The 115343-nt window shown below is 41.4% G+C and carries 98 protein-coding genes, 3 pseudogenes and 2 riboswitches; of the genes and pseudogenes, 34 read left to right on the top strand and 67 right to left on the bottom strand.

Going from position 1 to position 115343, the window contains the following annotated elements:
- Positions 1 to 10: 10 nt before the first annotated feature.
- Genes ADA55_RS14870 through ADA55_RS14855 form a run of 4 tightly spaced genes read right to left on the bottom strand, consistent with a single transcriptional unit; the run spans position 11 to position 5129 of the window.
- Positions 11 to 1699, bottom strand: coding sequence for an ABC transporter permease (locus ADA55_RS14870; RefSeq protein ID WP_048685196.1), 1689 nt, complete (start codon positions 1697 to 1699; stop codon positions 11 to 13).
- Positions 1696 to 2808, bottom strand: a complete 1113-nt coding sequence (locus ADA55_RS14865) for an ABC transporter ATP-binding protein (protein ID WP_048685194.1) — start codon at positions 2806 to 2808, stop codon at positions 1696 to 1698. The genes ADA55_RS14870 and ADA55_RS14865 overlap by 4 nt, the downstream gene beginning before the upstream one ends.
- Before the next feature lie 15 nt (positions 2809 to 2823).
- A complete protein-coding gene (locus tag ADA55_RS14860) occupies positions 2824 to 3903 on the bottom strand; it encodes an extracellular solute-binding protein (RefSeq protein WP_048685192.1) in 1080 nt (359 codons plus the stop codon).
- Positions 3903 to 5129, bottom strand: coding sequence for an ROK family transcriptional regulator (locus ADA55_RS14855; protein WP_048685189.1), 1227 nt, complete (start codon positions 5127 to 5129; stop codon positions 3903 to 3905). The genes ADA55_RS14860 and ADA55_RS14855 overlap by 1 nt, the downstream gene beginning before the upstream one ends.
- 254 nt (positions 5130 to 5383) lie before the next feature.
- Here ADA55_RS14855 and ADA55_RS14850 point away from each other — a divergent pair, with 254 nt between their 5' ends.
- The gene (locus ADA55_RS14850; RefSeq protein ID WP_048685186.1) at positions 5384 to 7891 is read left to right on the top strand and encodes an NEW3 domain-containing protein; all 2508 of its coding nucleotides are present in this window, start codon (positions 5384 to 5386) and stop codon (positions 7889 to 7891) included.
- A 243-nt stretch (positions 7892 to 8134) separates the two neighbouring features.
- Here the strand turns inward: ADA55_RS14850 and ADA55_RS14845 are convergent, their stop codons facing one another.
- The 4 genes from ADA55_RS14845 to ADA55_RS14830 all read right to left on the bottom strand — a co-directional run bounded on the left by ADA55_RS14845 (position 8135) and on the right by ADA55_RS14830 (position 12217).
- Positions 8135 to 8869, bottom strand: coding sequence for an amino acid ABC transporter ATP-binding protein (locus ADA55_RS14845; RefSeq protein WP_048685183.1), 735 nt, complete (start codon positions 8867 to 8869; stop codon positions 8135 to 8137).
- Positions 8866 to 9510 carry an amino acid ABC transporter permease gene (locus ADA55_RS14840; protein ID WP_048685180.1) on the bottom strand — a complete coding sequence of 215 codons (645 nt, stop codon included), beginning with the start codon at positions 9508 to 9510 and terminating at the stop codon, positions 8866 to 8868. The genes ADA55_RS14845 and ADA55_RS14840 overlap by 4 nt, the downstream gene beginning before the upstream one ends.
- 73 nt (positions 9511 to 9583) lie before the next feature.
- Positions 9584 to 10360, bottom strand: a complete 777-nt coding sequence (locus tag ADA55_RS14835) for a transporter substrate-binding domain-containing protein (protein WP_048685177.1) — start codon at positions 10358 to 10360, stop codon at positions 9584 to 9586.
- 519 nt (positions 10361 to 10879) lie between these two features.
- The gene (locus tag ADA55_RS14830; RefSeq protein WP_053087412.1) at positions 10880 to 12217 is read right to left on the bottom strand and encodes a YjiH family protein; all 1338 of its coding nucleotides are present in this window, start codon (positions 12215 to 12217) and stop codon (positions 10880 to 10882) included.
- A 672-nt stretch (positions 12218 to 12889) separates the two neighbouring features.
- On the opposite strand from ADA55_RS14830, the gene ADA55_RS14825 reads away from it, so the two are divergent.
- Positions 12890 to 13942 (top strand): potassium channel family protein, encoded by a 1053-nt coding sequence (locus ADA55_RS14825; protein WP_048685174.1) that lies wholly within the window; start codon positions 12890 to 12892, stop codon positions 13940 to 13942.
- Between the two features lie 353 nt (positions 13943 to 14295).
- Here the strand turns inward: ADA55_RS14825 and ADA55_RS14820 are convergent, their stop codons facing one another.
- The 6 genes from ADA55_RS14820 to ADA55_RS14795 all read right to left on the bottom strand — a co-directional run bounded on the left by ADA55_RS14820 (position 14296) and on the right by ADA55_RS14795 (position 21783).
- Complete coding sequence (locus ADA55_RS14820; RefSeq protein ID WP_048685171.1) at positions 14296 to 15801, bottom strand: malate:quinone oxidoreductase; 1506 nt, start codon at positions 15799 to 15801, stop codon at positions 14296 to 14298.
- A gap of 596 nt (positions 15802 to 16397) precedes the next feature.
- On the bottom strand, positions 16398 to 17318 hold the full coding sequence (gene coaA / locus ADA55_RS14815) for a type I pantothenate kinase (protein WP_048685168.1): 921 nt from the start codon (positions 17316 to 17318) through the stop codon (positions 16398 to 16400).
- A 95-nt stretch (positions 17319 to 17413) separates the two neighbouring features.
- Positions 17414 to 17707, bottom strand: a complete 294-nt coding sequence (locus ADA55_RS14810; protein WP_048685166.1) for an RNA polymerase alpha subunit C-terminal domain-containing protein — start codon at positions 17705 to 17707, stop codon at positions 17414 to 17416.
- A gap of 151 nt (positions 17708 to 17858) precedes the next feature.
- Positions 17859 to 19256, bottom strand: a complete 1398-nt coding sequence (locus ADA55_RS14805) for an amino acid permease (RefSeq protein ID WP_034305642.1) — start codon at positions 19254 to 19256, stop codon at positions 17859 to 17861.
- 331 nt (positions 19257 to 19587) lie between these two features.
- Positions 19588 to 20547, bottom strand: coding sequence for an L-threonine 3-dehydrogenase (locus ADA55_RS14800; RefSeq protein ID WP_048685162.1), 960 nt, complete (start codon positions 20545 to 20547; stop codon positions 19588 to 19590).
- Between the two features lie 45 nt (positions 20548 to 20592).
- A complete protein-coding gene (locus tag ADA55_RS14795) occupies positions 20593 to 21783 on the bottom strand; it encodes a glycine C-acetyltransferase (RefSeq protein WP_048685159.1) in 1191 nt (396 codons plus the stop codon).
- Positions 21784 to 22156: 373 nt separating this feature from the next.
- Between ADA55_RS14795 and ADA55_RS31030 the strand changes: the two genes are divergently transcribed.
- Entirely contained in the window at positions 22157 to 22288 is a 132-nt protein-coding gene (locus ADA55_RS31030) for a hypothetical protein (RefSeq protein ID WP_260088796.1), read from the top strand.
- A 523-nt stretch (positions 22289 to 22811) separates the two neighbouring features.
- On the opposite strand, the pseudogene ADA55_RS14790 reads toward ADA55_RS31030, so the two are convergent.
- Positions 22812 to 23595: pseudogene (locus ADA55_RS14790) on the bottom strand (SDR family oxidoreductase).
- 196 nt (positions 23596 to 23791) lie between these two features.
- On the opposite strand from ADA55_RS14790, the gene ADA55_RS14785 reads away from it, so the two are divergent.
- Positions 23792 to 24691, top strand: a complete 900-nt coding sequence (locus tag ADA55_RS14785; RefSeq protein WP_048685156.1) for a 3-hydroxyacyl-CoA dehydrogenase — start codon at positions 23792 to 23794, stop codon at positions 24689 to 24691.
- A 148-nt stretch (positions 24692 to 24839) separates the two neighbouring features.
- Here the strand turns inward: ADA55_RS14785 and ADA55_RS14780 are convergent, their stop codons facing one another.
- The 5 genes from ADA55_RS14780 to ADA55_RS14760 form a co-directional block, all read right to left on the bottom strand.
- Positions 24840 to 25367: a DUF1456 family protein gene (locus ADA55_RS14780; RefSeq protein ID WP_048685154.1), complete on the bottom strand. Its 528-nt coding sequence runs from the start codon at positions 25365 to 25367 to the stop codon at positions 24840 to 24842.
- A 117-nt stretch (positions 25368 to 25484) separates the two neighbouring features.
- Positions 25485 to 26870 carry a 23S rRNA (uracil(1939)-C(5))-methyltransferase RlmD gene (gene rlmD / locus ADA55_RS14775; protein WP_048685151.1) on the bottom strand — a complete coding sequence of 462 codons (1386 nt, stop codon included), beginning with the start codon at positions 26868 to 26870 and terminating at the stop codon, positions 25485 to 25487.
- The gene (locus ADA55_RS14770) at positions 26867 to 27751 is read right to left on the bottom strand and encodes a DNA-3-methyladenine glycosylase family protein (protein WP_048685148.1); all 885 of its coding nucleotides are present in this window, start codon (positions 27749 to 27751) and stop codon (positions 26867 to 26869) included. The genes rlmD and ADA55_RS14770 overlap by 4 nt, the downstream gene beginning before the upstream one ends.
- Before the next feature lie 122 nt (positions 27752 to 27873).
- On the bottom strand, positions 27874 to 28659 hold the full coding sequence (gene pdaA / locus ADA55_RS14765) for a delta-lactam-biosynthetic de-N-acetylase (protein WP_048685241.1): 786 nt from the start codon (positions 28657 to 28659) through the stop codon (positions 27874 to 27876).
- A 146-nt stretch (positions 28660 to 28805) separates the two neighbouring features.
- Positions 28806 to 28991, bottom strand: a complete 186-nt coding sequence (locus ADA55_RS14760) for a hypothetical protein (protein ID WP_034306471.1) — start codon at positions 28989 to 28991, stop codon at positions 28806 to 28808.
- Positions 28992 to 29102: 111 nt separating this feature from the next.
- Between ADA55_RS14760 and ADA55_RS30045 the strand changes: the two genes are divergently transcribed.
- The gene (locus tag ADA55_RS30045) at positions 29103 to 29240 is read left to right on the top strand and encodes a hypothetical protein (RefSeq protein WP_164468808.1); all 138 of its coding nucleotides are present in this window, start codon (positions 29103 to 29105) and stop codon (positions 29238 to 29240) included.
- Between the two features lie 49 nt (positions 29241 to 29289).
- Here ADA55_RS30045 and ADA55_RS14750 read toward each other — a convergent pair whose 3' ends face one another.
- Together ADA55_RS14750 and ADA55_RS14745 are read right to left on the bottom strand one after the other, a co-directional pair.
- The gene (locus ADA55_RS14750) at positions 29290 to 30858 is read right to left on the bottom strand and encodes a fumarate hydratase (protein WP_034305659.1); all 1569 of its coding nucleotides are present in this window, start codon (positions 30856 to 30858) and stop codon (positions 29290 to 29292) included.
- 292 nt (positions 30859 to 31150) lie between these two features.
- Positions 31151 to 31336: an SE1561 family protein gene (locus ADA55_RS14745; protein WP_034305661.1), complete on the bottom strand. Its 186-nt coding sequence runs from the start codon at positions 31334 to 31336 to the stop codon at positions 31151 to 31153.
- 156 nt (positions 31337 to 31492) lie between these two features.
- Between ADA55_RS14745 and yfkAB the strand changes: the two genes are divergently transcribed.
- Positions 31493 to 32614, top strand: coding sequence for a radical SAM/CxCxxxxC motif protein YfkAB (gene yfkAB, locus ADA55_RS14740; protein WP_375792906.1), 1122 nt, complete (start codon positions 31493 to 31495; stop codon positions 32612 to 32614).
- A 33-nt stretch (positions 32615 to 32647) separates the two neighbouring features.
- Here the strand turns inward: yfkAB and ADA55_RS14735 are convergent, their stop codons facing one another.
- The gene (locus tag ADA55_RS14735; protein ID WP_048685138.1) at positions 32648 to 33460 is read right to left on the bottom strand and encodes a YfkD famly protein; all 813 of its coding nucleotides are present in this window, start codon (positions 33458 to 33460) and stop codon (positions 32648 to 32650) included.
- A gap of 462 nt (positions 33461 to 33922) precedes the next feature.
- Entirely contained in the window at positions 33923 to 34978 is a 1056-nt protein-coding gene (cax, locus tag ADA55_RS14730; protein ID WP_161798623.1) for a calcium/proton exchanger, read from the bottom strand.
- 192 nt (positions 34979 to 35170) lie between these two features.
- Here cax and ADA55_RS14725 point away from each other — a divergent pair, with 192 nt between their 5' ends.
- Positions 35171 to 36337, top strand: a complete 1167-nt coding sequence (locus ADA55_RS14725) for an MFS transporter (RefSeq protein WP_048685135.1) — start codon at positions 35171 to 35173, stop codon at positions 36335 to 36337.
- Positions 36338 to 36669: 332 nt separating this feature from the next.
- Positions 36670 to 38589, top strand: coding sequence for a heavy metal translocating P-type ATPase (locus tag ADA55_RS14720; protein WP_048685132.1), 1920 nt, complete (start codon positions 36670 to 36672; stop codon positions 38587 to 38589).
- A gap of 225 nt (positions 38590 to 38814) precedes the next feature.
- Here ADA55_RS14720 and ADA55_RS14715 read toward each other — a convergent pair whose 3' ends face one another.
- Positions 38815 to 39654 (bottom strand): YihY/virulence factor BrkB family protein, encoded by an 840-nt coding sequence (locus ADA55_RS14715; RefSeq protein ID WP_048685129.1) that lies wholly within the window; start codon positions 39652 to 39654, stop codon positions 38815 to 38817.
- A 16-nt stretch (positions 39655 to 39670) separates the two neighbouring features.
- Positions 39671 to 40063, bottom strand: a complete 393-nt coding sequence (locus ADA55_RS14710) for a hypothetical protein (protein WP_048685126.1) — start codon at positions 40061 to 40063, stop codon at positions 39671 to 39673.
- Positions 40064 to 40294: 231 nt separating this feature from the next.
- Between ADA55_RS14710 and ADA55_RS14705 the strand changes: the two genes are divergently transcribed.
- The 4 genes from ADA55_RS14705 to ADA55_RS14690 all read left to right on the top strand — a co-directional run bounded on the left by ADA55_RS14705 (position 40295) and on the right by ADA55_RS14690 (position 42640).
- On the top strand, positions 40295 to 40519 hold the full coding sequence (locus ADA55_RS14705) for a DUF1128 domain-containing protein (protein WP_034305672.1): 225 nt from the start codon (positions 40295 to 40297) through the stop codon (positions 40517 to 40519).
- Between the two features lie 97 nt (positions 40520 to 40616).
- Positions 40617 to 41882: a gephyrin-like molybdotransferase Glp gene (gene glp, locus ADA55_RS14700; RefSeq protein ID WP_048685121.1), complete on the top strand. Its 1266-nt coding sequence runs from the start codon at positions 40617 to 40619 to the stop codon at positions 41880 to 41882.
- Positions 41870 to 42385 (top strand): molybdopterin-guanine dinucleotide biosynthesis protein B, encoded by a 516-nt coding sequence (gene mobB, locus ADA55_RS14695; protein ID WP_065421158.1) that lies wholly within the window; start codon positions 41870 to 41872, stop codon positions 42383 to 42385. The genes glp and mobB overlap by 13 nt, the downstream gene beginning before the upstream one ends.
- Before the next feature lie 12 nt (positions 42386 to 42397).
- Complete coding sequence (locus ADA55_RS14690; protein ID WP_048685118.1) at positions 42398 to 42640, top strand: DUF2164 domain-containing protein; 243 nt, start codon at positions 42398 to 42400, stop codon at positions 42638 to 42640.
- A 40-nt stretch (positions 42641 to 42680) separates the two neighbouring features.
- Here the strand turns inward: ADA55_RS14690 and map are convergent, their stop codons facing one another.
- The 6 genes from map to ADA55_RS14660 form a co-directional block, all read right to left on the bottom strand.
- A complete protein-coding gene (gene map / locus ADA55_RS14685) occupies positions 42681 to 43427 on the bottom strand; it encodes a type I methionyl aminopeptidase (protein WP_048685115.1) in 747 nt (248 codons plus the stop codon).
- A gap of 103 nt (positions 43428 to 43530) precedes the next feature.
- Positions 43531 to 44049, bottom strand: a complete 519-nt coding sequence (locus ADA55_RS14680) for a type 1 glutamine amidotransferase domain-containing protein (protein ID WP_048685114.1) — start codon at positions 44047 to 44049, stop codon at positions 43531 to 43533.
- A gap of 127 nt (positions 44050 to 44176) precedes the next feature.
- Entirely contained in the window at positions 44177 to 44452 is a 276-nt protein-coding gene (locus ADA55_RS14675; RefSeq protein WP_065421157.1) for a late competence development ComFB family protein, read from the bottom strand.
- Between the two features lie 45 nt (positions 44453 to 44497).
- On the bottom strand, positions 44498 to 45253 hold the full coding sequence (gene motB, locus ADA55_RS14670; RefSeq protein WP_048685110.1) for a flagellar motor protein MotB: 756 nt from the start codon (positions 45251 to 45253) through the stop codon (positions 44498 to 44500).
- On the bottom strand, positions 45246 to 46037 hold the full coding sequence (gene motA, locus ADA55_RS14665) for a flagellar motor stator protein MotA (RefSeq protein ID WP_048685108.1): 792 nt from the start codon (positions 46035 to 46037) through the stop codon (positions 45246 to 45248). Before motA ends, motB begins: the two co-directional genes overlap by 8 nt.
- A 447-nt stretch (positions 46038 to 46484) precedes the next feature.
- Positions 46485 to 47582 (bottom strand): AbrB family transcriptional regulator, encoded by a 1098-nt coding sequence (locus tag ADA55_RS14660; RefSeq protein ID WP_048685104.1) that lies wholly within the window; start codon positions 47580 to 47582, stop codon positions 46485 to 46487.
- A gap of 292 nt (positions 47583 to 47874) precedes the next feature.
- Here ADA55_RS14660 and mreBH point away from each other — a divergent pair, with 292 nt between their 5' ends.
- The 5 genes from mreBH to ADA55_RS14635 all read left to right on the top strand — a co-directional run bounded on the left by mreBH (position 47875) and on the right by ADA55_RS14635 (position 52727).
- Entirely contained in the window at positions 47875 to 48882 is a 1008-nt protein-coding gene (gene mreBH, locus ADA55_RS14655; protein ID WP_034305687.1) for a rod-share determining protein MreBH, read from the top strand.
- Between the two features lie 265 nt (positions 48883 to 49147).
- Complete coding sequence (locus tag ADA55_RS14650) at positions 49148 to 49711, top strand: tyrosine-type recombinase/integrase (protein WP_048685101.1); 564 nt, start codon at positions 49148 to 49150, stop codon at positions 49709 to 49711.
- Positions 49712 to 49763: 52 nt separating this feature from the next.
- Positions 49764 to 50261, top strand: coding sequence for a cation:proton antiporter regulatory subunit (locus ADA55_RS14645; protein ID WP_034305691.1), 498 nt, complete (start codon positions 49764 to 49766; stop codon positions 50259 to 50261).
- 6 nt (positions 50262 to 50267) lie between these two features.
- Positions 50268 to 51494 (top strand): cation:proton antiporter, encoded by a 1227-nt coding sequence (locus tag ADA55_RS14640; protein WP_048685098.1) that lies wholly within the window; start codon positions 50268 to 50270, stop codon positions 51492 to 51494.
- A 366-nt stretch (positions 51495 to 51860) separates the two neighbouring features.
- Positions 51861 to 52727 (top strand): YihY/virulence factor BrkB family protein, encoded by an 867-nt coding sequence (locus tag ADA55_RS14635; RefSeq protein ID WP_048685095.1) that lies wholly within the window; start codon positions 51861 to 51863, stop codon positions 52725 to 52727.
- A 48-nt stretch (positions 52728 to 52775) separates the two neighbouring features.
- Here the strand turns inward: ADA55_RS14635 and ADA55_RS14630 are convergent, their stop codons facing one another.
- The 4 genes and pseudogenes from ADA55_RS14630 to ribE (ADA55_RS14615) form a co-directional block, all read right to left on the bottom strand.
- Positions 52776 to 53942, bottom strand: coding sequence for a DHH family phosphoesterase (locus ADA55_RS14630; RefSeq protein ID WP_048685091.1), 1167 nt, complete (start codon positions 53940 to 53942; stop codon positions 52776 to 52778).
- 409 nt (positions 53943 to 54351) lie between these two features.
- Complete coding sequence (gene ribE, locus ADA55_RS14625; RefSeq protein ID WP_048685088.1) at positions 54352 to 54822, bottom strand: 6,7-dimethyl-8-ribityllumazine synthase; 471 nt, start codon at positions 54820 to 54822, stop codon at positions 54352 to 54354.
- A 79-nt stretch (positions 54823 to 54901) separates the two neighbouring features.
- Positions 54902 to 55540 (bottom strand): annotated as a pseudogene (gene ribB, locus ADA55_RS14620) (3,4-dihydroxy-2-butanone-4-phosphate synthase); the annotation flags it as partial.
- A gap of 19 nt (positions 55541 to 55559) precedes the next feature.
- Positions 55560 to 56198, bottom strand: coding sequence for a riboflavin synthase (gene ribE, locus ADA55_RS14615; protein WP_034305702.1), 639 nt, complete (start codon positions 56196 to 56198; stop codon positions 55560 to 55562).
- Between the two features lie 146 nt (positions 56199 to 56344).
- Positions 56345 to 56476: riboswitch (FMN riboswitch) on the bottom strand.
- Positions 56477 to 56679: 203 nt separating this feature from the next.
- Here ribE (ADA55_RS14615) and ADA55_RS14605 point away from each other — a divergent pair.
- The gene (locus ADA55_RS14605; RefSeq protein WP_048685080.1) at positions 56680 to 57408 is read left to right on the top strand and encodes a TspO/MBR family protein; all 729 of its coding nucleotides are present in this window, start codon (positions 56680 to 56682) and stop codon (positions 57406 to 57408) included.
- 17 nt (positions 57409 to 57425) lie between these two features.
- Here ADA55_RS14605 and megL read toward each other — a convergent pair whose 3' ends face one another.
- The 4 genes from megL to putP all read right to left on the bottom strand — a co-directional run bounded on the left by megL (position 57426) and on the right by putP (position 62923).
- Positions 57426 to 58601 carry a methionine gamma-lyase gene (megL, locus tag ADA55_RS14600; protein WP_048685077.1) on the bottom strand — a complete coding sequence of 392 codons (1176 nt, stop codon included), beginning with the start codon at positions 58599 to 58601 and terminating at the stop codon, positions 57426 to 57428.
- A 225-nt stretch (positions 58602 to 58826) separates the two neighbouring features.
- Positions 58827 to 59963 carry a DEAD/DEAH box helicase gene (locus tag ADA55_RS14595; protein ID WP_048685074.1) on the bottom strand — a complete coding sequence of 379 codons (1137 nt, stop codon included), beginning with the start codon at positions 59961 to 59963 and terminating at the stop codon, positions 58827 to 58829.
- Positions 59964 to 60010: 47 nt separating this feature from the next.
- On the bottom strand, positions 60011 to 61288 hold the full coding sequence (locus ADA55_RS14590; protein ID WP_048685071.1) for an ATP-binding protein: 1278 nt from the start codon (positions 61286 to 61288) through the stop codon (positions 60011 to 60013).
- A 165-nt stretch (positions 61289 to 61453) separates the two neighbouring features.
- Positions 61454 to 62923, bottom strand: a complete 1470-nt coding sequence (gene putP, locus ADA55_RS14585) for a sodium/proline symporter PutP (RefSeq protein WP_048685068.1) — start codon at positions 62921 to 62923, stop codon at positions 61454 to 61456.
- Positions 62924 to 63080: 157 nt separating this feature from the next.
- Here putP and ADA55_RS14580 point away from each other — a divergent pair, with 157 nt between their 5' ends.
- Entirely contained in the window at positions 63081 to 65141 is a 2061-nt protein-coding gene (locus ADA55_RS14580; protein WP_048685065.1) for a molybdopterin oxidoreductase family protein, read from the top strand.
- A gap of 194 nt (positions 65142 to 65335) precedes the next feature.
- Here ADA55_RS14580 and ADA55_RS14575 read toward each other — a convergent pair whose 3' ends face one another.
- The 3 genes from ADA55_RS14575 to ADA55_RS14565 form a co-directional block, all read right to left on the bottom strand.
- Positions 65336 to 66856, bottom strand: coding sequence for an aldehyde dehydrogenase family protein (locus tag ADA55_RS14575; RefSeq protein WP_048685059.1), 1521 nt, complete (start codon positions 66854 to 66856; stop codon positions 65336 to 65338).
- Positions 66857 to 67073: 217 nt separating this feature from the next.
- Complete coding sequence (locus ADA55_RS14570) at positions 67074 to 68507, bottom strand: aldehyde dehydrogenase family protein (RefSeq protein WP_048685224.1); 1434 nt, start codon at positions 68505 to 68507, stop codon at positions 67074 to 67076.
- An 18-nt stretch (positions 68508 to 68525) separates the two neighbouring features.
- On the bottom strand, positions 68526 to 69851 hold the full coding sequence (locus ADA55_RS14565) for an aspartate aminotransferase family protein (RefSeq protein WP_048685056.1): 1326 nt from the start codon (positions 69849 to 69851) through the stop codon (positions 68526 to 68528).
- 382 nt (positions 69852 to 70233) lie between these two features.
- On the opposite strand from ADA55_RS14565, the gene rpoN reads away from it, so the two are divergent.
- Positions 70234 to 71589: an RNA polymerase factor sigma-54 gene (rpoN, locus tag ADA55_RS14560; RefSeq protein WP_048685054.1), complete on the top strand. Its 1356-nt coding sequence runs from the start codon at positions 70234 to 70236 to the stop codon at positions 71587 to 71589.
- 119 nt (positions 71590 to 71708) lie between these two features.
- Here the strand turns inward: rpoN and bluB are convergent, their stop codons facing one another.
- The 3 genes from bluB to dacB all read right to left on the bottom strand — a co-directional run bounded on the left by bluB (position 71709) and on the right by dacB (position 74939).
- The gene (gene bluB, locus ADA55_RS14555) at positions 71709 to 72350 is read right to left on the bottom strand and encodes a 5,6-dimethylbenzimidazole synthase (RefSeq protein WP_048685051.1); all 642 of its coding nucleotides are present in this window, start codon (positions 72348 to 72350) and stop codon (positions 71709 to 71711) included.
- Between the two features lie 91 nt (positions 72351 to 72441).
- On the bottom strand, positions 72442 to 73053 hold the full coding sequence (locus ADA55_RS14550) for a uridine kinase family protein (protein ID WP_048685048.1): 612 nt from the start codon (positions 73051 to 73053) through the stop codon (positions 72442 to 72444).
- A 464-nt stretch (positions 73054 to 73517) separates the two neighbouring features.
- The gene (dacB, locus tag ADA55_RS14545) at positions 73518 to 74939 is read right to left on the bottom strand and encodes a D-alanyl-D-alanine carboxypeptidase/D-alanyl-D-alanine endopeptidase (protein ID WP_082162857.1); all 1422 of its coding nucleotides are present in this window, start codon (positions 74937 to 74939) and stop codon (positions 73518 to 73520) included.
- Positions 74940 to 75243: 304 nt separating this feature from the next.
- Between dacB and ADA55_RS14540 the strand changes: the two genes are divergently transcribed.
- The 4 genes and pseudogenes from ADA55_RS14540 (at position 75244) to ADA55_RS31385 (ending at position 79398) form a co-directional block, all read left to right on the top strand.
- Positions 75244 to 75738: a PH domain-containing protein gene (locus tag ADA55_RS14540; RefSeq protein WP_034305830.1), complete on the top strand. Its 495-nt coding sequence runs from the start codon at positions 75244 to 75246 to the stop codon at positions 75736 to 75738.
- Complete coding sequence (locus tag ADA55_RS14535) at positions 75738 to 77204, top strand: PH domain-containing protein (protein WP_048685042.1); 1467 nt, start codon at positions 75738 to 75740, stop codon at positions 77202 to 77204. Before ADA55_RS14540 ends, ADA55_RS14535 begins: the two co-directional genes overlap by 1 nt.
- Before the next feature lie 199 nt (positions 77205 to 77403).
- Positions 77404 to 78426 (top strand): annotated as a pseudogene (locus tag ADA55_RS31390) (cache domain-containing protein); the annotation flags it as partial.
- Between the two features lie 24 nt (positions 78427 to 78450).
- Positions 78451 to 79398, top strand: a complete 948-nt coding sequence (locus ADA55_RS31385) for a methyl-accepting chemotaxis protein (protein ID WP_414629830.1) — start codon at positions 78451 to 78453, stop codon at positions 79396 to 79398.
- A gap of 51 nt (positions 79399 to 79449) precedes the next feature.
- Here the strand turns inward: ADA55_RS31385 and ADA55_RS14525 are convergent, their stop codons facing one another.
- Positions 79450 to 79956: a general stress protein gene (locus ADA55_RS14525; protein WP_048685038.1), complete on the bottom strand. Its 507-nt coding sequence runs from the start codon at positions 79954 to 79956 to the stop codon at positions 79450 to 79452.
- A gap of 163 nt (positions 79957 to 80119) precedes the next feature.
- Between ADA55_RS14525 and ADA55_RS14520 the strand changes: the two genes are divergently transcribed.
- From ADA55_RS14520 to ADA55_RS14500, 5 genes are all read left to right on the top strand, one after another.
- The gene (locus ADA55_RS14520) at positions 80120 to 81184 is read left to right on the top strand and encodes a M20 family metallopeptidase (RefSeq protein WP_048685036.1); all 1065 of its coding nucleotides are present in this window, start codon (positions 80120 to 80122) and stop codon (positions 81182 to 81184) included.
- A 645-nt stretch (positions 81185 to 81829) separates the two neighbouring features.
- Positions 81830 to 82387: a 3D domain-containing protein gene (locus tag ADA55_RS14515; RefSeq protein ID WP_048685034.1), complete on the top strand. Its 558-nt coding sequence runs from the start codon at positions 81830 to 81832 to the stop codon at positions 82385 to 82387.
- A 147-nt stretch (positions 82388 to 82534) separates the two neighbouring features.
- The gene (locus ADA55_RS14510) at positions 82535 to 83455 is read left to right on the top strand and encodes a 2-dehydropantoate 2-reductase (RefSeq protein ID WP_309247756.1); all 921 of its coding nucleotides are present in this window, start codon (positions 82535 to 82537) and stop codon (positions 83453 to 83455) included.
- Positions 83456 to 83674: 219 nt separating this feature from the next.
- Complete coding sequence (locus ADA55_RS14505) at positions 83675 to 84943, top strand: dicarboxylate/amino acid:cation symporter (RefSeq protein WP_048685030.1); 1269 nt, start codon at positions 83675 to 83677, stop codon at positions 84941 to 84943.
- Positions 84944 to 85151: 208 nt separating this feature from the next.
- Entirely contained in the window at positions 85152 to 86570 is a 1419-nt protein-coding gene (locus ADA55_RS14500; protein WP_048685027.1) for an NAD-dependent succinate-semialdehyde dehydrogenase, read from the top strand.
- A gap of 41 nt (positions 86571 to 86611) precedes the next feature.
- Here the strand turns inward: ADA55_RS14500 and ADA55_RS14495 are convergent, their stop codons facing one another.
- The 9 genes from ADA55_RS14495 to ADA55_RS14445 all read right to left on the bottom strand — a co-directional run bounded on the left by ADA55_RS14495 (position 86612) and on the right by ADA55_RS14445 (position 99044).
- Complete coding sequence (locus tag ADA55_RS14495; RefSeq protein WP_034305852.1) at positions 86612 to 87718, bottom strand: AI-2E family transporter; 1107 nt, start codon at positions 87716 to 87718, stop codon at positions 86612 to 86614.
- Between the two features lie 395 nt (positions 87719 to 88113).
- Positions 88114 to 89640 carry an acetyl-CoA hydrolase/transferase family protein gene (locus ADA55_RS14490; RefSeq protein ID WP_048685023.1) on the bottom strand — a complete coding sequence of 509 codons (1527 nt, stop codon included), beginning with the start codon at positions 89638 to 89640 and terminating at the stop codon, positions 88114 to 88116.
- Positions 89641 to 89770: 130 nt separating this feature from the next.
- Complete coding sequence (locus ADA55_RS14485; protein WP_048685020.1) at positions 89771 to 90421, bottom strand: LytTR family DNA-binding domain-containing protein; 651 nt, start codon at positions 90419 to 90421, stop codon at positions 89771 to 89773.
- A gap of 571 nt (positions 90422 to 90992) precedes the next feature.
- Positions 90993 to 91355: a P-II family nitrogen regulator gene (locus tag ADA55_RS14475; protein WP_048685015.1), complete on the bottom strand. Its 363-nt coding sequence runs from the start codon at positions 91353 to 91355 to the stop codon at positions 90993 to 90995.
- Positions 91356 to 91370: 15 nt separating this feature from the next.
- Complete coding sequence (locus ADA55_RS14470) at positions 91371 to 92585, bottom strand: ammonium transporter (RefSeq protein ID WP_048685013.1); 1215 nt, start codon at positions 92583 to 92585, stop codon at positions 91371 to 91373.
- A gap of 297 nt (positions 92586 to 92882) precedes the next feature.
- Positions 92883 to 93086 (bottom strand): YbdD/YjiX family protein, encoded by a 204-nt coding sequence (locus tag ADA55_RS14465; protein WP_048685010.1) that lies wholly within the window; start codon positions 93084 to 93086, stop codon positions 92883 to 92885.
- Between the two features lie 13 nt (positions 93087 to 93099).
- Entirely contained in the window at positions 93100 to 95154 is a 2055-nt protein-coding gene (locus tag ADA55_RS14460; RefSeq protein WP_048685007.1) for a carbon starvation CstA family protein, read from the bottom strand.
- Between the two features lie 376 nt (positions 95155 to 95530).
- Positions 95531 to 97321, bottom strand: coding sequence for an ABC transporter ATP-binding protein (locus ADA55_RS14450; RefSeq protein WP_226990472.1), 1791 nt, complete (start codon positions 97319 to 97321; stop codon positions 95531 to 95533).
- Positions 97296 to 99044: an ABC transporter ATP-binding protein gene (locus tag ADA55_RS14445; RefSeq protein WP_048684999.1), complete on the bottom strand. Its 1749-nt coding sequence runs from the start codon at positions 99042 to 99044 to the stop codon at positions 97296 to 97298. The genes ADA55_RS14450 and ADA55_RS14445 overlap by 26 nt, the downstream gene beginning before the upstream one ends.
- 448 nt (positions 99045 to 99492) lie before the next feature.
- Here ADA55_RS14445 and ADA55_RS14440 point away from each other — a divergent pair, with 448 nt between their 5' ends.
- Positions 99493 to 100053, top strand: coding sequence for a nitroreductase family protein (locus ADA55_RS14440; protein ID WP_048684997.1), 561 nt, complete (start codon positions 99493 to 99495; stop codon positions 100051 to 100053).
- 596 nt (positions 100054 to 100649) lie between these two features.
- On the opposite strand, the gene ADA55_RS14435 is transcribed toward ADA55_RS14440, so the two are convergent.
- A complete protein-coding gene (locus ADA55_RS14435; protein WP_048684996.1) occupies positions 100650 to 101996 on the bottom strand; it encodes an aspartate kinase in 1347 nt (448 codons plus the stop codon).
- Between the two features lie 203 nt (positions 101997 to 102199).
- Entirely contained in the window at positions 102200 to 102700 is a 501-nt protein-coding gene (gene queF / locus ADA55_RS14430; RefSeq protein ID WP_034305880.1) for a preQ(1) synthase, read from the bottom strand.
- A 104-nt stretch (positions 102701 to 102804) separates the two neighbouring features.
- Positions 102805 to 102850: riboswitch (PreQ1 riboswitch) on the bottom strand.
- A gap of 130 nt (positions 102851 to 102980) precedes the next feature.
- Between queF and ADA55_RS14425 the strand changes: the two genes are divergently transcribed.
- Positions 102981 to 103838, top strand: a complete 858-nt coding sequence (locus tag ADA55_RS14425; protein WP_226990471.1) for an EamA family transporter — start codon at positions 102981 to 102983, stop codon at positions 103836 to 103838.
- Positions 103839 to 103934: 96 nt separating this feature from the next.
- Positions 103935 to 104222, top strand: a complete 288-nt coding sequence (locus ADA55_RS30520) for a BA3454 family stress response protein (RefSeq protein ID WP_048684988.1) — start codon at positions 103935 to 103937, stop codon at positions 104220 to 104222.
- Positions 104223 to 104704: 482 nt separating this feature from the next.
- Here the strand turns inward: ADA55_RS30520 and ADA55_RS14410 are convergent, their stop codons facing one another.
- The 8 genes from ADA55_RS14410 to ADA55_RS14375 form a co-directional block, all read right to left on the bottom strand.
- On the bottom strand, positions 104705 to 105154 hold the full coding sequence (locus ADA55_RS14410; protein ID WP_048684984.1) for a YfmQ family protein: 450 nt from the start codon (positions 105152 to 105154) through the stop codon (positions 104705 to 104707).
- Between the two features lie 299 nt (positions 105155 to 105453).
- A complete protein-coding gene (gene qoxD / locus ADA55_RS14405) occupies positions 105454 to 105738 on the bottom strand; it encodes a cytochrome aa3 quinol oxidase subunit IV (RefSeq protein ID WP_048684982.1) in 285 nt (94 codons plus the stop codon).
- A 1-nt stretch (position 105739) separates the two neighbouring features.
- Positions 105740 to 106336, bottom strand: coding sequence for a cytochrome aa3 quinol oxidase subunit III (gene qoxC, locus ADA55_RS14400; RefSeq protein ID WP_048684979.1), 597 nt, complete (start codon positions 106334 to 106336; stop codon positions 105740 to 105742).
- A complete protein-coding gene (gene qoxB / locus ADA55_RS14395; protein ID WP_048684976.1) occupies positions 106336 to 108282 on the bottom strand; it encodes a cytochrome aa3 quinol oxidase subunit I in 1947 nt (648 codons plus the stop codon). The genes qoxC and qoxB overlap by 1 nt, the downstream gene beginning before the upstream one ends.
- Before the next feature lie 74 nt (positions 108283 to 108356).
- Positions 108357 to 109286, bottom strand: coding sequence for a cytochrome aa3 quinol oxidase subunit II (gene qoxA / locus ADA55_RS14390; protein ID WP_048684974.1), 930 nt, complete (start codon positions 109284 to 109286; stop codon positions 108357 to 108359).
- Positions 109287 to 110390: 1104 nt separating this feature from the next.
- Complete coding sequence (locus ADA55_RS14385; protein WP_048684972.1) at positions 110391 to 110705, bottom strand: hypothetical protein; 315 nt, start codon at positions 110703 to 110705, stop codon at positions 110391 to 110393.
- A gap of 255 nt (positions 110706 to 110960) precedes the next feature.
- Entirely contained in the window at positions 110961 to 112196 is a 1236-nt protein-coding gene (locus ADA55_RS14380) for a S1C family serine protease (protein ID WP_048684971.1), read from the bottom strand.
- A gap of 190 nt (positions 112197 to 112386) precedes the next feature.
- Positions 112387 to 113067: a hypothetical protein gene (locus tag ADA55_RS14375; RefSeq protein ID WP_048684969.1), complete on the bottom strand. Its 681-nt coding sequence runs from the start codon at positions 113065 to 113067 to the stop codon at positions 112387 to 112389.
- A 189-nt stretch (positions 113068 to 113256) separates the two neighbouring features.
- Here ADA55_RS14375 and ADA55_RS14370 point away from each other — a divergent pair, with 189 nt between their 5' ends.
- A complete protein-coding gene (locus ADA55_RS14370; protein WP_048684962.1) occupies positions 113257 to 113613 on the top strand; it encodes a hypothetical protein in 357 nt (118 codons plus the stop codon).
- A gap of 109 nt (positions 113614 to 113722) precedes the next feature.
- Here the strand turns inward: ADA55_RS14370 and ADA55_RS14365 are convergent, their stop codons facing one another.
- On the bottom strand, positions 113723 to 114175 hold the full coding sequence (locus tag ADA55_RS14365; protein WP_048684960.1) for a helix-turn-helix domain-containing protein: 453 nt from the start codon (positions 114173 to 114175) through the stop codon (positions 113723 to 113725).
- A 698-nt stretch (positions 114176 to 114873) separates the two neighbouring features.
- Between ADA55_RS14365 and ADA55_RS14360 the strand changes: the two genes are divergently transcribed.
- Positions 114874 to 115343 (top strand): IS110 family transposase (locus ADA55_RS14360; RefSeq protein ID WP_048684958.1); only part of this gene is annotated, 470 nt, incomplete at its 3' end.

The raw sequence follows: 115343 nt of genomic DNA, 5'->3' as shown, positions 1-115343 counted from the left end.
AACCTCCGATTTATAAAGCTTTTTCCGCTTTGATTCCAAAAAACTTGTTCGAAATAAAGAGAACGATTACAATCAGCGTGATTTGAATCATCCCATAGGCAGCGGCCTGCCCCATATTGAACATCCGAAGCTGATTCATGATTTCAATGGATATGGGCCTGTTTGAAATCGTGTACAACAGGACCGAGGTCGGGAATTCCCCCACAGATTCGATAAATGCCAATAATGTCCCTGATAAAACACCAGGCATAATAATCGGAAATATGACCCTTCTGAAAGTATAAAACCACTTAGCCCCCAAGTTTCTGGCTGCTTCCTCAATCGAATCATCCAGCTGCTCCAGAACGGCATTAGTCGACCGGACAACGAGTGGAATATGCCTGATGAAATAGGCAAGCGGCAAAATCCAAAATGTTCCTACCAAGATTTGACCGAAAGAAAAAACGCTAGGTTCATTGAATGCGAATATCAAGTTCATCCCTATGACCGTTGCAGGCAACGCCCAAGGAATCATGACTAGAATATCGACAAAGCTTTTCCCGACGAATTTCCGTTTGACAAGTACATAAGACGCTATGACCCCAAACACCAGATTTGCCAACGTTGCAATAACCGCCATCAGTAAACTATTTCGTAACGGTTTGAAGATATTAGGGTCTTCAAACAAAAGCCTGTAATTTTCCACATTAAATACTGTGGGATACGTTTGAAATGTCCAGGTTCCATCTGGCACAAGTGAAAGCAATAGAATCGTAAAGTGCGGTAAAAGCAGAATCATTACGCCGATGATACCAGTTAGGACCATCACCCATTTTATAAATGGGTTCCTCACTTCACTCCTGTGTGCACCTATTCCTTTCGAAGCCATGCGATAATCCTTCCTATTCTGATACCAACGCATGAATAATAGAAATGAAATCGAAACGATGGATAGGATGACGGATTGAGTAGCGGCAATTTCCATATCACCATTGATTTTTGAAAAATAAATTTGCAGGCTTAACACCCTGTATCCGCCAGCTAATAAAAACGGGGCACTGAAAGAAGCCATCGATATCATGAAAACAAGTAAAGAGGCGGCAACGATGGCAGGTGTCAATAATGGAAATGTCACCTTCCAAAAAACCTTTAATTTATTTGCGCCTAAGTTATAAGCGGCTTCTTCAAGTGATGGATCTATTTTATTAATTGCAGCGGATACGGTCATATAAAAATAAACATACATCGTATAGGCATGCACGATAAGAATTCCCGATACCCCGCCAATCTTGAATGGAACCTTATCGAGGCCAAACAGGTCCTTGATGGCATTTGGAATCAATCCCGATTCTCCATATAAAAACATAAAGGCCATGACCCCTACCAATGATGGAAGGACAATCGGCAAAATCGCTGCTGATGAGAAGAAGCTTCTGCCGGGAAAATCGTAACGGTTAAAAATGAATGCGAGCGGTATGCCAATCAAGGCACTGACCAATACACTCAATAAGGATATATAAACAGAATTCCAAAGAGCCTCTAAGTTCGTTTTCGATTCCTGTACGAAGAAGTCCAGATAATTTCCAAGGGATATCGATCCGTCTTTTTGCAGACTTTCAACAAAGGTCCTCAATGACGGGTAGAGTACATATGCTATGAGCACCAATACAACTGGTATAAGGAGCCAAACCGTCAATCTCGTATCACGATTTTTAATCATGGCGCATCACCGCTTATGACAGGGATAAGACGCAGCTGTTTCTCGGGAAGCTGGACATACACTTCCTTTCCTTGATAAAAGTATCCAAAATCATGGGTGTTAAATACGTCGACCCTTAGTAACACGTCTTGAACATCCACCATGACATTCACAACAGATCCAAAGAATTGGACGGAATTTATTTTACCTTTAAAGATATTCATTCCTTCTTCGGTCACATCCAGAATCCTGATTGCCTCAGGACGAATCGAAACAGCAAGGTCAGCATCACTCTGTATGATCGAAATTCCGTCCCTAGCTTGATTTTCCACATTCAATTTAATCGGTTGTTCACTATTCTTAAGGGCAACCTCTATATTATCTTGATGAACTTTTTCAACTTGAACGGGCAAAAGATTAATTTCGCCTATAAAACTCGCCACAAAATCATTAGCCGGCCGATTATAAATTTCTGTTGGCGTCCCGACCTGGTGACATACACCATAATTGAACACAGCGATTCGATCACTCATGGATAATGCCTCTGCCTGATCATGTGTGACATAAATGGTGGTAATCTTATAATCACGCTGCAGCCTTAAGATTTCCACTCTCATTTCATCACGAAGCTTGGCATCCAGATTACTTAATGGTTCATCCAGCAGTAATATTTCCGGTTCAATGACCAGTGCTCGCGCAAGGGCCACCCTCTGCTGCTGTCCTCCGCTTAACTGGCTCACTTGACGATTCGAGTAGCTCTCCAGCCTGACCTTTTGGAGGGCATCCAGCACTCTCTTCTTTAAGTCAGCAGAAGAAACCTTTCTCACACGCAAGCCAAACGCTACATTTTCAAAAACAGTCATATGGGGAAAGAGGGCATAGTTTTGAAAAACCATGCCTGTATTTCTTTTCTCCGGAGGTACACGCGTCATATCTTTGTCGCCAAATCGGACGACACCTTTAGTTGGATAATAAAAACCGGCTATCATCCGAAGTGTTGTCGTTTTACCGCAGCCGCTTGGACCAAGAAAGGTAAAAAACTCACCTTCTTTGATGTCCAGATTTAACTGGTCAACAGCTATCGTTTTCCCGAAGGCTTTTTGGACATTCTCTATTTTTATTGACGCCATCCCAACGACACTTCCTTATTCTTTAATTTCTTTATCTCCACTTTTAATATTTTCGTCCCAGTATTTCATCCACTCGTCACCTTTTTCCTGGAATGCATTCCAATCAATTTCCATCGCTTTAATTTCGGTTTCCGTGATCCATTCAGGTAAACCCTTCACATCACTTCTGGTCGGAATCCTGTAAAATTCTTCTGCTAATGTTTTTGCGGCTTCTGGTGAATTCACGAACTCATAAAAGGCTTCAGCCGCTTTGGGATGCTTGGCACCTTCAACGATGGCGATACCTTCCGTCAATACTGGCGTTCCGCTTTCTGGAATGACGAACTCAAATGGATAATTTTTATTTTCTTTCAGCATGACGACATCCGGCATTGCCCAAACGGAAAGTGAGCCCTCTCCTTTGGCTACCTTGTTATACATCATTTCAGGATTCGCTGAATATTCCTTCGTGTTTTGGTCGAGCTTCTTTAACCAGTCATACCCTTCTTTCGGATCATTTGTATCCTTATACGTACGATAGATCATCGCAGAAAAAATTGTCCTCATCGTTCCGGAGGCTAACGGATAGCGGATGATGATTTCGTCTTTCCATTTCGGATCAAGCAGCTCATCCCAATCTTTCGGTACCTCGTCTTTTGATAATTCTTTGCTGTTATACATGATGACTTCCGGTGTCTGGCTCGTTCCTGTCCAATACCATTCCGGGTCGCGGAATCCTTCATCGAGACTATCGGAATAGCTAGGCTTATAAGCGGCCAGCAGCCCATCATCCTTTGCTTGATTGAAGTTCGTGGAAGGTGCCCCCCACCAAACGTCTGCCTGCGGATTACTTTTCTCTGAACGAACACGGTCAAGGATTTCCTGAGACCCCATATCAAGCCACTCAACATCAATACCATACTTACCTTCGAACTGCTTTTCGAATTTTGATAAAATATCTTTGCCATGCGGCGAATAAACAACGATTTTATCTTCGAGCTCACCCTTTTCGCCAGCATCCGAATTCGTTTTCGTATCTGTACCGTTACACCCCGAAATTAATAGTGCTGCCGATAAGGTCAGTACTGAAACAAGCGACTTTTTCCTATTTTTCATTAATATTCCCCCTCATCACGAAAATTCAAAATGCCATCATGTTCCCTTAAGAAAAGGGAAACCGCTCCAAGCACCCCTGCGTTTTCTCCCAGTTGTGAAGTTTTCATTTCTACTAAACTTGGAAGATATCGATCAACGACCTCCCGAATTCTAGGTAAAATGTATTCAGCAGAATTTAATACACCACCTCCTAAAATGATCACTTCCGGATTTAGCAAACTAGCCGCATTGACAATTCCGCAGGCTAAATGTTCAATGGCTTCATTTATGATGGCCATAGCTGCCGTGTCTCCTTTTTTTGCTGCCAAAAAAGCATCCTCCCCCGATAGTTCGGAAGATTTGGCCCGTTCGAATAAAAAATGGTGAGGGTCCTTGAGGACCTCCCTGGTGAAATGACCGCCAATCGACTTGCCTCCTGCGACACTTTCCAAATAACCGTATCTATGGAAAATCGGCTTGAATTCACGTTTTATATCCTCTTTGTCCGTCACCATATATCCCATTTCCCCAGCGGCACTGGAAGCTCCTCTGTATAACTGGTTATTCAAGATGATGCCGCTTCCGATTCCCGTGCCAACCGCAATGAACAGCAAATTCCGCTTATTTTGTGCATTCCCCAGCCACTGTTCACCTAGTGCAGCCGCGTTTACATCATTGTCAAGAAAGATGGGGAAATCAAAATAACGCTTCGCTTCTGCTATAAATGGATATTGCACCCAGCCTAAACTCGGTGCCTCTATTACTAATCCGCTTGCCGTTTGCGTAATGCCAGGGATCCCGACTCCCATCCCCAATATCCTTTCCTTCGCAATCTGATTCTTTGCAATTAACCGCTCCGTTTCAATCGCCATTTGTTTAAGAAGCCCTGAATTTAAATAAGTGTTTGTTGAAAAACTAGTGTCAGCAAGGATGTTGCCGCTTAAATCGCTTAAAACGATTTTCACTTTCGTCCCGCCTATATCGACACCGATGATATAGGCGGCCTTTTCATTAAAAAAGAGCTGGATGGGCCTCCTCCCGCCTTGAGATGAGGATACTCCTATTCCTTTCTCGAATACCCATTTCTCCTGTATAAGTTCATCCACAGCCTGAGAAACAGTTGGTTTACTTAGCTGAAGCTTAACGGCGATTTCAGCTCTTGAAATGGGTGAACATTCTTGGATGCATTGAATGATTCTTTTTTTATTTACATATTTTTGATGACTGGGTGTCCTTTTAAAACTCATCACATCACGGCCTTACATTATTTAGTTAGTAATTCTTCCTAATTAAGTAAAAATATAACTTAAATGATTTCAACGCACAATACTTTTTCGTAATATTTAAAATGTTCAATTTTTAATAGTTACTTCGCATTATTTACATTTATAACCATTAGTGCTATTTATTAGATAGGTTTTTTTGTCTGGTTAGTTAGAAAGCATTACTAACCTACATTTTTTTAGGTGTTTAATAAAAGTTGAAGGGGGTTAAAAGAAGAATGAAAAAAGCTTTGTTATCGTTGCTTTCCCTTTTGTTGGTTCTTGCGTCATTGCCGCTTGGAGGCAGCGCTGCAAATCCTGATGAAACCAACGTTGAATTATGGAATGCGGTCAAGCCGCTCGAAACGACTGTGACATTCTTGAACAGCGGTGCCCATCCCGATGATGAACGCAGTGACTTTCTCGCTTATCTATCGAGAGGGTTAGGGGTGAAAACATCCAGCCTGATTGCAAACCGTGGTGAGGGAGGACAAAATGAAATTGGGGATGAACTGGATAACGCTCTTGGAATCATCCGTTCGAGGGAAATGATAGAAGCTGCAAAAATCACCGGGGTTAAAGCCTATCATCTAAGTGAAACCACCTCTGATCCCATTTATGATTTCGGTTTCTCTAAAACACCAGAGGAAACATTACAAAAATGGGGCGAGGAACTCACATATGAACGGCTTATCCGCTTTATTCGGACGTATCAGCCAGATATATTGATGCCATCCTTTCAAAATGATGATACCCAGCATGGACATCATCGAACAATGACAATCCTAAGTGAACGTGCCTTTACGGATGCCGCCGACCCAACTGTGTTTCCACAACAATTGAAACAAGGTCTATCGGTATGGCAAGTGAAAAAGTTATATTTGCCCGTTTCCTCGGCAGATCAAGCAACCACTTCGATAGAAATCGGTAAATATGACCCAATATACAAAATGACTTACCCACAGCTTGGAGAACAATCCCGCTATCTGCACAAAAGCCAAGGCATGGGTTCTGATATCCCTGCAGCACCACGCCAGATCCATTTGGATTTGAAGCAAAGCGCGGTTGATACAAAAAGCGAGTCGGACCTTTTTGCAGGTGTACCTTACAATTTTACTGAATGGGCTGAAAAACTCCCTCGCTCAGCTTCAAAATTAAAAGGTGAATTTAAATACCTGCAACGGAATCTGAACGCTGTTATTGAGGCTTATCCCCATGCAAAACGTGTTTTTTCAACATCCCAAAAAGCTCTTTCCAAGGTTCGTTCAATGACTGCGCAAGTCAAAAAGGCAAAGCTAAGCCCTGCCATCAAAAACGACTTGCTTCATAAGCTCTCATTAAAAGAAGAGCAATTGCAAAACGTCAGTTATGTCTCCTCAGGGCTCGAGGTTCAAGCTAAAGCAGCTTCAAAGATTCTTACGAAAGGTCAAAATACGTACGTAACCATAACCATGAAGAATAACGGGAAACAAACATTGAAAAAAGTCGCTGCTGCATTGAACGTGCCTAAAGGATGGAAGACAAAAACAAAATCAAAAGATGTCAATCTGGCACCTAATAAATCAGCGACAATGACCTACCTGGTTGAAGTCCCTGAAGATGCAGCTTATTACCATGCCTATGATGAATCAACCATTACGACCAGCATTTCTTATAAATACGGGAGCACAAAAACTTCCATCAAGGAAGAATTGGATGGAACGATCGCCGTCCTTCCCGACGTTGGCCTTACCTTAACTCCTGAAGATATCGTCGTAAATACAGCAGATGTAAGAGAGGAAATCCCAGTGACGGTGACCTTGAAAAATTATACAGAAGGAAAAGCATCAGCAAAGGTCGCTTTAAAAGTCCCTGAAAATTGGGGAGTTCATCCCCAAAATGCCACTGTATCATTTAATGAAAAATCAGAAGAAAAACAAGTGAAGTTCACCCTCAGACCACCGAAGGCCATCCAAAAAGGTGAATATCAGGTGAAGGCTGCAGCCACTGTCAATGGGAAAACCTTTGATTCGACCATTCAGGAGATTTCCTATGACCATATCGGAACATTCTATTACCAATACCCAGCAGCTATCAATACCGTTGCATTTGAGCTTTTGAAGCCAGCTTCATTAAAAGTGGGGTACATTGAAAGCGGATTCGATAAAGTGGCAGATTACTTAAGCAATGCAGGGCTGAACATTACGAAGTTAACTGCAGCTGATTTAGCTGAAGGTGATTTAAGTCAATATGACACGATCGTTACAGGCATCCGTGCCTATCTATCGAGGGAAGATTTAAAGGCAAATAACGGGCGCTTACTTGAGTATGTGGAAAACGGCGGACATCTCGTCGTGCAATACCATAAACCGGGTGATGGATGGGATGCCTTGAAGACGGCTCCATATTCTCTTACCCTCGGGAATCCTTCGATTCGCTGGCGGGTAACCGATGAAAAAGCCACAGTAAACGTGTCGAAACCAGAATCGGCGCTTTTTACCTATCCAAATAAAATAACAAATGATGACTGGAGCAATTGGGTCCAAGAAAGAGGATTGTATTTCCCAATGGAATGGGATGAACGGTATGAAACATTCATTTCCATGGCAGATCCGAATGAAGAACCATTTGATGGCGGTATCCTTATGGCTAAGTATGGTAATGGCACCTACCTCTACACCAACCTTGTCCTATACAGGCAAATTCAAGGCCAGGTTCCAGGCGGATATCGAATCATGACCAACTTGATTAGTTACGGTGCCAAATAAGTAAAAAGAAACCTATGCATGTGTTGAATGCATAGGTTTCTTTTCTGTGACGTTTGGCCGATTGAAGCTGATATGAATAAAAACATCTCCTGACTGATAGGTTCCTGCTCTAAAAACCAAAAAAGTTATGCACAAAGATGAGGAAAAGGCTCATGCGTTTGGGTTTCCCCTCATTTCCCGCATTCCTTTGTCCACACTTTATGCACAACTTCATTCATGATTTACGATCTTAAAAACATCCCGTTAAAGCACTTTGCTCAAGAATGCTTTGGTTCTTTCATGCTGAGGGTTACCGAATAATTCATTCGGCTCATTTTCTTCCACGATATACCCTCCATCCATGAATATCACCCGGTCCCCGACTTCCCGGGCAAAGCCCATTTCATGTGTAACGACGACCATTGTCATGCCTTCTTTAGCCAGTTGTTTCATTACCTCCAAAACATCGCCGACCATTTCAGGGTCAAGGGCCGAAGTCGGTTCATCAAATAGCATGATCTTCGGATTCATCGCCAATGCCCTTGCGATGGCGACCCGCTGTTTTTGTCCGCCGGAAAGTTCCCCTGGATAGCTATTTGCTTTTTCCTTTAGACCAACCTTATCCAATAACTCAAGCGCTAATCTTCCTGCTTCCGCTTTATCGGTGGCACGAATTTTAATAGGGCCCAAGGTTATGTTCTCCAAAACGGTCTTATGAGGAAATAGATTGAAATGTTGAAAAACCATTCCAACTTCTTGCCGGACTTTGTTTATATTGATTTTCCTTTTAGGATCGGTTATATCATGTCCGTTAATGACCACCTCGCCACCCGTAACTTCCTCAAGGAGATTCAGGCAACGCAGGAATGTACTCTTTCCAGATCCAGAAGGGCCTATTACGCAAATTACTTCCTTTTCCTGCACTTCTGCATTAATATCTTTTAAAACTTCGACAGTTCCAAATGATTTTCTCAGGTTTTTTACTGTAATGATGCTCATCGAACTTGTACCCTCCTTTCTATGAAATTAGCAATTAGGGTTAACAAATAGATGATGATAAAGTAAATCACACCTACGGCCAGCCAAATCTTGAATGCTTCAAAAGTTGCCGAAGCTTGAATCTGACCTTGCTGGGTTAAATCGGCTATACCAATGACGGATAATAGAGAAGTATCCTTCAAGCTGATGATCGATTGATTCGTAATGGTAGGGAGCATCCTTCTAAAGGCTTGCGGAAGCACGACATATCTCATTGTTTGAGCTCCAGTGAACCCGATGGATCTTGCCGCCTCCGTTTGCCCTTTATCGATGGATTGTATCCCTGCCCTTATTATTTCAGCAAAATATGCCCCTGCATTGATTGCAACGGTAATTATTCCAGCTGTTGTACTGTCCAAAGAAATCAAATTCAATGAATTCACACCAAAATAGATAAAAAATAACTGAACGATGAACGGTGTCCCTCGTATTGCATCCACATAAACCTTTGCAATCCAGTTCAAGATTTTGATGGGGGCAAGTCGCAGCAATGCGACAAGTAAACCAATCAAAAACCCTAGGATAATGGCAATCACAAAGATATAAAGTGTCACCTGAAGTCCTTTTAATAAAAGTGGCAACGCCGCAACAATTATATCCATTTCTTTCACCCCTTTGAAAAAGAAAGCGCGCAATAAGCGCGCCTAATGAGCTTTAATCTATTGTTTATTAACCTTATTCACCAAGATACGTTTTTATAATTTCATCATACGTGCCGTCTTTTTTAAGATTGGCAAGACCATCATTTATTTTTTTCAATAAATCCTCGTTTTGCCCTTTCAATACAGCAATTCCATATTGGTCACCATTCAAACGGTCACCTACGATTTTCAACCCAAGATCTTTTTGGGCGATTGCATATGAGATGACAGGATAATCTTCTATAAGGGCATCCGCATTACCGTTGGCCACTTCCTGGAACATCGCTGGACTATCATTGAATTGAACAACTTTGATTCCTAGTTTCGTAGCATTATCCTGTGCATATTTAGCACCTGTTGTTCCTTTTTTCACTGCTATGGTTTTTCCTTTAAGATCCTTAACGGTTTTAGTGCTTGTATTATCTTTCTTAACAACTATTGTTAACCCTGCATCAAAATACGGTGTTGAGAAATCCACTACCTTTTTTCTTTCCTCTGTAATGCTCATTCCCGCAATGGCCACATCAAGCTGATTGGCTTGCATAGCCGGAATGATTCCACCGAAATCCATTGGAGACAATTTGATTTTGAAATCCTGGTCTTTCGCGATTGCATTGATCAATTCAATATCGATACCTTTATAGTCGTTCCCCTCTTTAAATTCAAAAGGAGGATAAGTCGTATCCACACCAACTTTATATACCTTTTCAGGTTTCTTTTCCTCACCTGCATTTTTTCCTTCATTGGTTCCACAAGCCGAGATAAAGATAGTTAAAATCAAAAACATACTCAATAAACCAAGTTTCTTCATTCAAATCACTCCAATTCTAAATTATACGTGATAATAAATAATTCTCCCTATAATATAGCATAAGAATAAAGTATTATAATATGAATTTTCAGAATAAATATTATTTTCTCCAAATAATTTTTATGGATGTTTTTCCTAATATTGTTCATGTGATGGAAAATACAAAAAGGCTATGGGATCCTTCTCGATAAAAATGGCCGATCATGTCATCAATACCTCTAAAACAAGACCATTGGAGGGTGGTATTCACCAGGGTCCTTTAGTCATCCCTAATAGTAGATGCCCATTAGTTGGATAAGAAAAAAACTAAATCAATTAACTTTTGGATACTTTTAAACTGGAATACAAGGAATTGTTTTCCGCCTTCCACTCCCCCTGCTTCAAATGTCCTCCGCAACCGTGAGTCCTACCATGTCTACTTCTATCAAAAAAAGGCCAACCAGTAATTTTTACTGGTCGACCTTATAATACCAACGCATCCGTTCGATTTGTGATCGAATTAAGATTCATTGATTTGCACTAAAGCAGCAATATTGCGATGGGTGCCGTAATAATTAACGTGATGAGTGTCCGTTCAAACCAGATTACAATCAACTTCGTAATGCTGATCGGGATTTCGGTTGATAGGATACAAGGTATCGTCGCTGAAAAGAACAATATGGATGAAACAGAAACCACGGCAATGATGAACTTAGTTACCAGAGGTGCATCAACTACAAGAAGCGCCGGCAGGAACATTTCTGCAATTCCTATAGCTGAAGCTTTGGCAGCCAAAAATGGTTCAGGTATTTGCAATGCCCAGGTAAATGGGTAAAAAAGATAGCCAAGTAAATTAAATATTGGAGTGTACTCCGCTAATACAAGGCTGATGAGACCAACGGATAAAATGGACGGCAGAATGCTCATTGTCATAAGAAAACCGTCCTTTAAGTTCTCCCATAAATTTCTGCCAAGACTTACGGAATTATTTGCTCCCACCATCGCACTGTTCCAGGCATTTCGGAAAAGTCCTTCTTTGATAACTTCTTCTGGATCCGCATTATCCGAATAATATTCGTCGCTCATTTTATTTAATGGCCAAATGCGTACGGTAATGGCAGTGACAAGGTACGTGATCCCTAAAGAAACCCAAAAGAAAAGCGACCATAAATCCATAAGCCCGAGGGTTTTTGCTACAACGATCATGAACGTTGCTGAAACCGTTGAAAAGCCAGTTGCAATAATAGCTGCCTCTTTAAGGGTGTATTTTCCTTCTTTATATAGTCGATTCGTAATAAGCATACCAATGGAATAGCTACCTGCTAAATCAGCAACCATATCAACCGCTGAACGCCCCGGCGTTTTAAATATCGGCCTCATGATCGGCTGCATCAGTACACCCAAAAATTCGAGAAGCCCGTATCCAATGAGAAGCGCCAAAAATATAGCACCTAAAGGAACGACAAGACCTACAGGTATGACAAGTTTTTCGAAAAGGAAAGGACCCATACTTGGGGCCATTAACCATTCGGGTCCGATCTTGAAATATATTAAGATCGCAACAACAGCACCTAATACTTTTAATAAAGAAAAAACGATTGATACTTTATCTTTGCTCCAGGTTTTTGAAATAAATGGATAAACAGCTCCTAATAGAATGACAATAAGAGCATAAATGGGAACGGCTGACGGCAAGGTTACTTTGATCCATGTTACTATATGATCAATTGGTATGCTTGAAACACCATTTATGGTAATGGGAATAAAAAACATAAAACTTCCTATTAAACTGTATATAATAAACTTCAGTACATTCGTAGTAGATTGAATCTGCGGCTCCTCTTGTTTCGTATTTGTCGCAACATTTGGTGATTCCATAATCATTCCCCCTTTAATTTAATTGCCTATTGGGTAAATTCTGGCGTCATGCCCACATCCAATCACGTAAAGTATCACCTTATTCCAGCAGCAAACACCCCAGCTATGTGCCGCTTTCCCATCCCCCGTGTACCGGTGCACAACTAAAACCCGGTAATATTGTTCATTAACATGCGAAGCACTGCCACTTGTTGCGAGACTTTTATATGCAATCCTGTTCTTTTTTTAATATCTTTACCCTTTCACTTGTATCCGCTTTCATTTTGCTTGTCCTCCTCATTATTTAACATTCATTGTATACTGAAAATTCTAATAATAATTTTACTTTTTGATGATTATTTTATAATTTATATTCTAAAATTCATCTATTATTGTCCTTTTTATAATCTATATTAAAATCAGAGCGAAATTTAAGAGCAGAATCTATAGTTTTGGTACCAAAAACTAACTGAATGAGTGGTCTATTAAGCTTGGGCAGATAAAACTCAGTGTTCCTGCCCCTTTTTTGCATAAGAAACAGAGCTGAACGTCACACATCCAATCAAGCTTTCTTTTATATGCTTTTTGCTCCCAACTTGGGGATAAATAGTTCTTACTCTTACGTTTAATTATCTGTTAAATTGGGGAAATATAAATTCAATCGACGATGACTTAATAACTAGGATGGGTATGATGAGAATTAAGGTAAAAAAAATAATATATTACCTGATTAAATTAAGAGGGAAAATCTTTATACCATTTGCCATTTTATACATATTAGTTGCAGCATATATTGCTTTTTCTATAGAGCCACAGACGTTCGAATCATATTTAACTTCAGTTTACTGGGTTCTTACAACGCTTGCTACGGTTGGTTTTGGTGACTATGCACCGGTCACCGATCTTGGAAAAGCATTTACCATCGGTCTATACATAACGGGTATTGGGCTTGTTAGTCTTTTTATTGGAAAAATCATTAAATCTGTATATCTTATCGAAAAACGTAAAGTTGGTGGAAAAATGAAATATACAGGTAAAAATCATATCATTCTGATTGGATGGAGTGAAAAGTCAAAATCAGCAATTCAAGAAATTTTTAAATCTGATGAAACCATCGATATTGTAATCATTGATAACCTGGAAAAATCCCCCATGATGGAGGAGCGTCTGTTTTATGTTCGCGGGGATGCCACGGATGAAGAAACATTACTCCGTGCAAATCTGCCTAAAGCAAAAGGCGTTATCATTTTTGCTGACCAAATAACACAAGATAATTATGCTACAAAGGATCCGTTACTTGTCGATGGAAAGACATTATTAGTTGCCACTGCCATAACGTCCATTGAAGAAAAAACCAATACGGCAATACACGTCACCGCTGAGGTAATCAATCAAAAGCATATTCGTTTATTTGAGCGTGTAAAGGTGGATGAGTTTATTCCTACACAAGAAATGATCTCCCACGCAGCAGTACGATCATTATTTTCTCATGGAGTCACTCACATGTATTCAGAACTTATGAGCTCAAAGTATGAAGAGACGATGTATGAGATTTCTAAACAAGATGAATGGCGAACCTATCGTGATGCATTCATGGACCTTCTTAATAAAGGGGCCACACTGGTAGCAGATCGTGGTGACCTTAACATAAACCAAAAATTAGATGCACGAATTCCTGATGATGCACAGCTTTTCATAATTTGCGATAAAGAGACCATTTCTAAAATAAATTCAAAAATACATTAGAAGCAGAAATCTTTAGGGATGCTATAATGGCATCCCTCAGTTTGTAGACAAAAGGGTTTTATCTAATGTTAAAACTAAGTTGATTGGAGCGGGTGTTCGAGACTCCTGCTTAGAAAAGCGCGTCTAGGGTAGACCCCGCAGTCGCAAGCCGAGGGAGGACCGCCCGCGGAAAGCCGAGGGCCTCTCGTTCCAATCAACGTCCAAATTGTACAAGCCATAAACTCAATTTTCTTCGAATTTGCCTGCAAATATGCATCCTTAATTGAATAGCAAAACAAAAAAAGAACCTTCAATCAAAGATCGATTAAAGGTTCTGTTGTTTTTAATTTCAATGTTGCTTCGATATCCAAAAATTAACTATAAACTAGCTCTTTTTTTTTGCTAAGACCAAGCGTCTCTGATGTTGAAGTTTGAATTTCGTGTAAAAGCTCTGTATTTTCCATTAGTGACTCTCCATAAGAAGGAATCATTTCTTTAATTTTCGGTTCCCATTCTTTCATGCGTTGCGGGAAGCATTTATTAATTACCTCAAGCATAACGTGAACAGCAGTAGAAGCCCCTGGAGAAGCACCTAGCAATGCTGCAATTGAGCCATCGGATGCACTTACAACTTCCGTACCAAATTGAAGTGTACCTTTGCCGCCTTCAGCAGTATCTTTGATAACTTGTACACGTTGGCCAGCTACTACTAAATCCCAATCCTCGCTCTTAGCGTTCGGGATGAACTCTCGTAACTCTTCCATACGCTGTTCTTTCGATAACATAACTTGCTGGATCAGGTATTTTGTCAATGGCATCTCTTTTGCGCCAGCCGCCAACATAGTTAAAACATTATTCGGTTTTACGGAAGTTATTAAATCGAACATTGAACCTGTTTTTAAGAACTTCGGTGAGAAGCCCGCAAATGGTCCAAATAGCAACGATTTTTTATTGTCGATAAAACGTGTATCAAGATGCGGAACAGACATTGGTGGTGCACCAACTTTAGCTTTTCCGTATACTTTCCCATGATGCTGTGCAACAACTTCCGGATTATTACATACCATGAAATATCCACTTACCGGGAATCCTCCGATATGTTTCCCTTCAGGAATGCCGGATTTTTGCAGTAAATGCAAGCTTCCGCCCCCGCCTCCGATAAAGACGAATTTAGCATTATGACGTTCTACGCTACCGGTATCGACATTACGCACTTTTAATTCCCATGAGCCATCACTGGCACGTTTAACATTATCAACACTATGTTTATATTTGATATCGACGTTTTGAGCCTTTAAGTGGTCAAACAACATGCGTGTCAGAGCACCGAAGTTAACGTCTGTACCGTAATCAATTTTTGTTGCCGCTATAGATTCATTCGATGGACGGTCTTGCATAATAAGTGGAATCCATTCCATCAGTTTTGCTGGGTCATCGGAATACTCCATACCTTGGAACAGAGGATTTTTGGACAGCGCTTCAAAACGTTTCTTTAAGAACGCTACATTTTTATCCCCTTGCACCATACTCATATGAGGCAATGGCATGATAAAGTCTTGCGGATTATCAATCAGCTTACAGTTTACAAGATACGACCAAAACTGCAATGAAACTTGGAACTGTTCATTTATTTTAATTGCTTTGCTAATATCTATAGATCCGTCAGCTTTTTCGGATGTATAGTTAAGCTCGCACAGCGCAGAATGACCCGTACCCGCATTATTCCATTCGTTAGAGCTTTCTTCTCCTGCGTTTGCAAGCTTCTCAAATACTTTGATTTCCCATTCCGGTGCTAACTCTTTCAGTAATGATCCCAAAGTCGCGCTCATGACTCCGCCGCCAATTAAGATAACGTCTGTTTGTTTCTGTATGTTGCTCATTATAACCTTCCTTATCCCCTATATTTGCAAAAAAGATGTAGGCGCTCCTGCTTAGGTGTCAAAAAAAAGCCCGGCACGAACTAGGAACACACCTTTTCTGTCTCCTTATAACTATATCATAATCTATTATTATTATTTCATAGATTAAAATATTCTACTATTACTTTTTTTGTTAAAATGTTGATTTTGAGAAGAAATTAGCTTAAACTTATCCGCCCCGATAGTCGCATTAAAAGATTTCTTCAGCAACTTCCCATCATTGAAGGAATAAACTGTTAGTGAAATAATATTGACAGATTCGAAAAAGCCAGGAAAATACACATTTATTGACAAAAACAGAAGGGAAATTAGAACTTTCTGTAACCATTTCCCTAAAAAACAAGGACCTTCCTGAAATTGCTAAACTCTTAACTTTTTAACTTGTATCATAAATTCCATCCAATTATTAGATATTATAACAATACCAATAATTACTGAAAGCTAAACCAATATAAGGTAATGTCACCGATAATATTCTTAATCTTAAGACTTATCTCATAGTCCCTCATTGGTATAATTTCTTAACTTATTGCTATTACAAAAAAACATTATTTCTATTATTTTTGCAAGAAGATATTTTCAACTTTGTGTTCTGACCCTTTTTTCAAGACGAGTTTTGCCCGTCCTTTTGTCGGCAGTATATTTTCATGTAAATTTTTTAAATTAATTTCTTCCCAAATTTGAGTCGCTTTTTTTATGGCCTGTTCTTTAGAAAAGTCAATATAACGATGGAAATAGGATTCGGGACTTTGAAATGCAGTCTTTTGAAGTAAAAGGAACCTTTCGACATACCACCGCTCTATGTCGTTAACATCTGCATCTACATAGAGTGAGAAATCAAAAAAGTCACTGACGAATACTTGATTTTCCTTGTCAACTTGAAGAACATTAACACCTTCCACTATTAGAATATCCGGATTACAGATCGTCTGCACTTCATTTGGCAAAATGTCATACTTCAAATGTGAGTAGATTGGAACTTCCACTTTATTTTTTCCCGCTTTTACATCTCCGATAAGATTGATTAACTTTTGGGTATCATAACTTTCAGGAAACCCTTTTCTTTTCATCAATCCTTTTTCTTCTAAAAGATCATTTGGGTACAAAAAACCGTCGGTAGTGACAAGACCTACGTTTCTGTGATTATCCCATCTGGATAATAAAGTCTGAAGTAACCTTGCAGTCGTACTCTTTCCTACAGCAACACTCCCTGCAATCCCAATGATATAAGGTACTTTTTTAGCATCAGTTTTTAGAAATGAAGAAGTGGCTGTGTTAAGCTGTTGGGATGCCTCAACATGTAAATTGATCAAACGAGTCAAGGGCAAATAAACCTCTTCCACTTCCTGAATGGATATTTCTTCATTTATTCCTTTTAAGTTATCCAATTCTTCTTCAGTTAAAGGAAGAGGGGTATGGTTTCGCAAAGATGCCCACTTTTTTCGATTGAATTCAAAATAGGGAGTATAGGAACTCATGATTTTTCGTTACCTCACTTTTTAGAGTTACTATCAGTTTAACAAGGATGATGTCCATAAAAAAGATGTTCCTGATCCCTTATTCACTAAATTGATTAAGCTTTGAATGATAACCCACCTGTCTCCAAAGCTTCCCTAAGTTTCGGTAAAGAAGCTGGTCCCATACCGTGGAATTTCAAAATTTCTTTTTCACTATATGTTGATAGCTGTTGTAAAGAGGTTACCCCATTGCTTTCCAATGCACGTCTGGCAGGTGCCGAGAGCACTGAAAGGAATCCTGTATCAGGTTTTCGTTCCTGCTCACATACAGGGCAGGTTGGACAGTCACTGGATTTATAGTATTTGTGTCCCTTTTCGCAAGTCCTCAAATTCTTCTTTGAAGTGGTCATTGTCAATTTCTCCTTTTCTCTGGCTTTTAAGTCCAAACATAAAAAGTTCACCCTTCACAATGAAGCAATCATTTTAATCCATTTTATCATTAATTTCATTGGAAAAGGGTTGCCGCAGCAACCCTTTGCAAAACCCAAAGTGAATGATGGATTAACCCACTTTGTCCTCCTTCTTAGCCTCTGTCTGAGCATTGGCTTGTACACGCTTGTCTATTCCAAAAGCGAAATAACTAATTGCTACGATAGCCAGAAAACCTATTCCAACCATAAGAGATATACGTGTGTCATCATTAAACCACATACCGATCAATACCATGATCAAGAAAGCGATGGTCAGGTAGTTTGTAACAGGTGCAAACGGCATCTTGAATGGATGATTGTGCATTTCAGCTTTTTTGACCTTCCTGAATTTAATTTGACTGATCAGAATGACAAACCATGGAATCATTCCAGGAAGTACACTCGCACTGTATACATGCACAAATAAATTTTCTGGTGCAATATAACTTAAAACAACTCCAATCGCTAAACCGACAATCACTCCGAACGTACCGAATAAAGGGACACCGCTATTAGATACTTTTGCAAAGAACTTTGGAGCTTGTCCATTCATCCCTAATGTGTAAAGCATGCGTCCTGCACTGTAAATACCACTATTGCAGCCAGACATTGCAGCCGTGATTACGACAAAATTAATGATTCCAGCTGCTGCCGTGATACCAACCTTCGCAAAGGTCGCAACAAATGGACTGCCAATTGAACTTAATTGATCCCAAGGGTAAACGGTTACAATAATGAAGATCGCACCGATATAGAAGATTAAAATACGCCAAATGGTACTTTGAATCGCTTTCGTTATCGTTTTTTGCGGATCTTTTGCTTCACCAGCCGTAATCCCAATTAATTCTACACCTTGATAAGCGGCAACCACCAGTGAGAGAGCAAAGAAGAAGCCCTTCCAGCCGCCTGTAAATAAACCGCCATGTTCCCAAAGATTCGATAACCCTAAGGCTTCCCCTCCGTTACCGATTCCAAAGAAAATCAGTCCAAAACCTGCAACGATCATTAAAATAATCGTTACGATTTTAATCAGTGCAAACCAAAATTCAATTTCCCCAAAGGATTTAACGGAAATTAAGTTCGCTGCTCCAAGAATCACCATTGCAATTAAACCTGGAATCCAAGCAGGGAGATCAGGGTACCAATACTGCATGTACGTCCCCACTGCAATAATTTCTGCCATCCCGACGATAACCCACTGGAACCAGTTACTCCAAGCTGTCATATACCCTGCCAATGGATGAATGTACTTATAACCAAACGTTGCAAAAGAACCTGTACTTGGCTCTAAGTACAACATTTCCCCCATTGCGCGCATGATCAAGAATATAAATAAACCAGAGATCGCATAAGCTAACATTACAGACGGACCTGTCCATTGAATCGTGCTGGCTGAACCCATAAATAAACCGACACCAATCGTTCCGCCCAAAGCGATCATCTGAATATGACGACCTTTCAAGTCCCTATTCAAATCTTTGTTTGCCATTCCATTTCCCCCTACACTACTAATAGTCGAAATTTTATGCAAGATGCTTATTACACTCCCTATTTAGTATAGAAATGATATAGCAGGCACCACTTTATTTAATCTTTCTTAAAGCCGCCTCATAAAATCACTCTTCACTTTTAAGCATCCCTGAAAGTCAGAAAGATTACTATCCATTTTCATGTTATTTCTTTATTCTGTCCGAGGTGCCATAGAAAGCGCTTACTTTTTACCGGTTATAACAGTTCACCCCTCATACGTAAAAATTCCCCTGTATAAAATAACTCGAATAAAAGAGTTTTGCAACTCTTTTATTCGGCTGGCAGGTTTATTACGCTGTTATCAAAAGGGACTTTAATCTCAGCTTTAACAACATATCATTGGTCATTTTCTCCAAATCATATTCCGCCTTGAATCCCCACTCTTCCTTTGCACATGTTGAATCAATTGTATTTGGCCAACTGTCTGCAATGGATTGTCTTACAGGATCGACTTCATAATTCATGACAAATTCCGGTATATGCTTTTTAATTTCGGCTGCAATTTGCTCCGGATCAAAGCTCATGGCAGAAACATTGAAAGAATTCCGATGTTTCAATTTTGAAGCATCTGCCTCCATTAAAGCAATGATGGCAGCTAAAGCGTCCGGCATATACATCATGTCCATATACGTTCCCTTATCAATGTAAGAAGTATATCGCTTGTTTTTAATCGCTTCATAGTAAATTTCAACTGCATAGTCGGTAGTTCCGCCGCCAGGAGGTGTGACATACGAAATCAGTCCCGGGAATCGAAGCCCCCTCGTATCAACCCCAAATTTATGATGATAATAATCACATAATAACTCTCCGGATACTTTATTCACGCCGTACATCGTATTCGGCCGTTGAATGATGTCTTGCGGTGTCCAATCTTTAGGAGTGGTTGGACCAAACGCACCAATGGAACTAGGTGTGAATAATTGGCAATCGAGTTCTCGTGCCGTTTCCAAAGCATTGACCAATCCGCCCATGTTTAAATGCCAAGCTAAAAGCGGCTTCTTTTCAGCTGTTGCCGACAATAAAGCGGCCAAATGTATAATCGTATCCACTTCATGTTTTTTTGCCATGTTAAACATCGCTTTTTCATCCGTAACATCCAAAACTTCAAATGGACCTGATTGAGCAACATCACTGTCCGTTTTTCGGATATCTGTCGCAATGATATTGTCAGCTCCATAAACCTCTCTCATTTTTAGCGTCAGTTCTGAACCAATTTGACCTAAAGCTCCCGTTACCAAGACCTTTTTCATCAAAAATCCCTCCCCATGTTTTAAACTCTGAAACAAGCAATCTACTTATATGATCGACATCTCTTTTCCTACTTTTTCATAAATGGCCAATGCGCTATCCAACATCTCTTTTGTATGAGCCGCAGTAGGCATATTCCTCACTCTTCCTGTACCTTTTGGAACGGTAGGGAATACGATGGATTTAGCATACACACCTTCTTCATTCAGCCTCTTGCTGAATTGCTGCGTTTTTGCTTCATCACCTATAATGCAAGGCGTAATCGGTGTTTCGCTCTCCCCGATATCAAACCCTAATTCTTTTAGGCCTTTTTTCAAGTAATCGCTATTTTCCCAAAGCTTATTTTGAAGTTCTGAGCTATTCATCAAAATATTGATGGCTTCTATGCTAGCTGCAACTGCTCCCGGTGTGGCAGCCGTTGAAAATAAAAATGGACGGCTTCTCACCTTTAACCAATCAATCAAATCTTTCTTTCCTGCTACATAGCCCCCAACAACACCAATGGCTTTGGATAATGTTCCAATTTGGAAATCCACTTTATCCGATAACCCAAAATGTTTAACCGTTCCTGCACCATTACCTAATACACCCGAACCATGCGCATCATCAACATACGTAATTAAGTCGAACTCTTTGGCAATCTTCACAATTTCAGGAAGTTTGGCTATATCCCCATCCATCGAGAACACTCCGTCGGTAATGATCATGATCTTGTTATACAATCCGGATTCCTTTGCTTGACGTGCTTTTGTCCGTAAATCGTCCATGTCGGAATGGATAAAGGGAATGATTTTCGCCTTGGATAGTCGGCATCCATCAATGATTGAAGCATGATTCAGTTCATCTGAAAGAATGGCATCGTGTTTATCCATCACTCCTGAAATCGCTGCCATATTACAGTTAAATCCAGATTGATAAGCAATGGCTGCTTCTGTATGCTTAAACTCGGCGAGCTTTTCTTCTAATTTGACATGAATATCTAACGTTCCGTTGATCGTACGAACGGCACCTGCACCGACACCATATGTTTTCGTCGCTTCTATGCAAGCCTCTATTAATCGTCTATCTGTTGCTAAACCTAAATAATTATTGGATGATAAATTAATTAGCTCCCTGCCCGCAATCGTGATAACCGGACCATTAGCACCTTCCACTGGATCAATAACGTTGTAAAGTCCCTTTTCTTTTAAATCTTCCAAATTTTCTTTCAAAAATTCATTTAATATTTCACTTGACATTTAATATACCCCCTCATTGATGGTTGGAATACATGCAGGATTTTTATATGTTTTACACCTATTTTAAAAATATTGTATTTTTTCCCTTTTTTTCAAAAATACACGCGTCTTCTCCAGAAACACACAAAGAATTAGTGTAAATCCCTTTATACTAAGTGTTATAACAATCATATTAATGGATAATTTTAATGTTGTCCATATTGTGCGGACAAAAAAATTGAATTTTTGTAGTTCTTACAATCAACATCCGCCTAAAATGCGTTTAAATCAATGAAAATACGAAGAGAATTTCATCAATTTTCCAAGGCAACCGATGTTATATCTACTGGTTTTTTGGGGACCTTAACCAGTAACCTAATTAAGGAGGGGTATAGTGAAAACGGAAGATGAAAAAACCTCAGATGGCCTAAATGAGATTTTTGAGATTATCAATGCAAAAGGTGACATTGGGGAATTAAAAGAAATCGTCCAAAAACCTGATGAACAAACAAATGAAGACAAGTAAACCAAGGGGAATATCCTCTTTAAGTTTGTTGACAAAAGAAAGTTCAGAATGGTTCAATTCCTAATCATGAATTGTTTTTGGGACTTATTTTCCTCTCCAGGCAATCGCTTTCCCGAGCAGTCTTAGCGCCTGAGGGGTCTCCCTTGGACATGATTTTCTAAGCAGGAGTCCCGAACACCCGCTCCAACCAATTGGATTGTTTTTTAAAGATAAAAACTGCAGTCAAATCCGAGTTCTTCCAATTTGTCCATAGTCAGCAAGGGGATTAATTATCCTCTTTTTCGTCTGTTTTACATTGTACTAATGGACGCTTAAGTCCATTACAACTAAAAAATGAGCTGCTGATCAGCTCGGATATTGCATTAAATCTCATGTACAAAAAACAAAAAAGTCATGCAAAAGAATGGGATAAAAGGGCTAGAGAATAAGGATTTTCCCTATTTCTTCCTTGTCCACAATCCATGCACAACTAACAAAATTACTCCTTTACTGCACTAACCCTATGACAATAGTGCTCCATACATCAGATTTCCATGTCCCACCGTTTCTTTTCGGTCTCTTTCATCAGTTTTTCCGTTTTCTCGGGATGGACAGTACGGAATTTATGGTGGTCAGCCGGGATGATTTCGATCATCTTTTCTATCATATCTTCCGGATCGAATTGGTTTTTTAATCCCTTTTCTTGCTTTTTCATATCCTCTGCTCTTGTAAAATTCTTTTCTCCATCGTACCATTTCCATTTTTCCTCAGCTGCCCTGTCGTTAAAACCGGTATTGTAGGCACCCGGATTGATGGTCGCAACCTGCACCCCAAACTCCTCCAGCTCATCCTTTAAGGTTAATGCCATTCCCTCGATGGCATGTTTGGTTGCTGCATAAGGACCGCCGTATGGTGTCGTTATGATCCCAGCCATTGAACTTAAGAACACGATTTTCCCTTTTCCTTTTTTGACCAGCTTTCTTGCAGCAAACTGAACGGATTCTAGTAGCGAAAACATTCACTTCGAAGATCGCCCTGAATCGGTCCATCGGCATTTCTCCGAGCGGTCCTCCTTCATTGATCGCCGCATTTGCAACAAATACATCAAAGTCATGATTATCAATTCCTGCTCGATCACGTTCATTTGTAATATCCAATTTGAAGACTTCCATATCCAAGCCCCGTTCCCGCGCCTCCCTCATTAGATCCGTTTTCTGGGAAGTGATTTCCGTTGTGGCAATTACACGGTGTCCCTGCTTTGCTAACCCGAGTGCAGCTCCTCTTCCAAGCCCGCTGCCCGCTCCAGTAATGAAAATTGTTTTGCCCATCTTTCATTCCTCCTATCAAGCTTCTCTATGTCTCTTCTTCCCATAAACGAATGGTATAAACCATTTAAAATGGTCTGCGTGTTTATCCATTCTTTTAAAAGGAAAAAAACTATATCAAGTTTATTCCTGCATCTATATTCAAGTTAAGCGCATAATTAACAAGTAGAGATATCCAAAGAAATAAAGGAGAATGACTATGAATTATCAGAATATCACCATTGCCGGCAGCGGCGTTTTAGGCAGTCAGATTGCATTTCAAACCGCATTCAAAGGATTTAACGTATCAGTATATGACATCAATGATGAAGCATTAGAACGTGCAAAAGATAGGATCATTAATTTGAAGCCCTACTATAAAGAAGACCTAGGAGCTGCGGAGGAAAATCTTAATGCTGCTTATGCCCGCATTTCTTTCCACAGTGATTTATCTGGGGCAGTTGCCGAAGCTGACCTTGTGATTGAAGCGATTCCGGAAGTGGTTCAAATCAAAACGGATTTTTACACAGAGTTAGGAAAAGTCGCTCCTGAAAAAACAATTTTCGCTACAAACTCTTCTACATTATTACCAAGCCAATTTGCCGAAGCGACAGGCCGTCCAAAAAAATTCCTGGCTTTACACTTCGCTAATGAAATCTGGAAAAACAATACCGCAGAAATCATGAAACATCCTGGAACGGATAATGAAGTGTTCGAGGAAGTGATTGAATTTGCAAAAGCGATTGGAATGGTTCCTCTGCCTTTACATAAAGAGCAGCCAGGCTATATATTGAATTCCTTATTGGTTCCTCTTTTGGATGCTGCCCAAATGCTCTTATTAAAAGGAGTGGCTGATACGGAAACCATCGATAAAACATGGATGGTCGCAACAGGAGCACCCCTTGGACCTTTCGCCATTTTAGATGTGGTAGGAATCAATACCGCTTATAATATTTCACTTGCAAAAGCGAAAGCGACAGGTGATCCAGAAGTTGAAAAGCTGGCTAACTTATTGAAAACAGAGTATATCGATAAAGGGAAAATCGGAAGAGAAGCAGGAGAAGGCTTCTATAAATATCCCAACCCCAATTTCGCAAAACCAGACTTTTTAAGAGGCTGATTGAGAAGGTGCCTTGAAGGTCCCTTGTGTTTCTTTACTATTTCGCACTTTATATCCCTTCAATAACATCATTAAAAAAAGACCATGAAATCGTGAAAAGTAATTTCCACGATTTCATGATCTTATTCATAATGGGCATGTTACAGTGTTATCCCCTATATCTCAAAGTTAATCCTTTTAAGAAATTCCTGGCGTATCGATCTCCACACTCTTTATAATTCCTATGACCCACTTTTCTTAATATAGCGCTTAATTCCCCTTTGGTTATCATGACTCCTGCTTCTTCCAAAATATCAATCATATCCTCACTGGTTAATGATAATGCTATTTTCAGTTTCTTCAGAAGGATATTATTCACACTTTCCTTATGCTTTACAGCCGGTGCCGGACTTTGAGGCTGACCAGGTTTTGGCTCTTGTCTCCCTCTTTTAAAAATGATCAATCCATTTAAAAAGGACTCTAACATCATGTTATTGCAGTTTACCCCATCATCAGCTTCATCCATATCATCATATTCTTCATATTCATCATAATAATCATCTTTTGGTTTTGTGAGCATCTGCATGACTTCTTCCATTGTCACTTCGATCTCCCCGAGTTTAAATATCTCAACCATATCTTTATTTTTAATATCCAGCGCATATCTTAATCGAATTAATATATCATGATTATGCATCCAAAACCCTCCTATGTATTTCTCGATTTTCACAGTACTTTCATTATTTCACAAATGGTTGGAAATAAACGCAGATTAAAATCCGAGAACCTTTTACAGATTCCCGGATCACTCTGCTTATTCTTTAATCAGCTTCAATGAGGTTACTACTTCCACATGGCTCGTCTGCGGGAACATGTCCACGGGCTGCATGGCCTCCACGCGATATGAAGAGCCCAGTTCTTGTAAGTCCTTCGCCAATGTGGACGGGTTGCATGATACGTACACTATGGTTTTCGGTTTAACTTTCAAGATTGTCTGCAGTAAAGATTGGTCACAGCCGGATCTTGGCGGGTCGACGACCAGTACGTCCGGTTTCCAGCCTTCTTTGGTCCAGCGTGGAAGGATATTCTCGGCTTTGCCTGTTTCATAGTATACATTGTTGCGTTTATGTTTTTTTGCATTTTTCTTGGCGTCCTCAATGGATTCTTTGATGACGTCCATCCCTCTGACTTCCTTGGCATTTTCAGATAGCCATAGCCCAATGGTTCCAACACCGCAATAAGCGTCAACCACTTTTTCCGTGCCGGTTAAGGCTGCTGCTTTTTTCACTTCATCATATAAGCGAACAGTTTGAACCGGGTTAAGCTGGAAGAATGTACGGGCTGATAGTTCGTATGATAGGTCACCCAATGTTTCGTTGATGACTTTTTCGCCTGCCAGGTGAATCGTTTTTTCGCCAAAGATCAGTGATGTGTCCCGGTTGTTGATGTTTTGTACGACCGATTTCACTTCTGGCAATTGGTCACGAATTTGTTTTAGCAACTGATCTTTTTGTGGAATTTCCTCCGCTCCCGTCACAAGGACAACCTGCACTTCACCTGTTTCAAATCCTACCCGTGTAATGACCGTACGGATAACACCTTTTCTTTTTCTTTCGTTATAGATCGAGATGTTCAGGTTCTTTAGTATCTTTTTCACTGTACGTGTCACCTTATTCGTTGCCTTATGCTGTACAAGGCAATTCGGGATATCGATCAGTGTATGGGAATTCATCCCGTAAAGGCCAGCAATCAACTTGCCATCTTTTTGGCCGACTTGGTACTGACTTTTATTGCGATAATTCCAAGGATCTTCCATCCCGATCGTTTCTTTTATATTTAATGAAGAAACTGGGAATTTCGAATGACGTTCCATCGCTTGAATGACGATATCTCGTTTTTCAATAAGCTGCTGGTCATAGCTCAAATGCTGCAACTGACAACCGCCGCATTCTGCGTAAACCGGACATGGCGCTGCAATGCGATGCGGTGATTCTTTACGGATGGTTTTTATTTTCGCCTCGGTGAAGTTTGGCTGAACCTTTGTAACCAAAGCTACAATTTCTTCACCAGGTAATGCTCCTGGGACGAAGACGACTTTCTTTTTGAAATAACCGACTCCCTCTCCGTTAATCCCCAGCCGTTTAATCGTAAGCGGAAGGGTTTGATTCACTTCTAGTTTTGTATCTTGAATGTTTGTCATTTCTTTTCACTCCGTTTTTCAATGCTTCTCCACAAATAGAGGGAAGCGTAGCTTAGATATGGAGCCCATTTTACACTATAGGACTCCATTTCTTCTTGGGTTGGCTTTTGCGGTAAGCCATATAATATTTTCAAGGCATTTTGAATGCCAATGTCGGCTTTAGGAAATAGGTTCGGCCGGCCAAGTCCAAAAAGCAGGAAGTTTTCAGCCGTCCATCTACCGATACCGCGTATTTTTATTAGTGTATCCATAACCTCTTGATCGGATAGCTTTTCCATTATATCAAGGTCGAGATGGCCCTGAATGATCTGCTCGGAAAGTCCGATGACGTATTCCGCTTTCCGGCCACTGAATTGAATGGCTCTTAATTGCTCGATTTGAAGTTGGGCGGTTGTTTCCGGTGTCGGATAAAACCAGGCGCCCTCCATCTGGAAGCCGAAAGTTTTAACGAATCGTTCCGTGAGCGTATGGGCAAAAGATAAGTTCAATTGCTGATGTATGATGCATTTGACGAGGCAACTGTAGTAATCGAAGTCCAAGACTATGGCAGTACCGCGGTGCTCTTCGAATATTTCCCGCAAATCGGATTCCCGGAAGTGCCGGGAAACGCCTTCTAATGGCTGATGCCAATGAAAAACCTTTTTTAACCGTTCGATTGCTTTTGACTTGTACACCTCTGATTGACCTTTGATGATAAAAGATGGTTCATCGATATTTCCTATTGCCTGAACCTGCAAAACGATTGGTTCTTTTTCTATATATAGCGGAACTTTTACCGTCCTGTTAGTAAAATCAACTACCTGAAGTGGGTCTAACGATAATCGTTCGAGAACAAGATCGAAATTATAGGGTCCTTGAACCTGTAATTTTTCTGTCCACACAAGCGATCCATCCTTTAGCAGTTTTCCACGTATTATAGCATGTTTCCTGAAATATTACTTGAGATTGAGAAGAATGGATAAAAGCGGGACCTGAAATATCACGACAGGACCCGCTTCTCATTTTAATAAAGCATTCGGTTCGGCAACTGTTTCTCAATCATTACTTCATCAAGGCTACCAAAAGTGTACCCCTGTTTTTCAAGATCCGTCAGAATCGAGTCCAATGCTTCCGCATTATCCTTCGATACGGTATGCAATAATAAAATCGCGCCGGGATGAATCTGCTTAAGCACTTCATCATGTGCAAAAGCGGCACCCTTTTGTTGATCTACAATCCAGTCCCTATATGCCAGTGACCAAAAGATGTGGTAATACCCTTCTTTTTTTGCGATCCTCATTGTTCTCTCATTAAATACGCCACGAGGCGGCCTTAAATAGTTCATTCCCTTTTGCCCCGTTAATTTTTCCGTTGCTTCTTTTACCCGCTCAAGCTCGGTGCGAATCACATCGTCCGTCACGCTGGTCATATCCGGATGGTTCCATGAATGGTTTCCTACGATATGTCCCTCATTGGCCATACGGACAACAAGCTCAGGTGCCGTTTTTAAGTAATGACCCGTGACAAAAAAAGCACCAGGTGCACCATGTTTCTTCAGAACATCTAAAATCTGGGACGTATAGCCATTTTCATAACCGTTATCAAAGGTTAAATAAACGACTTTTTTCTTTGTATCCCCCTTATAAATCGCTTCATATTCAGGCAGCATTTCATTGAATTTTTTTCCGGCATCGGCAGGTGTCCCATTTTTTCCTTTATTGAAACCCCAGTTATAGGATTCTGCAAAAGCTGGACTGGCCAAAGAGCATATCAAGCATATAAAAGCGGATAAAATCACCATTTTTTTCATTGGAATATCCCCCATGTCTTTTTTCTTATTGTTTGGAACATGGAGATTTATATGCATGATATTGTGAAGGTCGAATCCCTTCCGTAAAACCAATCCCACGCAAAAAAAAGGCCCTTCCTCCGAAAAGGATAGGCCTCCATGTTTTTTTATCCTTTAAATAACGCTTGTGCCGCCTTCCAAATAATGGCGATAGCGAAAATGAGAACGATTACAATTCCGACTACGTCAAGGAATGTTTCAAGACCGGAGAAAATCGTGTTTGCCACAGGAAGTTGGATGAAAGCAAAACCGGTTATCATGGCGAAAAAGAATAAGATGTAGTTATTCTGCATGAAAATCCCTCCTTTCTCTTCTAATGTATGTGCGACCATTCAAAAAGATTGTACTTTTCTGAGGTAATTTTCGCCTTTTTTTTCATATACATGTACCAAGGGGGGAATGTAATGCTGGAATGGGTTATCACTCTAGGCTTTGTTGGTTGTCTTGGTTTAAGTGGTGGAGTGTTTGTTCATTTTGTGAAAAGCGGATTGAATTTGGAGGATTCATCAAGGATCGATCCACTGCCGGAAATCAAAGAGTAAGATATGCAAAAGACGCTCAACCTTTTGGTGAGCGTCTTTTGCAAAACATTTATTTAAATACCGGTTCTTTGAATTGTGCCAATTTTTCCAATGAAGATTGCTGAACGTCTTTATGCAGGCTGTTTCCATGTGAATCCATGGTAACTACTGCAGTGAATCCTTCAACATTCAGATGCCACATTGCTTCTGGAATACCAAATTCAGTGAAGTTCACACCTTCGACGGATTTGATGCAGTCTGCATAATATTGAGCAGCCCCGCCGATTGCATTTAGATAAACGCCGCCGTGTTCACTTAATGCTTCTAGTGTTTTTGGTCCCATTCCGCCTTTACCGATAACTGCACGGATGCCGAATCGCTTCATGATATCGCCTTGGTATGGTTCTTCACGAATACTTGTTGTTGGTCCGGCGGCCTTCACATGCCATTTGCCCTCTTCATCCTTCAGCATAACTGGTCCACAGTGATAGATGATTTGTCCATCCAGGTCGATTGGTGCAGGATTTTCAGATAAGTGCTTGTGGATGGCGTCACGGCCTGTATACATTCTGCCGTTAATATGAACTACGTCACCCACTTTTAATTCACGGATTTGTTCTTCCGTGATTGGTGCTTGCAGGGTGATTTCACGGGAAGCTTCAACGTCCGATTCTGCAGCGGCTGCCACTTCATCCTTCGCTGCTTTTTCTGCTTCCAGAGCAAAGTCGATTTTCTCGCCTTCTTGATACAACCACTCATTGATTTCGCCTGTTTCAGGATTGACTTTCACTCCTAAACGGCGGAACGCCCAGCAGTTGTAAGCAACGGATACGAAAAAGCTTGCCGGAATACGGTGCATGACCCCGATTTTACATCCAAGCAGTGTAGTTTCGCCGCCAAAGCCCATCGTGCCGATGCCCAATTCATTAGCAGTCTTCATGATGTAATCTTCAAGTTGACGAAGATCTTCATTCGGATTCACATCTTCATTACTGCGGAAAAGTTGAGCCTTAGCCAGATCATATCCGGATGAACGGTCCCCTCCGATACCCACGCCGATGAAGCCGGCACTGCAGCCTTGTCCTTGTGCTTGGTAGACAGAGTGAAGGATACATTTACGGATTCCGTCCAAATCACGGCCCGCTTTTCCCAATCCTTCAAGTTCCATAGGCAGACTGTATTGGATGTTCTTATTTTCACAGCCGCCACCTTTTAAGATGAGACGAACATCAATATAGTCTTTTTCCCACTGATCGAATTTAATGACAGGAAGACCTTCCCCAAGGTTATCCCCGCTATTTTCACCCGATAAAGAATCAACTGCGTTCGGACGAAGTTTTCCGCCTTTTGTCGCTAAGATGATTGCATTTCGAATTGCTTTTTTTATTTCAAGTTGGTTCACGCCAACCGGAGTTTTTATTTTGAAAGTCGGCAGACCAGTATCCTGGCAAATCGGTGATACATTGTCGTCAGCCATTGTAATATTATTCGTGATGGTGGTCAGGCTCAATGCAGAACGAGTACCTGCATTTTCACGTTGTTTTGCACTTTTGACCGCACGACGAACATCCTTTGGAAGATTCGTTGAAGTTTCAACGATAAGACTGTACATACTTTCTTGGAATTTTTGAATATCCAAATTTCTCTTCCCCCTCTTATTTCCCCTAGATTAGATTTAATCATTTCCCTGCTTCTCTATAAATAGTGAATGATTCAACACCCGTTTTATTATACATCTAACATAATCTTTCGAAAACAAGTAATTATTTTTCTTAATGAACAGCAATTTGGAGAGAAATGAGTAAAGCGCCAGAAATAGCCCATGTGTTAAATTCCATCACCAAACATTTCCATCAAAAAAGGATGACGAAGTTTCTCGTCATCCCTTCATGAATATTACCATTGAAAAAATCATACTATCGAAACAGATATTAGTCTTCGCGGGTTTTGAATTGTTCCACTTTGCCTTCCAAATCATCTATCATGCCGATTAAACGGTCTATATCTTCCAACTCCGTATTTTCCGGTTCGATATGATCAAGAACTTCCATGAACATCGTGAGGCGTTCTTTTAAATATGTTAATTGTTCGTTTTTACCTGTAATGGATTTTCCCATGAGGCACTCTCCTTCCGTTCTTCTATCATCGTAACGAAATCTGCTTGAAAGTGCAATGGCAAGCTATAAATGCAGCTCTCCGCCATTTGACAATTTTTGTCCCCATTGTTCATAATGGGTTAGTGCATTATTACGTAAGGAGTTTTAAATATGTCAATAATCAAGCAAGATCTTTTAACACCAATTACACCCAAGTATGATCCTTGGGAAGCATATATGGACGTTGAACAATATGGAAAACTCAGCCTTACCAATGTGGAGTTCACCACCACCACCCTTTGCAATATGCGATGTGAGCATTGTGCCGTCGGTTACACACTCCAACCCAAGGACCCGGATGCACTGCCTCTGGAATTACTGATCCAGCGCCTTGATGAGATCCCTTTGCTTCGTTCGCTCAGCATTACTGGCGGGGAACCGATGCTTTCAAGAAAACAAGTGAAGAATTATGTTTTGCCTCTATTGAAATATGCCCGTAGTCGCGGGGTCCGGACACAAATCAATTCCAATTTGACCCTTGACTTGGAACGGTATGAAGAAATCATTCCTTATTTGGATGTTCTCCACATTTCCCATAATTGGGGAACGATCGATGAATTCATTGATATCGGATTTGCCATGATGGACCGAAAACCATCCCGGGAACAGCGAAAGAAATTATTTGATAAAATGATCGAAAATTCCCGTGCCCTGACAAAGGCTGGTGTACTGGTATCTGCGGAAACGATGCTTAATAAACGGACATTGCCTCATCTTGAGCATATTCACAGGCAGATCGTCGATGAAATGGGATGTCAAAGGCATGAAATTCATCCGATGTATCCAAGCGATTTCGCTTCGGCACTTGAAACTTTACCACTGGACAAAATGCGTGAAGCGATTCATCATTTGCTTGATATCCGTGATGAAAATGTTTGGATGCTTTTCGGAACCCTGCCATTTTATCCTTGCAATAACAGTATAGAGGATATTAAGCTGCTTCAACGCCTTTATGGTTCACATAAAGTGACTGTGCGTAATGATCCTGATGGACGATCACGGTTGAACATCAATATTTTCACCGGGGAAGTGATCGTTACCGATTTTGGGGACGCGCCTACTTTAGGGAATATCAAAGATCAGCCCTTGACCGAATCCTATGAAACATGGATGAATTCGAAACTGGCCGATGAATTGAATTGCCACTGCCCGGCAGTCAAATGTCTAGGCCCGAATGTACTCGTCAAAAATGCATACTACCCGAAAGAGGACTTCAGGATCAGGAAGTCAACCATATGAAGAAAAACTCGCCAATCCGGCGAGTTTTTCAATTTACCTGGGTTGCTGTGAGACTGTAAAACTGAAGGAAACATGGTCCTGAACCGGTATCCATGCACCGATGCCTTGGGAAGTGATGTTCTTTATCGTAATGGTTCTTTTATTTCCTTTTAGGTTCAAATACACTTCCCCATATGTGACCTTGCCTTTTTCATTTACGGCGGAAGCATAGCTGGATAAGTAACCAATCCTATTTGAAGCAACATTGTATACTTCATCTTTTTTCGTGCCAGCTCCGATGATCGTTTCAAAAGCCAATGGCAAATTCGTTTTCTCAGTGGCTTTTAACAGCATCATTTTTTGAACATCCTCTGTCTTAGGGATTTTCGCTGTCAGGCCGCCACTCACTGCCTTCTGACTTTCCTGGACATAGCGGATCTTGTATGGAACTTCACCGCCGCGATTATCATAGTAATTCGTATTGATTTTTTGGTATTCCCAGTTTGGTGCCGTTTCCGAAGACTCATAATTCAATGCCCAATGGCCAAGGTAAATGGTCGCCCTGTAACCAAAAGCAAGCGGGGCCTTTGCAACTGCCGATTCATTCAACATATGGATGAGTTCTGGATTTTCAATCTTGATATCCGACGAATCGATCAATTGTTTGGCAAACTTACTCGGCTGCAGCATCGGAAGATCCTGGGTCGGGTTCGGATACGTATTCTCCTTTGCAATATTCAATACGGAAGGAGGGATATTCACCTTATTCGGACTTGCTTTGTCTACCGGTATATCTGCTGCAAAACTTACATTCGCCTGTATGAAGGCAATTAGGGCAATCATCGTAATAAGAATAGTTCTTCTCATGCTGTCGCACTCCTTTTGAGGGGTTCAATCATTTGATTATAGATTTTGTTTTTAGCCAACATTCTATACATTTCATTCAGATTTCAACTTTGTAATGAGTTTGTAAAGTTCAGAATATTTACTTTTCTCTTCAAATCGGTTATACTTATTTTACATTATAAAAAGGAGGCGAAATCGTTCATACCTATTAAACCTTCAGGAGGTATGCTTATCGAACAATCCATGACACCCTTTTAAAGGATGACAGAAAACGAATTCGCCAATACTTAAATCTGATGTAAAAGGATGGTGTGACACTCTAGAATATTTTCTCAACTTTTACAAAAGCATGATGAAAAATTTTGGAATAACTTATGAATGGTAATTTACTAATATAGAAATGACTCTGCTAAATCTAACCTGAGCAGAGTCATTTTTATTTTTATAAAAAGAAAGACCTCCCGCATCGGAAGGCCTGCATTCTTATAATAAGTAAAATCCAATTCCCATAATGAAGTAAGCGGCCAATAAGGTAAGCCCTTCAAACCAGTTCGTTTCCCCGTCATTGGAAATCATGATCATCAGAAAGACTGCTGTAACCATTGAGATCAGTTCTGGCATTGTGAAGACAAGCGGCATATGCGTTGGATACATTAATGAAATAAGTACGAGGACAGGAGCTACGAACATCGCTACTTGAAGCGTGGAACCGACGGCTATCTCCACTGCGACATCCATTTTGTTTTTATAGGCCATTATGACGGCGGACGCATGCTCTGCCGCGTTACCCACGATTGCAACGATAATGACACCGATGAATAACTCCGACCATCCGAAGGTTTCCCCCACTTCGCTGAACGTATGGACAAGTTTTTCCGATACGTATGCAACGGCCAATGTAGCGGCAGCAAGTATTATAATTGCCTTTTTCCTGCTCCACTCCGGTACTTCCTCCTCATGTTCCTCGGTTTTCTCCGTATGCTGATATACACCGCGGTGAGTCACCAATTTAAAGAATAATGCAGCAAGATATAATAAGATCAATATAATGGAAATTCCTACACTTAACGACATCGTGCTTGATTCATTCATGTCTTGTGTGAATACTTCCGGTATGACAAAGGCTACAATAACCGCAAAAATCAATAGACCGGCATTATGCCTCGCATCGAATACATTAAACTTCTGCCGTTTGTATTTAGTCCCTCCGACAAAGAATGAAAGTCCCGCCACCAACAATAAGTTTCCTAATACGGAACCAGTCAAAGAAGCCAACACGACCCCCACAAGCCCGGCCTTTAATGAAAAGATGGATATGATCAATTCCACTGCATTCCCAAAGGTTGCATTCAAAAGACCGCCAATCCTTGGTCCCATGACGATCGCTAAGCTTTCAGTAGCCCGGCCCATGAAGCCTGCAAGCGCGACGATGGTTAAGCAATAAACGATGAACATGATCACACTCGGCCAATGCAAAAATGACCCGATGACTGATATAGGGACGCCCAGCAGGACAAGCCCAAAAAATATTTTATTCACGATACTTCTCCTCACAATCCTATAGTTCTTTTTATGTAACAAAAACTATCATATAAAATCTTCGGGCGAAGACAAAGGAAAATTTTATCACCTTCTCTCTTCTTGTCAATATTTACCCAAATTTCTATTGCTTAATCCTCTTCCTAAGATGTAACATCAAGAAGGTATACATTTCTTAGGAGACTTGATTTTATGAATAATAAATTGCTTTTTAGCGTTTTAATCTTAATTGTCGGCATATCGGGGTTTTCTCAAGGGATGCTTCTGCCGATCATTGCCATCATTTTTGAAAATGACGGACTTAGCTCATCCCTGAACGGGTTTCATGCAGCCTCGCTTTATATTGGAATTCTGTTGATTTCTCCTTTTATGGAAGCACCGCTCCGTAAATACGGCTATAAGCCATTGATCATATTTGGCGGGATAACGGTCATTCTATCGCTAGCCTTATTTCCTGTTTGGAAATCATTCTGGTTCTGGTTTGTCCTCCGTTTCTTCATTGGAATCGGCGATCATACACTTCACTTTGCTACCCAGACCTGGATCACTGCCATTTCACCTAAAACGAAGCGCGGAAGGAATCTCGCCATTTATGGACTTTTCTTCAGTCTTGGCTTCATGGTAGGCCCGCTGATGACGAAGCTTCTCGAGATTAATCAGTCTTTGCCTTTCATCATCACATCAATACTTAGCCTTCTGGCTTGGTCTGCTGTTTTCCTTATTAGAAACGAACTTCCTGAACAGGATGATTCCGAAAGCACCTCATTCCTGGGCACTCTCAAAAGGTTTACGAAAGTGAGCCGCATAGCTTGGGTCGCATTTTTGCTTCCGTTCACATTCGGCGTGCTTGAGGCATCATTGAATAGCAATTTTCCTGTATTCGCCCTGCGTTCCGGAATCGATTTAACCGCAGTTTCCATCATCATTCCGGCATTTTCCGCGGGGACCCTGCTTACCCAGATTCCCTTGGGGATGATAAGTGACCGTTTTGGACGGCGAAAGACCTTGCTGACGATCCTTTTTTCAGGATTTGCCATATTCACGCTTGCAGGGATTTATTCCTATTCAGTGCTTGGTCTATTCATCTGCTTTATGTTTGGCGGAATGATGGTTGGTTCCACTTTCTCGCTGGGAATCAGTTATATGGCAGATCTTTTGCCTCGAAACCTATTACCTGCAGGAAATTTATTATGCAGTATTTTCTTTAGTCTCGGCAGCATCGGCGGTCCATTTTTTGGCGGCCTGGTCATTGAACATATCCAAGGCGGGAATTTTTTCTACATGATCAGCATCATGCTTTTCCTTGTCTTCATTTCATTGGCCTTGTTTAAGGAGAAAATGCCTGCTTCAGTTATGTAATATAGTTTATTATCTGGACTACTTCTTTTATTATTCAATTTGACCGGTATTTATCAAGAGTGCCTGTATATTGGAGATTCGATACTTTATATTTTTTACTAGATTAGAATCATTCTTCTTTATTTCTGAATAGGATATGTGGTAATATAATATTAACAAAAGGGACATCACCTTAATAAACCTTTGAAAACATTGCTGTCATCGCAATTACGATGGCAGCTTTCATATTTTATCCAGAGAAATGACGTTGATTATCTTTCTCAATTAGGTATAAAGCAAATGATAATCTATATCATTTACACAAAATAGAGAAGAATGTGGGAGGGAATCTTATGACTACAGATACTAAACATTTAACCCAACCGGCTACATGCAAAACCACTTGGTTGGAAAAAGCAAAACCTCATTTAGAACTTATTGCTGCATTATTCAGCGGTTTATTAATAGTTTTGGGCTGGGCCCTTTCAAAGAACGGAATGGAGTCCGCTTCCATCGTCATTTACTTAGCCTCTTTCTTGATTGGCGGATATGCCAAGGCAAAAGAAGGCATAGAAGATACGATTGCCGACCGGGAATTGAATGTTGAGATGCTGATGATTTTTGCGGCCATCGGTTCTGCTGTCATCGGATACTGGACGGAAGGTGCCATTTTGATTTTCATCTTCGCTTTAAGCGGCGCCCTTGAGACATACACGATGAATAAAAGCCATAAAGAAATTTCGGCACTTATGGACTTGCAGCCTGAAGAAGCGCTGCGCATCACTAACGGATATGAAGAAACCGTGTCCGTTTCCCAGTTGCATGTCGGGGATCTGATTTTAGTGAAACCGGGTGAGAGAGTTCCTTCAGATGGAAAAATCACGGACGGACGTACCAATATCGATGAAGCCGCCATTACTGGCGAATCCATACCAGTCAGTAAATCATTGGATGATGAAGTTTTCGCTGGAACGGTTAATCTCCGTGGTACGATTACCGTGGAAATCACCAAACCGGCAAGTGAAACACTATTTCAAAAAATAATCACTCTCGTTCAATCCGCACAAAGTGAAAAGTCCCCTTCCCAGTTGTTCATTGAACGGTTTGAAGGGACTTATGTAAAAGTGGTATTGACGGTTGTCGGTTTGATGATGTTCGTACCCCATTTTCTATTGGAGTGGAGCTGGACCGAAACATTCTACAGGGCGATGATCCTGCTCGTTGTCGCCTCTCCTTGCGCCCTTGTGGCCTCTATTATGCCAGCTACACTTTCAGCCATTTCAAATGGTGCTCGTCATGGCATTTTGTTTAAAGGCGGCATCCATCTTGAGAATCTAGGTAATCTGCAGGCAATTGCTTTGGATAAAACCGGTACATTGACAAAAGGAAAACCAGAGGTAACGGATGTCATTATCCGCAAAGATTTAAGCGAAGAAGATTTCTTATTTCACATTGCATCTGTTGAAAATTATTCGAACCACCCTTTGGCAACTTCGATTGTTCGTTATGCCAAAACGAAATTGCAAAGAGACATCATTAAACCGGATAACATGGAAGATATCTCAGGTAATGGGGTTCAAGCATACATCAATGGCGTGCTTTGGCAAGTCGGAAAAGCTGATTTCGTCGGTCGCAGTGAAGCAGAACGATTCCAAAATGGCATTGCGCTGACATTGGCTGAACAAGGTAAGACAATCGTGTATGCTAAAGATGATCGCGGAATTGCCGGTATACTCACTTTGAAAGATGTCGTGCGTGATGAAACCGTTACAGCCATCGAGGCTTTGAGGAATGAGGGCATCCATACCGTCATGCTGACAGGCGATGGTGAAAAAACGGCTAAAGCTATTGCCTCGGAGAGCCATATTGATGCATATATTGCCGAATGCCTGCCAGAAACGAAAGTGACTGAAGTGAAAAAGCTTAAAGAACATTTTGGCACTGTAGCGATGGTTGGGGATGGCATCAATGATGCACCTGCTCTGGCAACAGCATCTGTTGGTATTGCAATGGGTGAAGGAACGGATGTTGCCTTGGAAACAGCGGATGTCGTTCTGATGAAGAATGACCTGCCACGCATCGCGGAAGCAGTCAAATTATCCAAGAAGATGAATCGGATCATCAAACAAAACGTCATCTTTTCCATTTCGGTCATCATGATCCTGATAGCATCCAATTTCCTTCAATTCCTGGACCTCCCATATGGCGTCATTGGCCATGAAGGAAGCACAATCCTCGTTATACTGAACAGCTTAAGACTTTTGAGAAACTAAACCATGAAAAAGGAGCCATCCAAGGCTCCCTTTTTTTATGTCATTTAGTGATATCCGTTCTTACCGTTTGCAGAACCTGATGTTTTATGGTTCGAACCTTTATTTTTTCCTTTTTGCTTTGTGCCGCCATCCTTTTTACTCATGAAAGAACTCCTCCTCTTTAATAGTTGTCATTGAATAGTATCCGCAGCATGATAGTCCGCTATTACGGGAACTCCAGGAAGCTCATGCACATTCTGGCTTTTTCCTTTCACTAATGAGCGCATTTATTTCCCCGCCCAGTATGATGATGAGCCCCGATAAATAAAACCAGACCATTAATACGATTATCCCTCCAAGACTTCCATATGTTGCGGAATAATTAGCGAAGTTCTCCACATAAAATGAAAACAAAAAAGAAGCGAGGCTCCATCCTGCCGTTGCAAAGATTGCACCAGGCAGTACGGTTATGCACTTTAGCTTAATGTTGGGCGCAATCCAATAAAGGATGGTGAACACAATTAAAAATACAAGCGTACTGACCACCCAGCGAAGTTGGTTCCAAATCGTAAGAAACTCATCGGATTGTCCAATTTCGGCAAATAAGAACACTCCGATCTGTTTTCCGAATACCGGCAGCAATAAAACGACAATAAAAACAAAAATCATCGCTAAAGTGAGAAGAATCGACATTCCCCGGGAAATAAAGAAAGTTCGACTTTCTTTTACACCATATGCATGGTTAAATGCTTTAATGATTGCATTCATCCCATTCGATGCCGACCATATCGTTCCGATGACACCAAACGACAATAAAGTCCCATTCGCTTCCATCACTTCCGATAGGTTAGCTTCAATGATTTTCATCGAATCGTCAGGTGCATATGTACGGACGGTATTTAATATATCTTCTTGTGAAAATGGCAGATAGGCCAATAAAGTGAATAAAAAAATAAGTAACGGAAACAGGGAAAGCAAGAAGAAATAAGACAGCTGTGCGGCAAGCCCCGACACATCATCGACCTGTAACCGTTTTACCAAAGTCTTGAAGAATGAGCCTTTCAGCCATTCTTTTTTATTGGCCATACCTCCACCCCATTTTCTAATTTAAGGAAATTCGTTCGTGGTCTCTAGAAGACGGCTCTTCTTCCTCTGCAGTAAAAACTTCCTTCGTCTCCATCACCACTTGGGCAACTTGAGATGGAATATCTTTCATTTCCTCAACCTTTTGGGAAATGAAGGATACATCTTCGGAAATTTTTTCAACAGTGGAACGGACCTTGGATGATGTTTCACGTACTTGTGTAAGCACCCCATTGGGATTCTTCACGAATTCCTTCATATTACTCATGCAGCTTTTGCTGTTTTCCAATACAGAATAACGCGTTTGCTTGTCAAAAAGGCTTATTGCCGCCCCAGCTAACGCCCCAATAAAGACCGCTTGCATAAATTTACTTTTCTTGGCACACTTATATTCTTCTCGAATGTTGCTCATATATTCTCCTCCTCGTCATATATTAGTTGATGGATAATGGTAGCTCTCTCCATTATACAATGTTTAAAAAAGTTTTTTCCTATCTTTTCCCAAACTCTCTCACTTTAAAACGCGAAGATCACCAAGATTATCGGGGGTCAAGCTTCATATCCCACCCGAATACTCATTGACTTCCAGCGGTAATCATGCAAAGATGAAAATAATTTAGGAACGTATGAAAGGATGAAGGAAATGGATTTAACGCAAAACACAGCCGAAAGTGTCGAGTTTATGATCGAGGCAATCAAGGATAAATTAAAAGTGATGAACTTCGGTGCAATCAAATCAACTCATTTTGATATCGAAATGTACGAAGAACTGCACGATATTTATACAATGGTGATGAAAAAAACGAATTTCAGTGTCCGTGAAATGGAAGCAATCGCTGAAGAACTTGGAAGACTGCGTAATAAGTAACATTCAAATCCTCCCATACCGGTGAGGATTTTTTTCATTTTCAAAAAAATTCTGCTACATTTGATATAGAAATTGAAAACGGACAGGAGTTGTAAGCATGGTAGAAAGAAGAACGCCCATCAGCATCGCAGAAGCAGTGGAAAAAGTGATGAAGCATAAATTAACAGGACATGTGGAACTGATTCCCCTAGAGGACAGCCAAGACCGTTTTTTGGCTCAGGATATTATAGCTACAAATGATATTCCGCATTTTAACCGCTCCCCATATGATGGATTCGCCCTCAGGTCCAAGGATACTTCTGAAGGTTCCATAAATAACCCCCTCGAGTTCGAAGTGGTGGAAGAGTTGGCTGCGGGTATGGTATCGGCTATTCCCGTTCAAAAAAATCAAGTGGCAAGAATCATGACTGGAGCCCAGATGCCAGCTGAGTGTGATGCCGTAATCATGCTTGAACTTACGAAGGAATTCGAAAAGGACGGAAAGAAGTACATATCATTTAAACGCTCACTTAAGGAAGGCGAAAACGTTTCTTTTCAAGGCGAGGATGCTAAGAAAGGCGATGTTCTTGTAAAAAAAGGAACAGCGATCAATCCAGGGATCATCGGCTTGCTGGCAACATTCGGTTATGCGGAAGTGCCAGTTGCCAGGAAGCCTGTCGTCGGATTATTCGCTACGGGATCGGAACTGCTTGATGTTCATGAACCGTTGCAGCCTGGGAAAATCCGAAACAGCAACTCACATGCCATCTCCGCCCAAATTCGGAGGGCCGGGGGGGAAGTCCGTTTTTACGGAAAGCTTAAGGACGAATTCGAATTAAGCTACGAGGCCATTTCGACTGCCTTGGAGGAAGTGGATCTGCTCATTACAACAGGAGGAGTTTCTGTCGGTGATTTTGACCTTCTCCCGGATATTTATCAAAAGATTGGCGCCGATGTCTTATTCAACAAAGTGGCCATGCGCCCCGGCAGCGTTACGACTGTAGCGGTATATAATGACAAATTTTTATTCGGTTTATCCGGCAATCCATCCGCCAGTTATGTTGGCTTTGAACTATTTGCAAGACCGATCATCCGCACGATGCTGTTCACGGAATATCCGCATTTAAGAAAAGAGACGGCCCAATTGGCAGAGGACTTCTTAAAACCCAATCCATTCTCACGTCTGCTTCGCACCCGATTATTTTACGAATCCGGCCAGTTGAAGGTAATTCCAAGCGGTGTGGATAAATCCAATATTACAACAAGCTTGGCAGGTGCCAATTCCCTGACCGTCTTACCTGGGGGGACACGTGGTTTCCAAACGGGAGACTTCGTGGACATCCTGCTCCTCGATGACCAGGAAGGTTCCAAATGGCCTTGGTGAAGCCCTTTATTTTTCAGGTGGTTGGCTACCAAAATAGAGGAAAAACGACCTTCATAACGAATTTAATCAAAAAGCTTCGCGAAGCAAAATTAGAGACAGCCGTTTTAAAACATCATGGACATGGCGGAAAACCAGATGTTACAGGCACGAAGGATTCCAATAAACACTTTCTTGCTGGGGCGGCCGCTTCACTTGTTGAAGGAGATGGAACAATCGAGCTGCTCGGCAATTTCAGGGGGAGCGCCCCTATCACTGAGCTGATTCAATTACTGTGTCTATTTCTCCCTGATGTGATTTTAATTGAAGGGTATAAGCAAGAGGATTTTCCCAAGGTCATTTTAATCAAGGAAGAAAGTGACCTCCCGTTATTGGAACGGCTTACCAATGTCAAGGCAGCGGTGGCTTGGCCCGAATGTCTTGAACGAACCAGGAATCATGCTTCAGTACCTGTCTTCCCTTTGGATTCGGATCAATTCATTACATGGTTTTTAGAACAAATATGAAGGAGTGGGACAATGTTCATTCAATTCCCCATAGAAAAACGCCGCAAAATGATCGAAAGCATCCAAGAATATGTGTATCAGGAACATGGGAAGGCAATCGGTGAAATTGCTGCTGAAAATCACTTGCAGTTCATTTTCGAAAATATCGCTCCCTTTATTTACAATGAAGGGATCAAAGATGCTAAAAAAGTCATGGAGGACAGATTAGGAAATATCGAAGAGGATTTGTATTCATTGGAACGCCCCATTGATTAAAATGAAAAACAGCATCATAATCGATGCTGTTTTTTTATGTTCACTGTTCGGTTAGAATAAGCGGGCCGTTTTTCGTTATGGCAATCGTATGTTCATATTGAGCCGAGTATTTCCCATCTGCAGTGGATGCCGTCCATCCATTCGGGTTCCGGCTTGCTTTATATGTACCTACGTTTACCATTGGCTCGATGGTGAATACCATTCCTTCCTTAAGACGCGGACCTTTATTCGGCAGTCCATAATGCGGAACCTGAGGCTCTTCATGAATGACATTCCCTATCCCGTGTCCGATGAAATCACGAACGACAGAGAAGCCTTCCGCTTCGACAAATGTTTGTATGGCATGACCTATATCTCCAATCCGATTGCCTTCCACACATACTTCAATCGCCTTATATAAAGATTCCTTCGTCACATTCACTAAATGTTCGGTTTCCTTTGAAACCTTACCGACCGTATACGTCCAAGCAGAGTCAGCAAGGGCCCCATTATAATTGACGACCATATCAATCGTTACGATATCTCCGTTTTTCAAAGGGGTCTTACGAGGGAAACCATGACAGATTTCTTCATTTATGCTGGCACATGTCGCATACTCATACCCTTTGTAACCCTTTTGTTCCGGCTTCGCACCATGTTTTTTTAAGAATCCTTCAACAAATTCTTCTATTTCCCATGTTGTCACACCAGGAACAATCAACTTTGCAATCTCCCTATGACAAGCTGCCAAAATTTTACCCGATTCATGCATCGCTTGGATTTCACGTGCAGATTTTAATACGATCAATCGTGACACTTCCTTTTTTATTCGTCTCTCCTTTTATTTTACTGCAAAGATTGAAGTATATGAATCCTTTAAAATGAAAAATCCCGGCAGCTGCCGGGATTTTTCATTTTTTCAATAGATTGAGCGATTCCCGGTTAAATGCCGGAAGATCTTCAGGTGTCCTGCTGGTTACAAGCTGGTTGCCGCAAACCACAACCTCTTTGTCCAAATATGTGGCACCTGCATACTCCATATCGACTTTAATGGATGTATACCCTGTTGCGTGGCGTCCTTCAAGTGTTTTGGCCGTAATCAGCAACTGCGGACCATGACAGATCGCAAATACAGGTTTTTTATCATCCATGAACGATTTTGCGAAAGATACGAAGCGTTCGTCAGCACGCAGTTGATCAGGCGAGAACCCACCGGGGATGAATAACGCATCGAAACTTTCCGGTTTCACCGAGTCGATGCTTTCATCAATCTCGACTTCCACCTCCCCTTGTTTCCCTTTAACCGTTTTCCCTTTTACCATTTCAATCGTCGTTACCTTATGGCCGGCTTCTTCAAATGCTTTTGCCGGTTCACTATACTCCGAGTCCTCAAACATATTCGTTACTACACATGCGATTTTTTTACCCATAATCATTCATCTCCTCAATTTTTGATCGAATGAACCTACTTTGCACTTTATTTATGTTCCCTCTGACACTATAAATAAAACACATAATTAATAGTTGACCTTTTGTTTATGACTAAAATACCTCGAATCAATGTTTAGGGTACTGGCCAACACCGTGTATCGCATTGATGATTCTTTTATTGATCCATTTCCTGTTTTCTTCTGTATTCAAATTTCCAAATATTCTTTTCCGCCCTACTTCCGTGGTTACATAGTAATTAGGCAGGTTATTCAATGATAATGTGATGATGTCATTTTTACATTTCCTGCACGAACAAAATGTTTGGTATTCTATACCTGACATTAAAACCTGCACCCATGTCACAACGATTTCTTCCATCACATTTGTGTATTCTCTTTCCATATATGCTCCTTCAAAAAGAAAAACCCGTCCATTCCTGACAGGTTTTCACTCATTTATCGCTGTCCGTGGAACAATTAGGATTTCAACTCTCCGGTTTTTCGCCCTTCCTTTTTTCGTTTCATTGGAAGCAACCGGCTTGAATTCCCCATGTCCTTTAGCACTCAACATTTCGGGATCCAAATCCTTATTTTCGAGGAGAAGTTTCATAAAATTCACGGATCGCATCACACTCAGGTCCCAGTTGGATTCATACTTGGAATTTTTAATAGGAATATTATCGGTATGTCCGCTTACGATGATGTTTCTGGGTAAGTCCATGACCAGTAACTCCGAGATTCCTTTAGCAATTTTACGGTTTTCACTTCTCACCTCGGCCACACCCGATTCGAACAGCACATTTTCCCTAATTGAAATCAACATGCCTTCATCAGTAAGGTCCGTTCCCAATTTATCCGTTAAATCATTCTTTTCGATATAGGCATTTACACGCTCCTGAACTTCCGTAAGTTCTTCCTGCTCGTTTTTCCCTAGCTTCTCAAGATCTTCTGCACCTGTTCTTTGTTCTGGTGACGTCGGCTCATTGCTGGGGGAATCACTTGGAAAATCCATAAAACCCGTTCCGCTTGTAAAAACCTGGTTAAATACATTGGACAACTGCTGAAACCTTACTGCATCAACCGAACTTGAAGCGAATAAAACGATAAAAAGCGCAAGAAGCAATGTTAAGATATCGGCATAGGGAACCAGCCATGATTCATCGATATGCTCTTCATGCCTTTGTTTCTTTTTGCGCCTAGCCATCTTCTCTCACATCGCCTTCCAACCACTTTTTACGATCTCCAGCAGGCAAATATGATGTTAATTTCTGTTCAATCGTTCTCGGCGCTTCCCCTTCGATGATCGATAAAATCCCTTCAATCATCATTTCTTTGATTCTGACTTCCTGCTGCGATTTCCGTTTGAGCTTATTGGCAAAAGGATGCCATAACACATACCCCGTGTAAATCCCCATCAAGGTCGCGACGAACGCTGCAGATATGGCATGTCCCAATGCCTCCGTGTCAGCCATATTACCCAATGCAGCAATCAGCCCGATTACCGCACCCAATACGCCAAGCGTCGGAGCGTATGTACCGGCTTGACTGAAAATCGCCGCCGCACTTAGATGACGTTCTTCCATCGCGTCTATTTCCTCTGCTAAAATATCACGAATATAATCGGCACTCTGACCTTCGACTGCAAAGTTCAAGCCATTTTTCAAAAAGGCATTATCCACCTGATCCGAAATGCTTTCCAAGGCCAATAAGCCTTCCTTCCTGGCAATGACCGCCCATTCCGAAAAGGTTTTTATTAAATCTTCCGGCTTTGTCAATTTTTGTTCAAAGAATAAAATCTTGAATACTTTTGGCAGTCTTTTTAATTCCGACAAAGGGAAAGCCGTTACGACAGCAGCTATCGTCCCTACAATGATGATCAAAATAGCCGCCGGATTAATCAGCGCCGTTACACTAACACCTTTCAACACCATTCCGACTAAGATGGCCACAATACCAAGAACTACGCCCAAAACTGATGTTATATCCATAATACTCACCCATTCATTTAAAGTCTCGTCTCCTCCTTATATCGGATGAAGTTTAAAAAAAGTGAGGATTATTTTACTATTCGATTTCAATTTTCATTAAATCATCACAAAATATCCCCACCTTATTGCCTGCATGTGCTTATCAACAGCACAAATATTCCTTCAAGAATGGAACCTCAAGCATGTTCCGTACATGATTTTCTCAAAACATCTGGAATATGCGCATTTATTCGTTGTTTTTACACTTTTACTCGTGGGTTTCGCGCGTTTATTCGTGAGTTTCGCACTTTTACTCGTGGGTTTCACGCTTTTACTCGTGAATTTGGCACTTTTACTCGTGGGTTTCGTGCTTTTACTCGTGAGTTTCATACTTTACTCGTAAATTCCGCATATTGCTGACATTTTTTCTCACTCTTCAGTTTTTCCGAAAGAAAAGGACAAAGCCTGTCAGCTTTGTCCCTGTTCTTGTTTCCCGTGGTTTCTTCCGGCCAGCCATTTTATGATGGGGGACAGAAAAAATAAAATGAATAAGATCCTGAATAAATGAAAGCTTGTGACAACGGATAAATCCACATGCACAGACATGGCTGTGACTGCCATTTCGGCGACGCCGCCTGGCGCCATGCTCAAAAAAAGTTCATTCGCCTGTAAAGATAGGGTTGGGGCAAACTGAATGGATAGATAATAGCAAAATCCAATCAATAGGACATTACTGACGAATACGGCTCCGAACATCTTCCTGAAAAGTCGGGGATTATCTACCTTCAGTGTGTATCCTAAATGTGCGCCGATCAACAATTGCGACAGGTTCAACCAAAAGTCAGGAATTTGCGGGGCACCTGGGCCTGCTAAATTGAATAGTGCTGCTGCCATGAGAGGTCCTAGCAAAAAAGGCAGCGGAAAATTGGCTCTCTTTGTGATGAAAATGAACATTAGCAAGGTTAACAACATCATGATGGCTAATTTCCCATCATATTCAAATAAGAAAAACGGCCGCTCCGTGACGGCCATTACCGCACCTGGTTCAACTGACATTACATGAGTCACAATCCACGGAACAATGGAAATCACCAGGATGACCCGCAGTGTTTGCATAAAGCCTACAACCGTTTCATCACTATCCTTCATTTCCTCACTTAAGACCACCATCTGGGAAAGGCCTCCCGGGAAACTGCCAAGCATGGATGTGCCCAAGGATAAGTTCATTCGTTTTCCGATAAACCAGCCAGTCAACACTGTAAACGAAATGATTGCGATTGTCGTAAAAAGCATTACAGGCAGATATTCAATCATCTCATTTAACGATTGTTTCGTGAATGAACTGCCCAATTGTAAACCTAGAATGACCAATCCAGTACTTCTAAAGGTTTTAGACCAATATAAGTACTTCCTTAACTTCACTTTCGCAATCATCACGACGAATAATGGTCCTAGCATCCATGGCAGGTATATGCCAAGGCTATCAAACGCGTAACCACCCAGGAATGCTAGAAAAGCTGTAAAAATGATTCTAAAACTCTTACTCTCGATTAAATTTACACTCACAAAATTACCTTCTTTATCTAAGCGGTTTTTCATCTATATCTTAACATAAAATAAGTTGGTTCAACGCTGTCATCCACGCTTGTTTCGACTGTAGCAAGGAGCGCAGCATTGAAATATACTAAAAGCAATTGCCTTCTCCAGTGCACTTTTTTATATTTAATCATGTTTTCGCTCCATGAAAAGAAACAGCATGGCACTTCCACCATTTACTAGATTTCCCACCCCCACAAACTCGCAATAAAAGGTAGAATAATATATATAGGGGGTCAAACTCTTATGGAGGGGTGACTAGATGTTATCAAATACAGAAATAGGCATTGACTTAGGAACTGCAAATACGCTAGTTTACAGTAAAAATAAAGGAATCGTATTTAATGAGCCATCTGTGGTGGCCATTGATATAGAGACTAATAAAGTATTGGCAGTCGGTGTTGATGCAAAAAACATGATCGGGAAAACACCTGGAAATATCGTGGCAATCCGTCCGCTTAAGGATGGTGTCATTGCGGATTTTAATGTGACCGCGCAAATGCTTAAGGAAATCATGAAAAAAGCAAGCAAGGCCCTAGGTTTATCGATTCGCAAACCTAGTGTAGTGGTCTGTACACCATCAGGTTCCACTTCAGTTGAGAGAAGGGCCATTCAGGATGCAGTCAAAAGCTGCGGAGCGAAACAGGTCCACCTTATCGAGGAACCAGTAGCAGCAGCAATAGGTGCGGGCCTGCCTGTCGAAGAGCCCGTTGCCAATGTCATCGTTGATATCGGCGGCGGAACGACTGAAGTCGCAATCATTTCTTATGGCGGCGTCGTTTCCTGCAATTCAATCAGAATTGGCGGAGATCAATTGGATGAAGATATCAGCCAATATGTCAGGAAAAAACATAATGTGCTGATTGGGGAAAGAACAGCCGAGGAAATAAAAAAAGAAATCGGCTACGCACTCGTTGAACATTCCGTGATCACCATGGAAGTCAGGGGCCGCGATCTTGTAACCGGGCTACCAAAACCGATTACAATATCATCCACCGACGTCCAGGAAGCCATCCAGGAATCGCTTCTTCATATACTTGAAGCGATAAGGGCCACTTTGGAAGATTGTCCTCCTGAATTGAGCGGGGATATCGTCGATCAAGGAGTCATCCTATCCGGCGGGGGTGCACTTCTCAACGGGGTACAGGAATGGCTGACGAATGAAATCGTCGTCCCTGTCCAACTTGCGGATAACCCGCTTGAATCAGTTGCCATCGGAACCGGGCTTTCACTAGAGGTCATTCACAAATTACAAAAAGCCGTGTACTAAAAAGATTAGGAAACCCCAACTTGGGGTTTCTTTTTTTATCATTCCAGACTGATTTCCCCCCATGATGCAAACAGCAATCTCCACATTAAATAACTTCCCCGAAATATTTAACCTCTTTTGAGCAGAGAATAAGGAAAAGATTTTTTTACGTTCGAAAGCATGCATTACTGATTGGATAGGCATCACGTGCAGAACTAATTGCATGCAACGTTACATAACTTGTGTTATAATGTAATTATGTTACATTGGTAAGAGGAGAAGATCTATGGAATATGTAGAAGCCTTTAAGGATATCAATCAAATCAGCAAAATAAAAACATACTTACGCGCTCACTCCAGTCGGGATTATTTATTGTTTGTACTCGGCATCAATACAGGAATGAAGATAAATGAAATGCTCGAAATCACCGTCGCCAGCGTTCTGGATGAAACGGGCAAAATCAAGGAGTTCTATGAGCAACGGACTGAAAGTGACGAAGTCAACCAAATTTATTTGAACCTGAAAGTCCGTACCGCCTTACAAGAATACCTTAAAGGCTCGAAGGTTATCGAAGGTCAGTTTTTATTTCTTTCCCCTAAGACAAAAAAGCCGATTACACGTCAACAGGCGCACCGAATCATCCATGATGCTGTGGAAGGTGCAGGGCTGACAGGCAAATTCGGAGCAAGTTCGATGCGTAAGACTTTTGGCTACCATGCCTATAAACAAGGAGTGTCACTGGCCTTGATACAGAAGCATTACCATCATTCCAGTCCATCGGAGACATTAAAATACATCGGTATATCCAAGGAGAAGAAATTCAAGACGAATATTGACGTTAACTTATAAACATTCTGCTATCTTCTATTAACTCTAACCAACATTTTAAGGAGGAATTCCAGTGAAAATTAGAGAAAGTGAACTTCCTGGTATTGGTCAAAAATTCGAAATCATAACGAGAAATGATGAAAAGTTAGTAATCGTCATTCACGATGATGGCCGTCGGGAATTATACCATTTTGATAATGAACATGAGGACGTCATATCGAGCATCACCCTTAATGATCAGGAATCCCGGCAACTGGCTTCCATCATAGGCGGCATGGTCTATAAACCCCAAGCTCTTGAAACAATTGAAATGTCATTGGGTGACTTGGTGATCGAATGGTTCAAAGTCGAACCCGGTTCAAAGGCCATCAATCAAACGATCGGTTCGATTGATATCAGGAGCAATTATAACGTGACCGTCATCGCCCATTCTAAAAAAGGCAAAAAACAACTGAATAATCCTGGTCCAGACTCCATCATCGAAACAGGCGACACCCTTGTAATATCCGGTGAAAGAAAAGATATCCGTAACCTGATAAGAGAATTATTGACCGACGAAAGGAGTGACTAAGCTCATATGGACCATTTAGTCTTTGAAGTGGGAACTGCCCTACTTCTAGTGGCATTAGCCGCTCTCGTTGCAGGTAAATTCAAAATATCGAATGTTCCGCTATTAATTATCATCGGGATGCTCGTTGGCCCCCATGCCCCGCACTTCGGATTAATTGACCTGCGTTTCATTGAAAGTGATGAAATCATAGCATTCCTCGGTCGTGTCGGTATTTTATTCCTTCTGTTTTACCTTGGGCTTGAATTTTCCGTCAAAAAGCTTATGAAGTCAGGGAAAAATATCGTGACAGGCGGAACCTATTACATTTTAATCAACGTGGGAATGGCCTTGCTGTATGGTTTCCTGCTAGGTCTTCCATTAAAAGAGGTCCTGATATTAACCGGGATCATCAGTTTTTCTTCAAGTGCCATCGTGGCAAAAGTACTTGTAGACCTTAAAAGGACCGGTAACAATGAAACGGAGCTAATCCTTGGCATCATCATGTTTGAAGATATCTTCCTTGCTGTTTATTTATCAGTCGTATCCGGATTGGTATTAAGCTCTTCTGGTTCCGTTTGGGGAACATTACTTTCTACATTTATCGCGATTGGGTATATGCTGATATTTTTCGTTATCGCCCGGAAAGCATCTGGGGTCCTTAACAAATTATTCAATATAACCTCCGATGAGATTTTTATCATCGTCGTGTTCGCATTACTATTCTTCATCGCCGGTTTCTCGGAAACGATTCATGTTGCTGAAGCCATTGGTGCATTACTGCTCGGCCTGGTCTTTTCTGAAACGGAGCATAGCGACAGGATTGAGAAACTTGTCATTCCCTTCAGAGACTTCTTCGGGGCCATATTTTTCTTCAGCTTTGGCTTGAGTATCGATCCGACGACCCTTGGCGGAGCTGTCTGGATGGTTCTTGGTGCCGTCATCATCACCATAATCGGTAACTTTGCAGCTGGTATGATTGCCGGACGCAAATCCGGTTTATCTCACAGAGCATCCGCAAACATCGGTTTAACGATCGTTTCACGCGGCGAATTCTCCATCATTTTAGCCAACTTAGGCATTGCAGGAGGTTTAATGCCTATACTAACCCCGTTAGCAGCACTTTATGTTTTAACCTTAGCGATTCTTGGGCCGATCCTTACAAAAGAATCCAAACACATCTATAATATCCTAAATAAAGTATTCAAATGGACGCCTCCGAAAGTTCAAAAGAAACAGGAAAAAGAAGTCCAATAGAAGAAAAAGGCCAGAAATTGCTTACTGGCCTTTTTTCTGTTTACCTTTTATAACTCACTAACATGATAATACTTGTTAGAAAGCGGGCATAAAATCATACTTAGTAGTAGTATTGGTGCCGTCCTTGAAGTATCAACAGCACCTATCACAGTTATTCTAGAAACTTTCGAGATTGAGGGATATTTCTTTACTGAGGATTTTAAACTTGCTTCTCTCCAAATATGTTTTGCGGGTTATGTCATTGTTACAAGCTTCTACAAGTGCCCGGATTAGAGGTTTCAATTTCTTTTCTTTTGAGGATTAACTTACATGAACAGAGGGAATAGAAGCAGATAACCTAAGTAACTATTCAGGAGTGATGCCCAGATGAATAAGTCGATCCAATTTTCAAAGAAACTTATTAAAGAAATAAAGGAAGATCGTGTGACCGGGCTGGCAGCAGAACAAGCTTATTACTATTTACTGGCACTATTCCCTTTGCTCATATTACTGCTGTCCATATTACCTTATCTGAACATCGATATTCAGACAGCCCTCGACACGATAAAAACCTTCATGCCTGCAGAAACGATGGAAGTCATCGAGAAAAATATCATCAACATATTATCTGAACGGAACGGCGGGTTACTGACCTTTGGTTTCCTTGGAACGATATGGTCCGCTTCCAACGGAATGAATGCGTTCATCCATTCCATGAATATTGCCTATGATGTGGAAGAAACAAGGAATTTCATTAAAGCCCGCTTCATTTCCATTATATTGACATTAGGCCTGGTTGTAGCATTCATCGTCATGTTAGGTCTCCCCGTCTTCGGAAAAGTCATCATCGAATTATTACAGCAGGTCATTCCGATCCCAGAAGAAACGCAAATCTTATTCAGCTTATTACGGTGGGTCATCGCGGTTGTGGTCATCTCACTTGTCCTGGCCTTTTTATATCGCTTTGCACCGAATAAAAGTTTTCCCATTAAACATGTCATCCCTGGCGCAGTGACCGCAACTGTACTTTGGCTGGGAATATCACTTGGATTTTCATTCTATGTCAGTAACTTTGCCAACTACTCTTCCACTTACGGCAGTTTAGGAGGCGTCATCATCTTGATGCTATGGCTGTATTTGAGTGGTCTGATTTTTGTGATCGGCGGAGAAATCAATGCAATTCTTCATCGCCAAAATTCCATTCCAAAAAAACAGTCACGCACGATCGTTCATCCTGTCCCGCTTAAAAGATAAAATCAAGATCAAAAAGCGGCTGTCCCATTCGGACAGCCGCTTTTCCAATTAACCCTTATTGACAAACTCTTCATATCTTTCATCATGGGCCAGCCATGCAGCGTATTTCCGCTTCATGTATTTTTCCGCTTCCGCAAATGTATCGAATGTTTTTTTCTGTTGTTTGCCGTTGATTTCAACAATCCATTCCTCTTCTTCATCTTCATAGATGAATATGTCCTGTTTGTCTCTTGTTGAATATAGGCAACCCTCTGGGGATCCTTTTACATTCAATTGATTCTTATGTGCGTCTCGTTTAAGGGGCTCGGCATAGAAGGTCTTTTCGACATATTGGCTATAAGCCTTTTCGGACATCATACAACCGGCGGCTTTTTGGTGGCCGCCACCATCGTACTTGCCAGCAACCTCAGAAACATCTATATCATCGTGGATTGTCCGGAAGCTGATTCTTTTACTTCCTACCATCAGGATGGCTATATAATCCAGATGTGCGAACTCTTTCGACAGTTCATTTCCCAATTCCGAATGGTATGACTCTGCATGGACCACACCAGCTGTATGGGGACCGACCGTAGCTTGATAAACTTCTCTTTTTTTCCTGTTTATGTACCTATCCACTCGACTCTCTTCAACATTCAGAAGCGTTTGCTCCACTTCGTCAAAAGTGAAACTTTCAGCCGTGGACAGCTTATTTGCGATTTTCATTTCGAACTCCTCTATCGGAATCATGAAAAACAGGTCATTCAATCGCTTTGCCGTTGTATTTTTATTGACTTCCCATTCCCAAGTATCATATTGACGGACCAATTCAACGAATTCAGCGACAATGCTTGAAGGTTCCAGCAATTTATTTTCAACTGCATACTGATAGAATAATGATGTGGCTGCCGTCTGTTTACCATCTTCCTGTTCGACAGTTACAGATGCCCAATCATGTTCGTTCAAATGCAGTGCTGACTTATGATGATCGATCAGCATAGCCTTGCCTCCATCTTCCACAAACTGAGTAATCATTTTTTCATTATCTTCATCAACCGATAGATCAGTAACGATCAATGTATCTTCAATCTTGGCCTGCTCAAGAAATGCGCCTACATTCTGATTAAGGCGACCAATTGAATTATAACTAACCACTACATCTTCTCCGAATGCCAGCTTAGCTACAATGCCGCACCCGACTCCATCTAAATCATTATGTGTAAAGAGATGGTACACACAAACCCCTCCTAATAACTAATAAATTTACTTTTCCCTAAAGACATGAATTTCAATTGCAATCTTTACAATTGTAGCATAATCATATCTGCATATTTTATCATGCTTCCATTACGTGACGCTTTTGTTCGTTTTTTTTTCGAATAACTCCCTAATGATTCCTTACTTCCCATAATTTATAATGATAAATAATGAAAAAACACATTACTTTGAAATCGTGGTATTTCGATTGAAGGGGTTTCGGTGAGTGTCGAAGAGCCGCAATAACTAATCGATCAATGGCTAGGAACTTTACGAACTTAAGAAGAATTGCCAAATGGTTGAAGAAACTTGACTCAATCAGAACCAAGATCCGGCACATCAAAAAAAGCCGCAGGAATGTTATTTCCTGCGGCTTCCTTATGTGAAATCACTGTTCTATCAATTTTCCAAGGTTGGCCATTTCAATGGCACTAACCGCAGCTTCATAGCCTTTGTTACCTGATTTTGTTCCAGCACGTTCAATGGCTTGTTCAATATTCTCAGTTGTCAGCAAACCGAAGATAACCGGTACACCTGTTTCCAATGAAACGGAAGCCATGCCTTTAGCTGCTTCATTGCAGACATAATCATAATGTGAAGTAGCCCCCCTGATTACCGTTCCAAGACCGATTACCGCATCATATTTACCTGTATTCACAAGTTTCTTAGCAATTAACGGAAGTTCAAAAGCACCCGGGACCCACGCGATGTCAACATCATTCTCATCAACGCCATGACGCTTAAGGCCATCCAATGCCCCTCCTAAAAGCTTGCTTGTGATAAACTCATTAAATCTCCCTACCACGATTCCTACTTTCAATCCTGATCCGATTAATTGTGCTTCAATAGTTTTCCCCATGTCCAATTCCTCCTAATTTTTAAAAACAATAATTTTTTTTCATGTTAAGGTTTCAATCCTTAAAAATCCTTCAAGCTTTCGGGATGTTCAGTTCAAGTTCCTGTTTCCCGATTGGATCATTATGTTGAAGATACCGAATCAAATCGGCTATCGTAATGAACTTCAGGTTGAATTTGTCAGCGATGACTTCTAAATCGGATACGCGGGCCATCGATCCATCTTCATTCATGATCTCACAAATGACACCGGCTGGAGCGGCACCGCATAACTTCGCCAAGTCCACCGATGCCTCCGTATGTCCTGCCCTTCTTAATACGCCGCCTTCTTTAGCGACTATCGGAAAAGTGTGACCAGGCCTTTGGAAATCTTCAGCGACCGAATCTTCATTAAGAAGCTCAAGGATGGTCAAGGACCGTTCAAAAGCACTGATTCCTGTAGAGGTGCTTTTATGATCGACACTTACCGTAAAAGCAGTGCCATGATGATCGGTATTTTCTCCAACCATAGGATGCAGTTTCAATTTTGCTGCCAGTTGTTCAGTGATGGTCGTACAAATCAAACCACGTCCATGAGTCGCCATGAAATTAATCGCTTCCGGTGTCGCCTTTTCGGCCAACACTACAAAATCCCCTTCATTTTCACGGTCTTCATCATCGGACACGATTACTACCTTGCCAGCCTTTAAATCTTCTATTGCTTCTTCTATTGTATGGAACATCATTACACCGCCCTTTTTATTAGAATCCATGCTCTGCCAAAAACTCTAAATTCAGTCCTGGTTTTGGATTGCCATTTTTCATTTGATGTATTATATATTTCCCAATCATGTCGTTTTCGATGTTAACGATATCGCCAGCCGCTTTTTGTCCCAATATGGTGTCCTGATGAGTCAATGGAATCAATGATACCGTCAAAAGGTTCCTTTCGATCCCAAATATCGTCAAGCTGGTTCCATCAATGGCCACGGAACCTTTTGGAATGCAAAAGGCACTAAGCCCTTCTTCCAATTGGATTACATAATATACGGCATTTTCTTTCCGTTCTTTTTTTATGATCGTTCCGGTCCCGTCGATATGACCTGAAACAAAATGACCGCCAAACCTTCCCTGTGCACTCATGGCTCGTTCGAGATTAACAGGTGATCCCAATTTTAACGTCCGGATCGAGGAAGCTTTGACCGTTTCCGGCATCACGTCGACCGTAAATAAACTTTTCGTGAAGGACGTTACCGTTAAGCAGACCCCGTTGACTGAAATACTATCCCCCAGATGCACATCTTCAAGGATTTTTTCAGAACGAATCGATAACTCCATACTGCTTTTTCCTTTTTTCAAGGAATGTACGGTACCGATATCCTCAATGATTCCCGTAAACATGTTTTTCCCCCTTTTATAAAATATAAAAAACCCCTTAGGATGGCCTAAGGAGTTAGCAGGAGAAATGAGTGAAAAAAATTGTATACCTAAAAAGCCTAATATTTTCATTTTCGAAAAATTAGGCGTACGTATACACTTGGGTTCCACACGTCCTTCTCCCATCCAGACTGTACTGTCGGCTTTGGAATCTCACCAAATCCTGCCTTTTAACAGGCTCGCGGGCTTAGAATTTCTTCATCACCGCCGGTTGGGATTTTCACCCGACCCCGAAGGACTAAAATAATATGAATCTTTGAATATTTTATCACCATAAAGTGAAGATGTAAAATTTCTAACCTTAAATGGTTCAATTGTTACAGGAACTTCCTATCTTTATGTAAAAATGGTCCCCCATTAACCCCGATGTGCTCCAAAAAGGTTAGGCAGGATAAATATGTGGAATAGGATTAGGGGATCACAATTCATATAAGGAGGAAGCTTAATGCTTATTTCCATCATCAACTTGATTTTCTATCTGTTCGTTGTCACGATGAATTTTTCAGCCAATTTCCTGCCATTGAACGGCCAGACATCAGGAGAGATTTCCGATAAACTTAATGTCCTTTTCACTCCTGCCGGTTATGTATTTTCCATTTGGGGCTTGATCTATTTCCTGCTCGCCATCTGGGTCTTCAGGCAGTTTTTAAGTAAATATCAAAACAGCCCCGCTTATAAGGCATCCTTCCCTTGGTTCGCTTTAAGCTGTGTCCTGAATGGCGCATGGCTTTTAGCTTGGCACTACGAGCACTTTTTGTTATCCGTATTCATTATCATTGCTTTGCTGGTTACTTTAATGGTCATTTATACAAACATAAAAAAAGTGGAACACACTACTTTTGACCTATTTCCATTCTCCGTTTATACAGGCTGGGTTAGTGTCGCAACTATAGCTGACATTTCTTATTACCTAACCTATATCAAATGGGACGGTTTTGGGGTTTCCGAATCAACCTGGACGATCGTCCTGCTGATTGCTGCAACAACCCTGGCCTTTTTCTTTGCAGGTAAAAACCGGGATTGGTGCTATCCTCTCGTGTTCGTTTGGGCGTTCATAGGCATCGGGATACGAAATAGCGACGCCTATCCGGTAATCACAGACATTTCTTATATCCTGGCTACCATCACTTTTATCGTATCCATCACCATCTTCATTAAAAATAGAAGGAACTAAATGAGGGATATGGTACCCTAAAATGCTTGTTGAAGATCTTGCCATATATCCTGCCAAGCTTCTAGGCCAACTGAGAGACGGACCAGCTGGTCACTGATGCCCATTTGTTCCCGTGAATCTTCAGGAACGGCAGAGTGCGTCATGGTAGCGGGGTGCTGGATCAATGTTTCGGCATCCCCTAGACTTACGGCAATTTTGATAAGTTTCAATTTATTGAGGAAATCCTGTGCATCCTGTTTTGTGCCATGCAATTCGAAAGAGATAAGGCCGCCGCCATGTTTCATCTGTTTTTGCATGATATAATGATCCGGTGAAGCATCATCACCTGGATAATATACCTTTTTCACCTTTGGATGTTTCTTAAGTTCATGAAAGATTGCCATTGCATTGGCCGAATGACGGTCCATCCTGACGGGCAAGGTCTTTAACCCCCGCAATAGTAGCCAGGCGTCGAATGGTGAAATGATTCCACCGATATCTTTCTGTGTAGTCCCAGCTATATGATTCATGAATTCCTTTTTACCGACGACAAGTCCCGCAACGACATCCCCATGCCCGCAAAGATATTTCGTAGCGCTATGAAGGACAATATCACAGCCATATTCAAGCGGTCTCTGTAGGTAGGGCGTCGAAAACGTATTATCGACTACGACCGTTACATTATATTCCTTCGCAACCCTTACCACCATCTGTAAGTCAATCATTTTCATCGTCGGATTGATCGGGGTTTCTACATAGATGCAGGTCGTTTCCGGCCGGATCATTTTCCTAACCTGTTCTTCAGTATCCATTTCACAAAAATCATGAGTAATCCGGTATTTATTTTTCATTAGCTGCAGAAGGCCGAATGTACAACCATATACCCCCTGTGAGCAGAGGATGTGATCATCTGTTTTAGTTAACGCAAAAAGTACTGCTGAAACGGCTGCCATGCCTGAACCGAAAGCAAGGCCAGCTTCCCCGCCTTCCAGTGCGGCAATCTTTTCTTCAAGCACTTGTACCGTTGGATTTCCAAGGCGAGAATAAATATATCCATCTTCGATACCGGCAAAACGCCTCTCCCCTTGCTCGGCATTTTCGAAAGTGAATGTTGAGGTTTGGAATAAAGGTGTTGCCAAGCTTCCCAAATGCTTCTTCGAGTCATAACCTTCATGGATGACTGCCGTTTCAAATTGTTTATACTTTCTTGTCATACCGTCTCCTCCTAACCTATGTCTATTGCTATCATATGTCAAAAACCCACATAAAGGAAGCGTTTTCATTCATGATTATCCCCCATAAATTAACCCTGAATTTAGTAAAAATAAGCTGCATTCTGTTCAGTTGGATCCTGTAAGTTGAGCACCTCTTTTAATTTTTAATCCTAACGTGAATTCCAAAAAAAGGGGACAGCCGCCATGGCCGTCCCTTTTTCCGAATCATTCATCGACTACGATGTTTCCACCATAGAAGGTTACTCTCGTTAATGGAATCTCCAGTTCACGAGCCATTTTTTTCAACTCTCGCTCTTCTCTTTCCGTTACGATTGAAATGACCGTACCATCTGCACCTGCACGCCCAGTTCTACCGGATCTATGGATATATTGTTCGATGTTGTCAGCCATATCAATATGAACGACCGCAGTAAGACCTTTAATATCAAGCCCCCTTGCCGCTACATCCGTTGCTATCAGCATCGGGGATTTTCCGGAACGAAGCTTGCGCAGTGCTTTCTCCCTGTCGACTTTATTGGATTCACCGTGAAGCACGCCCATTTCAATACCTTTATAACTCAGTTTTTCATGTAAGACGCTAAGCTCCGCAATATCATTCAGGAAGGCAAGTGCCTTCACATCTTTAAGTCTTGTGATTTTCTCGAGAATCTTGGACTTTTCCCGTCTCTCAACAACAAAGTAAAGATGGTCCACCTTGGATTCCATTTTTTCATTTTTATCGACCTTGATCATTTCAGGTTCATTCATGAATCCCCGGGCCGCTTTTTCCGTTTCTTCTGGCAGGGTTGCTGAAAATACCATGATTTGCCGATCTTTTAGTGTTGTTTTGATAATATTATTGATCGTTCCCATATGCTCTGGAATGATCAATTGGTCACCTTCATCAAGTACTATCGTCTTAACTTCATGCATCTTCAGTTTCTTTTGGGCAATCAATTCGTAAATCCGTCCCGGTGTTCCAGCAATCACTTGTGGACGCTTCTTCAGTTTGTCCAACTGCCTTTTTACATTAGCACCGCCGATGAATGCTGCACCCGTAATGCCGCTTCCCTCTGACCAAATGCGAATTTCTTCATTGATCTGCATGACCAGTTCTCGTGATGATGCCAGAATCAAAGCTTGGGGCGATTTTTTTTCAGGATCAATCTTTTCCAGCAATGGCAGTAAATATGCCAATGTTTTTCCTGTACCTGTCGGTGATTCGGCCATGATATCCTTTCCCTCGACAATCACGGGAATCGCTTTCGTTTGTATCGGGGTAAGTTGTCCGAATCCGGACTTTTTCCAGGCTTCTTGTATATATGGTTTTCTATCGTTTATTAATGCAGGTAATTCGCTCATATCGTTCTCCTTTAATATAAAACTTTTCCTATCTTTCATAGTACCATTTATTCTTGTCCAGTAGCCAACGGAATACGAATTGTAACCGTCGTCCCTTTGTTTATCTCACTTTCAAAATCCATTTCCCCTTGAAGGCGATGAACGATTTTCCGGCAAATTGCAAGCCCGATCCCTGAACCTTTTTCCTTCGTCGAGTAAAAAGGTTCACCAATCCGTTCAAGGCGCTCGGGTCCCATTCCCATGCCATTATCACTCACGCTGACTACAGCATGTCCATCGATGATTTGCAGCGATATATCAATTTCCCCATTATCTTCGATCGCTTCAATGCTATTCTTGACGATATTGATTACCAACTGTTTAAGTTCAATTGAATCAGCCATAATATTAATCGGTTCGGCGGTTTTAATCCTTAGCCCCATTTCGATATTATTCAAATTCGTTTCTGCTTTCATCAACGTGAATACCTGTTGTAAACTGTCGGCAAGATCGATCCTGCAGAATGCGACATCCTGTTTCTTCCCGAGAACCAAAAGTTCACTTGAGATAATATTGATTCGGTCAATTTCCTTCAACATGATATCAGAATGCAGCGGATTCACTTCCTGGGTCATATCCATTAACTGTACGAATCCTTTTAACGATGTCAGCGGATTCCTTATCTCATGTGCGACGGCCGCAGCCAGATGTCCGATAACAGATAGCTTTTCAGACATGATCATCAATTCCTCTTCGCGCCGCAATTCGGTGATATCCCTTACGATGGCATATACTCCAAGCATTTCCGAGTGGACGATGATCGGTAAAAAAGTTACACGGATTATCCGTTGTTCATCACTGCTATTCTGAATGGTCGTTTCGAATTTTACAGCCTCCCCTTGAAGGGACTGTATAAAGAACTCAGCTATTTTATCACTTTCATTCCAGTTGATGAGATGATTCGCATTCTTGCCTTTCGAATTGTCACTATTATGACCTAACAGTTTTTCGGCTTCCGGGTTTATCGAAACAACATTTCCTTCGAGATTCAGCTCAAGGACACAATCCGGGTTATGCTTGAACAGCGACCGATACTGTTCATCCTTAAGAATGAATTCCTGTTGGGACCTCAACATCTTCCCCGTCCAATACCTGATTATGAAGTATAGGAAAAGCCCGGTTATGAATATGAACATCCACCCTTTGGAATGTTGAAACATTGCATATATTTGAACATCTTCCCTCGCCTGTGTCATAGAGATGTAATCCGTAACGATAATCCATAAGACCCCAAAGAATATATATATAAAAGCCACTTTACATGCAATTTTATGAGATTGGTTCATTTTTTTTCCTTTGCATTGTTTTTTGGTTTATTATTCCCAAATCACTCAAAAAAAGCCCTCATGTTTTCAACATAAGGACTCTATCGATATTGTACCATATATATTGCATTCATTGTTTTATATCGTTAAAAAATCCAGCAGCAGTTTAACTGGACGTTCAATAAATCAAGAAAGGTCTTTAATGGCTTGATTGAATTCTTCTTCTATATCTTTTGTAGGCTTGGGCGTTAATAAGCTGAAAACGACAACCGCTATTGAACCAGCGATGAAACCAGGAATGATTTCGTATATTTCAGCAAACTTATCGATCATATCCCAGACGATCACGGTTGCCGTACCGACAATCATTCCCGCCAAGGCTCCCCATTTCGTCATCCGTTTCCAGTACAGGCTTAACAGAATGACAGGACCGAATGCCGCACCAAAACCAGCCCATGCATAACCAACCAATTTAAGGATCGTACCGCTTGGATTAAAAGCCAATAATAGGGCAACGGCAGATATAGCCAATACGCCAAACCGACCTACCAGCACTAATTCCTTATCAGATGCATTCGGCCGTATGAACTGCTTATAGAAATCATCTGTCAGAGCACTTGCCGATACTAACAGCTGTGATGCAATCGTACTCATGACCGCTGCTAAAATCGCAGCCAACAAGAAGCCTGTAATTAAAGAAGGAAACAGTTCTTTAGCTAAAATGATGAATACGGACTCAGCATTTCTTTCCCCTAAAGGACTATTTGTCAGGTTAAAATATGCTATCCCCACCAATCCGGTGAACATCGCTCCGACGATAGCAAAAATCATCCATCCCATACCGATACGCCGTGCACTTTTCAATTCTTTAACAGATGAGACCGCCATGAATCGAACGATTATATGAGGCTGCCCGAAATAACCAAGCCCCCATGCCAGAAGAGATATGATGCCAATGGTTGATGTTCCTTCAAAAACATGCAATAAATTCGGGTTAATCGATTTTATTTCATTGAAGGTAGGATCCCAGCCTCCAATATTTACAATCGTGACAACTGGTACTAGAATTAAGGCAATGAACATGATTGTACCTTGTACGAAGTCCGTCCAGCTGACAGCCAGGAATCCGCCAAATAATGTATAAAGAATAACAACGCTCGCCGTCAGCCAGATACCCCACCGGTAATCTAAATTGAAAGCCGTACGGAAAAGCTCACCGCCTGCTACCATGCCTGAAGAGGTATAAAAGGTGAAGAAAATTAAAATGACCGATGCTGATACCACTTTTAAGACCCGGGAGCCATCTTTAAACCGATTTCCCAAAAAGTCGGGAATCGTAATCGAATTGCCGGCAATTTCCGTATATGTCCGAAGTCTTGGTGCCACGAATAACCAGTTTAAATAAGAGCCAGCACACAGGCCGATGACAATCCAGCCAGCACTCAACCCGCTTATGTACATCGCACCAGGAAGACCCATCAACAGCCAGCCACTCATATCGGAAGCCCCTGCACTCAATGCCGTTACAGCCGGGCCCAAGTTCCGGCCGCCAAGCATGTAATCGGTTAAGTTAGCCGTTTTCCGATAGGCCAAATAACCAATTAAAAGCATACCTGCCATGTATATTGCAATTGATATTATAATTCCATATTCCAAAAATGAATCCTCCTATTTATAGGTTAATTTTCATCTTGTAAGCTTATCAGAAAAAAAAACATATGTTAAGAAGTTCTTGCACCTTTCAACGATTTCACTTTCAATATAAGTAAGAAAATTCATTTTATTAGAATAAATCATTTAGGAGGAATGCGCCATGCAATCCTATATCAATCAGCCAGATGGAGTCTTTCCCTCTGTTTGTTCTCTTGACTGTCCTGATCAATGCGGTTTACTGCTGCACAAAAAAGATGGGAAAATCATTAAAGTTCAAGGAGACCCTGATCATCCAGTCACAAAAGGGAATATTTGCAACAAAGTCCGCAACATGACTGCCCGCCTATATGACCCCAATCGCTTAAAACAGCCATTAAAGCGCATTGGTCCGAAAGGAAAAGGGAATTTCGTTCCAATCAGCTGGGAAGAGGCCATTGACACAATCACTTCCAAATGGAAAGACTTGATCGAAATGCATGGACCGGAAAGCATACTTCCTTACAGCTTTTACGGAAACATGGGCAACCTCAGCGCCGAAGGGATGGATCGCCGCTTTTTCCACAAACTCGGTGCAAGCATGCTCGAGCGTTCCATCTGTAATGCGGCAGGCTCAGTCGGATACAGCTATACAATGGGTGGTTCATTCGGCATCGATCCAGAAGAAACGATCCATACCAAGCTATTCATTATGTGGGGCATCAACGCTGTGAGCACTAATATGCATCAAGTGACACTTGCCCAGCAAGCCCGAAAAAACGGGGCCAAAGTAGTTGTCATTGACGTTCATAAAAACCAAACCGGCAAGTGGGCAGATTGGTTCATTCCGATTCTGCCCGGCACCGATAGTGCACTTGCCCTCGGGTTAATGCATATTCTATATGCCGAGAATCTAGTCGACCAGCCTTTTCTCGATGAATACACAGTGGGTGCTGCTGAATTGCGCGAACATGTCCGCCAATATGACCCTGCGACCGTCTCCGCGATAACTGGCGTTCCCATTGATGACTTATATGAACTTGCCAGGATGTATGGCACTACAAGCCCATCATTCGTTCGGATAGGCAATGGCCTGCAGCACCATGACAATGGAGGCATGGCGGTACGTACCATTGCCTGCCTGCCTGCCCTTACCGGCCAATGGATGGAGGAAGGCGGCGGAGCCATCAAAGGGAATTCAGGATATCTGGCCTTTAATATAAATGCCTTAAGACGTCCTGATTTATTGCGAAATAAAGCTACCCGGACCATTAATATGAACCAAATCGGCCAAGCTCTAATGGAAAAAGAAAACCCGATTCGCTCCATGTTTGTATACGGCTCCAACCCAGCACTTGTCGCTCCGAATGCAAATAAGGTGCAGGAAGGTCTAATGCGGGAAGATCTATTCACAGTGGTCCATGATCTATTCTTAACCGAAACGGCCATGTTTGCCGACCTCGTCCTACCTGCCACGTCATCTTATGAAACGGAGGATTTTTATAATTCATATTGGCATAATTACGTCCAAATACAAAAACCTGTAGTCGAAAAATATGGCGAATCGAAATCGAATGTTGAATTGTTCAAACTGTTGGCTGCTGGGATGGGATTTGGGGAACAAGCATTTAGAGATTCAGAGGAAGATATGATACGGCAGGCTCTGGATTTTCCCGACAACCCGCATTTGGAAGGCATCACCTATGACTCCCTTTCAAGGAATCAATTTGTCAAAGCCAAAATGCAGCCGATGTTCCCAGGCAAACTCCCGACACCAAGCGGTAAAATCGAACTTTATTCCGAACGGATGAAGCGGGATGGATACGAGCCATTGCCCACATATACGCCAATCATAAAAGACAGTGACCTGCCATTTTTATTCATTCCGGCACCTAATCACAATTTCTTGAATTCAACCTTTTCAAATAATGCCAAACATATCTCCATGGAAAAGGAACCGAAACTGCACATGAATGCCGCCGATGCCAAAACAATGGGAATAGCCGCCGGAGATATGGTTAGAATCTGGAACGGTCGCGGTGAATGTTTACTTACCGCTGCTCCCGGTGAAAATGTGTTACCAGGCGTTCTTGTCAGCCAAGGCTTGTGGCAGAATACGCCAAAAACAAAGCAACACATCAATTCCCTTACCCCAGATCGCCTCGCGGATATGGGTAATGGCGCCGTTTTCTTTTCAGGACGGGTTGACCTTGAAAAAGTCCAACAAAAGTATAGAAATGTTTAGCAATCTTTGAATATATCTGCGGTTTTCGGATTATATCTGCGATTTTCGGATTATATCTGCGATTCTCGAATTATATCTGCGATTCTCGAATTATATCTGCGATTCTCGGATTATATCTGCGATTCTCGAATTATATCTGCGATTCCATATAAAAAGGCTGTTCCGCCAGGAACAGCCTTTTTTCGTCAAGCTATTTACTCTTCATCAAACCAGCCAGTTGGCTGGATATCCAAGTTATTATTGATTTGCTTCACTTCGGTGTAAGCTTCGTAACCGAAAGTTCCCAGTTCGCGTCCATTTCCACTTTGCTTGAACCCTCCCCAAGGAGCTTCGTTGTAAGTCGGATGATATGAGTTTATCCACGTGATGCCGGCACGCACTTTTTTAATGACACGGTACGCTTTTGAGATATCATTCGTGAACACCGCTCCCGCTAAACCATATTTCGTATCATTGGCAAGTCGCAGAGCTTCCGCTTCATCCTTGAATTTTTGAACGACGAGCACCGGTCCAAAAATTTCTTCCTGCACAATCCGCATATCCGGTGTCGTATCAACAAAAATAGTAGGTTCGACAAAGTAACCTTTATCCATGCCTTCTTCTTTAATTCGATTTCCACCGACGATTAATTTGGCACCTTCTTCTTTTCCGATTTGGATATAAGATAATATTTTGTTCATATGGGCTTCTGAAACGATAGGTCCCATCTGGCTGTTTTCATCAGAACCTGAACCTACTTTGATTTTTTTCGCCTTCGCCGTAAGACTTGCAATGAACTGATCGTAAATGGACTCTTCCAATAGTAAACGGGAGCCTGCTGAGCACACTTGTCCTTGATTACAGAAAATCCCGTATAGAGCATAATCAACAGCAGTCTCAAAGTCAGAATCCGCAAATACGATATTAGGCGATTTGCCGCCGAGCTCCAATGTGACTTTCTTTAGGTTACCCAGCGAAGCCTCCATGATCTTACGTCCTGTTGCCGTGCCTCCTGTAAAGGCTACTTTATCGATTTCCTCATGCTCTGCAATGGCTTGTCCGACAACTGGCCCCGCTCCTAACACAAGGTTCGCGACACCTTTTGGCAATCCTACCTCATCCATGATTTCAAATAGTTTGACCGCCGTCACCGGAGTGATCTCAGATGGTTTGAACACAACGGAATTTCCTGCAGCAAGCGCCGGAGCGAGTTTCCAGGCTGACATCATTAGCGGGAAATTCCAAGGAACGATCTGCCCGCATACACCGATCGGTTCCCTTACGACCATCGATTGCTGGCCGTCAGGAACTTCAAAAGTCTGACCTGTCGGTTTTGTGGCCAATCCTGCATAATATCTAAAACATGCTGCCGAATCAGCTATATCAAAACGAGCTTCACGCAATGGTTTCCCATTATCCAATGTTTCCAACGCAGCTAGTTCTTCAGCTTTTTCTTCTATTTTGTCGGCTATTTTGAATAAAATGCGAGCTCTTTCGACGGCAGGAGTTCCCCACCAACCACCTTCATAGAAAGCATATTTTGCTGCCTCGACCGCTGCATCCACATCTTCCTGTGTTCCTTCCGCTGCTTTGGCAATAACTTCCCCCGTGGCCGGATTCAATACATCCCTCTTCTCACCTGAAGTCGAATTCACCCATTCCCCATTGATGAACATCTTTAAGTCCAATGCTCCCGTTCCTTCTTTTTTCGTATTATTTTGCAAAGTTTCCTGCATGTAATTTCCTCCTCTGTTTTAAGTTATCTACCTATATATAAAATATGAGCAAGATTCATGCCAGTTTGAAATTTTAGGTAACTCACGGTTTTTTGCCCATTCCGCCCACATTTAAATTCAGCCGTGAATTACCTATTCATTTTTGCATAACCCATAGACAAAACTCTTGCTAGTTTCATAGAAAAAAGAGATGAGCAGCTGCTCACCTCTTTTCTGATTAATTCCGATTAATAATGACCAATTTCATTTCCGTCATTTCTTCAATGGCATATTTCAACCCTTCGCGCCCAGTCCCGCTTTTTTTGACTCCGCCATATGGCATGTTGTCAACACGGTAAGTTGGGATATCATTAATGATAACACCGCCGACTTCCAATTTTTCTGCGGCAGAAAGAGCCAGATTGATATTTTCCGTGTATATCCCGGCCTGCAATCCGAATTCGGAATCATTGACCAAGTCAATCGCTTCCTCAACGGAAGAAACCTTATTGATCAAAACAATTGGAGCGAAGACTTCCTGACAAGATACCTTAAGCATTGCATCCACTTCCAGCAACACAGTGGGATGCAGGATATTTCCTTCAGATTTACCTCCTGCTGCAACTATCGCACCGTGTTGTTTAGCTTCACCGATCCAATCCAGGCTTCGCTGTACATCCCCGGCGCTGATCAATGCTGAAATATCCACAGATGGGTCCAAGGAATCTCCCAGTTTCAAGCCATTCGTTGTTTCCGTGAATTTTTTGACGAACTCATCATACACCTCTTCATGAACATAAGCGCGCTGCAAGGAAATGCAGACCTGCCCTTGAAAAGCGAATGCTGCCGATACACAGCGTTGGATGATTTTATCGATATCGATCCCTTTATCCACGATGACAGCCGCATTCGAACCTAGTTCAAGACTCACCTTCTTTAACCCGGCCTTATTACGGATCCCGATTCCTACAGCTGGACTTCCAGTAAATGAGATGCTCTTCACCCGTGAATCGGTGACTAATTTATCACCGATTACCGAACCGCTTCCGGTAACTAAATTAAACGCACCTGCCGGCAAATCCGTTTCGGCCAATAATTCAGCAAGAAACAGTGAAGATAGCGGTGTTTGGCTCGCAGGTTTCAGGACGAGTGTATTTCCGGCAGCAATGGCCGGGCCCACTTTATGGGCAACCAGGTTCATCGGAAAATTAAATGGCGTAATCGCACCCACAACGCCTAGAGGCTCACGGACCGTGTATCCTATCCTTCCTTCTCCGTCAGCTGTGGCATCCATGGTCAATGTTTCTCCATGAATCCTTTTTGCTTCCTCTGCTGCAAATTTATATGTGGCAATCGTCCGGGATACTTCAACCATTGCCGTTTTAATCGGTTTCGCTGCCTCTTTTGCAATAATTTCAGCTGCCTCATCTTTGCGGCTTTCCAAAAGGCTCGCAAGCTTTTCAAGTATGGCGGCGCGTTTGTGACTAGGTAAAGCTGCCATCGTTTTTCTAGCCTGATAGGCTGATTCTATGGCCAACTCGACATCTTCAAGGCTTGCCGAGGGAATCTCCGCTAGAACTTCCCCGCTATAAGGGGACTTTAGTGTCGTGAACTTTTCAGCTTCTTGCCATTTACCATTAATGTATAATTTCTTTTTCAGCGTTTCCGTCATGACCATCACTTTCACCTCTTATAAAATTTCTTTTTCGACTGCAGTAAATGTCTCATCAAGGATTTCAATCATTCTTTCGACTTCTGCTTTAGTAATGATTAAAGGCGGTGCGAATACGAGTGTATCTTGATCAAACGTAACTGAACGGCAAATCAAACCATTCTTCGCAGCTTCGGCAACAAGTCTTGGAGCAAGCTGTGTCTCAAAGCCTTCACCTGTTTGTTTGTCCTTTACGATGGAGATGCCTCCAATTAGTCCAAGTGCCCTCACATCACCAACAATCGGATGTTTGCTTTGGAGCTTCTTAAATCCGGCAAGCAACTCTTCACCACGCTGTTTCGAGTTTTCTATAAGGTTTTCACGTTCAATTATTTCAATATTTTTCAAAGCAACCGCACATGCCATCGGATGGCCACTGTATGTGTAGCCGTGTAAAAGCGTACCTTTTGATAGGGCAATGAAATCCTGATGCATCTTATCATTCAGGACGACCCCGCCTAACTGTGCATATCCACTCGTCACACCTTTTGCAAAGCACATCATATCAGGCACAACACCAAAGTGTTCAATCCCAAAATAAGTCCCTGTTCTTCCGAAACCTGTAATGACTTCATCCGTCACCATCAAAATGCCGTATTCATCACAAATTTCCCTTACTTCCTTAAAATAGCCTTCAGGAGGAAGGTTCACGCCACCGGCCCCTTGAATCGGTTCAGCGATAAATGCCGCAATCGTTTCCGGTCCTTCCTGTTCTATGACCTTACGCAACTCCTCGATGGAGGAACCGTCCACATGATAAAAATCAGGTGCGATTGAATTCGTGAAATCCCGGAACGGCTTCAGGCCAGTCGCACTTGTAGCTCCCATTGCCACTCCATGATAGGATTTCGAGCGGGAAATGATTTTTTGACGATTAGGCTGCCCTTTCAAAAGCCAGTAATGACGAGCAAGTTTGATCGCTGTATCATTCGACTCCGATCCACCTGAAGTGAAGAAAACTGCATTCAAATCCCCAGGCGCGATGGATGCGATTTTGGCCGCCAAACGGATTGCCGGCTCATTGCTGAAAGTGGCGAAACTTGATGTGAAAGCTAATTTGGCCATTTGTTCCTTCGCGACTTCAGCCATCTCTTCTTGTCCATGTCCAATATTCACATTCCAAAGTGAAGCCATGCCATCAATGACAGTCCTGCCCGTGACATCCGTAAGATATATTCCCTTTCCTTCCTTAAAGATGAAACTTGGACCATCTGCCTGCTGTTGTTCGATTGCAGTAGTCGGATGAATAAAATGCTTTTTATCCAAATCGATTAATTCCTGAATACTCGTAGTCTCTTTAATCATGTAAAAAACACCCTTCTCATGTAATGGATTTTTTCAAGCTAGTTTATTTTTATATTTATAGATGTAGCAAGAAGCATGCCAAATTATATGAGCCTTATATTAAAGGTATTCAAGTTAAAATGATTCATATATAAATCAATAGAAGCACGTGTTGATTCACATATAAATCATTTGATTCACATTCGAATCAATCAACTCCCATTCATTAGATTAACTACTGAATGACAAGCATTTTTTCGAATCCCCCTCTTCATTTCTATTTGATGTTACAAAACCTGACACATAATGTTGAATTTTCGGAAGATTTGTATTATTATCATGTTAATATTTTTTCATTAATTTTGAGCCGCTATGTTAATCTAAATGAAAGAAGTTGATATATATGCAGGTAGGATTTGAACTGTACCAAAAACAAACCTTGAAGTTGTCATTAACCCCTGAATTACAGCAATCGATCAATATCCTTCAATATTCCACCCATGAACTGATAGATTTCCTGAACCGGCAGGCTTACGAAAATCCCGTTCTCGAAATTAGCTTTAAAGAACCCCTCGCATCACTAAGTATTCATACTAAAATAAATTCTCAGATACGTGGTTCTTCCTCTAAAAGTAAAGGTTTCAACGGAGACAATGATTACAACCCTATCAACAATCATTCAGTCAGCACAGAAACACTTGAAAGGCATTTACTGGAACAATTGAGTTTACTAAGTTCATTGAATGCATTTGAAAAGAAGATTCTCCAATTTTTGATTGGAAACTTAAATGATTATGGATTTCTAGAATTGGATGTCCATTGGACTGCTTCGCATTTTTCCGTACCCGTGGAAGAAATCGAAAATATGATTCAAATATTGCAATCCCTTGACCCAATTGGAGTCGGTGCTAAAGATCTGACCGATTGTTTACTCATTCAGCTGCGTGAGCATGAGAATCACAATGAATTGGCGTATAAGATCGTTAAAAAGCACTTAGAAGATTTAGCAGAAAAACGCTACAGGAAAATTGCCGCCCTTCACCAAGTGACCGTTCAGGAAGTACAAGAGGCCTCGGATTTCATCCGTACGTTAAACCCGCGTCCTGTCAGTCACTTTTCCGATGATATGACTCATTACATCGTTCCGGACGTTTACGTGGAAAAAGATAAAGAAGGTTTTCTGATAACGGTCAACGATAGCTGTAAACCTAAACTTTCCATCAATCCTTACTACAAGAACCACGTCGCCATCCATTCTGTAAATCCAGCTAAAGATTATATAAAAGGGCACATAAATGATGCCCAATTACTGTTAAAAGGGCTCGAACAAAGGCAAATGACGCTTTACAAAGTGACCGCGTCAATCGTAGAGGAGCAGCATGAGTTTTTCATGAAGGGAATTACGGGATTAAAACCTATGACACTGAAGGACATTTCGGAAAAACTTCAGCTTCATGAATCAACGATCAGCAGGGCGACGAGCAATAAATATATCCAGACGCCGCATGGCCTCTTTAAACTAAGGAACTTCTTTACTAGAGGGTTACACCGCGTGAACAGCCCAGCAACCGAATCATCGACCACCATCAAAGAAAAAATAAAGGTCCTGATTGCCGATGAAGATAAAATAAAGCCTTTTTCAGATCAGAAGCTTTGTCAAATATTCGAAAATGAAGGGACGAAGATCTCCCGCCGCACTATTGCAAAATACCGTGAAGACCTCGGTATACCGGGATCTTCAAAACGGCGCAGATTTTAAAATCAAACCGAATTTTTAAAAAGACTCTTACAATGGAGTATCTATTGTAAGAGCCTTCTATATTTTCCACCCCTGAACCAGGGGCTTAATAAACAGTTTTGGAGTCATAATATATCGGTTTATTTATTCCCCCATTTATCCTCGAAAATAAGTTCATCCATCAGCCTTCTTTTTTCCCAATTGGCAAGTTCAAGAATGGGTTTATCCGGATATTGATCCGTATAGCCAATCGACAGGAGTGCAACAGGTTCTATATGCGGCGGAATCTCCAAAATATCACGAATATCATTTTTCTTGTAAAAGCTTACCCATCCCATTGCCAATCCTTCCGCATAGGCAGCCAGCCACATATTTTGAATGGCGCAGGCAGTGGATAGGATATCGGTTTCCGGAATGGAGTTCCTCCCTAAAACATGGGAGCCTCCCCGTGTCGGGTCGCATGTAACACAAATGGTATATGGTGCTTCTTTTAACCCTTCCACTTTCAAACTAAGAAACTTATTTTCTTTACCTCCTTCATAATGAATAGCGAGGGCCCTTCTTTCTTTATCCGCTGCCCATGCCAAACTGTCCTTGGTTTCCTGAGACGAAATCACGATGAAACTCCAAGGCTGCATGAATCCTACAGACGGCGCATGATGTGCAGCATCCAAAATTCTGCGGAGTATATCCTTTGAAATGGGCTTTGGTAAAAAACTCCTGATATCCCTGCGGTTATAAATGGCTTTATATACGGCAGCTTGTTCTTCATTAGTAAACATAGTTTCCCCCCTGTTTCCGGCTCCCCGGAAATTCATCTAAACATACAATATATTTTATAGGTAAACCCTTACAATTAAAATATCCTCTGGCTCAGCTCATTCCGTCCACAACAAGATCCGCTCTTTCTTGAGGCCTTTGCACACCCACATAGAGATCTTCATGAACCATCCAATTATCCTCCCACATTTGACGCGCATCTTCACCATCCCGCTCAAGGCCACGTTTCAAACGCTGATCACGGGGACATTCCACCCAAATCGTGAAATCATGGTACCCTGCCAATTCTTTACGGATAGAATACGTTCCTTCTATAATGACAAGGCCCCCAGCAGGAACTTCATGCCATTCGGCCATAGTGTCCGTTTCCCAATCATACCTTTGATATCTTGCTTCTTTCCCCTTTGTAAGCGGTTTTAGGATTTGGTTACAAACCCGTTCCCAATCATAATCCGCCCCGATAGGCTTTTGGGATGGAGACAGTTGAACCCTTTCCGATGACGGCAAATAAAAATCATCCATATGAACGGCCACGCTACCTGGACATTCTGCTTGGATACGGGCAGCGAGTGTACTTTTTCCAGATCCGCCCCGGCCATCTATGGCCAATATATAGAGTGAGCGTTTTTTGGAAATTTCGTGAATTTCAGCTATAAGACTGCTGATCGTATACTGTCCATTGAGTGTTGGAAAGTTTATAAGCATTCCCCCCTATACTACTTATTTCTATTAATCCTCCCTTAAACTCCTTCCTTGAGGGGATAATTTAAAAAAATAAGCTGAAGGTGCTGGCATTGAATAAAATCCAATTTGCCCCCAGCTTCATGTCTGTTAAAGAAACAGAGAAGGAAAGGCCCCTTTCCCTCCACTTCATGGAGAAACTGTCTACGATCAAACGGCTAGGACTTTCCATGTAACGGACTTGAAAACTTCTTGTTATAGACATATATATATCGGAGAAAGGCCTTCGAAGGTTCGAATGCCGACTTGATGCAATGTTATATAATGACCATCGATTTGAATACGCCATTCGGATCTGCGATCGAAACCTGATCGGGTCAGCAAATAAAATGGCTTATCGGCATTATGCTGCCAATTCGGACTTGCCGAAGAAAATGATTTGGCTTTTCCTCGCAGATCCTGAACTTCAACTTAGCTTTCCATGGATACTAATGGCCGCTTCCCAATAGGTTTTCCTGTTCTGCGAGCATTACGGCTATCTTATCCTGGATTGCCGTAATGCCTTTTTCTTCTACAAAATTATTAAGGATGATTGAAAATATGATTTTTTCCCCTCTTTTGGTCGTCACATAACCTGATAAGGAGCTCGTACCTGAAATTGTCCCTGTTTTCGCGCGGACATTCCCGGCTGCAAGTGTCCCTTTCATCCTCTTTCTAAGCGTACCGCCCACCATCCGATTTTCGTTGCCTGCAATCGGTAAAGCATTCAAGTAAGCAGGAAACCACGTTTTTTCCTGAATGGCATACAGCAGCTTCGTTATTTCATTCGCTGGAATCATATTGACTTGGGAAATTCCAGACCCATCACGCATCATGATCGTTTGCATATCAAGACCCATGCTCTTCAGCTGATTTCGAGCAACCTTCAAACCATCCTTCCAGCTTCCCTCCCCCTCTGCCTCTTTGCCCATTTCCTTCACCAACACCTCGGCATGGCTGTTATTGCTCAATTTCATGAAAGGAATAAGCAGCTGTGAAAGCGGCATGGACTGATGAGTGGCAATCATGTCCGCTCCTACTGGCGTTTTCCCTTTTTTCCTTTTTCCCAACACTTTAATTCCATGTTTCTTCATTGATTTTTCAAATAGGCTCAAGGCATATTCTGTGGGATCTTCCACCGAGATCCACTCTTTGGTCACCCCGGCATCTTCCGGAATGGTCCCGGTCACCGTAATGACTTGTGTGCCATGAGACCGTTCGATTTCAATTTTATTATTAGCATCTGCCAATACAGTTTTCGTTTTGTTGATGACCTTCACGTGATCGGTTTCAGGCTCCAGCTTTACCGTTGCCCTCTTTCCAACCTTTTCCCCAGGGGCTATCTCCACGATGACGGTACCGGTATCGTAATCTTCATTCGGGGAAGCAGTTAAAGCCGAAACGGCTGCACCGTAATATTCCTGTTCATCGCTCCAAACCAAGTCTTGGGAATAACGAACATCATCATACCAAGAATCGTCCCCTATAAGATCCCCATGAACGAACTTAACGTGCCTTTGCTTCAGTGAAGCTGCCAGCTCATCAAAATCCTTTTCCAATAATGTGGGATCCCCTTTTCCCTTCAGGTATACATTGCCCTGCAGAACTTGGCCAACCTGCACTCCTTTTATGTATAGTTCCGTTTGAAAAGCATGATCTTCCCCTAAAGTTTCCAACGCAGCTGCTGCTGTCAAAAGCTTAAGATTCGAAGCAGGCCGCAATCTCGTTTGCGATCCCCGTTCATAAATCATTTCCCCCGTTTCAGCTGAACGGATGGAAATTCCCGTCAACGCCCCAGCCAATCCTGGCGATTGCTCCAATATTCGTTGAATTTCCTGCCCTAGGTTTCCATCATCATTCGCAGCCTGCATCGATTCTCCATTAAAAAAACAAATCAAAAACAGGAAGAATATAAAACTCAACTTCCTTTTATACGTCAAACCTATCACTCCCACTCTAGAAACTCACCACTTCTATCTTGTCCATTATTCGGTCATATAAAAAGAAAAGATCCACTAGAAAACTCCTTATTTATACATACTCGGGAAACTGCAGGATTATTCGCCCGCCACTCCATGGTATGCGGCTGCATAATTTCTATACATATACCTTTAATAGGGAACTTTTTTGCAAGATAATCCGTATAAGTATAAAGACATAGTAAGGAGTGAATATATGTATTCCAAGATACAGCCACCAACGAAGAAAATATCCAAAGAATCAGTGAAGGTGTGGCGGATGACTGAAGCCATTACCAATCTCATTATCCTCGCCGTCCTTGGCATCCTATTATTTGTTGATGATTATTTCACTTGGAAAGAATGGATTGGATGGATTTTAAACGGACTTATCGTATTATCTTTTTTCCATGCTATCTGGTCCATCTTCATTGAACCGATACTTTTGCAAAAGTATTGGCGTTACGACGTGAACGAAGAATTCATTCAAACAAAACGTGGAGCCTGGAGTGAAACGCATGAACTCATTCCGATGACGAAGGTTCAATCCGTCAAATTGAACCAAGGACCGTTTTTGCGAAAATACAACCTTTATTCCCTAAGCATCGGAACAATGGGCGACTCTCATGACATACCAGCCATCCCCGAGAAAGAGGCGTATGAATTACGAGATAAAATTGCCCATTTCGCAAAAATTAAGGAAGTGGATTAATGATGGAAGAACACGCAAAACGATTACACCCTATCAAAATCCCTTTCGAATTTTGGAAATTGCTGAAAGGAAATGTATTTTTCATAATCATGCTTTATGTCCTGAATTTCGGTTCTGAAAAGATGTATATGAAGGTACTCCAAATCGGCTTTCTAGTTTATTTGGTTTGGAAAGTCATTTCTGTCATCCTTAAATGGTATACATACAAATACCAAATCAAAGAAGGTACCTTATACATTACTTCAGGGCTTGTCTCGAAATCGTATCGAACTGTCCCGCTTCATAAGGTTCAGAATGTCCAGCAACGCACGACGTTATTTCATAAGATTTTCAGATTGACCTCTTTAACATTCGAAACGGGGATGACTGGTGATCAGGGTAGCGTACCTTTCGAGATGATTTCCCGAAAAGAGGCCGAACGGCTTGAGGGGGAATATGCTTCAAAACAGGAAATTCCGGTTAATGATATTCCCGAAGAACGAATTGCTGAGGATATGGAACCAGCCATTGAAAAAACGATCCATTTCACTCCAAGCAAACATGATGTGCTGAAAGCTTCCTTTACATCACTCAGTTTCCTGGCTCTTATCCCGATATTGGCTACGTTATATAATACACTCGATGATTTTATCGATTTGGAGAACGCCGAAGGGTTTCTTGCCAAGTTATTGGATACATGGTGGATCATTACCATCGTTATTGCAGGCCTCATATGTGTCGCCGTTGCCTTCGGAATCGTTTCCACATTCGTTAGATATGGAAAATATGAAATTTCATCCGATCACGAGCGCATATATATCAAGAAAGGTGTACTGGACGAATCTGCTTTTTCCATTCGGAAAGAAAAGGTACAAGCAGTCGAAATCACCCAAACAATCATTAAAAGAGTGCTGGGGTTGGCAGAAGTGAAACTGATCAGTGCAGGAAGCACCGGTGATGAAGAGCTGGAAACGAACACCCTCTATCCTTTTTTATCAATTGAACGGGCATATGGGATGGTAGAAGAGATTTTACCCGCTTACAAAGTGGAACGATCAATGAGGTCACTATCGAAACAGGCCTTCAAAATCCGAATGCTGCGGCCCAGCTTTTTCTGGATTCTCACAACATTGGCGATTTATTATTTCAAACCCTCCCTATGGTATATCTCGCTGATTCTACTCGTCCTCATTTATATATTGAGAATAATGGATTACAAAAATAGCCGTTACTTGTTAAATGATGAGTTCATTCAGTTCAAATCCGGAAGTTTGGAAACATCACTATTCATTACCAAAAGAAGCAAGGTCATTCAAATTGAGGTGGAACGTTCGAAGCTGCAAAAGCTTTTCGGGCTTGCCACAATTGAAACGATCAACCGCTCCAAGCCTGTACACCATACAAAGCTCCAAGATGTATCCGTTGAATATGCAGACGAATTTTACACATGGTATATGGACAGGACAAAAAATATCCAATTCGAATAGTATTCAATGAATGAAAGAGTTGACCATGGCAGTCAGCTCTTTTTTTATCCACTATATTCCACCCCCTTCCCACCTTTGCACTTCACGACAAAATTAATATTGGAATTTTCTAACTTGTCCCTTCAAAAAAAGCGAAAGAAGACCGAAATATCAAATAGAAGTCAAAATTAATTAGAAGTATATAAGGAGAATTTTAAAGATGAAAAGACTGACAGACTGGTATTTTAATTCGCTAAAAAAACAAATATTGATTCCCTTTTTAGCTTTGATCATGATAAGCGGAATGGCCATTTCCTACATGAGCTATAAAAATAGTATCGAGTTGACGACCCAGGAAATTACCGGATCGACGGAAGAACAAGTCAAGTCAATGAACGATTCTTTCGAGACCTTCTTTCAAAAAACGGAAAACCAATTGGATAGATTCAGTAAATATCCTATTATGATTTCTTATGATAAGAACCTCGAATCCATAATGGATGAATTTTCTTATACGCAAACCAGTAACTCTGAAATAAATGGTATATATCTCGGCACAGAGAAGGATGGAAAAGCACTTATATTCCCAGAAACTGAATTGCCGGCTGACTACGACCCACGACAGAGGGATTGGTATCAATCCGCATTAAAACAAAAAAACAAGACCATTTGGACGGAACCTTATACTGATCAGGCTACGAATGAACTTGTCATTACGGCAGCAAAAGCCATATATGATGATCGTGATGAATTAATAGGCGTGCTAGGTGTCGACATCTCCATCGATACAGTGATCACGATGGTCAATCAAACGAAATTCGGCGAAACGGGCTATACGGTTTTGCTGGATCAGAAAGGGTCATTCGTTACACATCCAGACAAGGAAAAAATTCAACAGGATATATCAAAGGAAAATATTTTCAAAAAAATGAAAGGTGAATCCGGATCAATGATCGAGGAATTTGAAGGGCAAAGCCGAATCGTCGGATACGCCACAAATCCTACCACCGGATGGAGAATAGCAGGGGTAATGGAGGAAAATGAAGTGAAAGTCCGGGCAAGCCCGATGATAATCGATAATGTCATCACACTATTGATTGTCTTTACCGTCACTGCACTATCTGCCATCTTCATCACCCGTTCTTTAACGAATCCCATTAAAAAGCTGCAGGAATCCATACGGAAAATGGCTGACGGCGATTTCACCTCCTGGAATTCCATTTCCAGAAAAGATGAGATTGGCCAACTTGCAGAAGACACCAGCTTAATGACCAGGAATATGAGTCATATGTTAGGGGTTGTCAACAACCTTTCCGATAAAGTATCGGATTCCTCCATGACGCTAGTGGCCAGTGCCGATGAAAATTCGGCGGCAGCTAACGAAGTGGCCATGACGATGGAACAAATAGCAGCCGGTGCCATAGACCAAATCGAAGTCGGGCACAATAACGAAATGGCCGTAAAGCTATTGGCTGACAAAATCAATGATCTTGAGGCGCAAACGGGAAAAATGGCCACGGAATCCGAAAATATGTTCAAGGCTTCCGAAAACGGAATCACTCAAGTACAAGGCCTGAAACAACAATTCAATGAAACGTCCCAGATATCCAATAAGATGAGCACGGCAGTCAAATCATTGGATGCACGATCCAATGATATCAGTGCGATCGTAAAAACCATAAGCGGGATTGCAGGACAAACGAATTTACTCGCCCTGAATGCTGCCATCGAAGCAGCGAGGGCTGGTGAACACGGAAAAGGGTTTGCAGTTGTTGCCGATGAAGTGAAGAAATTGGCCGAACAAACGGAAAAATCACTGAAAGAAATCTCCGAAATCATTCAAGCCATGCAAACAGATACAACCAATACCGTTCTTTTGATTGATCAAGTCAATCAAAAAATCCATCTTCAGGATACTTCTGTAACGGATACGGAAAATGCTTTCAGTCACATTGCATCCATCATCACGACCACATTCAGCAATTTTGACGAAATAAAAGAAATGATGAACGATATGGTAAACGAGGTCACACGGATGGCGGGCAATGCAGAAAAATTAAATTCAATCAGTCAGGAAACTGCGGCAGGAACTGAAGAAGTATCAACTTCCGCAGAACAAACGAATGCTTCCATGGAACAATTAAATGCCCTGGCTAGTGAATTGGATGCCCTATCCCAGGAAATGCACAAAGAAATAAAGAAATTCACATTCTAATCAAAAAAAAGGACGGCCCCCTAAGGGATCCGTCCTTTTTAAAATGACGACTTATAGAGTTCTTCTGCCATTCGTCAGCGTTTCATCGGTTTCGGTTATTCCCGAGTAAGAAGAACTGGATTTTCTAGCATCCGAATCGACTAACACAAGCAATTTGCCGCTCTTTACATCCGCTTCATAACGATTCGCTTCGTCTTCAGGTATGCCCATTCCGATTAATGTACCGGCCAATCCTCCTGTTCCAGCGCCTACAGCCGCTCCGGCTAATGTTGCAGCAAGCGGTCCTGCAGCCAGTACCGGCCCGATTCCCGGAATCGCCAACGCACCCACACCTGCCAATAATCCGGCAGCACCGCCCAAAATACCGCCAGTCGCCGCACCAGCTGCGAGCCCCTCTTCAACTTTTGTACCCGTTTCTTCATTCACTGCATTTAATTCTTCTTTATCTTTAGCTACCACTGAAATATCTTCACGATTATACCCTTGGGCCTGTAATGACTCAACAGCCTTTATGGCTTCTTCTCCAGTTTCATATACACCAATTATACGTTTATCCATATCTATCATCCTCCTTAAAGAATGTAAATTGTCGCTCCCCCTTTACATACCCCAGGGGATGAAAGTGCTAAACGTTATTTAACAGGAAAATATTTTCGAGTTAACCCTTATTCAGAAAGGGTATATATAATAGTAGTATGCATATTTTTAGGAGGTTTTCTTTTTGCTCATCGAGTTACTTAAAGATTTAGTATCTATCGACAGTTCATCGAAAGAAGGAGCCAACCAAGCGGTAGATTACTGTGCGGACTGGCTTAAAGATCAAGGACTTACCGTGAATGTGATTGTAAATAACGGTTATAAAATGCTTGTTAGCGAGATTGGCAGCGGAGATAAAACCCTAATTTGGAATGGCCATGTCGATGTTGTCAGCGGTACGCCGGATCAATTCTTCCCTGAGGTTCATGAAGGAAATTTATATGGACGCGGAACAGCCGATATGAAAGCTGGAGTTGCAGGGATGATGTGTGCATTTACCGAACTGAAAGATAAGGACTTAGGTTTAAAAATCCAGCTACAGATCGTATCGGATGAAGAGATTGGCGGGTTGAACTGTTCCGGATATTTAGCGAAACATGGTTATCGGGGGGACTTTGTAATCTGTGCTGAACCGACGCAACTGGGAATCGGACTCCAGGCAAAGGGTGCCCTTCGTCTCGATATTGAAGTATCCGGCAAATCTGCACACGGAAGCCGTCCATGGGAAGGCGTGAATGCAATTGAAAAGGCCTATGATCTCTATCAAAAAATAAAGGAACTTCCTTTCACCCGGGATCATACTCCCCTTTACTCTTCCCCTTCACTTAACCTAGCAAAAATAAAAGGCGGGGATGTCTATAATAAGGTACCGGATGCTTGTTTGCTAAGTCTTGATATTCGCTATCTTCCTACGCAAACAATGGAAGAAATCATTGCTCAGATCGAAAGTGTGACAGGAAATAATGTTCACCTTAATATGTACAGTAAACCTGTAAAAACCGAAGAATCAGACCCATTCATCACTTTGCTCCGACCGATTATCGAAAGAAACACCAAGCAAGATGCTGTCATTTTTGGACAACATGGCTCTGCAGATACCGTCTTTTTTGCGGCATATGATATCCCAGCGATTGAATTCGGACCAAAAGGCGAGAACTGGCATGGAGATAGGGAATGCGTCAATCTTGAATCAGTAGCAGTCTACCAAAAAATGCTGGTCGATTTCGCTTCTGAATTTATTTTACATTAATCCAAATCATGAAAAAAGCCGGCATCATATAGACAAAAGGAAGTCTATCTACATTTTAAAAACAAAGTTGATTGAAACGAAAGGTGCGAGACTCCTGCGGGAAAAGCGCGTCCAAGGGAGACCCCACAGGCGCAAAGGCGCCGAGGAGGCTCCCGGACCGCCCGCGGAAAGCGAGTGCCTGGAGTGGAAATCAATGTTCGAATTTTAACAAGCTCTCAAAAAAACTTAGACAAACTCGATTTTCATCGATTTTGTCTAAGTTTGAGCCGGCATCACATAGATGTCGGCTTTTTTCATGTTCCGAATATCCTCTCCCACTAAAATAAACAGCATTCAATCGTCTATTATTACGTTGTTTTTTTACAAAATATACAGGACTTTAAAACCAGGGATTTCACATCCATATATTACCTCATTAAACAGGATACGCCATTACATCAACACTATTTAACAAAAATACGCTTATACTGACATAATAAATAATATATTCACATTTAACAGATAAGTACTTTTGACCTAGTTTATATTACATTTATTTATCAAGGGAAACCTTTTTGTAACACAATTACTATTCCACCGAAACATTATTGTCATAAAGACCTGTTATTCTAAGTCTACGATTTAAAACAAAGGAGACTATTCATTTTGAAAAAAATACTACTTCCACTATTCACTGCTTTCTTTTTGGTATTTAGTTTTTCCGGAGTTTCATCGGCTGCTACTACTACATACAAAGTTAAAAGCGGCGACACACTATGGGGTATCGCCAATAAACATAATATAACAGTCAATCAACTCAAAAGTTGGAACAACCTGAAAAAAGATAACATCCATCCAAAACAAGTTTTAAAGGTCAAGAAAACATCGACCTCTGCTAAAGCTAAAGCAAAAACAACATCATCATCCAAGAAATATAAAACGATCACGGTGAAGGCAACAGCTTACACTGCGAACTGCAAAGGCTGCAGCGGGATTACAGCATCTGGTCTTAACTTAAAGAAAAACCCTAACGTAAAAGCCATCTCGGTCGACCCTAAGGTCATTCCACTAGGAACAAAAGTTCATGTAGAAGGATACGGGGATGCCATTGCGGCAGATAAAGGCGGCGCAATCAAAGGAAATAAAATTGACGTCTTCTACTCTTCTCACTCAAAAGCTATCAATTGGGGCAGAAAAACCGTTAAAGTAAAAATCTATAAATAATGATAAGCACCAGCCTGAAAGTTTTCAGGCTGGTCTTTTGTTTTTCCCATTCTTACAAACATCTAAACAACCAGTTGACCTTCAAACGGAAATATTTACTGAAATTTCAGTCAATGTTATGATTAGTACATCTTAATCAAAAGAGAGGTGTGCGCTTTGAATATTGTCATTATAGGGGCCGGGGCACTCGGCTCCTACTTTGGGGGCAGGTTGCAGCAGGCCGGACAGGATGTTCAATACCTTGTCCGAAAAAACCGCGCCGAACAATTGAAGGAAAACGGGATCAGCATAACCAGCCCACATGGAAACTACCAATTCAACGACCTTCATATCACAGAGAATGTAAATGATATCGAAAAGGTCGACCTCGTGATTCTCGCCGTAAAAGGCCAGCATCTGCAAGGCACTCTTACAGATTTAAAGGTCCTTGTTGAAAAGGGCGCAAAGGTCCTCCCGCTTTTGAATGGATTGGAGCATATATCCATTTTACAGGAGGCGCTGGGCGATGAAGCCGTTTTGGGAGGAAGTGCCTTCATCATCGCCACCCTTGATGAAAAAGGTCATGTCATTCACTCCAATGAAAATCACGATTTAATCTATGGCACGCTTCATCCGTCACAAAAAAAGATTTGTGATGAATTCGAACAGGCGGCGGGATCAGCTATCATGAAGGTAAGCAGAACGGAAAACATATTGATCAGGATGTGGATCAAATACATGTTCATCACCGCATTTTCCGGTGTGACAACAGCATCGAACCTCCCTATCGGCACGATACGGAGATACCCGGAAACCAATGGATTGCTAGAAAAGGTCCTTGTTGAAATGAAGGAGCTTGCAAATGCTTATGACGTCGGAATTACTGTGGAGAATATTGCTCAAGCGTTGGAAAACATGGCAGGCTTACCTGATGAATCCACCTCTTCGATGCATCAGGACCGCCGGAAGGGCCTAACCCTCGAAGTGGAACATTTACAGGGCGGTGCACTGCGCCTAGCCGACAAGGTCGGTTTGAAACTTCCTGTGATTGGAACCCTATATGCACTAATAAAACCATTTGAAAATTGATTTTCGCCAATACCGGTGCTCCACCGGTATTTTTTTACGGCTTAGTAATCTCTCTATATCCTAATCTTCACTTTTAATTCCTCTTCAGTTATTCAAAATCCCCAAGACCAAAAAGAACAAAAAGAAAACAATATCACCAAAAGAATAATCTGATTCTTTCTTCTGTTACACTATTATCAAGTTAAGAAAGCGCTATCATATAACAAAGGAGAATGCCCCTTGAAAATATTAAAAAATTTAACAGTTCAGGTCATCATCGGTATCATTCTGGGTATAGCAGTCGGTTTCTTCTTCCCTGCTTTCGGTGAACAACTGAAGATATTGGCTGATTTATTTATTAAAATGATTAAAATGGTCATCGCACCAATCATCTTCTTAACCGTCGTAATCGGAATTGGCGGTATGGGTGATATGAAAAAGGTTGGCCGCATCGGCGGTAAGGCCCTGCTTTATTTTGAAATCGTCACCACTTTCGCACTTGCCATCGGAATCATCGTGGTCAATCTGCTGGGACCTGGTAAAGGCTTTAACATCGATTCAGTCGAGGGCGGAGATGTATCACAATATACGACAGCCGCTTCCGAAACGGAACATGGCGCCGTTGCTTTCATTTCTAATATCATTCCTGATAATGCCGTTGCCGCACTGGCTGGCGGAGACTTACTCCCTATTCTATTCTTTGCCGTATTATTCGGATTATCAATGGCGGCAATGGGACCGAGAGTGCAGCCAGTCGTTTCTTTCTTTCAGCATATTGCCGACATTTTCTTCGGCATCGTCGGTATGATCATGAAAGTTTCTCCATTGGCCGCATTTGGAGCAATGGCTTATACAATCGGTAAGTTTGGCCTTGGTTCTTTAACCTCGTTAGGACAATTAATGGGCAGTGTTTATATCACAATGGCACTTTTCATCGTTCTTATCCTTGGCTCGATTGCAAAAATGTATGGCTTTAATATTTTCAAGTTCATTGCCTATATAAAAGAAGAGATCCTCTTAGTTTTAGGAACTTCTTCATCGGAATCCGCCCTGCCAAGCGTGATGAAAAAACTCGAAAAATACGGTTGCTCAAAATCGGTAGTCGGTTTGGTTGTCCCAACCGGTTATTCTTTCAACCTTGATGGCACATCCATCTACTTATCCATGGCAGCGATTTTCATCGCCCAAGCCTATGGTGTCGATTTAAGCATCTGGCAGGAGTTGACCCTTCTAGGAATCTTGATGTTAACATCCAAAGGTGCTGCCGGTGTAACGGGATCCGGGTTCATCACACTTGCTGCAACATTAGCTGCCTTCCCAATGATTCCAGTTGAAGGAATGGCATTACTGCTTGGGGTCGACCGCTTCATGTCAGAAGCACGCGCCATCACCAATCTAATCGGTAACAGTGTCGCTACAGTGGTCATTTCTAAATCAGAAGGTGAATTCAATCCAAACCAAGCCATCTCAGGTGATATGAGTGAAGTGGCTGTCTCATCGGAAAAATAATTGAACCTTGAATGAAGAGGTGTGCAACTTGCACCTCTTTTTTGTGTATTTCTCCCTTTCTAGCAATGAAAGCCATTTTTCTATAAATAGCCAATCAAATAAATTTCAGAATCACTGAAAAGTGTTTATACTTTTATGTAACAGGTAAAAGTATAAAGTTTAAAGTTTTAGTAGTTTGATGGATTTAACCAAATTAGGAGGTTTTATCATGAAGGATTACGGATTATTTATTAACGGTGAGTGGTCGGATTTTGGATTGGATAAAATTGAAGTGAGAAACCCGGCAACGGATGAAGTCGTTGCCACCGTACCTAAAGGCGGTGCAACTGAAGCGGCGAAGGCTGCAGATGCCGCATATGAAGCCTTTACGGGCTGGGCTGCACTCTCAGTCTACGAACGCGCTGAACTAATTTGGAAGTGGCATCGATTGATTGATGATCATAAAGAAGAACTGGCAAAAATCATGACTGAAGAGCAAGGAAAGCCCCTTAAAGAAGCTCTTGGTGAAATGACATATGCCAATGGCTTTTTATCTTGGTTTGCCGAAGAAGGAAAAAGGGTATACGGCGAAACGATTCCTGCTTCCGTGTCCAATAAGCGGCTTTTTGTGACTAAACAGCCTGTCGGAGTTGTAGCTGTCATTACGCCTTGGAACTTTCCTGCAGCCATGATTACAAGAAAAGTGGCACCAGCGCTTGCCGTCGGCTGCACAGTCGTCATTAAACCGGCAAACCTTACTCCCATAACAGCTTTAAAAATGGCTGAATTAGCTGAAGAAGCCGGCATTCCAAAAGGAGTCATCAACGTCGTGACAGGAAAATCCTCAGAAATCGGCGAAACTTGGCTTCAAGATACGAGGGTTCGTAAATTGACGTTTACCGGTTCTACAGAAGTCGGCAAAACCCTGATGAGGGGCTCAGCAGACACGGTAAAGAAAATCTCGCTTGAACTCGGAGGTCACGCACCAGCAATCGTTCTTGAGGATGCCGACCTTAATAAAGCGGTTGATGGCATCATCAGTTCAAAATTCCGTAACGCAGGACAAACATGCGTCTGTTCAAATCGCATTTATGTCCACGAAGCCATTCAAGAGGCCTTCATCGAAAAGCTCGTTGCCAAGGTCAAGGAACTAAAGGTAGGAAATGGACTGGAAGATGGCGTCGATATCGGTCCGCTTATCGATCAAAATGCAGTGGATAAGGTTCAAAAACAAATTGATGAAGCAATCAGCAGCGGCGCTAAGCTCGAAGCTGGCGGCAAATCAATAAGCGGCCTTTTTCTTGAACCGACCGTATTGTCCAACATTGATGACAGCATGCTCTGCATGAAGGAAGAAACATTTGGTCCACTAGCTCCCATTGCCTCCTTTAAGACTGATGAAGAGGCAATCAAGAGGGCAAATGACTCCATCTTCGGTTTGGCAGCTTACGTCTTCACTGAAAACATCACAAAGGGCATCAAATTCACCGAGGCACTTGAATTCGGTATTGTTGGCTTGAACGATGGACTTCCTTCCGTTCCGCAAGCTCCATTTGGCGGATTCAAGCAAAGCGGACTCGGCCGTGAAGGCGGACACCAGGGCATCGAAGAATTCTTGGAAGTAAAATATATTTCCTTAGGCTTGTGACCAGAAAACGGGCCCGACTCAATTGAGTCGGGCCCGTTTTTTCATTCCAATATATCTTCTTCAAGCTTTTCCTCTTTTCGGATCCTGATGAATTTAACGATATTCAATACTATCGTTTTAACAACCGAGTAGGTCGGAACGGCCAAAATCATGCCGATGATACCGGCAATGTTTCCGGCCACGAGCAATAGGATGATGATGGTCAGCGGATGTGTGTTCAATTTTTTCCCGATGACTAGCGGTGAAATGAAATTACCATCCAATTGCTGAATGACCGTTACCACCAGAATGACCAATAATGCCTCTGTCGGTGAATGAATCAATGCCACAATGACAGCAGGAGCGGCTCCGATAAACGGGCCTACATATGGAATGATATTGGTTACAGCACCAATCAGCGCGAATAAGAACGCGTAAGGCAAACCAATGATCAAATACCCGATGAACGTTCCGATCCCGACAAACATGCAAACAAGAATCTGCCCTTGTATGTATGTAGTAAGCGTCCCGCCAGTTTCCTGAAGTACTGTTAAAGCTGGTTTTCTATAGCGAACCGGTACGAATTTCATAATGGCGGCCGGAAGCTTATCTCCATCCTTCAACATATAAAACAGGATGAAAGGAACCGTTACGACCACTAAAGTAATATTCGTCACCACGCTGAAAACGGAAGTTAAACTGTTCGTTATATTACTAGGTAAGTTGGTCAAATATTTTTGCAGCGAATCCCCTACTTCTTGCAGAGGTACATAATCTTGTTCCACCGTCCATAAAAACCATTTTGACTCCGCAGAATCTTCAATGAACTTCCTTGTTTGATTGAAATAATCCGGAAGGTTATTGATTAAGTCCGTAACCTGTTTGGAAAGTGACGGGCCAACCAGACCGACCAGTAAACTAATCAACCCAAGGAAAAATACGTAAAGCAATAAAATCGCCAATCCCCTTGGCATTCTCCTTTTAACGAGGAAATCAACGGTAGGGTTGAACAAAAAGTAGAGAAAACCCGAAATCAAGATTGGAAAGAACAATGTAGATGTAAAAATGACTATTGGTTCAAAAAGAAAAGAAATCTTTGTACCAACATAAAAAAGTAAAGACAATAGTAATAACTCTAACGTCCAAAAATGCAGTTTTTGCTTGAACAAATTATCTCCTCCACTATAAGCAATTCTATATAACTCCCTATTTCTAAGGAAACAACATCATGAATGTGAAAAATTCTATGTATGATAATCTTTCATTGTTAGCAGTTTACCATATTTCTATAACTTGAATGAATAATTATATACAAAAATAAAAGAAAAAAGCCTAAAGATACAGTTCCCTATCCATTTGATGGTTAAGCATCATTTTACACTTTAAAATCTGTTATTTGTCGCAGAAAAAAGAATCAATAGGAAACACCATACAAATTACTTAGGAGAAATAATCTATTTACCTTTCAATATTCCATTGATGTGACGAAAGATTCATTGGTTTTCACCTATACCGGACACGGACCCAAATAAAAAACCCCGCTGAATGGGCGGGGTTTTGAGTCTTATTTTTGATCTTGAAGAACCGCTTCAAGCATCGTACCGTTTTTAGCTAGGTTCGTATGCCATGAAAATGCTTTTTCAAGTATGTGCGGAGTTTGATGCCCGCCCGTTTGCGCAACAGCTTCAGTGAAGTATGCACGAAGCTGTGGACGGTAGTCAGGATGAGCACAGTTTTCTATGATTAACTCTACGCGCTCTTTTGGTGCCAAGCCACGTAAATCAGCGATCCCTTGCTCTGTCACTAATACATCCACATCATGTTCAGTATGATCCACATGAGAAACGAAAGGAACGATACTGGAAATTTTGCCGCCTTTTGCATATGATTTCGTTACGAAAATGCCTAGGCGTGAGTTACGGGCAAAATCTCCTGATCCGCCAATTCCATTCATCATTCTTGTCCCAGAAACATGTGTCGAGTTTACATTACCATAGATATCACACTCTAAAGCTGTATTGATTGAAATCAAGCCCAAACGACGGATGATTTCAGGATGGTTAGATATTTCTTGTGGACGAAGAACCAGTTTATCACGGTATTTTTCAAGCTCACCGTAAACTTGTTTCCCTTTTTCTTCAGCTAATGTAATCGAACACCCTGAAGCGAATTTAACCTTTCCAGCATCGATTAAATCAAATACCGCATCTTGCAGCACTTCTGAATAAACTTCCAAATCCTTGAATTCGGAATCAAGGAAGCCAGCGAATACTGCATTTGCCACTGAACCTACACCCGACTGAAGCGGAGCAAGGCTTTCAGTTAAACGGCCAGCCTTGATTTCTCCACGAAGGAAGTTAATGAGGTGGTTGGCGATTGTTGCAGTTTCTTCATCCGGCGGCACGATTGTGGAAGGTGCATCAAGATCTGTAGAAACGACGATTCCCATTACTTTTTCAGGATCAACCGCAATGCCGATCGATCCAAGGCGATCACTTGCTTTAGTCATAGGAATCGGTTCGCGTTCCCCTTGTTTAGCCGGTGTATATATATCATGCATCCCTTCCAATCCTTCTGGATGGGATACGTTCAATTCAATGATCACATGTTTAGCTTCTTGAACGAATATGGCTGAGTTGCCTACAGAAGTTGTCGGGATGATCAATCCATCTTCCGTAATCGCCAATGCTTCGATGATTGCAAAATCTATCGGTCCGACAATGCCTTGACGAACTTGTTCAGCTGTATGAGACAAATGCTGATCCACATAAGTTACTTCATCAGCATTGATTTTATTGCGAATGCCTTTATCCGCTTGGAACGGCAAACGTTTATTTATGATACCTGCTTCCGCCATATGTTGGTCGACTTCCGGTCCTAATGAGGCACCAGTATAAACGTCAACTTTGAATTTTTCAGTTTTAGCTCTTTCAACTAGAGCCATCGGAATAACTTTAGCATCACCAGCACGGGTAAATCCACTCATTCCGAGTTTCATCCCATCTTTAATCCATGAAGCTGCTTCTTCCGCTGTAACTACTTTCCCCTTAAATTGTTCGTTGCGAATTTTTTTGAAAACGCTTTCGTTCATACAAAAGACCCCCATTTTTCGCTTTTCTTACACTTAATTTTACCAATCCTGTGTAATCGTCACATTCATTTTCGAATGAAAAGCCTTAAATTGGGCATAAACCAGCATTTCTTTCACACAAAGGAGAATCCTAAAACCCCAAAGCCCTCCTAAATTGACTTGCATATGTTTGACTGACCTGGATTTTGGAGTTGTCTTTCATTATCAATAAAAATGTAGAATGGAAATCAGGAAGGATCTCTTGTATATAGTTGATATTGACGATGTACGAACGGTGCACACGAATGAATAAATCACTAGGTAAAATGAATTCCAATTCACTTAAATTCATTTTATGAAATCCACTCACACGTTCGGACTGAATTTTAGTTTTCCTATTTTGAGCTTCCAGATACATAATTTCAACATATGGAAGCGGTATCCAGCGGTCATCTGTTTTAATGGTCAGGAATGATGTCGGTAAAATTAATGGCTTTGACGGCAAGATGGCCGTTACCGCCCCTAAAGGATTGCCCTCGTCCATGATAGGAACACTCAGCCCATAGTAAGGTACGCCAAATACATTACTTTCAACTTGCACCCCTATTTTTTTACGGACGCTCAGCGCTTTATATGTCGCCGTATTTTCACTGATTAAATCACCTGGTTTTATTCTTAAGTCCACTTGTTTGCTCGGTTGATAATAAATGTATTTTTCGGAATCAGCCACAGAAATTGAAGCATCCTTCGGAACAAACTCCCTGATGATATTTAAAACGGATTCGACCGTAAATTGATCCATTTCCTTTCACCTCTTAAAAGAACATATTAATAATTTCCCTATTATTAAGCAGGGGCATTCATGAAGTAATTCATAGTTTTTTGGTAAATTTACATTTTTTTGAATTTTCTTTTCGGAAAATTAAAGAAAAATTGAAGTAACTAAGCGAAAAGCGTCGAAAAAAGCAAAAAAATCGTATTTAAATTTATATCCTTATTCATTATAGTTGGAATGCTCCGCGATTTCCATGGGGGATTCAAGAAAAAAGGTTTCCTTAATATACTAATATTTAAATGTCACAATCCAGCTGGACATCAAACAAAAAAAGCCGCTCTCCCCTAGGATAACGGCTGAAAGGTTATTTTTTTGAACGGGGATTTTGAAACGTGGATTTTAATCGGAGTGATAAAATCTCTTCTAAATTTTTCAGTGGCAATTCCAATAAAAAGGGTCTGTCATCAGGTTGATATACATCCTCTGAAATGAGCGTATTAACGATCTTCTGTTTTTTTGCATTAACAATTCGGACCAGTCTCCCCATTTTCAGCTCCCTTTCTTTTATCTTCTGTATCCGGCGGAATTGATCACAGCATCAGATGTCATTCTTTAACGCATCATGACCTTCTTTACCGGTACGGATATTCACAACATTCGCCAATTCATATATGAAGATTTTACCGTCACCCGGTTTACCGGTACTCAAGAATTTCCTTGCTACATCCACAACATCCTGAACTGGCACTTCACACACGACAATTTCGATTTTCATTCGATCATGCAATGACATTTCACGATTTCTGCCTCTATATGTTTCCACATAACTTTTCTGAAGACCCGTTCCTTTTACTTCCGATACTGTCATTCCGCTTACCCCTATTTTTGCAAGTTCCGCTTTGAATTGTTCAAATTGGATAGGACGTGTAATGATTTCTATTTTCGTTAAAATCTCGGACATATGAGCACCCCCCTTTTAAATGGATTCGTGATAAGCTTTTTCTCCATGAAGTGTAAGATCAAGCCCCATTGACTCATCTTCTTCACTGACACGCAACGGTACGAAAAGGTTAATGGCTTTAGCAACGATATAAGTGACCACGGCAACGAAGATATAGGTCGCAATGATCGCTACAAGCTGCTTCCATAACAAGTTGAAATCTCCATAGAATAAACCATTTGCACCGCTTTCGTTTACGGAAGTTGTCGCGAACAAACCTGTAGCGATGCCACCCCATGTCCCGCCGATTCCATGTAACCCGAAAGCATCAAGCGCATCGTCGTAACCCAGTTTATTCTTCAGGAAGAATACGCCCCAGAAACAAACGGCACCGCCGATGACACCGATGATGATTGATGAAGCGGGCGTTACGAATCCGCAAGCAGGTGTAATGGCCACCAAGCCAGAAATGGCTCCGGATACTGCACCCAGCAATGTTGCCTTTTTATTAGCCATATACTCGACGATCAGCCATCCAATGATACCAGCAGCTGCTGCAACAGCTGTATTAACGAATACATTCATCGCCACTTCATTGATTGTCAGTGCGCTTCCGACGTTGAAGCCATACCAACCGAACCAAATTAATGATCCTCCAAGAAATGTTAAAGGAAGATTATGCGGTGCACTGTCCCGCGACTCTTTCCTTTTACCTAACATGATTGCTAATACCAAACCTGCAACCCCTGAAGATATATGAACAACGTTGCCACCTGCAAAGTCAAGTGTACCCAGTTCCGCTAACCAGCCTCCACCCCATACCCAGTGTGCAACGGGAGCATATACGAATAGGGACCATAGGATCGTAAAAATCAGGAATGCTGAAAACTTCATCCGTTCGGCAATGCCACCCGCAATGATCGAGACCGTTAAAACGGCAAAAGTCATTTGGAATAACATGAACAAACTATGGGGAATTGTTTCGCTGTAAGGTCCAGGTGCAAAACCCACATCCTTTAAACCAACCCAGTCCAGACCGCCCAGAAGTGAATTACCAGGTGAAAATGATAATGAATACCCAATCAGCACCCAAAGAATAGAAATGACAGCCAGAGGCATATAACTATGCATTGCCGTATTCAAGACATTTTTACTTTTTACCATCCCTCCATAAAATAAGGCAATCCCTGGTGTCATTAGCCAAACCATCATCGTCGCCAAAAACATGAATACCGAATCTGCCATTTGCATACTGTTTTTTCCCCCTTATTTTTTATATATGTTATGTTTACTAACACTATTATGTTATATTTTTTATCATATACTTAATTTTCTAATAATTCAACTTATTTTTTGTATTTTCCATAAAAATGTTAGATTATATAACATCAATAAGAATAAAGGACCAGTAAATGTTTTTTTGTTTAATAGTCACTTTTCCACATCTTCACGACTCCATGGCTGTTACATTTCACCCTCCACTTATTCCCCCTCGAAAAAACCATTAAAAAAGGGCCCTCCTATTGAGGACCCTTCAATAAATATTCATTAACAGCAACGGGACACTTTCCCACCCTTTGCGTTATACCGTTCATCCTGTGCTTCGCAGAAAAATTCTTTCCTGGTTTTCACGGGATCTCCAGGATGATGCTTTCTCATATGTGCCACATACGTATCATAACTTGGCACGCCGACGAGCAAACTGACGAATTGCTTTCTGTAGCTGAGAATTGTCATTATTCTTTTCAACATCGCTTTCCCTCCCTTATGACGACCTTGATACATAAGGCGTTTCATGTAAATCTATTTTCTGGTTCTTCAAGACTTTTATCCATAACCTAATGGCAGAAATCAGGACCGTGATCACCACGATCATGAAGATGGCACATAGGGCAGCATCCACATAATCATTGACGATAACCCGCTTCATCTCGGCCAGATTGGCTGCCGGAGCAAGAACTTCCCCACTATCATAAGCCGCTTTAAATTTATCCTTATGTGCTAAAAAGCCAATTGCCGGGTTTTCGTGGAACAGCTTTTGCCACCCTGCCGTCATGGTCACTATCAACAAGAATGTAGTGGGCACAAGAGTGACCCATGTGTACGCTTTTTTGCCCATTTTGAAAAGGACCGTCGTCCCAAGCAGCAACGCAATGGCGGAAAGCATCTGATTCGCAATTCCAAACAATGGCCAAAGGGTATTGATTCCGCCAAGAGGATCAATGACCCCTTGATAAAGGAAGTACCCCCAACCGATTACACAAATGGCAGTCGCAATTATATTGGGCAGCCATTTATTCGTTTCGGCAAATGGTTTGTAAAAGGTGCCGATGATATCCTGTATCATAAAACGTCCCACCCTGGTTCCTGCATCAATGGTGGTCAATATGAACAATGCCTCGAACAGTATCGCGAAATGATACCAGAACGCCATCAGGGACGCCCCCCCAATCACTTGCGAGAAGATATGGGCCATGCCGATTGCAAAGGTTGGAGCCCCTCCAGTACGGGATATAATGGTCTCTTCCCCAACATCGGCTGCAAGGCCGGTAATCATCTCAGGTGTCACAAGGAAACCCCAATCTGATATCGTGGCAGCCACTTGCGCTGGTTCCGTTCCCACAACGGCCCCCGGGCTGTTAATGGCAAAATAGATGCCTGGCGTCAATACACAGGCGGCAATCATCGCCATGATGGCTACAAAGGATTCAGTCAACATCGCCCCGTATCCGATTGGACGTGCATGCGATTCGCGTTCAATCATTTTAGGAGTCGTACCTGAGGAAACGAGTGCATGGAATCCCGATACCGCTCCACAAGCGATCGTAATGAATAGGAACGGGAATAAATTGCCGGAAAATACAGGTCCCGTTCCATCGATGAATTGAGTGACGGCAGGCATTTCAAGGCTCGGCATGACAATAAAGATACCTAGTGCAAGTCCGATGATCGTACCGATTTTCAAGAATGTACTTAAATAATCACGCGGTGCCAATAACATCCATACAGGCAAAACGGAGGCAACGAAACCATAGACAATCAACATGATGGCAATCGTTTCCCCGCTGAAAGTGAACATTGGCGCCAATGTTGCACTCTCGGCTACAAAGCGGCCGAAATATAACGCGAGCATCAAAAGTATGATTCCGATAATCGACCCTTCACCAACCCGTCCCGGCCTTATATAACGCATGTAAATGCCCATCAGGACTGCAATCGGTATGGTCGAGGCAATCGTGAACATTCCCCACGGACTGCCCACCAGCGCTTTTACGACAACCAGGGCAAGTACCGCCAGTAAAATGATCATGATACCGAGGATACCGATCATCGCTATCAAGCCTGTAATCGGTCCAATCTCCTCTTTGATCATCTCTCCCAAAGATTTGCCGTTACGGCGCATCGAACCGAAAAGAATGATGAAATCCTGTACGGCACCAGCCAAAACAACTCCGACTACAAGCCATAGCGTCCCTGGCAAATATCCCATCTGCGCTGCAAGGATGGGGCCTACGAGAGGTCCAGCTCCGGCAATTGCTGCAAAGTGGTGGCCAAACAACACCCATTTGTTTGTAGGTACATAATCTTTCCCATCATTATTCGCTTCCGATGGAGTCTGGCGATTGTCATCTAGCTCAAACACTTTCCGTGCAATGAATTTACTATAAAAGCGGTATGCAATTGAATAAACACAGAGTGCCGCAGTAACAATCCACATGGCATTGATGCTTTCCCCCCGGTTTAGCGCGACGAAACCAAAACTCACCGCACCCAATGCAGATATGATCCCCCAAAGAATAACAGACTTAAGCGCTTTCATTTTTTTCCATCTCCTCTCTATCGATCTAGTGTACAACTATAAAAAACCTTCATTTATAAGGGGCCAGGGCAGTATTTCTCCCCGTACCCATTAAATTTAAAGAATTTTATATATATTCTGAATTATATGTTACCGTAAGGTTTTTTAGCAATAGCAATTTAGTCAATTTGTAATGTATTTTCCATTATTTTGTCGATAATTCCCTCCTTTCCCACTTTGGTGGAATCAATGATTTCCATGCTTTATAAAAACCGTATTGTGTGAACGCATTTTTAGAAGGTTCATCATTAAATGAACGGGATGCAATCCCCAAGTTTATGATGCTCATTATGGGACCAACACAAAAAATGCGCGCCGGATGGCCCACATTTTTTCTTTATCCTATCTGATTTTCCCTTAATGAGCTGCGGTTTAGATCGTAATAAAAACCCCTCTGCCGCAACAATTCATCATGGGATCCTTTTTCAATGATCCTTCCTTCATCAAGTACGAGGATTTGATCACTTTGCTGAATTGTATTCAATCTGTGGGCAATGACAAAACTTGTCCTTCCCTCCATCAAGCGCTGTAATGCTTCCTGGATTTTAAGCTCGGTTATCGTATCTATGCTACTTGTCGCTTCATCCAAAATCAATAAAACGGGATTTGCTAAAATAGCCCTGGCAATCGATATTAGCTGGCGCTGCCCCTGACTTATTCCACTGCCATCTTGATTCAAGATGGTATCGTATCGATCTGGCAGTTTCATGATAAAGGAATGGGCATTGGCAAGCTTGGCTGCATTCACCACTTCTTCATCTTCCGCCTCCAGCCGGCCGTAGCGGATATTTTCACGAATCGTACCTTGAAACAAGAAGGAATCCTGTAAAACGAAGCCCATATGCTTACGGAGACTGGACCTCGTCACCTGTTGGATATCCTGGCCGTCAATCAATATCCGGCCGCTGTTCGGCTCGTAAAAACGGGCAAGAAGATTAATGATCGTGGTCTTACCTGCCCCCGTGGGACCTACAAGCGCGATGGTCTCCCCTTTTTTTGCATGGAAACTAACATCATATATCGTTTGCCCTTCATCATTATACGAAAAGGAAACACCCTCAAAGTCCACCTCACCGCGTACTTCACGAAGTTCAGAAGCCTGTTTCTCATCCACTTCTTCTTCTTTTTCATCAAGTATGGCGAAAACCCGTTCAGCACCGGCAACAGCTGAGAGGAGTGTATTGAATTGGTTAGCCAGGTCATTGAGCGGACGGGTGAATTGCCTTGAGTACTCTGTGAAAATGACAATGACCCCGATGGAAACCGTACCTATGCCACTCAGCGCCAAAAACCCGCCGACAGCGGCTATTACCGTGAAACTTAAGTTGTTCAGTAAATTCATCAGTTTTGGGATCAGCCCTGAATATGATTGTGATAGGAATCCGGCTTTCTTTAAATTTTCACTCCGGATGATAAAATCACGGATCACTTTATCTTCCTGTGAAAAAGCCTTTACGATCCGTTGTCCGGAAATCGTTTCTTCTATAAACCCATTCAGTTCTCCAAGGTTCTTCTGCTGTGCTTTAAACAGCTTTCCCGTCCTGTTCGTTATCCACCTCAGGCCGAAGAACATGAGAGGAACGATGAATAAGGTTAAAATAGTTAATAAAGGGCTCAAATACAGCATGACTCCGATCGTCCCGACAAGTGTCAGCACACTTGAAAAGATCTGGATGACGGAACTATTCAAAGTGGAACTGACATTTTCAATATCATTCGTGACCCTACTCATCAACTCCCCGTGCTGACGCCGATCAAAAAAGGGAATGGACAACTGGTGAAGCTTTTTGAATAGTTGATTGCGCATCGCATAAACCGTATCCTGTGCAATTCCGATTATCCAATAATTCTGAAGCCACATGGAAAGGGAATAAAATATGTAGACTCCGAGAAGCCCTAAAAGAAGGCTGATCAGCCCCCCGCTATCCCTTGTGACAATATAATCATCAATGGCCATCCCAACAAGAAAGGGTCCAAGCAATCCCAAAACCGAGCTTATCAGTACCATGAAAAGGACACAAAATAGCAGGCTTTTATTCGTTGCCAAGTAGGGAATGATCCTTTTTACCGTATTCCAGGAGTTGACCGGTTTAGACTTTGCCTTATCGGGAGATATTCTTCGACTCAAGCGAAATCCCCTCCTCCCCAAACTGTGAGCGAACGATTTTTCGATAAAGATCGCTTGTTTGCATCAAATCCTGATGTTTCCCCAGCGCAAGGACTTGACCGCTTTCCAGCAACAAGATTTTGTCAGCCTCCATGGCTGTACTGATTTTTTGTGTAATGATGAGCGTTGTGCATGTATAGTCCTTTAAAGCGGCAAGCAATTTACTTTCCGTCTTCAAATCCAGGGCACTTGTACTATCATCCAGAAGGAGAATCTTCGGTTTGCGCACCAATGCTCTTGCAATCGATAAGCGCTGCTTTTGCCCTCCCGAAAGGTTCACTCCTTTTTGCCCCAACTGGGTTTCATATTGCTTCGGAAGTTTCATTACGGTCTCATGGACCTGAGCATGCATGGCCGCAGCCATGATTTCCTCCACCGAGGCACCCTCTTTTCCCCAAGCGACATTATTTTTTATGGTCCCCGAAAAAAGCAGGGCCTCTTGCGGTACATAGCCGATCCTGTTCCGCAGCGAATTCAAGGGAATATCTTTCAGATCCTGGCCATCAATTTGAATGGAGCCGCTTTCAACTTCATATAATCTCGGAATCAGCTGAAACAGTGATGTTTTCCCTGATCCTGTCGCTCCTATGATGGCAAGCGATTCTCCCGGATCGATGGAGAAGGTCAGGTTTTTCAATATCGGGGTTTCGGTTCCAGGATAGCGGAAAGATACATCCAGAAACTTAATGCCTCCCCCATTGACGGCCCCACTCTTGCTTTCCGCCTTACCTTCATCAATATCTATCGGGGTTTCAAATATTTCCGTCACACGTTCCGCTGAAGCCTTCGCACGGGAAATGACCATGATCAGCCATGAAAAAACGGAAAGGGATGCCGCGATCCTCGTGGCATAGTTGACAATCGCCACAACTTCCCCTACCTGTATATCTCCCGTTGTTATAAATTCACTTCCAAGCCAGAGAATGATCAGAATCGCCACATTCATGACAAGCATCAGCACAGGCATCGTCGTTTCAATTAAACGAAGGGAAGACACAGTCTTTCTTTTCAACTCTTCATTCGCATCGACAAATCGGCCGATTTCATGCTCCTTACGAAGAAAAGCTTTGATCAAGCGCATGCCTATCAGGTTTTCCCTCATGACTCCATTGACATTATCGAGTTTTTTCTGGACGAGCTTAAACAGATTAGCCGCCCGCTTCATAACCCATCCCAAGAAGAAAACCAGAACCGGAATTGAAATGACCAATACGAGGGATAATTTCAAATCGACCGCAATAGCCATGATCGCTCCGCCGATTACGATCAACGGCGCCCTTGCCATGATACGCAAGCCCATAAAAATCGTATTTTGAAGTTGGGTCACATCATTCGTCATCCTTGTGATTAACGAGGAAGTCGGGATATTATTCAAGTTCGCAAAAGAAAACGCCTGTATTTTACCAAAAAGGCTTTTCCTGACATCATGTCCAAAGCTTTGACTTACATGTGATGCCGTAAATGAATTAACGATCCCGCCAAGAAATGAAAAAACGGAAAGTCCAACCATGACACTTCCCCATTTAATCACCACCGATAAATCTTTCTGCAAAATGCCATCATCAATGATTTTTGCTATAAATAGAGGTTGTAATAGCTCTACCCCGAGCTCGACAATCATTAAGGTTAAAGCAAGAATGATCAAAAGCCAGTATGGCTTAAGAAATGAGGACAATTTTTTCATCTATGACACCTTCGATTCTCCGTATGTAAATAGCATCTTTTCATCCTCTCATTATACATTTTTATACAGATTTTTTAAAAGATTTTAACTGTTTTAAAGCATTGGTAAATATCTTGATTTTTTTTTATAAATACCCTTGACAAATAACAGGAAATAAGCGAAAATTCTAATTGATAATGATTTTCAATTTCATTATCGATCTCTGAAATTTGATAAGCAATTACGATATTCTCTTATCGTACCCTTTTGATATTGTACATAGATACAATGTCGCCCCGGCTTCTCTGTGCCTAGTAAAATTATATGCTCATTAGCGAATGCAAGTCACTAGAATATTGCCCCCTCTTTATTCAAGTAATTTATTCACATTGGAAGCATATTAGGCAGCCGGGGATTATTTTTTTTCAACTATTAAACTTACATATATGATTAAAGGAGCAGGATGATCATGAAACTAGAAGATATCATTAAAGAACGGCGCAGCATCAAACGATTTAAGGACATTCCTGTTCCTATTGATACCATCCAATCATTATTGGAAACTTCGACATGGGCACCGAACCATAAAATGACCCAGCCATGGCGCTTCGTCGTGGTGCATGGTGATAGCCGTTTAAAACTCGCAGAAGCAACACGTGCATTCATGGAAGGCAAAGAGAAGGACCCTGAAAAGAAAAAAGCAGCCGGACAGCGAGGATATAATAAACTCATAGGTGTACCGATGTTTGTCGCAGTGATCATGGAAGAGAATCCGAATCCCATGACACGTGAAGAAGATTATGCGGCTACAAGTGCCTTGATCCAGAATTTCAGCCTGCTTGCCTGGGAACAGGGAATCGGGATGATATGGGAAACATACGGCATGATACACAGCATGGAGTTTCGTGAAGCTTTGGGCGTGAAACCAGGCGAGAAGATCGTCGGCAGCCTTCACGTTGGCTATCCCGATATGATCCCTGCCCCGCGTCCAAGGAACGCGATCGATCAACTCCTGACCATTATGGACTAACATAAAAGGAAAGCCTCCAATCTTCCAGTTGGAGTCTCAGACTGTAGACAAACTCGATGAAAACCGGGTTTTCTACAGTTTTTTTATGCTTTTACAATTTGAACGTTGATTTCCCCTCCAGGCACTCGCTTTCCGCGGGCGGTCCGCCCTCGGCTTACGCCTGCGGTGTCTTAGACGCGCGCTTTTCCCACAGGAGCCTCGTGCCTTACAATCCAATCACATATAGTTAGAACTTATTCCTACATTCTTTTTTGTATTATATAGAAGTATTTAACTAGGTGATAAGGATGCTTTCTATTCTATTCAGCAAGATCATTTATAATATGGTGTAAGATATGTATGAGGTTGGCCCCCCCTTTTTATCCGCTTCAAGAGCGTCAACTCCGTTCTCCTCCAATTGCATTTGCCACTTGTCATATGGGTATTAAATTAAAACAGGCGCACTGAACCCTGCAGCGCGTCTGTTAGCTTGTAATGATTATCCCCACACGGTCATTGCCACTACCATAAAGAACCAGATAAAAAGGTATGTATAGTGATTAAAAGATTAATCGCAAAAAACCCCCTTCTAAAAGGAGGTCCCTAAACGCTCATACTCAAAAGAACTCGTGATATAATGCCTGAATTGCCGTCTCTTCGTTGTGCCCTTTCACACCGAACATCATGCTTACCTCCGAAGAGCCCTGGTTGATCATCTCAATATTCACCTTTGCTTCGGCCAAGGCTTTTGACGCTCTTGCCGTTGTACCGACATTATGGCGCATTCCTTCCCCTACGACCATGATCAAGGCAAGATCATGCTCCACATTCACTTCATCGGCATGAAGCTCTTTCTTGATTCGGGAAATGATTTTCTTCTCGGCATCCCCTTTCATCTGGTCCTGCCTAAGAATAAGCGTCACATCATCGATGCCTGATGGAATATGCTCATATGAAACTCCATAATCCTCGAGGATGTGCAGCAGTTTCCGGCCAAAACCAACTTCCCGGTTCATCAAATATTTGCTAATGTAAATACTGCAAAATCCTTTATCACTCGCAATCCCAATAACCGGCCCGTTCGTATTATCCCGTGCATTCACAATGCGGGTCCCTTGTGCCGCCGGATTGTTCGTATTCTGGATATGGACAGGTATTCCCGCACGGAATGCAGGAATCAGCGCCTCATCATGAAATACCGAGAAACCTGCATAAGAAAGCTCACGCATCTCACGATAGGTCAGTTCCCGGATTCCCTTCGGATTGGAAACCACATTTGGATTCACCGCATAAACGGCATCCACGTCCGTAAAGTTCTCATACAAATCAGCCTTGACCCCATTAGCAAGAATCGAACCCGTAATATCGGAACCGCTTCTTGAGAAGGTTAACACATCACCATCTAACGTATATCCGAAGAATCCTGGAAATACAACGATTCCTGGCTCATCACGCAGAGCATATAACCGATCATAAGACTCTGGCAGCACCCTGGTAAATCCACCTTCATCCGTTACGATCAAGCCTGCCTTCTTCGGATTGATATACTGCGCCTCCACTCCAAGGCTTTGGAAATAACCTGCGACCAGCTTCGCATTATTATCCTCGCCACCGGCCTTCAAGGCATCCAGATAGCGCTTCGGGTTAGATTGATCTGCATGCAGCAGTGCCATTAAATTTTCATGAATCCCTGTGATGACACTCTCGGATATATCCAACTCTTCAGCAATGCTCGCATAGCGGGATACAACATCTTCTATCAAATGCTCTCCGTTATCCCCGCGCAGCTGCTGTTCCGCAGCTTCAATCAATAAATCCGTCACCTTTATATCATCGGAATTGCGTTTTCCTGGAGCGGAAACGACCACAATCTTCCTCTCTGGATCAGAAACAACAATTTCGAATACCTTCCTCAACTGTTCACCTGACGCAAGTGAACTTCCACCAAACTTTGCAACTTTCATCTCGACATCCCCTATTTTCGTAAATATTCTGTCAAAATTAACTCTCCCTATTATTACGCTTTTTCTCGAAACAATCAAGTGGAAATTCCATTATAGAAGGACATTTGTGCTTTTAAAAAGGACAGAATGACAGAACCACTGATCGAAATCAGCTATAAACTAAAAAAAGGACAACGGGCATATGCCCATTGTCTCTCCATTCTTTAGCGATTATCCACGGTTTCCGGGTATAAGTCATGATTCATCAAGCGGTAATTCGCCATTTCCTCATACTTCGTACCTGGTTTCCCATAATTCGTGTAAGGGTCGATGGAAATTCCGCCCCTTGGTGTAAACTTGCCCCATACTTCAATATATTTAGGGTCCATCAATTCGATTAAATCATTCATGATGATGTTCATGCAGTCTTCATGGAAATCACCATGATTGCGGAAGCTGAATAAATAAAGTTTCAAAGACTTGCTTTCCACCATTTTCACACTGGGAATATAGCTGATGTAAATGGTAGCAAAGTCCGGCTGGCCCGTGATCGGACATAAACTAGTGAATTCCGGGCAATTGAATTTGACGAAATAATCCCGGTTCGGATGCTTGTTATCGAATGATTCAAGGATTTCAGGAGCATAGTCGAATGTATATTTTGTTCCTTGATTCCCAAGCAGTGTGATATCTTTTTTTAATTCTTCTTCTTTTCTTCCAGACATGAAAAGTCCTCCTAATCCCACATTTCAGGGAGATTCATAAAATGGGCCTCTATATAACAAAAACCATATCTCCTCAAAGATATGGTTGATTCGCGAAAAATATCAAAGCCATAGTTTTTTTAAGAGGGTGATGCTATGAACCTCTCCCGTTTATCGGGAAATATTTTAAAATTGTCATAGTAAATATAGAAAAAATAATCTAATCTGTCAATCATACATTTTAAATTTGGTTTGATTCTTGATGGCATTCAGCTTAAAATGTAGAAGAAGTTTATCCTACATGAAGGAAGAGATTAAGTCAATGTGGATTTTTGCAGCACTCATCACGAGTTTATGTTTCGGAATCAATAACAGCATTTTTAAATGGAGCAGCGGAAAAGGGTATTCCAAGATACATATCCAATTTTTCTTTTATTTTTCAGCATTTATTTTGTCCATTGTTTATGGAGTATTAATGGATGGTTTGCAGATGAACTGGCTGTCCATCATGCTTGGTGCAGCAATTGGTGTACTGAACGCCAATGGTAACATCCAGATGGCAAGCGCCTTTGAAAAGGGTCCGGCAAGCTTGACATCTCCATTAATCGCAGCGAATGCCATATTCCCCATTCTCTGTGCAGCTTTAATTTTTCACGAACATATTTCTTCCTTGCAGTGGAGTGGAATCGCCTGCATGTTTATCGCTACATTAGTCATCCAATATACACCTAATGCAAAAGGTAATCATCAATATGTCCCATGGATGATGCACACATTACTCTCCATCTTATCTTTTGGTGTGCTCGGCATTCTTATGACGACATCAACACGTCTTCATTTAAACTCCCTTGATATCCTTGTATCAATGTATGGAGGCGGAATGCTTTATCTTCTTTCGGCTCTAGCCTTTAAAAAAGAAAAAATCAAGCTAAAGGAAGTCAAAATCGGTTCCTTAGTAGGCTTTTTAAGCATGATAGGCTATGGATGTTATTTCTTTGCTTTGAATACCGGCATCGCAAGCATCATTTTCCCTGTCGTCAGCCTGAACTGTTTGGTTGTCGTATTCGCTGGATGTTATATATTCAAGGAAAAACTAAAAACCTATCAAATTGCCGGTGTTCTTGCAGCATTAATCGGTATTATTTTAACTAAAATATGAATATAGTTCGTATAATAAAAACGACCTGACTGTCATTTATATAAGCCAGGTCGTTTTTTATTTAACCGGAAAATGGAGTAGGTCAAAAAAAAAGTATTGACACCTCCTAAAAAATATCAGATAATTTTGAATATTAACTTTCTCGATTTTACTGCTTTTGAAATGTTTGATTATCCTTCTGCCACGGGTATAAAAGAAATAGGTACAACCACCTCATTTAATTCTGAATCAGGAAAGGAAAGATGCATAATGGTAAAAGTTACAGTAACAGTTGATTTCCAAGGAAAATCTTATCAAACTAACGTCCTAACTAAACCGGGTACTGATCATGAAGTAATTTTACAACAAGCCCTTCATCAAGTTGAAAAACAATGGAAAGCATAAAAAAGCAGGCATCGCAATAGATACCTGCTTTTTTTTACCTTAAATACTATCCAAAATACTTTTCATATGCACGATTAACGACCCTCTTACAGCAATTCCCTCCTACTTAAAAACACATTTAATTGTTTTTTCAAAAGACACTAAAATCAAGATGCCAGTTTTTGCACTAAAATTTTTATAATGAAAAATATCTAATTGAAATGTAATTATATTAAAAGCCTTATAAAAAAAGACGGTCTTTTTAAGGCGCGTCTCAGCTGTAGACAATTTAACCGTTAATTCCACTCCAGGCACTCGCTTTCCGCGGGCGGTCCAGGAGCCTCCTCGGCGCCTTTGCGCCTGCGGGGTCTCCCTTGGACTCGCTTTTCCCGCAGGAGTCCCGCATCTTCCGTTCCAATCAACTTTGTTTTAAAATTTAGTTAGAACCCTTTTGTTTGCAAACTCAAAGACGGTCTTTTAAGGACCGTCTTTTTAATGTTCTATTAAACTAAATTTCTTATTAATGGCATGGAACGTTCTTGGAGGCTATCGGAAAACAGACTATAAGAAATGAGCTTCTTCTTGTACTGTTTAACTACATCCACGCGGTCGCTGTAAATATATACAAATAACCTAACATCCTTTTTGCCTCTTTTAGTATCAATGACCAATGGAGTCCCGCTGTTCTCTGGATGTAAAAACAATTGCTCGTTCCCTGGGAATATATGATTTTTCTTCAAAAACCTAGCGTTATTAAAATAATTAATAACTTGAATTTTTTCTTCACCTTCCAAACGTTTTCCGTCAAAGGTTACGATCGCATTCCCGCCACTAATTTCTGCGTGTATTTTAAATTTGCTGATAATCCAATTAACTGCATCGGTTGGAAGACAGGAAACCAATATTTTTAACAGACTTAAGATAATTGTCAAAATCAAAACCGGCAAAGTCAATTCATCATCTCCGCTACATTTATAAATTAATTCTTATATAACTTATTATATCAAAAGGTGCTGACCGTTTTTCTTAGTAGATGTGTCCGTTCTATTAACGTTTCACTTTAGTAAAACATTTCACTTAAAAGCACGGGCGCGCTTCGAAAGTGTAAATATAATGTTGCGAAATGGTTATACTAAACAATATGGTTTCGATCACATCCTTGTTATCAAACTTCCATGAGTGAAATGGATAGAACGGTATAAAAAATAAAAAAACTGGGCGTCATCAAGACGCCCAGTTTTTCCGGAATCGATTATTGATATCCCCAAATCATTGTTAGCATTGTACCGAAAATTGTAACCAATGCAACGAACAATCCGTAATAAACGTTTGTATAAATCGATGCTTTATCTTCAGACTCACCTGCGTGCATGAACATAACTAATTGAAGTGCAGCTTGCATGAAAGCTGTAACAAGAAGGATGATCATAGCCATTTTCAGTGAGAGATCAAACATAATAACTGATAGTGCGACCAAAGTCAGGACTAGTGAAAAGGCAAATCCCATAACTTGGCCCCGTGGGAATAATTCTTTCATATTACATCATTCCTTTCAGGTAGACGAAACTGAAGATGAAAATCCAGACAACGTCTAAGAAATGCCAGTAAAGTGAAAAGATGAAAGCCTTGTTTGTTGTTTCTGGAGTCATACCGCGCTTTTTGATCTGCATGATGATGAAGGTTCCCCAGAATAAACCAAGTGTAACGTGAGCTCCATGCGTACCTAGTAATGTAAACAAACTAGATAAGAAAGCACTTGTTTGAATGGTTGCTCCTTCATGTACATACTCCACGAATTCATAAATTTCGACTCCCAAGAAGCCTAAACCAAGAATAAGGGTGATGATGAAGAAACCAATCGTTGCTTTCTGCCTTCCAAGTCTCATTGCATTGATTCCAAGACCAATGGTAAAACTACTGGTTAAAAGAAAGATTGTTTGAAACATCAGGGTTGGGAGTTTAAAAAGATGTTCCCCTGTTGGACCATTTCCAGTTCCATCAACTAATACAAAATAAGTGGCGAACAGTGTAGCGAAAAGAGCTATTTCTGCTCCTAGGAAAATCCAGAATCCAAAAATCTTTAAGCGATTTTCTTCCGTGCTATATTCTAGTGGCAGCGAGTTATCTATTTTCATTACTTAGCACCTCGCAATTTATTTTCAGTTTCTTCGATCTCTTCAACAGAGATATAACGTCCGTGATCTTTTTCGAATGAACGGTGAATCATACAAGCAAAGATACCGATCGTTGCAATGATTGCAATGATCCACATGCTGAATACCATCGCAAAGCCCCAAACGAAGAAGATACAGCTCATGATAAACGGCACACCACTGTTATTTGGCATATGGATCTTTTCTACTTTACCGCCAAATAATTTAAAGCCTTTTTTCTTTGCATCCCAGAATGCTTCTGTAGAATCAACTGTTGGCACAACTGCAAAGTTATATTCAGGGATTGGAGTATGTGTAGCCCACTCTAGAGAACGCGCATCCCATGGATCGTTTGAAATATTTCTTGACGCATAACGAGTGCTCCAATAGATATTGTACACAATAAGTGCAAAACCTATTGCCAAGCCAATCGCTCCAACGAACGAGAGCATATTCAATGGACCATACCCTGTTGATTCAGAGTACGTATACATACGACGTGCCTGCCCATCTAAACCAGTGATGAACATCGGGAAGAAGGTTACATTAAAGCCGATTGTAATGAACCAGAACGACCATTTCCCAATTTTTTCGCTCAACATGAAACCGAACATTTTTGGCCACCAATACGTGAAACCAGCTAGTACGGCAAATACAGTACCAGGGATTAAAACGTAGTGGAAGTGAGCTACTAAGAACATTGTATTATGGTATTGGTAGTCAGCACTTGCCATTGCAAGCATTACCCCTGTTACCCCACCGAGTGTGAAAATCGGAATGAAAGCTAAAGAGTAAAGCATTGGAACGGTAAATACGATTTTACCTTTCCAAAGTGTGAACAACCAGTTGAAAATCTTAACACCAGTCGGGACGGCAATTGCCATCGTGGTAATCGAGAAGATACCATTAACCATCGCACCGTGACCCATTGTATAGAAATGGTGAGCCCATACAATGAAAGACAGAGTAGAAATAGCTACCATGGAGATAACCATCGAATTATACCCGTACAGGTTACGACGTGCAAATGTCGAAATGATTTCACTGTAAATACCGAAAGCAGGAAGAATTACTATATAAACTTCAGGATGTCCCCAAACCCAGAACAAGTTAGCCCAAAGCATATCGCTACCGCCATTGGCCATCGTAAAGAATTGAGTTCCGAATAGACGATCCATTGTCATCAACGCAAGTGCCACTGTCAATACAGGGAAAGCGAAAACGATAATGAAGTTAGTGATCAAGATAGACCATGTGAACATTGGCATTTTCATTAAGTTCATGCCAGGTGCTCTCATTTTCAAGATTGTTACGATAAAGTTGATACCAGTCAGTAATGTACCGATACCTGCTATTTGAAGTGCAATCGCGTAATAGTTCGAACCTACTGATTCACTGAAATCGTTACTTGCCAGCGGGAAGTAAGATGTCCAGCCTGCATCAGGGGAACCACCGACTACGAAAGAGATGTTAAATAGCATTGCCCCCATGAAGAATAACCAGAAGCTTACTGCGTTCAGACGTGGAAATGCTACGTCACGCGCTCCAATTTGTAATGGTGTAACAATGTTCATTAACCCAATGATAAATGGCATAGCCATGAACAGGATCATGACGACCCCGTGTGTTGTAAATACCTCATTATAATGCTGTCCATCCAAAAGACCGTTATCTGGAATAGCCGTTTGAGCACGCATCATAAGAGCATCGACGCCACCACGGAAGAGCATAAGCAGTGCTGCCAAGATGTACATGATACCAATACGTTTATGGTCAACCGTTGTTAACCACTCACGCCATAAGTAACCCCATTTTTTAAAATAGGTAATTCCGGCAACAACCGCAATCATGGTTAAACCAATCGCAACCATGGATGCATAAATCGCAGGACTTGGATGAGGTACGGCAAATCGATCAAAGTAATCCATACTTTTGTGACTCCTTTCAGGAAAATATTCCTTATCTTGTAAACCTAGTTGTTTTATCGAACGAAAATTAATTCTTAGTGATCATGATTCATGTTGCTGTGTTCTGAATGTTCCTCGTGTGAATCCTTGGAATCATGTTCTTCAGTATCAGAAGATCCGTGGTCATGACCAGCATTTTCCCCTTCAGGAGCTGGTGAAAACTCTAAGTGAGTTCCAGTGTAAGTGGATTGTCCCACATGACCAGGTTTTAATAATTCATTGAATTTTTCCTCAGTAATCGGTTTAGCAGTAGCTTTAATTTCATCTACCCACTTATCGTATTCTTCTGCAGAAAGTACATTAACGTTGAACGTTTGCTGAGCAAAACCTGAACCACTGAAGTTTGAATTTCGACCCATATACTCTCCTGGTACATCAGCTGCTAAGTGCAACGTGTTAACCATGTCCGACATCGCGTATTTTTGTCCTCCAAGTTGCGGAATCCAGAAACTTGAGATTGGACCGAATGAGTAAAGTTTAAATTCAATTGGTCGGTTAGTAGGTAAAAACAGATAGTTGACTGTTTCGATATCTTCTTCCGGATAACTAAAATGCCACTTCCAGTTGGAAGATGAAGCGTAAATAATTAAAGGCTCTTGATCTCCGTATCCTTTAGGTGTTGCCTCAACTTCATTTGTTGTTTTAACAGTAACAACGGATAGGAAAGCGACGATTAAAATTGGGATCGCAACCCAAATTATTTCAAGAACCTTACTTCCTTCAATATGAGGCGGTTCATAATCATCACGTTGTTTGGAAGCACGATATTTCATTATCATGAAAATATACAGTACCATAACGACAAGGACGACAAAGGCCATTGTCCATATCGAAATCATAATAACATCTGCTTGTGTTGCAGCTACTGGCCCTTTAGGGTCCAAGACCATTAATGGGTTATCGCAACCGGTTAGCACAGTGGCAATAGTAAAAAGTATAGTTAATAGAGACCATTTTATTTTCATAGTACTACCCCTTTCTTACATAATAAAATTCCAATTGGTAATTATTCGGACAAAGTGTTACCATGTTCACAAACCCCGACATACCAATATTAATCCCAAGTCTAAAAAAAGACAATACAAAGTGACATCTGTCACATAAAGTTCATTAAAGAGCAGTAAGAAGATGGTAAATGAACGGAAATGTTCGAAAATCTTCAGCAAATGAAATATAATAATTGTTTAATAACATACCTATGGAAATTCACTTATCAGTACAGGATTGCATAAATTACCGATCCACTATCCGTTTATTACTACTCTAATATAATGAAATGAAAATCCCTCATTATACTCACCGTGTATATTGCCTCAACCCCACTCAAGAATATGAATGATATTACCTATCCTGTCAAGTAGGTGTTTATCGTTGGAAAACATGATTTAAAACGGATTTTTTAAACCCGGCCATGGAAGTTGGTAAATGATAGCCGCACTGGATACGATGTTGAATCCAGGCCTCAAACCTCTTAGGATCCAACACTGGTCAATATTATATATATATAAGGAAACAACGAGTGTGTAATGAGGCTCTTTCCCTCGCAATACTCATTGCCCTGTCAGTATTCCTAAACATGCTTTAGCAGTAGTCATGGATGAAATAATTCAGGGGTCGGTCAAACTTATTGCAACTGTTCATGTTTATCAGTCAGCAGGATAGGACTGAAACCATTACAGGAAAAGGACATTTGACGGTTCATTCAACGACTTCCTTATTGCATCTTCAAGTAAAAGTACAAAAAAAACCACAAAAAAAGGACTTTTGAAAAAATGTCCTTTTCTCGTGGATATAGTTCAAAATGTAAAGTTAGAACTTCCTGAATACGGGCAGTTCTGTTTGGATATCCAAGCACATCGTATGCATTCAATGAAAGGGTTCCTTAAAATATTTTAATACATAACGAGTGCCGTGTATTGTATTAAAATTTAATCGTTACAAATGATATGAAAGCGCATTCAATGATTGGAATCAAATTGGCTCCCTGATAAACGAATCAGCTAGTTTTGTTCAAACATGTTAGTGAATCTGATGATAGTAAGCCAGTTCATTACGCTATATTCTCGGTTTTAGTTACTGAATTCCGTACTTCTTTTTGTATGAGTTTTAGCCTTTGATTTCATTTTTATGATTTTAGTCGTTTCCGGTTCAATTCTTTCACCTTTATGTGTATTCATTACCATTTCTTCTGTCAGGACAAAAAATATACCAACTAGAAAAATGGCAGCTGCACTTAGTGTGATGGCGATTCCAACAACGGTAAATATATAATCCTTATTGTAATCGCTTACAAAAAAACTTAAAGCAAAAATAATAAATCCGATTACACAACCTGTGCCCGATACCCATTTCACTGCATCTAACATCTTCTGATTAGCTTCCATTATTTCATCCCCTTTCTTTCTATTTTATGACATTTCACAAATTTGTCAAATCTTTTCTATTTTTTAACATATTAACGATGAAAACCTTGACAAATAGAAGCCGCTACCATTCACTCTTAGGCATTCAAGCCTATATGAAAAATATGTAAAACAGTGCAAATACACTATCTATTTTTCCGATATTAACCTTTTGTATACTATTAAAAACTTCTAAATAATAGGCCCCTGATGAATGATCAGGGGCCTTACCTCTTTCTATGGTTTTTGCAAGGTTATCGTTACCGTTTTCTCTTCAGTACCTCGATATACTTTAATTTTTACTTTATCGCCGATTTTCTTATCTGTATATAAGTATTTCCTTAATGCTGCGGCAGTATTTATTTTCGTTCCATCAATATCAACAATGATATCCTGTTGCTTAAGCCCTCCGTTCGCCGCTGCCGAGCCCGCTTCTATACTCGTCACCATTACGCCGGATTCTGCAGGTTCTGGAACATTTTGAATGTAATATTGCGGCAGTTCATCTATACTGGCCAAGCTGACTCCTAAATACGGACGCGTGATTTTTCCATTTTCAATCAGTTCCGTAACAATCGGAATCACATCATTACTTGGTATGGCAAACCCTAAGCCTTCCACGCCGTTTTCGGAAATCTTCAGACTGTTTATACCGATCACTTCCCCAGCGGTGTTGATCAATGCACCGCCGCTATTACCAGGGTTGATCGCTGCATCTGTTTGAAGGACATCAAGTGCCCACTCCCCGTCCGAGGTATCGACTGAAATGGTGCGTCCGGTCGCACTTACGATTCCTTGTGTAACCGATCTTGAAAAATCAAGTCCAAGTGGGTTGCCAATTGCCAATACTTCTTCACCTGGACGCATGCTATCAGAATTCCCGAATTTAATTCCCTCCGGTGCTTTCGAGGAATCAATTGTCAAAACCGCCAAATCCGTCAAAGCATCAGCCCCGACAACAGCTGCCGTTGCCTTTTGTCCGTCATACAATGAAATTTCGACTTCCTTAGCACCTTCAATAACATGATTGTTCGTGATGATATAGGCTTTCCCATCAACTTTTTTATAAATGACCCCTGAGCCAGTTCCGCTCTCTACCGTTTCGCTCTCCGTGCTTTGCCGCTGGTACGGGTTCTGGCTTTGCATCTCCTGTAAATTCACGACCCCTACAATCGATTTGGATGCTGATTCGACCATCTCTGCCCTATCATTTGAATCCGTACTTGCCGATAACTTTTCCGCCGTGACACTTTTATCCTTTTCAACACTGTCCGTTTGCTGTATTCCTGCCGTTTCGGTTGACTCATTCACTGAACTTTTCCCTTGATCTATAAAGTCTCCGCCAAATAAAAATACAGACGATGTAACCATAGAAGCAACCGTTCCGGAAACAAGGCTAGTTATCCAGAGAGACTTACCCTTTTTCCGTTCTGCCTTGACTCTGACTTGCTCCTCACCATTATAATTCTCCATCTTTATCCCTCCTATGATTGTCCTTTACTTGCCTCAATCATAAACAGGAAATATTAAAAAATTCTTAAGAAAATAAAGAATTAGGCTGTCTTTTAACAAAAATCATAAAATTTTATCGAATCCTGTATGTTTCCGCACCACAAAATAAAAAAGGCCAAACAGGGGCCTTAAATTCGACTATTCAGTTATCCTACATGACTTCATAAACTTCTTTGGTCTCCTTATTCACGCCATACCAGCCCCAAGTGGTTTTGTGGCCGCTTTTCTGACTAGGATCATCTACCTCGAAAACATGAAAAATATAATCTCCCTTTTCGGCATCATGATCATATTCGATTTGTAAATGTGAAAAATTTTCCATATCCACGTAATCCTTCACAAGCTTCTCCGCCTGAGATTTACTTAAGGCACGATCCGAATCCTTGCTTCCTTCTTTGCCTTTTGTATCCGTTGCCGCCTCATCTTCTGCTTTGAATCCTTCCTCAGTAGTTTCCTCCGCCGGTTTCGCTTCATCATTTCCCACTACTGCTTCTATCGTGGCTGAGTCTGAAACCGGGTGCATTTCCTCAGCCTTTGAAACCATTTGTTTGCCTTCCCGATATTTTGCTTTATATGTGGTTGCTTCTTCAAAATCTTTTTTGGCCGATTCAAAATCCTGTTCGTCGTATTTCTTCATTCCACTCGCCAGCAAACCGGAAAGATCCATTAGCTCCCTTGATTTAGGTGTTTTTCCTTCTTTATAAGCTAATTCAAATGCCTCGTGGGCTTCTAAATAATTTTCCTCATTCAACTGACTTTTCCCTAAATCCATGTTGGAGTCATAATTCCTTGTTACGCAGCCTGAAGCAATCAACACAAAAAAAACAACCATGATTGACCTCTTCACTATATCACCACTCCATTTACCATATTATTCTGTAAATCCATCTTAAACCATTTGATAAGGAATCCGATACCTTTATTTCCTATCTTTTTCATTAAGGAAATGTTTACTTTCATGATTAACTTTTTACAAATAGTGGTACAGAATAGATAAACGCTTGAAAGGGTGATGTGCAGAATGATACAGGAAAAACAGACCTACCATGTCGATTTGGTCAGCGGCGACGTACTCGGACAAAAACTTGAAGAGAATCCGAGCTTCACTGTACACGCAACTGATGAGGAACTTGCAGAATTGAAACAATGCTTGGAGGAACACCGGACAGATGACCTGGAGGCATATGCCCGATCACATGTGCCCTACCTTCTCTATCATCATGACCGGGCAAATGATAAATACGATGCAGCCATGAAAAGGCTTTATGCCCTCATTTATAAATTAGGGGATGAAACGGCACGAAATCATATTGAAGAAATTGGCATATTGAAAGATAACAAATTCGAGGGAAATGAAGAAGTGCAAAAGTTCAAATAAGAAATAGGAACAGAACCCGAAATTCAAAGGTTCTGTTCTTTTATGATCAAGTTTACAAAAGGGTTTCATTCCCTTGGGAATCACTATGCATTTTTAGAAGAGAGAATTTTCAATCCACATATTTATCCTTCAAATAATCCGAACCGATGCCGCCAATAACCATCAAAGCTAATGGTAAAAAATTCGATACAACTGGCATGCTTTTTAAAATGGTAATATCGGTGCCAGCAAATTTGTTAAGACCAAAAATAATTAATTTAGACACTAATAAAAATGCTCCTATTACTAACACGATATCAAAAAACATTTTCCTTTTTGGAAATGCTAACTGCTTACTTTCCCGTATTATTTTTTCTTTCAATTCCTCGTCACTCCTTAATAATTCATTTACCGTAATCTGAAATAAATCACTCAGATTAATGAGTACCTCAATACTTGGGTAATTTTTTCCCGTTTCCCATTTGGACACAGATTGGCGACTCACATGAATCTTCTCTGCAAGATCATTTTGTGACCAATTTCTTTTTTCCCGTTCTTTTTTTAATCGTTCGCTAAAAATCATAATAAGTTCATCGCCTTTCCTTCTCCTAGTATTGTGAGATGAATCGTGCAAAGTAAAGATAGTAATGAGCGCAATACTATGCAACCTATGAGTGACACCGAGGAATACCTTGATATACCAGGGTTTTCGTTTAATTTTATGGAACTGCTGCAGAAAGAAAAAACATGAAAACTTCCAGTTGATTTCAGAAATCCGCTCCCTTTCCGCCGACTGTCTGCCAAGCCTCCTCGGCGCAAGCGCCTCCGGGGTCTCGGCTAGACAGTTATTCGGCAGGAGTGTCGCAAATTTCTTCAATCTAATGAGGGTTTCATAAAACAATAAAACATTAATAAGTATAACCTATTTAGTTTTAAAATCATGGTTCGGGATGTACCCTCTAGAAGCCTTTGATCTGACCCAATAAAGTTAGAATATATCCATTATTACAATCATCAGCTGATCATAGTAAAATTAAAACATACTAAGATTAGTAGTGCGGACCAAGGCATTGGTCCACACTACTATTTTTTATATAGTAGAAATGAAGAATAGGTCGATCATGCCTTAGGATCTAGAATCCGTAATTAAAACGGACCTTCTTCATTTACCTTATTTGAATCAGGTTTTAGTATGTTGGATCCTAGAGATCGTGTATAAGAAATTAGAGTCGATAAGTGTAAGATGAAGGCTTCAATTTAAGAAAATTGTAGGAGGATAACATGAAACATGTAATTGCCTTTGACGTGAGTATGGGAAAGAGTTACATGGTCATTTATAATGGCTTGAAAAAATGTATTTATGAAGCTGAAATTAAACACACCAAACCTGAGTTTGAAAAGTTAAGAGCTCGGATTGATGAATTAATCGAAGGATATGAGGACCAACCTTATATTGTGTTCGAATCAACTGGTGTCTATTCTCGGCAATTGGAACGCTTTATGCGTGATAACTATTATTCCTACTGCCTTTTAAACCCTCTAGAGGCTAAAAAGCAATGTGATGCCTTAAGGATTCATAAAACTGATAAAAGTGATGCCCATCAATTGGCTTTAACTCACTTCTCTGTCTCCCGAAGGGAGACAAACGGGACAGACACCCTGTTTCAACAGTTGAAGTCACTTTCGAGATTTTACAGTGAGCTTGATGATGAATTATCGGTAACTCGTAGTCGCATGCATAAAGTCATTCA

Origin of the sequence: Bacillus sp. 220_BSPC, from assembly GCF_001054655.1 — a bacterium.
Lineage (GTDB): Bacteria > Bacillota > Bacilli > Bacillales > DSM-1321 > Peribacillus > Peribacillus frigoritolerans.
The sequence above is the reverse complement of the archived record's forward strand: the minus strand, read 5'-3'. Positions and strand labels throughout refer to the sequence as shown.

Coding starts and splice junctions, on each gene's coding strand:
- ADA55_RS14870 (WP_048685196.1), bottom strand. CDS start 1,699: ATGATTAAAAATCGTGATACGAGATTGACGGTTTGGCTCCTTATACCA.
- ADA55_RS14865 (WP_048685194.1), bottom strand. CDS start 2,808: ATGGCGTCAATAAAAATAGAGAATGTCCAAAAAGCCTTCGGGAAAACG.
- ADA55_RS14860 (WP_048685192.1), bottom strand. CDS start 3,903: ATGAAAAATAGGAAAAAGTCGCTTGTTTCAGTACTGACCTTATCGGCA.
- ADA55_RS14855 (WP_048685189.1), bottom strand. CDS start 5,129: ATGAGTTTTAAAAGGACACCCAGTCATCAAAAATATGTAAATAAAAAA.
- ADA55_RS14850 (WP_048685186.1), top strand. CDS start 5,384: ATGAAAAAAGCTTTGTTATCGTTGCTTTCCCTTTTGTTGGTTCTTGCG.
- ADA55_RS14845 (WP_048685183.1), bottom strand. CDS start 8,869: ATGAGCATCATTACAGTAAAAAACCTGAGAAAATCATTTGGAACTGTC.
- ADA55_RS14840 (WP_048685180.1), bottom strand. CDS start 9,510: ATGGATATAATTGTTGCGGCGTTGCCACTTTTATTAAAAGGACTTCAG.
- ADA55_RS14835 (WP_048685177.1), bottom strand. CDS start 10,360: ATGAAGAAACTTGGTTTATTGAGTATGTTTTTGATTTTAACTATCTTT.
- ADA55_RS14830 (WP_053087412.1), bottom strand. CDS start 12,217: ATGGAATCACCAAATGTTGCGACAAATACGAAACAAGAGGAGCCGCAG.
- ADA55_RS14825 (WP_048685174.1), top strand. CDS start 12,890: ATGAGAATTAAGGTAAAAAAAATAATATATTACCTGATTAAATTAAGA.
- ADA55_RS14820 (WP_048685171.1), bottom strand. CDS start 15,801: ATGAGCAACATACAGAAACAAACAGACGTTATCTTAATTGGCGGCGGA.
- coaA (WP_048685168.1), bottom strand. CDS start 17,318: ATGAGTTCCTATACTCCCTATTTTGAATTCAATCGAAAAAAGTGGGCA.
- ADA55_RS14810 (WP_048685166.1), bottom strand. CDS start 17,707: ATGACCACTTCAAAGAAGAATTTGAGGACTTGCGAAAAGGGACACAAA.
- ADA55_RS14805 (WP_034305642.1), bottom strand. CDS start 19,256: ATGGCAAACAAAGATTTGAATAGGGACTTGAAAGGTCGTCATATTCAG.
- ADA55_RS14800 (WP_048685162.1), bottom strand. CDS start 20,547: ATGAAAAAGGTCTTGGTAACGGGAGCTTTAGGTCAAATTGGTTCAGAA.
- ADA55_RS14795 (WP_048685159.1), bottom strand. CDS start 21,783: ATGTCAAGTGAAATATTAAATGAATTTTTGAAAGAAAATTTGGAAGAT.
- ADA55_RS14785 (WP_048685156.1), top strand. CDS start 23,792: ATGAATTATCAGAATATCACCATTGCCGGCAGCGGCGTTTTAGGCAGT.
- ADA55_RS14780 (WP_048685154.1), bottom strand. CDS start 25,367: ATGCATAATCATGATATATTAATTCGATTAAGATATGCGCTGGATATT.
- rlmD (WP_048685151.1), bottom strand. CDS start 26,870: ATGACAAACATTCAAGATACAAAACTAGAAGTGAATCAAACCCTTCCG.
- pdaA (WP_048685241.1), bottom strand. CDS start 28,659: ATGAAAAAAATGGTGATTTTATCCGCTTTTATATGCTTGATATGCTCT.
- ADA55_RS14760 (WP_034306471.1), bottom strand. CDS start 28,991: ATGCAGAATAACTACATCTTATTCTTTTTCGCCATGATAACCGGTTTT.
- ADA55_RS30045 (WP_164468808.1), top strand. CDS start 29,103: ATGCTGGAATGGGTTATCACTCTAGGCTTTGTTGGTTGTCTTGGTTTA.
- ADA55_RS14745 (WP_034305661.1), bottom strand. CDS start 31,336: ATGGGAAAATCCATTACAGGTAAAAACGAACAATTAACATATTTAAAA.
- ADA55_RS14735 (WP_048685138.1), bottom strand. CDS start 33,460: ATGAGAAGAACTATTCTTATTACGATGATTGCCCTAATTGCCTTCATA.
- ADA55_RS14725 (WP_048685135.1), top strand. CDS start 35,171: ATGAATAATAAATTGCTTTTTAGCGTTTTAATCTTAATTGTCGGCATA.
- ADA55_RS14720 (WP_048685132.1), top strand. CDS start 36,670: ATGACTACAGATACTAAACATTTAACCCAACCGGCTACATGCAAAACC.
- ADA55_RS14715 (WP_048685129.1), bottom strand. CDS start 39,654: ATGGCCAATAAAAAAGAATGGCTGAAAGGCTCATTCTTCAAGACTTTG.
- ADA55_RS14710 (WP_048685126.1), bottom strand. CDS start 40,063: ATGAGCAACATTCGAGAAGAATATAAGTGTGCCAAGAAAAGTAAATTT.
- ADA55_RS14705 (WP_034305672.1), top strand. CDS start 40,295: ATGGATTTAACGCAAAACACAGCCGAAAGTGTCGAGTTTATGATCGAG.
- glp (WP_048685121.1), top strand. CDS start 40,617: ATGGTAGAAAGAAGAACGCCCATCAGCATCGCAGAAGCAGTGGAAAAA.
- mobB (WP_065421158.1), top strand. CDS start 41,870: ATGGCCTTGGTGAAGCCCTTTATTTTTCAGGTGGTTGGCTACCAAAAT.
- ADA55_RS14690 (WP_048685118.1), top strand. CDS start 42,398: ATGTTCATTCAATTCCCCATAGAAAAACGCCGCAAAATGATCGAAAGC.
- ADA55_RS14680 (WP_048685114.1), bottom strand. CDS start 44,049: ATGGGTAAAAAAATCGCATGTGTAGTAACGAATATGTTTGAGGACTCG.
- ADA55_RS14675 (WP_065421157.1), bottom strand. CDS start 44,452: ATGGAAAGAGAATACACAAATGTGATGGAAGAAATCGTTGTGACATGG.
- motB (WP_048685110.1), bottom strand. CDS start 45,253: ATGGCTAGGCGCAAAAAGAAACAAAGGCATGAAGAGCATATCGATGAA.
- motA (WP_048685108.1), bottom strand. CDS start 46,037: ATGGATATAACATCAGTTTTGGGCGTAGTTCTTGGTATTGTGGCCATC.
- mreBH (WP_034305687.1), top strand. CDS start 47,875: ATGTTATCAAATACAGAAATAGGCATTGACTTAGGAACTGCAAATACG.
- ADA55_RS14650 (WP_048685101.1), top strand. CDS start 49,148: ATGGAATATGTAGAAGCCTTTAAGGATATCAATCAAATCAGCAAAATA.
- ADA55_RS14640 (WP_048685098.1), top strand. CDS start 50,268: ATGGACCATTTAGTCTTTGAAGTGGGAACTGCCCTACTTCTAGTGGCA.
- ADA55_RS14635 (WP_048685095.1), top strand. CDS start 51,861: ATGAATAAGTCGATCCAATTTTCAAAGAAACTTATTAAAGAAATAAAG.
- ribE (WP_048685088.1), bottom strand. CDS start 54,822: ATGGGGAAAACTATTGAAGCACAATTAATCGGATCAGGATTGAAAGTA.
- ribE (WP_034305702.1), bottom strand. CDS start 56,198: ATGTTTACGGGAATCATTGAGGATATCGGTACCGTACATTCCTTGAAA.
- ADA55_RS14605 (WP_048685080.1), top strand. CDS start 56,680: ATGCTTATTTCCATCATCAACTTGATTTTCTATCTGTTCGTTGTCACG.
- megL (WP_048685077.1), bottom strand. CDS start 58,601: ATGACAAGAAAGTATAAACAATTTGAAACGGCAGTCATCCATGAAGGT.
- ADA55_RS14595 (WP_048685074.1), bottom strand. CDS start 59,963: ATGAGCGAATTACCTGCATTAATAAACGATAGAAAACCATATATACAA.
- ADA55_RS14590 (WP_048685071.1), bottom strand. CDS start 61,288: ATGAACCAATCTCATAAAATTGCATGTAAAGTGGCTTTTATATATATA.
- ADA55_RS14580 (WP_048685065.1), top strand. CDS start 63,081: ATGCAATCCTATATCAATCAGCCAGATGGAGTCTTTCCCTCTGTTTGT.
- ADA55_RS14575 (WP_048685059.1), bottom strand. CDS start 66,856: ATGCAGGAAACTTTGCAAAATAATACGAAAAAAGAAGGAACGGGAGCA.
- ADA55_RS14570 (WP_048685224.1), bottom strand. CDS start 68,507: ATGACGGAAACGCTGAAAAAGAAATTATACATTAATGGTAAATGGCAA.
- ADA55_RS14565 (WP_048685056.1), bottom strand. CDS start 69,851: ATGATTAAAGAGACTACGAGTATTCAGGAATTAATCGATTTGGATAAA.
- rpoN (WP_048685054.1), top strand. CDS start 70,234: ATGCAGGTAGGATTTGAACTGTACCAAAAACAAACCTTGAAGTTGTCA.
- bluB (WP_048685051.1), bottom strand. CDS start 72,350: ATGTTTACTAATGAAGAACAAGCTGCCGTATATAAAGCCATTTATAAC.
- ADA55_RS14550 (WP_048685048.1), bottom strand. CDS start 73,053: ATGCTTATAAACTTTCCAACACTCAATGGACAGTATACGATCAGCAGT.
- dacB (WP_082162857.1), bottom strand. CDS start 74,939: ATGCAGGCTGCGAATGATGATGGAAACCTAGGGCAGGAAATTCAACGA.
- ADA55_RS14540 (WP_034305830.1), top strand. CDS start 75,244: ATGTATTCCAAGATACAGCCACCAACGAAGAAAATATCCAAAGAATCA.
- ADA55_RS14535 (WP_048685042.1), top strand. CDS start 75,738: ATGATGGAAGAACACGCAAAACGATTACACCCTATCAAAATCCCTTTC.
- ADA55_RS31385 (WP_414629830.1), top strand. CDS start 78,451: ATGACCAGGAATATGAGTCATATGTTAGGGGTTGTCAACAACCTTTCC.
- ADA55_RS14525 (WP_048685038.1), bottom strand. CDS start 79,956: ATGGATAAACGTATAATTGGTGTATATGAAACTGGAGAAGAAGCCATA.
- ADA55_RS14500 (WP_048685027.1), top strand. CDS start 85,152: ATGAAGGATTACGGATTATTTATTAACGGTGAGTGGTCGGATTTTGGA.
- ADA55_RS14490 (WP_048685023.1), bottom strand. CDS start 89,640: ATGAACGAAAGCGTTTTCAAAAAAATTCGCAACGAACAATTTAAGGGG.
- ADA55_RS14485 (WP_048685020.1), bottom strand. CDS start 90,421: ATGGATCAATTTACGGTCGAATCCGTTTTAAATATCATCAGGGAGTTT.
- ADA55_RS14475 (WP_048685015.1), bottom strand. CDS start 91,355: ATGTCCGAGATTTTAACGAAAATAGAAATCATTACACGTCCTATCCAA.
- ADA55_RS14470 (WP_048685013.1), bottom strand. CDS start 92,585: ATGCAAATGGCAGATTCGGTATTCATGTTTTTGGCGACGATGATGGTT.
- ADA55_RS14465 (WP_048685010.1), bottom strand. CDS start 93,086: ATGTTGAAAAGAATAATGACAATTCTCAGCTACAGAAAGCAATTCGTC.
- ADA55_RS14460 (WP_048685007.1), bottom strand. CDS start 95,154: ATGAAAGCGCTTAAGTCTGTTATTCTTTGGGGGATCATATCTGCATTG.
- ADA55_RS14445 (WP_048684999.1), bottom strand. CDS start 99,044: ATGAAAAAATTGTCCTCATTTCTTAAGCCATACTGGCTTTTGATCATT.
- ADA55_RS14440 (WP_048684997.1), top strand. CDS start 99,493: ATGAAACTAGAAGATATCATTAAAGAACGGCGCAGCATCAAACGATTT.
- ADA55_RS14435 (WP_048684996.1), bottom strand. CDS start 101,996: ATGAAAGTTGCAAAGTTTGGTGGAAGTTCACTTGCGTCAGGTGAACAG.
- queF (WP_034305880.1), bottom strand. CDS start 102,700: ATGTCTGGAAGAAAAGAAGAAGAATTAAAAAAAGATATCACACTGCTT.
- ADA55_RS14425 (WP_226990471.1), top strand. CDS start 102,981: ATGAAGGAAGAGATTAAGTCAATGTGGATTTTTGCAGCACTCATCACG.
- qoxD (WP_048684982.1), bottom strand. CDS start 105,738: ATGAAAGAATTATTCCCACGGGGCCAAGTTATGGGATTTGCCTTTTCA.
- qoxC (WP_048684979.1), bottom strand. CDS start 106,336: ATGAAAATAGATAACTCGCTGCCACTAGAATATAGCACGGAAGAAAAT.
- qoxB (WP_048684976.1), bottom strand. CDS start 108,282: ATGGATTACTTTGATCGATTTGCCGTACCTCATCCAAGTCCTGCGATT.
- qoxA (WP_048684974.1), bottom strand. CDS start 109,286: ATGAAAATAAAATGGTCTCTATTAACTATACTTTTTACTATTGCCACT.
- ADA55_RS14385 (WP_048684972.1), bottom strand. CDS start 110,705: ATGGAAGCTAATCAGAAGATGTTAGATGCAGTGAAATGGGTATCGGGC.
- ADA55_RS14380 (WP_048684971.1), bottom strand. CDS start 112,196: ATGGAGAATTATAATGGTGAGGAGCAAGTCAGAGTCAAGGCAGAACGG.
- ADA55_RS14375 (WP_048684969.1), bottom strand. CDS start 113,067: ATGGTTGTTTTTTTTGTGTTGATTGCTTCAGGCTGCGTAACAAGGAAT.
- ADA55_RS14370 (WP_048684962.1), top strand. CDS start 113,257: ATGATACAGGAAAAACAGACCTACCATGTCGATTTGGTCAGCGGCGAC.
- ADA55_RS14365 (WP_048684960.1), bottom strand. CDS start 114,175: ATGATTTTTAGCGAACGATTAAAAAAAGAACGGGAAAAAAGAAATTGG.